95 protein-coding genes and 1 pseudogene are annotated in these 97,114 nt (G+C 64.4%); 38 read left to right on the top strand and 58 right to left on the bottom strand.

Annotated elements, in window-relative coordinates; genetic code table 11:
* Positions 1-318 precede the first annotated feature (318 nt).
* From MnOB_RS23640 to MnOB_RS29870, 7 genes are all read left to right on the top strand, one after another.
* The gene (locus tag MnOB_RS23640) at positions 319-1,344 is read left to right on the top strand and encodes an ABC transporter ATP-binding protein (protein WP_077526803.1); all 1,026 of its coding nucleotides are present in this window, start codon (positions 319-321) and stop codon (positions 1,342-1,344) included.
* Position 1,345: 1 nt separating this feature from the next.
* The gene (locus MnOB_RS23635) at positions 1,346-2,296 is read left to right on the top strand and encodes an ABC transporter permease (RefSeq protein ID WP_077526801.1); all 951 of its coding nucleotides are present in this window, start codon (positions 1,346-1,348) and stop codon (positions 2,294-2,296) included.
* Complete coding sequence (locus MnOB_RS23630; protein ID WP_077526799.1) at positions 2,286-3,092, top strand: ABC transporter permease; 807 nt, start codon at positions 2,286-2,288, stop codon at positions 3,090-3,092. The genes MnOB_RS23635 and MnOB_RS23630 overlap by 11 nt, the downstream gene beginning before the upstream one ends.
* Positions 3,093-3,246: 154 nt before the next feature.
* Entirely contained in the window at positions 3,247-4,671 is a 1,425-nt protein-coding gene (locus tag MnOB_RS23625) for a gamma-aminobutyraldehyde dehydrogenase (protein ID WP_077526797.1), read from the top strand.
* A 175-nt stretch (positions 4,672-4,846) separates the two neighbouring features.
* Complete coding sequence (locus MnOB_RS23620; RefSeq protein WP_077526795.1) at positions 4,847-5,323, top strand: ester cyclase; 477 nt, start codon at positions 4,847-4,849, stop codon at positions 5,321-5,323.
* An 85-nt stretch (positions 5,324-5,408) separates the two neighbouring features.
* Entirely contained in the window at positions 5,409-7,271 is a 1,863-nt protein-coding gene (locus MnOB_RS23615) for an NAD(P)-binding protein (RefSeq protein ID WP_077526793.1), read from the top strand.
* 89 nt (positions 7,272-7,360) lie between these two features.
* The gene (locus MnOB_RS29870; protein WP_077526792.1) at positions 7,361-8,506 is read left to right on the top strand and encodes a methyl-accepting chemotaxis protein; all 1,146 of its coding nucleotides are present in this window, start codon (positions 7,361-7,363) and stop codon (positions 8,504-8,506) included.
* A gap of 73 nt (positions 8,507-8,579) precedes the next feature.
* Here MnOB_RS29870 and MnOB_RS23605 read toward each other — a convergent pair whose 3' ends face one another.
* The 13 genes from MnOB_RS23605 to MnOB_RS23545 form a co-directional block, all read right to left on the bottom strand.
* Positions 8,580-9,569, bottom strand: coding sequence for a cysteine synthase A (locus MnOB_RS23605; protein WP_077526791.1), 990 nt, complete (start codon positions 9,567-9,569; stop codon positions 8,580-8,582).
* Positions 9,570-9,607: 38 nt separating this feature from the next.
* The gene (locus MnOB_RS23600; protein ID WP_077526790.1) at positions 9,608-10,057 is read right to left on the bottom strand and encodes a potassium channel family protein; all 450 of its coding nucleotides are present in this window, start codon (positions 10,055-10,057) and stop codon (positions 9,608-9,610) included.
* A gap of 12 nt (positions 10,058-10,069) precedes the next feature.
* Positions 10,070-11,101, bottom strand: a complete 1,032-nt coding sequence (locus MnOB_RS23595; protein WP_077526789.1) for a DUF2955 domain-containing protein — start codon at positions 11,099-11,101, stop codon at positions 10,070-10,072.
* Positions 11,091-12,221, bottom strand: a complete 1,131-nt coding sequence (locus tag MnOB_RS23590; protein WP_077526788.1) for an HlyD family secretion protein — start codon at positions 12,219-12,221, stop codon at positions 11,091-11,093. Before MnOB_RS23590 ends, MnOB_RS23595 begins: the two co-directional genes overlap by 11 nt.
* A complete protein-coding gene (locus MnOB_RS23585; RefSeq protein WP_077526787.1) occupies positions 12,218-13,753 on the bottom strand; it encodes an efflux transporter outer membrane subunit in 1,536 nt (511 codons plus the stop codon). Before MnOB_RS23585 ends, MnOB_RS23590 begins: the two co-directional genes overlap by 4 nt.
* A gap of 21 nt (positions 13,754-13,774) precedes the next feature.
* A complete protein-coding gene (locus MnOB_RS23580) occupies positions 13,775-14,890 on the bottom strand; it encodes an AI-2E family transporter (protein WP_077526786.1) in 1,116 nt (371 codons plus the stop codon).
* Between the two features lie 342 nt (positions 14,891-15,232).
* A complete protein-coding gene (locus tag MnOB_RS23575; protein WP_077526785.1) occupies positions 15,233-15,670 on the bottom strand; it encodes a nucleoside deaminase in 438 nt (145 codons plus the stop codon).
* Between the two features lie 37 nt (positions 15,671-15,707).
* On the bottom strand, positions 15,708-17,414 hold the full coding sequence (locus tag MnOB_RS23570; RefSeq protein WP_077526784.1) for a SulP family inorganic anion transporter: 1,707 nt from the start codon (positions 17,412-17,414) through the stop codon (positions 15,708-15,710).
* Positions 17,415-17,495: 81 nt separating this feature from the next.
* Entirely contained in the window at positions 17,496-17,909 is a 414-nt protein-coding gene (locus MnOB_RS23565; protein WP_077526782.1) for a VOC family protein, read from the bottom strand.
* A gap of 29 nt (positions 17,910-17,938) precedes the next feature.
* Positions 17,939-18,361: a YciI family protein gene (locus MnOB_RS23560; protein ID WP_077526780.1), complete on the bottom strand. Its 423-nt coding sequence runs from the start codon at positions 18,359-18,361 to the stop codon at positions 17,939-17,941.
* A gap of 595 nt (positions 18,362-18,956) precedes the next feature.
* Complete coding sequence (gene recJ / locus MnOB_RS23555) at positions 18,957-20,672, bottom strand: single-stranded-DNA-specific exonuclease RecJ (RefSeq protein ID WP_077526778.1); 1,716 nt, start codon at positions 20,670-20,672, stop codon at positions 18,957-18,959.
* A gap of 209 nt (positions 20,673-20,881) precedes the next feature.
* Positions 20,882-21,421: a YaeQ family protein gene (locus tag MnOB_RS23550; protein ID WP_077526776.1), complete on the bottom strand. Its 540-nt coding sequence runs from the start codon at positions 21,419-21,421 to the stop codon at positions 20,882-20,884.
* A gap of 72 nt (positions 21,422-21,493) precedes the next feature.
* Positions 21,494-22,648, bottom strand: a complete 1,155-nt coding sequence (locus MnOB_RS23545) for a GGDEF domain-containing protein (protein WP_077526774.1) — start codon at positions 22,646-22,648, stop codon at positions 21,494-21,496.
* A gap of 202 nt (positions 22,649-22,850) precedes the next feature.
* Here MnOB_RS23545 and MnOB_RS23540 point away from each other — a divergent pair, with 202 nt between their 5' ends.
* Positions 22,851-24,050, top strand: coding sequence for a CaiB/BaiF CoA transferase family protein (locus MnOB_RS23540; protein ID WP_077526772.1), 1,200 nt, complete (start codon positions 22,851-22,853; stop codon positions 24,048-24,050).
* 212 nt (positions 24,051-24,262) lie between these two features.
* Here the strand turns inward: MnOB_RS23540 and thrC are convergent, their stop codons facing one another.
* From thrC to xerD, 4 genes are all read right to left on the bottom strand, one after another.
* On the bottom strand, positions 24,263-25,672 hold the full coding sequence (gene thrC / locus MnOB_RS23535) for a threonine synthase (RefSeq protein ID WP_077526771.1): 1,410 nt from the start codon (positions 25,670-25,672) through the stop codon (positions 24,263-24,265).
* Positions 25,673-25,760: 88 nt separating this feature from the next.
* A complete protein-coding gene (locus MnOB_RS23530) occupies positions 25,761-27,065 on the bottom strand; it encodes a homoserine dehydrogenase (RefSeq protein WP_077526769.1) in 1,305 nt (434 codons plus the stop codon).
* Between the two features lie 110 nt (positions 27,066-27,175).
* Positions 27,176-27,904 (bottom strand): disulfide isomerase DsbC N-terminal domain-containing protein, encoded by a 729-nt coding sequence (locus tag MnOB_RS23525; RefSeq protein ID WP_077526767.1) that lies wholly within the window; start codon positions 27,902-27,904, stop codon positions 27,176-27,178.
* Positions 27,905-28,153: 249 nt separating this feature from the next.
* Positions 28,154-29,050 (bottom strand): site-specific tyrosine recombinase XerD, encoded by an 897-nt coding sequence (gene xerD / locus MnOB_RS23520; RefSeq protein ID WP_077526765.1) that lies wholly within the window; start codon positions 29,048-29,050, stop codon positions 28,154-28,156.
* 76 nt (positions 29,051-29,126) lie between these two features.
* Between xerD and MnOB_RS23515 the strand changes: the two genes are divergently transcribed.
* Positions 29,127-30,965 carry a cation:proton antiporter gene (locus MnOB_RS23515; RefSeq protein WP_077526764.1) on the top strand — a complete coding sequence of 613 codons (1,839 nt, stop codon included), beginning with the start codon at positions 29,127-29,129 and terminating at the stop codon, positions 30,963-30,965.
* A gap of 95 nt (positions 30,966-31,060) precedes the next feature.
* Positions 31,061-31,741 (top strand): cyclic di-GMP-binding domain-containing protein, MshE-related, encoded by a 681-nt coding sequence (locus MnOB_RS23510; protein ID WP_077526763.1) that lies wholly within the window; start codon positions 31,061-31,063, stop codon positions 31,739-31,741.
* Positions 31,742-31,786: 45 nt separating this feature from the next.
* Here the strand turns inward: MnOB_RS23510 and MnOB_RS23505 are convergent, their stop codons facing one another.
* The 6 genes from MnOB_RS23505 to ffh form a co-directional block, all read right to left on the bottom strand.
* Positions 31,787-32,215, bottom strand: a complete 429-nt coding sequence (locus MnOB_RS23505; RefSeq protein ID WP_077526762.1) for an acyl-CoA thioesterase — start codon at positions 32,213-32,215, stop codon at positions 31,787-31,789.
* A gap of 194 nt (positions 32,216-32,409) precedes the next feature.
* Entirely contained in the window at positions 32,410-32,760 is a 351-nt protein-coding gene (rplS, locus tag MnOB_RS23500) for a 50S ribosomal protein L19 (protein ID WP_077526761.1), read from the bottom strand.
* A 44-nt stretch (positions 32,761-32,804) separates the two neighbouring features.
* Positions 32,805-33,557: a tRNA (guanosine(37)-N1)-methyltransferase TrmD gene (gene trmD / locus MnOB_RS23495; protein ID WP_077526760.1), complete on the bottom strand. Its 753-nt coding sequence runs from the start codon at positions 33,555-33,557 to the stop codon at positions 32,805-32,807.
* A gap of 9 nt (positions 33,558-33,566) precedes the next feature.
* Positions 33,567-34,103: a ribosome maturation factor RimM gene (rimM, locus tag MnOB_RS23490; RefSeq protein ID WP_077526759.1), complete on the bottom strand. Its 537-nt coding sequence runs from the start codon at positions 34,101-34,103 to the stop codon at positions 33,567-33,569.
* A gap of 8 nt (positions 34,104-34,111) precedes the next feature.
* Positions 34,112-34,363, bottom strand: coding sequence for a 30S ribosomal protein S16 (gene rpsP, locus MnOB_RS23485; protein ID WP_069085410.1), 252 nt, complete (start codon positions 34,361-34,363; stop codon positions 34,112-34,114).
* Positions 34,364-34,499: 136 nt separating this feature from the next.
* Positions 34,500-35,873 carry a signal recognition particle protein gene (gene ffh, locus MnOB_RS23480; protein ID WP_077526758.1) on the bottom strand — a complete coding sequence of 458 codons (1,374 nt, stop codon included), beginning with the start codon at positions 35,871-35,873 and terminating at the stop codon, positions 34,500-34,502.
* A gap of 156 nt (positions 35,874-36,029) precedes the next feature.
* Here ffh and MnOB_RS23475 point away from each other — a divergent pair, with 156 nt between their 5' ends.
* Both MnOB_RS23475 and MnOB_RS23470 read left to right on the top strand, forming a co-directional pair.
* The gene (locus tag MnOB_RS23475; protein WP_077526757.1) at positions 36,030-36,830 is read left to right on the top strand and encodes a cytochrome C assembly family protein; all 801 of its coding nucleotides are present in this window, start codon (positions 36,030-36,032) and stop codon (positions 36,828-36,830) included.
* Positions 36,831-36,981: 151 nt separating this feature from the next.
* Positions 36,982-37,662: pseudogene (locus tag MnOB_RS23470) on the top strand (transporter associated domain-containing protein); the annotation flags it as partial.
* Positions 37,663-37,720: 58 nt separating this feature from the next.
* On the opposite strand, the gene MnOB_RS23465 reads toward MnOB_RS23470, so the two are convergent.
* Genes MnOB_RS23465 through MnOB_RS23445 form a run of 5 tightly spaced genes read right to left on the bottom strand, consistent with a single transcriptional unit; the run spans position 37,721 to position 41,047 of the window.
* Positions 37,721-38,494 (bottom strand): SGNH/GDSL hydrolase family protein, encoded by a 774-nt coding sequence (locus MnOB_RS23465; protein ID WP_077526754.1) that lies wholly within the window; start codon positions 38,492-38,494, stop codon positions 37,721-37,723.
* Complete coding sequence (purT, locus tag MnOB_RS23460) at positions 38,491-39,672, bottom strand: formate-dependent phosphoribosylglycinamide formyltransferase (protein ID WP_077526752.1); 1,182 nt, start codon at positions 39,670-39,672, stop codon at positions 38,491-38,493. The genes MnOB_RS23465 and purT overlap by 4 nt, the downstream gene beginning before the upstream one ends.
* Before the next feature lie 17 nt (positions 39,673-39,689).
* Positions 39,690-39,899 carry a DUF1289 domain-containing protein gene (locus tag MnOB_RS23455; protein WP_179060379.1) on the bottom strand — a complete coding sequence of 70 codons (210 nt, stop codon included), beginning with the start codon at positions 39,897-39,899 and terminating at the stop codon, positions 39,690-39,692.
* Positions 39,899-40,423 carry a gamma carbonic anhydrase family protein gene (locus MnOB_RS23450; RefSeq protein ID WP_077526748.1) on the bottom strand — a complete coding sequence of 175 codons (525 nt, stop codon included), beginning with the start codon at positions 40,421-40,423 and terminating at the stop codon, positions 39,899-39,901. Before MnOB_RS23450 ends, MnOB_RS23455 begins: the two co-directional genes overlap by 1 nt.
* A gap of 21 nt (positions 40,424-40,444) precedes the next feature.
* Positions 40,445-41,047: a CoA pyrophosphatase gene (locus tag MnOB_RS23445; protein ID WP_077526746.1), complete on the bottom strand. Its 603-nt coding sequence runs from the start codon at positions 41,045-41,047 to the stop codon at positions 40,445-40,447.
* Positions 41,048-41,216: 169 nt separating this feature from the next.
* On the opposite strand from MnOB_RS23445, the gene MnOB_RS23440 reads away from it, so the two are divergent.
* Both MnOB_RS23440 and MnOB_RS23435 read left to right on the top strand, forming a co-directional pair.
* On the top strand, positions 41,217-41,771 hold the full coding sequence (locus MnOB_RS23440) for an NUDIX hydrolase (protein ID WP_077526745.1): 555 nt from the start codon (positions 41,217-41,219) through the stop codon (positions 41,769-41,771).
* Positions 41,772-41,813: 42 nt separating this feature from the next.
* Entirely contained in the window at positions 41,814-42,317 is a 504-nt protein-coding gene (locus MnOB_RS23435) for a L,D-transpeptidase family protein (RefSeq protein ID WP_077526743.1), read from the top strand.
* A 101-nt stretch (positions 42,318-42,418) separates the two neighbouring features.
* On the opposite strand, the gene MnOB_RS23430 is transcribed toward MnOB_RS23435, so the two are convergent.
* From MnOB_RS23430 to MnOB_RS23420, 3 genes are all read right to left on the bottom strand, one after another.
* Positions 42,419-42,778: a PilZ domain-containing protein gene (locus MnOB_RS23430; RefSeq protein ID WP_077526741.1), complete on the bottom strand. Its 360-nt coding sequence runs from the start codon at positions 42,776-42,778 to the stop codon at positions 42,419-42,421.
* A 60-nt stretch (positions 42,779-42,838) separates the two neighbouring features.
* Positions 42,839-43,261: a DUF4124 domain-containing protein gene (locus MnOB_RS23425; RefSeq protein WP_077526739.1), complete on the bottom strand. Its 423-nt coding sequence runs from the start codon at positions 43,259-43,261 to the stop codon at positions 42,839-42,841.
* An 83-nt stretch (positions 43,262-43,344) separates the two neighbouring features.
* Positions 43,345-43,716: a tetratricopeptide repeat protein gene (locus tag MnOB_RS23420; RefSeq protein ID WP_077526737.1), complete on the bottom strand. Its 372-nt coding sequence runs from the start codon at positions 43,714-43,716 to the stop codon at positions 43,345-43,347.
* A gap of 169 nt (positions 43,717-43,885) precedes the next feature.
* Here MnOB_RS23420 and MnOB_RS23415 point away from each other — a divergent pair, with 169 nt between their 5' ends.
* Positions 43,886-44,689, top strand: a complete 804-nt coding sequence (locus MnOB_RS23415; protein WP_077526735.1) for a tetratricopeptide repeat protein — start codon at positions 43,886-43,888, stop codon at positions 44,687-44,689.
* Positions 44,690-44,799: 110 nt separating this feature from the next.
* Positions 44,800-46,251, top strand: coding sequence for a pyruvate kinase (gene pyk, locus MnOB_RS23410; protein ID WP_077526733.1), 1,452 nt, complete (start codon positions 44,800-44,802; stop codon positions 46,249-46,251).
* Between the two features lie 185 nt (positions 46,252-46,436).
* Here the strand turns inward: pyk and MnOB_RS23405 are convergent, their stop codons facing one another.
* Genes MnOB_RS23405 through MnOB_RS23395 form a run of 3 tightly spaced genes read right to left on the bottom strand, consistent with a single transcriptional unit; the run spans position 46,437 to position 49,303 of the window.
* Entirely contained in the window at positions 46,437-47,210 is a 774-nt protein-coding gene (locus MnOB_RS23405) for an enoyl-CoA hydratase (RefSeq protein ID WP_077526731.1), read from the bottom strand.
* Between the two features lie 31 nt (positions 47,211-47,241).
* Positions 47,242-48,183 carry an iron-sulfur-binding ferredoxin reductase gene (locus tag MnOB_RS23400; RefSeq protein ID WP_077526729.1) on the bottom strand — a complete coding sequence of 314 codons (942 nt, stop codon included), beginning with the start codon at positions 48,181-48,183 and terminating at the stop codon, positions 47,242-47,244.
* Complete coding sequence (locus MnOB_RS23395) at positions 48,176-49,303, bottom strand: GGDEF domain-containing protein (RefSeq protein WP_077526727.1); 1,128 nt, start codon at positions 49,301-49,303, stop codon at positions 48,176-48,178. The genes MnOB_RS23400 and MnOB_RS23395 overlap by 8 nt, the downstream gene beginning before the upstream one ends.
* Positions 49,304-49,517: 214 nt before the next feature.
* On the opposite strand from MnOB_RS23395, the gene MnOB_RS23390 reads away from it, so the two are divergent.
* Positions 49,518-51,041 (top strand): fumarate hydratase, encoded by a 1,524-nt coding sequence (locus MnOB_RS23390; RefSeq protein WP_077526725.1) that lies wholly within the window; start codon positions 49,518-49,520, stop codon positions 51,039-51,041.
* Positions 51,042-51,112: 71 nt separating this feature from the next.
* Here the strand turns inward: MnOB_RS23390 and MnOB_RS23385 are convergent, their stop codons facing one another.
* The gene (locus MnOB_RS23385; RefSeq protein WP_077526723.1) at positions 51,113-51,988 is read right to left on the bottom strand and encodes a carbon-nitrogen hydrolase family protein; all 876 of its coding nucleotides are present in this window, start codon (positions 51,986-51,988) and stop codon (positions 51,113-51,115) included.
* Positions 51,985-52,575, bottom strand: coding sequence for a GNAT family N-acetyltransferase (locus MnOB_RS23380; protein WP_077526721.1), 591 nt, complete (start codon positions 52,573-52,575; stop codon positions 51,985-51,987). The genes MnOB_RS23385 and MnOB_RS23380 overlap by 4 nt, the downstream gene beginning before the upstream one ends.
* Positions 52,576-52,688: 113 nt before the next feature.
* Here MnOB_RS23380 and MnOB_RS23375 point away from each other — a divergent pair, with 113 nt between their 5' ends.
* Positions 52,689-53,087: a nuclear transport factor 2 family protein gene (locus MnOB_RS23375; RefSeq protein WP_077526720.1), complete on the top strand. Its 399-nt coding sequence runs from the start codon at positions 52,689-52,691 to the stop codon at positions 53,085-53,087.
* A 148-nt stretch (positions 53,088-53,235) separates the two neighbouring features.
* Here the strand turns inward: MnOB_RS23375 and MnOB_RS23370 are convergent, their stop codons facing one another.
* From MnOB_RS23370 to MnOB_RS23335, 8 genes are all read right to left on the bottom strand, one after another.
* Complete coding sequence (locus MnOB_RS23370; RefSeq protein WP_077526719.1) at positions 53,236-53,538, bottom strand: ribbon-helix-helix domain-containing protein; 303 nt, start codon at positions 53,536-53,538, stop codon at positions 53,236-53,238.
* A gap of 118 nt (positions 53,539-53,656) precedes the next feature.
* Positions 53,657-54,238, bottom strand: a complete 582-nt coding sequence (locus tag MnOB_RS23365) for a DJ-1/PfpI family protein (RefSeq protein ID WP_077526717.1) — start codon at positions 54,236-54,238, stop codon at positions 53,657-53,659.
* A 105-nt stretch (positions 54,239-54,343) separates the two neighbouring features.
* Complete coding sequence (locus tag MnOB_RS23360) at positions 54,344-54,955, bottom strand: DUF2846 domain-containing protein (RefSeq protein ID WP_077526715.1); 612 nt, start codon at positions 54,953-54,955, stop codon at positions 54,344-54,346.
* A gap of 81 nt (positions 54,956-55,036) precedes the next feature.
* Positions 55,037-56,194, bottom strand: a complete 1,158-nt coding sequence (locus MnOB_RS23355) for a phospholipase D-like domain-containing protein (protein WP_077526714.1) — start codon at positions 56,192-56,194, stop codon at positions 55,037-55,039.
* Positions 56,191-56,772 (bottom strand): YceI family protein, encoded by a 582-nt coding sequence (locus tag MnOB_RS23350; protein ID WP_077526712.1) that lies wholly within the window; start codon positions 56,770-56,772, stop codon positions 56,191-56,193. Before MnOB_RS23350 ends, MnOB_RS23355 begins: the two co-directional genes overlap by 4 nt.
* A 395-nt stretch (positions 56,773-57,167) precedes the next feature.
* A complete protein-coding gene (locus tag MnOB_RS23345; protein WP_077526710.1) occupies positions 57,168-58,217 on the bottom strand; it encodes an alkene reductase in 1,050 nt (349 codons plus the stop codon).
* Positions 58,218-58,232: 15 nt separating this feature from the next.
* A complete protein-coding gene (locus MnOB_RS23340; RefSeq protein WP_077526709.1) occupies positions 58,233-59,396 on the bottom strand; it encodes an MFS transporter in 1,164 nt (387 codons plus the stop codon).
* A gap of 44 nt (positions 59,397-59,440) precedes the next feature.
* Complete coding sequence (locus tag MnOB_RS23335) at positions 59,441-59,749, bottom strand: ArsR/SmtB family transcription factor (RefSeq protein WP_077526707.1); 309 nt, start codon at positions 59,747-59,749, stop codon at positions 59,441-59,443.
* A gap of 123 nt (positions 59,750-59,872) precedes the next feature.
* Between MnOB_RS23335 and MnOB_RS23330 the strand changes: the two genes are divergently transcribed.
* Both MnOB_RS23330 and MnOB_RS23325 read left to right on the top strand, forming a co-directional pair.
* Complete coding sequence (locus MnOB_RS23330) at positions 59,873-60,454, top strand: acyl carrier protein phosphodiesterase (protein ID WP_077526705.1); 582 nt, start codon at positions 59,873-59,875, stop codon at positions 60,452-60,454.
* A gap of 71 nt (positions 60,455-60,525) precedes the next feature.
* Positions 60,526-61,407, top strand: a complete 882-nt coding sequence (locus tag MnOB_RS23325; protein WP_077526704.1) for a universal stress protein — start codon at positions 60,526-60,528, stop codon at positions 61,405-61,407.
* Positions 61,408-61,414: 7 nt separating this feature from the next.
* Here MnOB_RS23325 and MnOB_RS23320 read toward each other — a convergent pair whose 3' ends face one another.
* Both MnOB_RS23320 and olsB read right to left on the bottom strand, forming a co-directional pair.
* Positions 61,415-62,188, bottom strand: a complete 774-nt coding sequence (locus MnOB_RS23320; protein ID WP_199824585.1) for a lysophospholipid acyltransferase family protein — start codon at positions 62,186-62,188, stop codon at positions 61,415-61,417.
* Positions 62,189-62,197: 9 nt separating this feature from the next.
* Positions 62,198-62,968, bottom strand: coding sequence for an L-ornithine N(alpha)-acyltransferase (olsB, locus tag MnOB_RS23315; protein ID WP_077526702.1), 771 nt, complete (start codon positions 62,966-62,968; stop codon positions 62,198-62,200).
* Positions 62,969-63,106: 138 nt separating this feature from the next.
* Between olsB and MnOB_RS23310 the strand changes: the two genes are divergently transcribed.
* The 4 genes from MnOB_RS23310 (at position 63,107) to MnOB_RS23295 (ending at position 66,515) form a co-directional block, all read left to right on the top strand.
* Positions 63,107-63,991, top strand: a complete 885-nt coding sequence (locus MnOB_RS23310; RefSeq protein ID WP_077526700.1) for an acyl-CoA dehydrogenase family protein — start codon at positions 63,107-63,109, stop codon at positions 63,989-63,991.
* A 190-nt stretch (positions 63,992-64,181) separates the two neighbouring features.
* Positions 64,182-64,967, top strand: coding sequence for an oxygen-binding di-iron domain-containing protein (locus MnOB_RS23305; protein WP_077526698.1), 786 nt, complete (start codon positions 64,182-64,184; stop codon positions 64,965-64,967).
* Positions 64,968-65,073: 106 nt separating this feature from the next.
* Positions 65,074-66,186 (top strand): serine hydrolase domain-containing protein, encoded by a 1,113-nt coding sequence (locus MnOB_RS23300; protein WP_077526696.1) that lies wholly within the window; start codon positions 65,074-65,076, stop codon positions 66,184-66,186.
* On the top strand, positions 66,183-66,515 hold the full coding sequence (locus tag MnOB_RS23295) for an amidase (protein ID WP_077526694.1): 333 nt from the start codon (positions 66,183-66,185) through the stop codon (positions 66,513-66,515). The genes MnOB_RS23300 and MnOB_RS23295 overlap by 4 nt, the downstream gene beginning before the upstream one ends.
* Positions 66,516-67,262: 747 nt before the next feature.
* Here MnOB_RS23295 and MnOB_RS23285 read toward each other — a convergent pair.
* Entirely contained in the window at positions 67,263-68,111 is an 849-nt protein-coding gene (locus MnOB_RS23285; RefSeq protein ID WP_077526690.1) for an ATPase, read from the bottom strand.
* A gap of 289 nt (positions 68,112-68,400) precedes the next feature.
* On the opposite strand from MnOB_RS23285, the gene MnOB_RS23280 reads away from it, so the two are divergent.
* Complete coding sequence (locus MnOB_RS23280) at positions 68,401-68,679, top strand: hypothetical protein (RefSeq protein ID WP_218649326.1); 279 nt, start codon at positions 68,401-68,403, stop codon at positions 68,677-68,679.
* On the opposite strand, the gene MnOB_RS23275 is transcribed toward MnOB_RS23280, so the two are convergent.
* Positions 68,676-69,665, bottom strand: coding sequence for an NAD-dependent epimerase/dehydratase family protein (locus tag MnOB_RS23275; RefSeq protein ID WP_077526688.1), 990 nt, complete (start codon positions 69,663-69,665; stop codon positions 68,676-68,678). The genes MnOB_RS23280 and MnOB_RS23275 overlap by 4 nt on opposite strands.
* 192 nt (positions 69,666-69,857) lie before the next feature.
* Between MnOB_RS23275 and MnOB_RS23270 the strand changes: the two genes are divergently transcribed.
* The gene (locus MnOB_RS23270; RefSeq protein ID WP_077526686.1) at positions 69,858-70,898 is read left to right on the top strand and encodes a saccharopine dehydrogenase family protein; all 1,041 of its coding nucleotides are present in this window, start codon (positions 69,858-69,860) and stop codon (positions 70,896-70,898) included.
* A 219-nt stretch (positions 70,899-71,117) separates the two neighbouring features.
* Here the strand turns inward: MnOB_RS23270 and MnOB_RS23265 are convergent, their stop codons facing one another.
* Entirely contained in the window at positions 71,118-72,017 is a 900-nt protein-coding gene (locus MnOB_RS23265) for a LysR family transcriptional regulator ArgP (RefSeq protein WP_077526685.1), read from the bottom strand.
* Positions 72,018-72,117: 100 nt separating this feature from the next.
* Here MnOB_RS23265 and MnOB_RS23260 point away from each other — a divergent pair, with 100 nt between their 5' ends.
* From MnOB_RS23260 to MnOB_RS23245, 4 genes are all read left to right on the top strand, one after another.
* Positions 72,118-72,525 (top strand): ACT domain-containing protein, encoded by a 408-nt coding sequence (locus MnOB_RS23260; protein ID WP_077526684.1) that lies wholly within the window; start codon positions 72,118-72,120, stop codon positions 72,523-72,525.
* A 5-nt stretch (positions 72,526-72,530) separates the two neighbouring features.
* Positions 72,531-73,133 (top strand): LysE/ArgO family amino acid transporter, encoded by a 603-nt coding sequence (locus MnOB_RS23255; protein WP_077526683.1) that lies wholly within the window; start codon positions 72,531-72,533, stop codon positions 73,131-73,133.
* 209 nt (positions 73,134-73,342) lie between these two features.
* Positions 73,343-73,924 carry a superoxide dismutase [Fe] gene (gene sodB, locus MnOB_RS23250; protein ID WP_077526681.1) on the top strand — a complete coding sequence of 194 codons (582 nt, stop codon included), beginning with the start codon at positions 73,343-73,345 and terminating at the stop codon, positions 73,922-73,924.
* A 287-nt stretch (positions 73,925-74,211) separates the two neighbouring features.
* Positions 74,212-76,278 carry a putative bifunctional diguanylate cyclase/phosphodiesterase gene (locus MnOB_RS23245; protein WP_077526679.1) on the top strand — a complete coding sequence of 689 codons (2,067 nt, stop codon included), beginning with the start codon at positions 74,212-74,214 and terminating at the stop codon, positions 76,276-76,278.
* Positions 76,279-76,469: 191 nt separating this feature from the next.
* Here MnOB_RS23245 and MnOB_RS23240 read toward each other — a convergent pair whose 3' ends face one another.
* Complete coding sequence (locus tag MnOB_RS23240) at positions 76,470-77,375, bottom strand: GIDE domain-containing protein (RefSeq protein WP_077526677.1); 906 nt, start codon at positions 77,373-77,375, stop codon at positions 76,470-76,472.
* A 1-nt stretch (position 77,376) separates the two neighbouring features.
* Complete coding sequence (locus MnOB_RS23235; protein WP_077526676.1) at positions 77,377-77,949, bottom strand: LemA family protein; 573 nt, start codon at positions 77,947-77,949, stop codon at positions 77,377-77,379.
* A gap of 203 nt (positions 77,950-78,152) precedes the next feature.
* Here MnOB_RS23235 and MnOB_RS23230 point away from each other — a divergent pair, with 203 nt between their 5' ends.
* The 7 genes from MnOB_RS23230 (at position 78,153) to MnOB_RS23195 (ending at position 89,927) form a co-directional block, all read left to right on the top strand.
* Entirely contained in the window at positions 78,153-79,487 is a 1,335-nt protein-coding gene (locus MnOB_RS23230) for an imelysin family protein (RefSeq protein ID WP_077526675.1), read from the top strand.
* Between the two features lie 269 nt (positions 79,488-79,756).
* The gene (locus MnOB_RS23220) at positions 79,757-81,184 is read left to right on the top strand and encodes a di-heme oxidoreductase family protein (RefSeq protein WP_077526673.1); all 1,428 of its coding nucleotides are present in this window, start codon (positions 79,757-79,759) and stop codon (positions 81,182-81,184) included.
* 10 nt (positions 81,185-81,194) lie between these two features.
* Complete coding sequence (locus tag MnOB_RS23215; RefSeq protein ID WP_077526672.1) at positions 81,195-82,259, top strand: imelysin family protein; 1,065 nt, start codon at positions 81,195-81,197, stop codon at positions 82,257-82,259.
* Between the two features lies 1 nt (position 82,260).
* Positions 82,261-83,355 carry a DUF1513 domain-containing protein gene (locus MnOB_RS23210; RefSeq protein WP_077526671.1) on the top strand — a complete coding sequence of 365 codons (1,095 nt, stop codon included), beginning with the start codon at positions 82,261-82,263 and terminating at the stop codon, positions 83,353-83,355.
* A 467-nt stretch (positions 83,356-83,822) separates the two neighbouring features.
* Positions 83,823-85,454 carry a methyl-accepting chemotaxis protein gene (locus MnOB_RS29840; RefSeq protein WP_077526670.1) on the top strand — a complete coding sequence of 544 codons (1,632 nt, stop codon included), beginning with the start codon at positions 83,823-83,825 and terminating at the stop codon, positions 85,452-85,454.
* A gap of 241 nt (positions 85,455-85,695) precedes the next feature.
* The gene (locus tag MnOB_RS23200) at positions 85,696-86,847 is read left to right on the top strand and encodes an efflux RND transporter periplasmic adaptor subunit (protein ID WP_077526669.1); all 1,152 of its coding nucleotides are present in this window, start codon (positions 85,696-85,698) and stop codon (positions 86,845-86,847) included.
* Positions 86,848-86,873: 26 nt separating this feature from the next.
* Positions 86,874-89,927: a multidrug efflux RND transporter permease subunit gene (locus MnOB_RS23195; RefSeq protein ID WP_077526668.1), complete on the top strand. Its 3,054-nt coding sequence runs from the start codon at positions 86,874-86,876 to the stop codon at positions 89,925-89,927.
* Positions 89,928-90,115: 188 nt separating this feature from the next.
* Here the strand turns inward: MnOB_RS23195 and MnOB_RS23190 are convergent, their stop codons facing one another.
* From MnOB_RS23190 to MnOB_RS23160, 7 genes are all read right to left on the bottom strand, one after another.
* Entirely contained in the window at positions 90,116-90,340 is a 225-nt protein-coding gene (locus MnOB_RS23190; RefSeq protein ID WP_077526667.1) for a hypothetical protein, read from the bottom strand.
* Between the two features lie 199 nt (positions 90,341-90,539).
* The gene (locus MnOB_RS23185) at positions 90,540-91,829 is read right to left on the bottom strand and encodes a sensor histidine kinase (RefSeq protein ID WP_077526665.1); all 1,290 of its coding nucleotides are present in this window, start codon (positions 91,827-91,829) and stop codon (positions 90,540-90,542) included.
* Entirely contained in the window at positions 91,819-92,502 is a 684-nt protein-coding gene (locus MnOB_RS23180) for a response regulator transcription factor (protein WP_077526664.1), read from the bottom strand. Before MnOB_RS23180 ends, MnOB_RS23185 begins: the two co-directional genes overlap by 11 nt.
* 187 nt (positions 92,503-92,689) lie before the next feature.
* Complete coding sequence (groL, locus tag MnOB_RS23175) at positions 92,690-94,330, bottom strand: chaperonin GroEL (protein WP_077526663.1); 1,641 nt, start codon at positions 94,328-94,330, stop codon at positions 92,690-92,692.
* 47 nt (positions 94,331-94,377) lie between these two features.
* Positions 94,378-94,671: a co-chaperone GroES gene (locus tag MnOB_RS23170; protein WP_028628402.1), complete on the bottom strand. Its 294-nt coding sequence runs from the start codon at positions 94,669-94,671 to the stop codon at positions 94,378-94,380.
* A 188-nt stretch (positions 94,672-94,859) separates the two neighbouring features.
* On the bottom strand, positions 94,860-95,312 hold the full coding sequence (locus tag MnOB_RS23165; protein WP_077526662.1) for an FxsA family protein: 453 nt from the start codon (positions 95,310-95,312) through the stop codon (positions 94,860-94,862).
* 65 nt (positions 95,313-95,377) lie between these two features.
* Positions 95,378-96,109, bottom strand: coding sequence for a HugZ family pyridoxamine 5'-phosphate oxidase (locus tag MnOB_RS23160; protein WP_077526661.1), 732 nt, complete (start codon positions 96,107-96,109; stop codon positions 95,378-95,380).
* A 104-nt stretch (positions 96,110-96,213) separates the two neighbouring features.
* On the opposite strand from MnOB_RS23160, the gene MnOB_RS23155 reads away from it, so the two are divergent.
* A complete protein-coding gene (locus MnOB_RS23155; protein ID WP_077526660.1) occupies positions 96,214-96,972 on the top strand; it encodes an SDR family oxidoreductase in 759 nt (252 codons plus the stop codon).
* Positions 96,973-97,114: the final 142 nt, after the last annotated feature.

The raw sequence follows: 97,114 nt of genomic DNA, 5'->3' as shown, positions 1-97,114 counted from the left end.
CAGCTACAACAACTACCAGACACCGGTACAGCGCGAAGCGCTGGCTGGATAAACCTAAACCGGTGTCCAGTTTTACTTGACCACTTCAGAGTGAGGGAAGACAGGCTCCGCGCGGAGTCGCCCTCTCCCCCCTCTCCCTGAAGTGAGAGGGGTTAATCGGTCCCCCTTGAAACACCGAGCGACTGACACTCCCCTCACCCCAGCCCTCTCCCAGAGGGAGAGGGAGTTTGTCCGAACCACCTGAAATTCCCGCAGGGCCTCCATCGCGAGGCCCCGCCCAAGTCATGTCTTTTTTTCGCGTTACCGGAGCACCACACCATGACACTTGCTGTCCAGTTCACCCAGGTTTCCCGCCAGTTCGGCGAGGTCAAAGCCGTCGACCGGGTATCCATCGATATCAAGGACGGCGAGTTCTTCTCCATGCTCGGCCCATCGGGCTCGGGCAAGACCACCTGCCTGCGCCTGATCGCCGGCTTCGAGCAACCCACCTCAGGTTCCATCCGCATCCACGGTGAAGAAGCCGCCGGCCTGCCGCCCTACGAGCGCGACGTGAACACCGTGTTCCAGGACTACGCCCTGTTCCCCCACATGAACGTGCGCGAGAACGTCGCCTACGGCCTAAAGGTGAAGGGCGTGGCGAAGGCCGAGCGCCTGGCCCGCGCCGAGGAAGCCCTCGGTATGGTTGCCCTGGCCGGCTACGGCGACCGCAAGCCGGCGCAGCTGTCCGGTGGCCAGCGCCAACGCGTGGCCCTGGCCCGTGCGCTGGTCAACCGCCCGCGCGTACTGCTGCTGGACGAACCCCTCGGCGCACTGGACCTGAAGCTGCGCGAGCAGATGCAGAGCGAGCTGAAGAAGCTGCAGCGCCAGCTCGGCATCACCTTCATCTTCGTCACCCATGACCAGGGTGAAGCGCTGTCCATGTCCGACCGCGTGGCCGTGTTCAACAAGGGCCGCATCGAGCAGGTGGACACCCCGCGCAATCTCTACATGAAGCCGGCCACGCCTTTCGTTGCCGAATTCGTCGGCACCTCCAACGTGCTGCGCGGCGACGTCGCGCGTCAGCTCACCGGTGTCAACCAGCCCTTCTCCATCCGCCCCGAGCACATCCGCTTCGCCAATGGTGAGCGCAACGGCAGCGATGTGGAAATCAGCGGCCTGCTTCACGACATCCAGTACCAGGGCGCTGCCACCCGCTACGAAATCCGCCTGGATAACGGCCAGAACCTCTGCGTCAGCCTGGCCAACAGCCAGTGGCAGGACGCCGCGCCGCTGCACCAGCAGGGCCAGGTGGTCACCGCTCGCTGGGCGCGCGATGCCATGGTCCAGCTGACCGAGGGCGCGTGACATGGAACTGACCCTCAACGCCGAGCGGCCGCGCGCCGCGAATGGCCTGATGCGCAGGTTCTCGGGCCTGCTGTATCGCCGGCCGACGCTGTACCTCTCGCTGCTACTGGTGCCGCCGCTGCTGTGGTTCGGCGCCATTTACCTGGGCTCGCTGCTGACGCTGCTCTGGCAGGGTTTCTACACCTTCGACGACTTCACCATGACGGTGTCGAAGGACCTGACCCTGGTGAACTTCGGCGCCCTGTTCCAGGCCGCCAACTTCGACATCATCCTGCGCACGCTGAGCATGGCCATCGCCGTGTCCATCGCCAGCGCCGCCCTGGCCTTCCCCATCGCTTACTACATGGCGCGCTACACCACGGGCAAGACCAAGGCGTTCTTCTACATCGCGGTGATGATGCCCATGTGGGCCAGCTACATCGTCAAGGCCTACGCCTGGACCCTGCTGCTGGCCAAGGGCGGCGTGGTGATGTGGTTCGTCCAGGCTCTGCACCTGCAGCCCGTGCTGGAACTGCTGCTGGACGTACCCGGCGTCGGCGGCAGCACCCTGTCGACTTCGCACCTCGGGCGATTCCTGGTGTTCGTGTACATCTGGCTGCCGTTCATGATCCTGCCGATCCAGGCGTCCCTCGAACGCCTGCCGCCGTCGCTGCTGCAAGCCTCGGCCGACCTCGGTGCGCACCCGCGCCAGACCTTCATGCAGGTGATCCTGCCGCTGTCCATCCCAGGTATCGCCGCCGGCTCGATCTTCACCTTCAGCCTGACCCTGGGCGACTTCATCGTGCCGCAACTGGTGGGCCCGCCCGGCTACTTCATCGGCAGCATGGTTTACGCCCAGCAGGGCGCCATCGGCAACATGCCCATGGCCGCCGCCTTCACCCTGGTGCCGATCGTGCTGATCGCCGTGTACCTGTCCATCGTCAAACGTCTGGGGGCCTTCGATGCACTCTGAAAAAGCGTCCTGGGGTCTGAAAGCGGCGGCCTGGGGCGGGCTGGCATTCCTGCACATCCCGATCCTGATCATCTTCATGTACGCCTTCAACACCGAAGACGCCGCCTTCAGCTTCCCGCCGCAGGGCTTCACCCTGAACTGGTTCAGCGTCGCCTTCGGCCGCGCCGACGTGTTGGAAGCGATCAAGCTGTCGCTGCAGGTCGCGGTCGTCGCCACGCTGATCGCCATGGTGCTCGGCACCCTGGCTGCGGCCGCGCTCTACCGCCGCAGCTTCTTCGGCAAGGAAGGCATCTCGCTGATGCTGATCCTGCCGATCGCCCTGCCCGGGATCATCACCGGCATCGCCCTGCTCTCGGCGTTCAAGGAATTGGGCATCGAGCCCGGCCTGCTGACCATCGTCATCGGCCACGCCACCTTCTGCGTGGTGATCGTCCACAACAACGTGATCGCGCGCTTCCGTCGTACCTCCCACAGCCTGATCGAAGCCTCGATGGACCTGGGTGCCGACGGTTGGCAGACCTTCCGCCACATCATCCTGCCGAACCTGGGCTCTGCCCTGCTGGCAGGCGGCATGCTGGCCTTCGCGCTGTCGTTCGACGAGATCATCGTCACCACCTTCACCGCCGGCCACGAACGCACCCTGCCGATCTGGCTGCTCAACCAGCTCAGCCGCCCGCGCGACGTCCCGGTGACCAACGTGGTGGCCATGCTGGTGATGCTGGTGACCATGCTGCCCATCCTCGCCGCCTACTACCTGACCAAGGGTGGCGAGAGCGTGGCGGGTAGCGGGAAGTAAGCAGTTTCAGGCCGGCTCCCCTCTCCCGAGCTTTTCTCCCCTCTCCCTCCGGGAGAGGGGCCGGGGGAGAGGGCAGTCCGAGCCGCACCGAATTTCCCTCACCCCAACCCCTCTCCCAGAGGGCGAGGGGCTAGAACCGAACGAGGATTACCCCATGCAAACCAAACTCCTGATCAACGGCCAGCTCATCGCCGGTGAAGGTCCCAGCCTCGCCGTGCTCAACCCGTCGCTGGGCACCGCCCTGGTGGAAATCGCCGAAGCCAGCCCGGCCCAGGTCGATGCCGCCGTGCGCGCTGCCGACGCTGCCTTCCCTGCCTGGTCGCAGACTTCGCCGAAGGACCGCTCCACCCTGTTGCTCAAGCTCGCCGACACCATCGACGCCCACGCCGAGGAACTCGCCCGCCTGGAGTCGCAGAACTGCGGCAAGCCCTTCTCCGCCGCACTGAATGACGAACTGCCGGCCATTGCCGACGTGTTCCGCTTCTTCGCTGGCGCCAGTCGCTGCATGAGCGGTTCCGCCGCCGGCGAGTACCTGCCCGGCCACACCTCGATGATCCGCCGCGACCCGGTCGGCGTGGTCGCCTCCATCGCACCGTGGAACTACCCGCTGATGATGGCTGCCTGGAAACTCGGCCCAGCGCTGGCCGCCGGCAACACCGTGGTGCTCAAGCCCTCCGAGCAGACTCCGCTGACCGCGCTGAAGCTCGCTGAATTCATCGCCGAGATCTTCCCCGCCGGCGTGGTGAACATGGTCTTCGGCCGCGGCCCGAGCGTTGGCGAGCCGCTGACCACCCACCCGAAGGTACGCATGGTGTCCCTCACCGGCTCGGTCGCCACCGGCTCGCGGATCATCGCCGGCACCGCCGACAGCGTGAAACGCATGCACATGGAACTGGGCGGCAAGGCCCCGGTGATCATCTTCGACGACGCCGACATCGACGCCGCCGTCGAAGGCATCCGCACCTTCGGCTTCTACAACGCCGGCCAGGACTGCACCGCCGCCTGCCGCATCTACGCGCAGAAAGGCATCTATGAGCGCTTCGTCGCCAAGCTCGGCGAGGCTGTCGGCAGCATCAAGACCGGCCTGCAGGACGACCCGGACACCGAGCTCGGTCCGCTGATCACCGAGCAGCACCTGGAGCGTGTCGAAGGCTTCGTCCAGCGCGCCAGTGCCGTGCCGCACATCCAGGTGGTCACCGGCGGCAAGCGCGTCGAGGGCCCGGGCTTCTTCTTCCAGCCCACCGTCCTTGCCGGCGCCCGCCAGGACGACGAAATCGTCCGCCACGAGGTATTCGGCCCGGTGGTCTCGGTCACCGCCTTCGACACTGAAGAGCAGGTGCTGGACTGGGCCAACGATTCCGACTACGGCCTGGCCTCCTCGCTCTGGACCTTTGATGTCGGCCGCGCCCACCGCCTGTCCGCACGCCTGCAGTACGGCTGCACCTGGGTCAACACTCATTTCATGCTGGTCAGCGAAATGCCCCACGGCGGCGTGAAGCACTCCGGCTACGGCAAGGACATGTCGATGTACGGGCTGGAGGACTACACCGCCATTCGCCATGTGATGTTCAAGCATTAACGAGCTGGCTTCGGCCAGTTCCTTGTGGGGGCGACTTCAGTCGCTGAGCAGGCCGCAGGCCTGCCCTGGAAAACCTCGGGGCAGCTACGCTGCCCCTTAGCGAATGAATTCGCCCCCACAGAAGAGCAAGGCCGCACCACCCGTAGTACGCCTCACCCAACCAGGAGAACGAGCAATGCGTAATACCTTGCGTAATTTCAGCTTCATCCTGTTTTGCGCCATGGCCGGGATGGCCCAGGCCGCTGACGATGCCAAGGCCATAGTCGATGGCTACATGGCTGCCTGGAACGCCCACGACGTCGACAAGGCCGCCAGCTTCCTGGCCGAAGACGCGGTGTACTTCGACGCCACGGTCGGCACGCCTCAGGAAGGTCGTGCAGCAGCCCGCGACAATGTCATCAAGGTGTTCGTCGGTGCGGTGCCCAACCTCACCTGGAAGATGACCAGCGAGCCCATCATCAGTGCCGATGGCATCGCCTTCCAGTGGGAATTCGCCGGTACCAACAGCGGGGCCTGGAGCGCCGAAACCCCGGCCACCAACAAGCCGCTGAAGTTCGAAGGCGTGAGCTTCATCCGCGTCAAGAACGGCAAGATCACCTACCAGGGCGACTACTACGACGCCCTCGGATTCAACAAGCAACTCGGCTGGTAAGCCTTTCGCCGGCGCCCGCCATGGGCGCCGGCCCTCCCCCGCTCCCCCCGCCCCTCGAATAGCAATTGCCTTGCAAGGATTCGCCATGACCGTCACCCGCCGTGATTTCCTCAACGGTGTCGCCCTCACTATCGCCGCCGGGCTGACGCCCATGCAGCTGCTGCGCGCCGCCCCGTCCGGCCGCTACTACCCGCCGGCCCTCACCGGCCTGCGCGGCAGCCACCCCGGTGCCTTCGAGGTGGCGCACCAGATGGGCTGGGAGAAGAAGAAGTTCGATACCGACGGCCTGCCGGTGGCCGAAGAGTACGACCTGGTGGTGGTCGGCGGTGGCATCAGCGGCCTGGCCGCAGCCTGGTTCTATCGCGAGAAACAACCGAACGCGCGCATCCTGATCATCGAGAACCATGACGACTTCGGCGGCCACGCCAAGCGCAACGAGTTCGAGGCGGGCGGCCGCATGATCCTCGGCTACGGCGGCAGCGAATCCTTCCAGTCGCCCAGCCACCTATTTAGCGACACAGTGAACGGCCTGCTGAAGAAGCTCGGCGTCGACATCAAACGCTTCGAGACGGCCTTCGACCGCGACTTCTACCCCAACCTCGGCCTGTCCCGCGGGGTGTTCTTCGACAAGGAGAACTTCGGCGTGGACAAGCTGGTGAGCGGCGACCCATCGCCAGTGGTAGCTGACGACATCGCCCCGGAAAAACGCAATGCCCGCTCCTGGCGCACCTTCATCAGTGATTTCCCGCTGCCCGAAGCTGACCGCCAGGCACTGATCGACCTCCACGAAGCACCCCGCGACTACCTCGCCGGCAAGACCAGCGACGAGAAGGAAGCCCACCTGGCCAAGACCAGCTACCGCGATTTCCTGCTCAAGGACGTGGGCCTGTCCGAGAGCGCGGTGAAGTACTTCCAGAGCCGCACCAACGACTTCTCCGCCCTCAGCATCGACGCTGTGGCGGCCTATGACGCCTACTACGTCGGCTTCCCCGGCTTCGCGGCGATGCAGCTGCCGCCCATTGGCGAGGAAGCCAAGGCGGAAATGGAAGAGCCGTACATCTACCACTTCCCCGACGGCAACGCCTCGGTAGCCCGCCTGCTGGTGCGCGACCTGATTCCGGCCGTGGCGCCCGGCAAGGGCATGGAAGACATCGTCCTGGCGCAGTTCGACTACAGCCAGCTGGACATCGCCGGCAGCCCGGTGCGCCTGCGCCTGAACAGCACGGCGGTGAGCGTGAAGAACCGCGAGGGCGGCGTCGACGTCGGCTACAGCCGTGGCGGCCAACTGGCACGGGTACGCGGCAAGCACTGCGTACTGGCCTGCTACAACATGATGATCCCGTACCTGCTGCGCGACCTCTCGCCCGAGCAGGCCAATGCCCTCGCCCAGAACGTGAAGTTCCCGCTGGTGTACACCAAGGTGGTGATCCGCAACTGGGAAAGCTTCCGGAAGCTCGGCGTGCACGAGATCTACGCCACCACCCAGCCCTACAGCCGCATCAAGCTGGACTACCCGGTGGACCTCGGCGGCTACCAGCACCCGCGCGATCCGAAGCAGCCCATCGGCCTGCACATGGTCTACGTGCCCACCTCGCCGAACTCCGGCATGGACGCCCGCACCCAGGCCCGCACCGGTCGCGCCAAACTCTACGCGACGACCTTCGAGCAGCTTGAAGCGCAGCTGCGCGACCAGCTGCAGCGCATGCTCGGTCCAGGCGGTTTCGATCACCAGAAGGACATCCTCGCCATCACCGTCAACCGTTGGTCCCACGGCTACGCCTACTTCGCCAACTCGCTGTTCGACGACGAGGAGGCGAGCGAAAAGACCATGCTCCTGGCGCGCAAACCGGTGGGCAACGTGACCATCGCCAACTCCGACTCCGCCTGGAGCGCCTATGCCCACGCGGCCATAGACGAAGCCCACCGCGCGGTGGGCGAGCTCGCCTGACCGACATTCCGTGGCCCGGTCCGCCGGGCCACGGTTTCGCGCCGCCGCTTGCGGCGCCTTCCTGCCCCAACCCGTTTCGGTAACCCACCATGCAGAGCAGTCCCCGACAGACCCAGGCGCCCACGCCGGAAGACGGCGCCCAGGGCAACTCCACCCTCGACCAGGTCAAACTGCTGATCGACGGCCTGAACAGCCGCTGGAACGAGATCAACAAAGTCTCCGACGTGATCCGTCAGATCGCCAGGAACACCAACCTGGTCGCCCTCAACGCCGCCATCGAAGCTGCCCGTGCCGGCGAGCTCGGTCGCGGTTTCGCCGTGGTCGCGGACGAGGTGCGGCGCCTGGCTACCCAGTCGGCCAATGCCACCGCCGATATCGGCAGCGTGGTCGCCACCATCCGCCAGGAAAGCGAGAAGGCGCTGGAGCAGGTGCAGCGCGCGGAAAGTGCCGCCAGGGCGGAGACGGCCGAAGTCCTGCTGGCCCGCGAGGCGCAGCAGTTACAGAGCCAGTTCGCGGTCATGGCTGCTGCGCTTTATGGCCTCAAGCACTTCATCCTCGGCCTGCATGCCCAGGGCATCGGCCCGCAGCGCGAGCAGATCGACGCCGTGATGCAGCAGTTCCTCCTGCAGAACCCCGGCCTGCTGGCCTTCGCCTGTGCCAGCGAACCCAACGCCCTGGACGGCCGCGACGCCGAGTTCACCAACCAGCCGGGCCACGACCACACCGGCCGCATCATGGCCTACTGGAACCGGGGCGCCGGTGCCATCCAGCGCGAGTGCCTGGTGGGCTACGACGGCGACTGGTACGAACTGCCACGACGCAAGGGCCGCGACCTGTTCATGGAGCCCTACGATTACAGGGTGGCCGGTAGCACGGTATTGATGACCTCCTTCATGACCCCGATGCTGGCCGGTGGGCGCTTCCTCGGCATCCTCGGTGCCGACTACAGCCTGCAGCAGCTCCAGGAGCGCCTGAGCCAGCTCAAACCGTTCGGCAACGGCCACTACGCGCTGCTGTCCAACGCTGCCCACTACGTGACCCACCCGGACGGAAAGCGGTTGGGCACCCTGGCCAACGAACTGTCGGGCGATGCCCGCAGCGCCATTCGTGATGGCCGGCCATTGCGCTTCAAGGGCACGGGCAACGCCATCTGCCTGCTGCATCCGATCTTCGTCGGCAACTGCAATGCACCCTGGTCGTTGCTGTTGCAGTTCGATCCTGAGCAGAGCGGCTGAACAGGTCCACAGCGTAGGGTGCGCCGCGCGCACCAGGAACCTTCGTGGGCGCTATCGGTGCGCACGGCGCACCCTACCCATGACCTCCGGCGGCCGCTGAAAGCCCCTTCTCCGCCAGCCACGCCGGATTGAACAACCGCGCCGCATACAAACCGCCCCGATCGCAGAGCAGCGTCACCACCCGGTGCCCCGGCCCCAACTCGCGGGCCACCTGCACGGCGGCGGCGAGGTTGATGCCGGAGGAACCGCCGACGAACAGTCCTTCCTCCCGCAGCAGGTGATAGACCATGGAGACGCAGGCGGGATCTTCCACCTGTACCGCGTCGTCTATGGGCGTGCCTTCGAGGTTGGCGGTGATGCGCGTGGTGCCGATGCCTTCGGTGATGGAGCTGCCCTCCGCCACCAGTTCGCCGTGCTTCACCCAGTTGTACAGCGCACTGCCCATGGGGTCGGCAAGGACGATGCGAATGCCCGGGTCCTGCGCCTTGAGGAATCGCGCCACGCCCGCCAGGGTGCCGCCGGTGCCGGTGGCGCAGACGAAGGCATCGAGACGGCCGTCGGTATCGGCCCAGATTTCCGGTCCCGTGGTCTCGAAATGGGCCTGGCGATTGGCGGTGTTGTCGAATTGATTGGCCCAGATCGCACCGGGTAGCTCGGCAGCCAGGCGGCCGGCGATTTTCTGGTAGTTGTCCGGGTCCTTGTAGGGCTTGGGCGGCACCGGACGCACTTCGGCGCCAAGGGTGCGCAGCAGCTCGAGCTTTTCCGGCGACTGGTTGTCGGGGATCACGATGATGCAGCGATAGCCACGCGCCGCGCAGATGTGCGCCAGGCCGATGCCGGTGTTGCCGGCGGTGCCCTCCACCACCGTGCCGCCGGGGTACAGCAGGCCCTGGCATTCGGCATCTTCGATGATGAAGCGGGCGGCGCGATCCTTTACCGACCCACCGGGATTGAGGAATTCGGCCTTGGCGAGGATGTCGCAACCGGTCTCGTTGCTCAGGCTTTCGAGGCGCAGCAGCGGCGTGTTGCCGATGCTGCCGATGAAACCTTCGCGGATCGCCATGCTGCACCTCCAGGCGAAGGCAGACGGACAGATACAGTCTAGTCGTCGGTGTGCTTCCGGACCCGCGCCATATGCTGCTTGATGATCTCCGAGACCGACGCCGTCATGACCGCGGTAGAGACCCCGAACATGAGGATGCCGTTGGCGGCCTCCAGCGGCCCCAGCAGGCGCCAGGCCGGAGTCATGACCATGTCGCCATAGCCGAGGGTCGCGAAGTTCACCCCCGAGTGGTACAGCGCGGTGGCGAAGTCATCGAACTCTCCGAGCAGGTGGAATAGCGCCGCCCAGATAGCCATCTGGGCGAAGTTGCCCAGCAGCATCAATAGCATCACCACGCCCAGATGGACCGCACTGTGCACGGGTGAATCGTGCTCCTGCGCGAGCAGCTTGTAGCGCACGAAATACTTCAGGCAGATCGCCACGAAGTACGCCTGCAGTGCGAGGCAGAGCAGCATCACGGGAATTCCGACCAGCAGATTGAGCAACATGAAACGACCTCGTCAGGACGCGGAGCGCCGTTGCCGGCGAAAACGGCGCCGGTCGATCAGGTAGACCGCAGCGCAGGCATACAAGGTGACGGCGATGAACAGCCCCATGCGGATGGCGAAGGCGGTGTAGACATCCTTGCCCGCCGCGCTGTCCTGCACCGACTGGCCCAGAAGGATGATCAGCGTGATCAGGGTGTTGACCCAGAAGCCCGGCGTCTGCGCCGTGGGGCTGAGGCGATAGAGCTTGCGGGCCAGCAACAGGCCGAACAGCAGCATCCAGAGGAAGAACATCCAGAGGTGCGGAAAGAGGCTCAATGCGCTCCAGAACAGCATGGCGAGCACGCCGCCAAGCAGGGTCGAGCCCAGCAGTTCGCGGCCGGCAGTGCGAGCGCTGGCACCGCACACCTGCTGGCCGAGGCTGACCGACTTCATGATCAGCGGCATGTAGCTGGCCGGGTCGATCAGCGCCAGGAGGAAGGCCGGTAGCACCACCAGCGCCGCACGCACCGCCACCCAGGCGGCCTCCACTTCCTCCAGCAAGGGACGGGCGGGGGGCGCTGGCGGCGCAACGGGTTCGGGAAAGATCATGTGGCTGAACGAAACCACCAGCACGGCGAGCAGCACGCCCTTGCCCAACGCCTGGATCACCGTCAGTGCCAATGCGAATTCGGCCGTGCCGGCGGCGCTGATCATGGTCAGGCCGATCACCAGGAATTGCGCCACCAGCGGGTTTCCACCCCGCAATCCGTAGCGAAAGCACAGGTACAGGCAGAGCGCGACCAGCAACACCCCGCTGGCCGGCGCATGGCGCAACAGCGGGATCAGCAGCAGGCCCGTGGCGGTGCTGAGCATGATCACCAGCGCCAGTCCCGGTCCGGCCTTCAGCGGCAAGGGACGATTGCCGGCGGTCAGCAGGACCATGACGAAGATCGGCGTCAGGAAGGGAATCGGCAGGGCCAGGCCGAAGCTGATCGCCAGGCCCAGCGCCGTCCCACTGGCCAGGCGCAGGGCGCGCTGGCTGCGTGGGTCGTGCTCAGTAGGCATAGGACAGCCAGCTCATCATGCGAATGAACAAGCGGCCAAGTGGATTGAGAGGATTGCCCTCGCGGGGAAAGGCCATCACCTCGGCCTGGCCGCCGACCCGCAGGCCGCGCAGTTCGTCGAGCTCGCCCGGCAGGAGTTCGACGATGACCGGGAAGCGCTGGGCGGGCCGCAGCCAGTCACGGCTGTTCTCCACCGACGGCAAGCTGCCGGGGGCCGGCGCCTGACCGACGCTGACGCCATAGCCGACGCTGCGCACCCGTCCCTCGAAGACCCGCCCCGGCAGGGCATCCAGCACGATCGCCACCGGTGCGCCGGGCTGGACGTGGCCCAGGTTGTTTTCAGTGAAGTCAGCGCTTATCCACAGGTCGTGGATGGCGATCAGGGTCATCACCGGGCTACCCGCCCCCACGTACTGCCCGACGTCGGTGCGCAAGTCGGTGATCAAACCGGCCGAGCGGGCTCTAACCTGGGTGTTGGCCAGGTCCAGTTCGGCTTTTTCCAGGGCGGTGGCGGCACTGCGCAACTGCGCATTCTCCTCTTCGCTTCCACCCTGCTGCTCACGTGCACGCTGCACTTCGGCCCGCGCGGCCGCTACCTGGCTGATGGCTTGTTCACGGGATGCCCGCGCCCCTTCCAGGCGCCGCACGGAGAGGGTGCCCGGGTCCTGCTTGTAGAGGCGTTCTAGGCGTTCGCTGTCCTGCCGCGCCTTCAGTTCGTTGGCCTCGGCGGCCCGCTGAGATGCGAGGGCCGAGTCGATGGCGGCGGTGCTCGCTCCCACCTGCCGGCGTACGGTTTCCAGGTCGGCACGGGCGCGGTCGACGGCAATCCGGTAATTCGTCGGGTCCACCTCGAACAGCACTTCGCCCACCTGGACATCTTTGTTGTTGCGAACGTGCACCTTGGTGACCCGCCCCGCCACTTCAGCCGCCACAGGCACCACGAAGGCCTGCAAGCGCGCCTGCTGGGTATAGGGGGTAAAGCGATCGGCCAGCAGGTACCAGACCAGCGTCAGGATGATCACCAGGGCGACCCAGCGGGTTCCCTTCGTCGCGCCGTCCGCCGCTTTTGCGGGAGCGGGCTGGGCCGGTGGTTCCGGTTTGGCCTGGGACGTGTCGGTCATGGTCGTTCACCTTGTTCGATTGGCAGCTGTGTGTCAGACGGCGCGTCAGGCTCGTCCAGCAGGTCGCCCCAATCGGTACGTTGTTGCATCTGCTGACGCGTGCCGTCGTCGATCAACGGTCCCGAGCGCTGCCAGCCCCCGCCCAGGGCCTTGTACAGGCCGATCAGGTTGGCCACCGCATTGCTGCGGCTGACCAGGTAGCTGTCTTGCTGCTGGAACAGCTCCCGCTGGGCATCCAGCACCCGCTGGAAATCCGCGAAGCCTTCGCGGTACTGCGCCAGTGCCAGGGTCAGCGAGCGCTCCGCCGACTCGGCAGCCTCGCGCCGGATGTGTTCGCTTTCGAGCGACTTGATCAACCCGGTGGCGGCGTCGTCCGCCTCGCGCGCGGCCTGGCGCACGCCGTCACGGTAGGCCTCGATCAGCTGTTGCAGGCGTGCATCCTGGACGCGCACGTCGTTCTTGATCCGGCCATGGTCGAACACGTTCCACACCAGGCTCGGCCCTGCCACCAGGTCCAGGCTGTCGGAAGCGCCATCCAGCGTCGACGCGCTCCAGCCGATGCTGCCCAGCAGGGTGATGGAGGGATAGAGGTCCGCCTCGGAGACGCCGATGAGTGCCGACTGGGCGGCGACCGCGAGTTCCGCGGCACGCACATCCGGCCGACGCAGCAGCAGGTTGGCGGGGACATCCTGCAGCACCGCGCGATCCAGCAACGGAATCAGGCCTTCGCGCTCGCGCAGTTCCGGCAGAGGTCCCGGCGGCCGGCCCACCAGCACGGCCAAGGCATTGCGCGTTCGCAGCACCTGGCTTTCCAGGTCCGGGATGGTGGCCAGGGTGCCGAGGTACTGGGTCTTGGCTTGCTGGAAGTCGAGTTCGTCGCTGTCGCCGCTGCGGAAGCGCCGCTCGGTGATCTCGAAGCTGCGCCGCTGCCGTTCGGCGTTGTCACGGGCGATGCGCAGGCGGGCCTCGAAAGTGCGCAGTGAATAGTAGGTATCCGCCACTTGGGCGCGCAGCAGCACCAGCACGTCCTCGTAGTTGGCATAGGCGGCGAAGTAGGCGGCGTCGGCCGATTCGATAGCGCGGCTGAACCGTCCCCAGAAATCCAGCTCCCAGGCCGCGTCGAAACCGGCACCGTATTGCCAGGAATGACTGTCCTGTGGGTTTCGGCCACCAGATTGGTTGCGGTCCAGGTACAGGGCATCGGCACTGACCTGCTGCACCTGCGGATACCGACCGCTCAGGGCGATGCCGAGCTGCGCACGCGCCTCCATGACTCGCAGGCCGGCGATTTCCAGGCTCGGGTTGTACGCGTCGGCTTCGGCGATCAGGGCATCGAGGGCCGGGTCGTCGAACACCTGCCACCACTGGCGCAAGTCCGGCTGCGGGCGATCGAGGCTCGCCTGCTCGATGGCCGGGCTGTTCCATTGGTCGATCCAGGGTTCGCGTGGCGTCTGGAAATCCGGCCCCAGACGCACGCATCCACTAAGGCCAAGGGCTCCGAACAGGAGCAGTCGGGCGAGTCGGGGGGCCATGGGCATGAATGGGTCGGAGCGTCAGGCCGTCGTCTCGTCTTCCGCAGCGGTTTCCTCTGGCACGCTCGGTGGCTGCTCCTCGACCCAATGCCAGAACAGCATATAGCCAACGGCGAGCATGACCGGCCCGATGAACAGTCCGATGATGCCGTTGGTAACCATCCCGCCCAGCGCACCGATCAGCACCACCGGCATCGGCACATTGACGCCACGGCCCAGCAGCAGGGGTTTGAGGATGTTGTCGGACATGCCGGCAACGAAGATGTAGATGGAGAAGATGATGGTGCCGGCCGTCGCACCCTCGGTGGCCAGGACGTATGCGATGACCGGAATCGTGATCAGCAACACGGGCAACTGCATGATGCCCAGCAACAGTACGAGGATGGCCAGCAAGCCCGCTCCGGGGATGCCCATCAACACGAAGCCGACGCCGACCAGCAGCATCTGGATAAAGGCGATGCCGACCACGCCCTGGGCCACCGCGCGGATGGTGGCGGTGCACAGGCTGGCGATCTGCGGGCCGCGGTCCGGGCCGGAAATGCGCGAGGCGATCTGCACGGCGCTGCGGGTGCCATTGGCGCCGTAGGCCATGAGGATGCCGCCGACGATCAGCGCGCCAATGAACAGCAGGAAGCCCGCCCCTACGCCGGCCAGCTTGCCCAGCAGGGTCATCCCCACGCCACGCAGGTGCGGCATGAGGTTCTTCAGCAAACTGGTCAGGTCGAGCGAGGCCTGCTGCCAGAAGTCGTACAGCGGCTGGCCGATCAGCGGCCAACTGGCGACCGATTCGTTCGGCGCGGGTATATGCCAGTCGCCGCTTTTGATCAGCTCCAGCGCGCCCTGCACGGATTCGGCGATCGACATGCCCAAGAGATAGATCGGCACCATCAGCAGGCCCACCGATACGACCACTATCAGGGTCGCCGCGTGCCCGTCACGCAGGCCCAGCTTTTCCTTGAGCAGGCCGTGCAGCGGGTAGAAGGTAACCGCCAGGATCAGCGCCCAGAGCATCAGGTTGAGGAAGGGGTTGAAGATCTGGTAGCAGGTAATGGCCAGGATGGCGATGAGCCCGGCGCGGATCAGGACATCCAGCAGGCCGCGGGATAGCAGCCTTTCCGAAGTGGGAGTCGGTTGCATCGAATTCTCCTTTTGCTTAAGTGCAAGGCTATTCCAAACGGGTAACCGACCTAACCACGCCCATGACGCTCTTGTTTGGCAGCGATTCGGTGGGCGCTAAAAGCGAAAATCTTTGAGCAACGACGCAACCTGATCCAAATCATTTATCGCTTTTGATCGTCATTTCCACCGCAACTCAGGCGTTCAGAGCCCTATTGGGCGCCGTGCAGGCAGCGGCGTCGACCTCACACTATCGATGCTGTCGGTAACCAGCATAGTCGCTGAACGGCAGATGGACCGGCCCTCTTGGGAGCCGGTCCCGACGCGGGCGCATGGAGGGAAAAGCAGACGACCGGTGAGCCATTACTCACCGATATCTTCGTTCCACAGCTCCGGCCTTGCGGCGATGAAGTCCTCCATCAACTTCACGCACTCGGCGTCCTGCAGCACGTCCAGCTCCACGCCACGGGAGCGCAACAGCTCCTCCTCGCCGAGGAACGTGCGGTTCTCGCCGATGATCACTTTCGGAATGCCGTAGAGCAGGATCGCGCCGCTGCACATGGAACAGGGCGACAAGGTGGTGTAGAGCACCGCTTCGCGGTAGACGCTGGCCGGTTGGCGGCCAGCGTTCTCGAAGGCGTCCATCTCGCCGTGCTTGATGGCACTGCCTTCCTGGATTCGCCGATTGTGGCCACGCCCAATGATGCGCCCCTTGTGGACGATCACCGAACCGATGGGTATCCCGCCCTCGGCCAGTCCCTGGCGGGCTTCTTCGATGGCGGCTTGCATGAAGGGGTCCATGGTCGATCCTTGTTTTCCGGTGGATTGAACAGCTTGTTTACGTGACCGGTCGCGGCTCCTGCAAGGGTTGCTTGGCCAGCCACGCCTGATAGGCATTGATCCCGGCCCGCACCGAGCTGAACACCAGCGGCGGCTTGAGCTCGCCCAGCTCGCCGGAACGCTGCAAGAGGTCGTAGGCCGGCCCCATGAGGCGAGAGAAGGCGAAGTAGACACCCTGCGCCGCGAGGGTCTGCTGCACTTCGCGCAGGGTGGCAAGGCCGGTGAGGTCAAGGTTGATCATGGTTTCGGCGTTTAGCAGTACCGCGCGCGGGTGGTCCGCCTGCTCCACCAGGTGCAGCAGGCGCTGCTTGAAATAATCGGCATTGAAGAACAGCAGCGGCGCGTCGAAGCGATAGATCAACAGGCCGGGCGAGGTGGTCGCCTGTGGATAACGCGCCAGCTCCACTTGGCCGTCGACACCCTCAACCCAGCCAAGCACAGCGTCGCGAGGACGGTAGGTGAGATACAGCAAGCGCAGCAGTGCCAGGGAGATGGCGACGAAAATACCAGGCAGCACGCCGACGCCCAGCACGCCAACCGTGGTCAGCAGGCACAAGCCACACTCGAAGCGGCTGAGGCGCCAGAAAGCCTTGATCGCGCGGAAGTCGATCAGTCCCCAGCCGGCGAGCATCAGTACGGCGCCCAGGGCGGCGATGGGCACCCAGGCCAGCGGGCCGTGGAGGAACACCAGCACCGCGACTATCACCAGCGCCACCACGACGCTGACCATCTGCGTCTTGCCGCCCACCAGGTCGTTCACCGCCGTGCGCGAATCCGCGCCGCTGATGACGAATGACTGCGAAACCCCGGCGCCGATGTTGGCCAGGCCCAGGGCGATGAACTCGTGGTTGGCGTCGATGGCGTAGCCGTGGCGGGCGGCGAAGCTGCGGGCGGTGAGCATGGCGCTGCAGAAACTGACAATGGTGATACCGGTGGCGTCCCGCAGCAGACCGAGCAGCTCCTGGTAGCTGGTGCGCGGCCAGCTCAGCTCGGGCAAGCCAGCCGGGACGGCGCCCAGCAGGGCCACACCATGCCGGTCGAGTCCCAGCAAGGCGGCCGCCAGCGAAGCCAGCACGAGCGCGACCAGCGAGACCGGCAGCCGTGGCCAGCGCCGGGGCAGGACGATCATCAGCAGCAGCGCCGCCGCCCCCAAGGCGAGGGTCGGCAGGTGGGTGTCGGCGAGGTTGCGAATCATCGCCAGCAGGCCGGCGATGAAGCCGCTGGTTTCGCTCTGGTAGCCCAGCAGCTTGCCGAGCTGGCCGGCCAGCAGGCTGAGGCCGATGCCATTGAGGTAGCCCACCAGGATCGGCCGCGAGAGAAAGCTGGCGATGAATCCGGCGCGGATGAAACCGGCCAGGATCGACAGCAGTCCGACCATCACCGCGACGATCATCGACAGATGCACCAGGCGCTGCGGATCGCCCGCCGCCAAGGGGGTGATGGCGGCGGCCACCATGGCGGCGGTGGCGGCATCCGGCCCCACCATCAGTTGCCGGGAGCCGCCCACCAGGGCGTAGATCAGCATCGGCAGGATGCAGGCGTAGAGCCCGACCTGAGCGGGAAAACCGATGATCTGCGCGTAGGCGATGGCGGTAGGAATCTGTACCGCGGCCACTGACAGGCCCGCCATGAGGTCAGGGCGCAGCCATTCGCGGCGATAGTGGAAACGGCTGATACGATCACGCAGCCTGTCGATCAGGAACATTGGGGCCGTCCGCTTGAGATAACTCCAGAAGCTTAGGCCCGCAACGCCGGGATGACCCCGGCGTCGCATCACTTTTGAGAATTAATGATCTTTCTCACAGTTGATCATCCAGGGCACTCCAAAGCGGTCCACCAGCATGCCGAAGCGCGCAGCCCAGAAGGTCTGCGCCAGGGGCATCTGAACCTGGCCACCCTCGGCCAGGGCATTGAAGACCCGCTCGGCCTCGACGATGCGATCGACGTTGATCGAAACGCTGATGCCGCTGATGCCCTGGAAAGGTGCCTGGGGCGGGCAATCCGAGCCCATGATCACCTGGTCACCCACCGCCAGGCGGGCATGCATGATCTTGTCGCGGAAGTTCTCCGGCACATCTTCGCTGGCCGGGCTTTCGGCGAAGCTCAGGAAAGCTTCCAGGGTGCCATTGAGCACCTTGGCGTAGAACTGGAAAGCCGGGCCGCACTGCCCATCGAACGTGAGGTAGGGATCGATTTTCATGAGAGTCTCCTGTCCGTTTTTTTCAGCCGTCACTGCTGTTTGGCTTTCTCGAAGACGCGTTGTTCCTGCTCGCGCAGCTCGGGGGTGAATTCCGCGCCGAAGTCTTCGGCCTCGAACACCTGACGAATCTCGATTTCGGAATCGGAAAGCATCGGATTGGGGCAGCGTTTGACCCACTCGATGCACTCTTCCAGGGAATTGACCTTGAACAGCCAGAAGCCGGCGATCAGTTCCTTGGTTTCCGCGAAGGGGCCGTCGATGACTGCGCGGTCCTTGCCCTTGAACTGCACACGCGCCCCTCTGGAACTGGGATGCAGTCCCTCGCCGGCGAGCAGGACGCCGGCATTGACCAGCTCCTCGTTGTACTGGCCCATGGCCGTGAGCAGTTCCGTGCTGGGCATGATGCCCGCTTCCGATTCCTTGGTTGCTTTGACAATCACCATGAAGCGCATTGTTGTTCTCCTGTTGGGTGGCATGAACGCCAGCCTGCGACCGCTACCTGCTGACTGTGCTTATTGGTCGATGGGGGATCGACGAGATCGACAGCAGGCCGAAAAAATTCTTCTTGGGGGCGCAGGACTGGATCAGCGTAGACCCGGATCGGAGCTTTGCGCGGATGGGGTGACGGGTGAGCAAGTAGCTGCATTGCCCGTAGGAGCTGGCTTGCCAGCGAATGGCCCCTTTTCGCTAGCAAGCTAGCTCCTACAAGGCTCCTGGACGCTAACGCAAACGTAGCCATTTCAAGCGCCAAGGGCAGCGCAGAGCCCCCGCAAGATCGGGGCACGCTGCGCGTGCCTTGTTGGGCTTCGCTTCGCTCTGCGCCAACCTACAGGGGCCGTGCGCTTTCGTAGGGTGGATCACGCTTCATCGATCCACCATCGGCGGCGGTCTGGAGGAAGGCTTCAATGTAGGGTGTGCCATGCGCACCAGTTCCGGGATCACCCTCGACACCGCGGCAAGAAGCCGGTGCGCGCGGCGCACCCTACCCATTGAGCGAGGGGAAGCTTGGCCCTTCAGGAAGCCGAACGGATTTGTTGCAGAGGGCCCTCAGCGCGGCGCGATGTGGGCGACCATCAGTTGCACGCTTTCCTGGCCACGGTATTCGTTGACGTCCAGCTTGTAGGCCACTTCGGCCCAGCGGACGCTGGCGTTGGGCCATTGCTCGCGGTCGATGTTGAAGGCAATGCCGTCCAGTTGCACCGAACCGCATTCACTTTTCAGCACCAGCTTCAGGTGGCGTTCGCCGACCAGGCGCTGCTGGACGATCTGGAACACGCCGTGGAACAGCGGTTCGGGGAAGTGCTGCCCCCAGGGGCCGGCCAGCCGCAGGGCACGGGCCAGCTCCAGGTGGAATTCCTCGATGCTCAGTTGGCCGTCGGAGAGCAGGCGGCCGGTGAGGTCGTCTTCATCGAGCTGCCGGCGGGTCTCGGCGTCGAAGGCAGCGGCGAAGGCGCCGAAGTTTTCCACAGGCAGGGACAGGCCGGCCGCCATCGCGTGCCCCCCGAACTTGCTGATCAGCCCCGGATGACGGGCGGCGACGGCATCCAGCGCGTCGCGAATGTGGAATCCCGCTACCGAACGGGCCGAGCCCTTGAGCAGGCCGTCACCGGCATCGGCGAAGGCGATGGTCGGGCGGTGGTAACGCTCCTTCAGACGCGAGGCGAGGATGCCGATCACGCCCTGGTGCCAGTCCGGCTCGAATACGCAGAGCCCGAACGGCATGTCTTCGATGGGCAGGTTCTTCAGTTGCGCCAACGCCTCGCGCTGCATGCCCTGTTCGATGGCCTTGCGGTCCTGGTTGAGCTGGTCCAGTTGTACGGCCATGTCGCGGGCCAGGGCTTCGTCTTCGCACAGCAGGCATTCGATGCCCAGGCTCATGTCATCCAGGCGGCCGGCGGCATTGAGGCGCGGGCCGAGGATGAAGCCCAGGTCGGTGGAGGTGATGCGCCCTGCCGGGCGGCCGGCGACGTCGAGGATGGCCTTGAGGCCGGCACGGGCACGACCGGCGCGAATGCGGGCCAGGCCCTGGTGCACGAGGATGCGGTTGTTGGCGTCCAGGGGTACCACGTCGGCGACGCTACCCAGGGCCACCAGGTCGAGCAGGTCGCCCAGGTTGGGTTCCTTGAGGCCGGCGCGAGCGAACCAGTCGATCTCGCGCAGGCGCGCGCGCAGGGCCATCAGCACATAGAAGATCACCCCAACGCCGGCCAGGGACTTGCTGGGGAAGTCGCAGCCGGGCTGGTTGGGGTTGACGATGGCGTCCGCCGCCGGCAATTCCGGACCCGGCAGGTGGTGGTCGGTGACCAGTACCTTGAGCCCTGCGGCCTTGGCGGCAGCCACGCCTTCGACGCTGGAAATGCCGTTGTCCACCGTCACCAGCAGGTCAGGCTGGCGGGTCAGGGCGACGGCAACGATTTCCGGCGTCAGGCCATAGCCGTATTCGAAGCGGTTGGGGACCAGGTAATCGACATGGAAGGCACCGAGCATGCGCAGGCCGAGCACGCCGACGCTGCTGGCAGTGGCGCCGTCGGCATCGAAGTCGCCGACGTAGAGGATGCGCTGGCGCTTCTCCAGCGCTTCCACCAGCAGCTCGACGGCGGCATCGATGCCCTTGAGCTGCTGGTAGGGGATCAACCGCGCCAGGCTCTTGTCCAGCTCAGCCACCGATTGCACGCCACGGGACGCATAGAGGCGGGTCAACAGCGGTGGCAGGTCGCCCAGGTCAGGCAGGGCATCGGGCAGGGCACGGTGTTCGATACGCATGAAAGGTCCAATCTTTGAATCGACTTCCCCTCTCCCTCCCGGGAAAGGGCCTGACGGTAGTGGCGGCGCAGAACCTGTTTACGATCTCGCGAGCTAGAGCCATGCAAGGCAAAAACAGGCGAGGAAGCGGAGTTTACGACTGTAAATGAGCATTCCGAGCCTGTTTTTAACGCAGCAGGGCCGACGCGCAGCAGATCGTAAGCAGGTTCTCAGCGCTCCCCGGCCAGCCACTCCAACGGAACTTCGTGCTGACCGCGCTCATCGGTGATGAACAGCTCGCCGTCGCTGATCATCACGCTCCAGCTGATCGAGCGCGGCAGGTCGCGGGCCAGTTCTTCCAGGGCTTCCTGGCCGACGGCGACGACGTTGATGTTCTTCAGGCTGCGTACGCCATCCAGCACCTTGTTCTGCCAGACGCGCAAGTTGCCGTAGGCCACCAGGCTGAAGCGCTCGGTACGGCGCGAGCACCAGGTGATGCGCTCGGCATCCGGCTGGCCCACTTCGATCCAGTGCAGGACGCGGTCATCCAGGCTCTTTTCCCACAGGGCCGGCTCGTCCACGTCCGACAGGCCACGGCCGAAGGACAACTGCTCGTGGTACCACAGCGCGTACGCGATCAACCGCACAGCCAGGCGTTCCTCGGTTTCCGAGGGGTGCTTGGCGACGGTGAAGCGCAGGTTCTCGTAGACGCTGCGGTCGAGGTCAGTGAGGTTGAGGTCGACTTTGTAGGGGGTCGCTTGGAGGGCCATGGCGGGCTTCTTGGTGATTCTCGGAGGGCGGCAAGTCTACCCTGATTCCTCTGCCTTGGCTGAGCCTTCCGGCTAATCGGCGGGATAGCGCTGGATGCGGTTGCGGCCCTTGTCCTTCGCGGCGTAGAGCGCGTCGTCGGCCAGCGAGAGCAGGCGGAACAGGTCGTAGCCGGCGTCCCTGGAGCTGACGATACCGATGCTGACGCTGAGTTCTCCCGCCTCCTGGAATGGCACCTCGGTGAACTCGCGGCGGATACGCTCGGCCACCTGGGCGCCGGCTTCGTCGTCGGCATCGGCCAGCAGGCAGGCGAACTCCTCGCCCCCAATGCGACCGAACACGTCCTGCTTGCGCATGCTACCGACGGCGATGCGGGTAAACGCCACCAGGGCCTCGTCGCCGGTGGCATGGCCATAGCTGTCGTTCAGGCGCTTGAAGTGGTCGAGGTCGCAGAGCAGCAGGGCTACCGGCTCGCGCCGGTGCTCGCAGCTCTCCAGGAGGTATTCGCCGGTGGTCATGAAGGCGCGCCGGTTGCCGACGCCGGTGAGCGGATCGCAATAGGCGGCGGCACGAAACTTCAGTTCGGCGCGCTCCTTGACCATGGACAGGGTGACGAAGGCGATGCCGATGGCATACAGCAGGGTCTCGAACACCAGCAGGGAAAAGAAGTTGGTGCCCTGGCCGCTGCTGGCCAGGGCCGCATCGAAGGGCATGCCGCGATCGATCACGATGCGCGCGCTGTAGAAAACCATGTGGAAGACGGTCAGTACCAGGGCCGGCATGTAGGCCACTTCCAGCGATTGGCGACTGCGCCAGAGCTCGTGGGCGCTCAGCCCGCAATAACAGACGGTGATCAGCGAGCTGACCGCGATGCGCACGGTCAGGGACTCGTAGAAAGCCGGGTTGAGACAGAGCAGCACCCACACCAACGAGCCGGCGCAGATTCCCGGCACGTGCGGCTGACGCCCGGCGAACACACGCATGGCGGTCCAGTTCATGGCCGCGCAGAAGTGCAACACCACATTGCCCAGCACCAGCGGCACGTAGTCCATGCCGATGCCACGCAAGCTGCCCAGCACGGTTCCCAGGGCGCCAAGCAGCAGCATGGCGGCGAGGTAACCGAGCGTCGGTTCGCGGCGGCCGCGACGCCAGGCGTGCAGCATGAGCAGGCCAACCAGCGCGAGGACGTAGATATCCACAAGCACCAGCGTGGGGACATTCAGTTGCATGCACCCTCCTCCCGGCACGTTCCGGGCGACAAGTGGCTGCGGCTGGCGAGGCGTTCTGGCATGGCTGTCAACGCACACGAATCAGGGTCCTGCCAAGAACTTTAAGTCGCCCCGCAAGGGTGCGCCAGCGGCAATCCAGGCTGTTCGCAACAACCCCCGAGGGAGTAGAGTCGCCGCCATTGCCTGGCCCATGGACATCCCGATGAACGCCCCTGCCAAACCCCTCGCCGGCCTCAAAGTAATCGAGCTCGGTACGCTGATCGCCGGCCCCTTCGCCTCGCGCCTGTGCGCAGAATTCGGCGCCGAAGTCATCAAGATCGAATCCCCCGACGGCGGCGACCCGCTACGCAAATGGCGCAAGCTGTATGAAGGCACATCCCTCTGGTGGTTCGTGCAGGCGCGCAACAAGAAGTCGCTGACGCTGAACCTGAAGCACCCGGAAGGCCAGGAAATCCTCAAGAAGCTGCTCGCCGAAGCAGACATCCTCATCGAGAACTTCCGCCCCGGCGTGCTGGAGAAGTTGGGCCTGGGCTGGGAGGTGCTCCATGCGCTGAACCCGAAGCTGGTGATGGTGCGGTTATCCGGCTTCGGTCAGACCGGCCCCTACAAGGACCAGCCGGGCTTCGGCGCAGTGGGCGAGTCCATGGGCGGACTGCGTTACATCACCGGCTTCGAAGATCGTCCTCCGGTGCGTACCGGCATCTCCATCGGCGACTCCATCGCTGCCCTCTGGGGCGTGATCGGCGCCCTCATGGCGCTGCGCCACCGCGAGGTGAACGGTGGCCTGGGCCAGGTGGTGGACGTGGCGCTTTACGAAGCGGTGTTCGCCATGATGGAAAGCATGGTGCCGGAGTTCGATGTGTTCGGTTTCATCCGTGAACGCACCGGCAACATCATGCCCGGCATCACCCCCTCCTCCATCCACACCGCCGCCGATGGCCGCCATGTGCAGATCGGCGCGAACGGCGATGCCATCTTCAAGCGCTTCATGCTGGGCATCGGCCGTGAGGACCTGGCCAACGATCCGACCCTGGCCAGCAACGATGGCCGCGATGCCCGCCGCGATGAACTCTACGGGGTGATCGACCGCTGGGTGGGCTCGCTGCCCCTGGACGAGGTGCTGGCCGTGCTGAACCGCGCCGAAGTGCCGGCCAGCCGCATCTTCTCCGCCGAGGACATGTTCGCCGACCCGCAATTCCTCGCCCGGGAGATGTTCCTCTCGGCGAAGCTGCCGGACGGCAAGCCTTTCAAGATGCCGGGCATCGTCCCCAAGCTCTCCGATACACCCGGCTCGACCGAATGGATCGGCCCGGAACTGGGCGAGCACAACGGCGAAGTGCTGGCGGGGCTGGGCTATAGCGTCGAGCAGGTGGCGGCGCTGAAGGCCGACGGGGCGATTTGACGTCAGGCAGGCTGCATTTCTGTAGGGGCGAATTCATTCGCCAAGCAGGCCGAAGGTCTGCCCCACGGGGCCGAGAGGGATGCTGCGCATCCCTTGGCGAATGAATTCGCCCCTACAAGGACTCGCCCCCACAAGCTTTCCATCCCATTCTCTGCAGCCACAAAAAAGGCCGGACCCTTTCGGGAGCCGGCCTTTTCGTTCTGGCGCCTGGCTTACAGCGGCTTGCCGCGGTTGCCATGCTGGCTGACGAAGGCCTGAATCTGCTTCAGGTCGTTCGGCAGCACGGTGCAACGCTCTTCGCGCTGGAACAGGTCGGCGAGGTGCGGCGGCAGGGCCGGGGCCTGGCCAACGCCAGCCTTCTCCACGGCCTCGGGGAACTTCACCGGGTGGGCAGTGCCGAGGATGACCATCGGGGTGGCCAGGCTGCGGCGGCACTCGCGAGCGGCACGAACGCCGATGGCGGTATGCGGGTCCAGCAGCTCGCCGCACTCCTCGTACACCTCGGCGATGGTTTCGCAGGTGGCGGCGTCATCCACGGCCAGCGAATCGAACAGCTTGCGCGCTTCGGTCCAGCGGTCTTCCTCGACGCTGAAACCGCCGCCCTGCTTGAAGGTGTCCATCAGGTTGGCGATGGCGGCACCGTTGCGACCGTGCAGGTCGAACAGCAGGCGCTCGAAGTTGGACGAAACCATGATGTCCATCGACGGCGACAGGGTCGGGTGCAGGGTGTCCTTGACGTACTGATTGCCGCTCATGAAGCGGTGCAGGATGTCGTTGCGGTTGGTGGCGACAATCAGTTGGCTGATCGGCAGGCCCATGTTGCGCGCCAGGTAGCCGGCGAAGATGTCGCCAAAGTTGCCGGTGGGCACGGAGAAGGCCACGGAGCGCGCCGGGCCACCCAGCTGCAGGGCTGCGTGGAAGTAGTAGACGATCTGGGCCATGATCCGCGCCCAGTTGATCGAGTTGACCGCTACCAGACGGGTGCCCTTGAGGAAGCCCTGGTCGGCGAAGCTCGCCTTGACCATCTCCTGGCAGTCGTCGAAGTTGCCCTCGACCGCGATGTTGTGGATGTTCTCGCCGAGGATGGTGGTCATCTGACGGCGCTGCACCTCGGACACGCGATTGTGCGGGTGCATGATGAAGATATCGACGTGCTCGCAAGCCTTGCAGCCTTCGATCGCGGCCGATCCGGTGTCACCCGAGGTGGCGCCCATGATCACCACACGCTCGCCGCGCTTGCTCAGCACGTGGTCGAGCAGGCGACCCAGCAGTTGCAGGGCGAAGTCCTTGAACGCCAGGGTCGGGCCGTGGAACAGTTCCAGTACCCACTCGTTGCCGTTCAGCTGGCGCAGCGGCGCCACGGCGTTGTGGGCAAAGACACCGTAGGTTTCCTCGAGGATCTTCTTGAAGTCCGCATCATTGATGCTGCCGGTTACAAAGGGGCGCATCACGCGGAAGGCCAGTTCGTGGTACGGCAGGCCGGCCCAGGAGGCGATTTCTTCCTGGGTGAAGCGCGGCAGGTTTTCCGGGACGTATAGGCCGCCGTCGCTGGCCAGGCCAGCCAGCAGCACGTCTTCGAAGTTCAGGGCCGGAGCCTGGCCGCGGGTACTGATATAGCGCATGTCTTAAAACCTTGGTTTCGAGCGGCCGGGGCTGGTGCGCCGCACCGGGGGATCGCCCCTCGCGGCAGCACCGAGGCTCGGCGGCTGCTTAGTTCAGTTGCTCGACGCGGATGCGCACTACGCTGCCTACCACGTCTTCCAGAGCTTCCAGCGCGGCGATGGCGTCGTTGACGCGCGCCTCGACGACCCGGTGGGTAACCAGGATCATCGGCACCAGGCCGTCCTGCTCTTCGACTTCTTTCTGCATGATGGATTCGATGTTGATGCCACGCTCCGACAGGATGGTCGCGACCTGCGCCAGCACGCCCGGATGGTCCTTGGCCTGGATGCGCAGGTAGTAAGCACTCTCGCAGGCCTCGATCGGCAGGATCGGGTGGTCGGACAGGGAATCCGGCTGGAAGGCCAGGTGCGGCACATGATTTTCCGGATCGGTGGTCAGCGCGCGGACCACGTCCACCACGTCGGCGACCACGGCAGAGGCAGTGGCCTCCATGCCGGCGCCAGCGCCGTAGTAAAGGGTGCTGCCAGCGGCGTCGCCGTTGACCATCACGGCGTTCATCACGCCGTTGACGTTGGCGATCAGGCGGTCAGCCGGGATCAGGGTCGGATGCACACGCAGTTCGAAGCCGCTGTCGGTGCGACGCGCCACGCCCAGGTGCTTGATGCGGTAGCCCAGGGCCTCGGCGTAGTTGACGTCGGCGCTGGTCAGTTTCGAGATGCCTTCGGTGTAGGCCTTGTCGAATTGCAGCGGAATGCCGAAGGCGATGGACGCGAGGATGGTCAGCTTGTGTGCGGCATCGATGCCTTCGACGTCGAAGGTCGGGTCGGCTTCGGCGTAACCCAGGGCCTGGGCTTCCTTCAGTACGTCCTCGAAAGCACGGCCCTTCTCACGCATTTCGGTGAGGATGAAGTTGCCGGTGCCGTTGATGATGCCGGCCAGCCAGTTGATGCGGTTGGCGGCGAGGCCTTCGCGGATCGCCTTGATCACCGGGATGCCACCGGCGACGGCAGCTTCGAAGGCGACCATGACGCCCTTCTCGCGGGCCTTGGCGAAGATTTCATTGCCATGCACGGCGATCAGCGCCTTGTTGGCGGTGACGACATGCTTGCCGTTCTCGATGGCCTTCATGACCAGCTCACGGGCCAGGGTGTAGCCACCGATCAGCTCGATGACGATGTCGATTTCCGGGTTGTTGGCCACGTCGAAGATGTCGGCGGTGATGGGGGTAGCGCCGGTTTCACACTTCGGGTTGGGACGACGAGCGGCAATCTGGGCAACTTCGATTCCACGCCCGGCACGGCGGGCAATCTCCTCGGCGTTGCGTTTGAGTACGTTGAAGGTGCCGCCACCGACGGTCCCAAGGCCACAGATGCCTACTTTTACCGGCTTCACGCTGAACTCCCCATCATCACTGCGAAAACGGCCGGGTGTGTCCCGGCCGAGGAAAAGAGCCGCACTTTACGAAGCGGCTCTTTATTGGTCAATCAAGCTGGACGCCCGAATTACTTGGCTTCGAGGGCCAGTTTGGCCAGCTGCGGAGCCGGCTGGTAGCCCGGAATCATCTGGCCATTGCCCAACACGATGGCCGGGGTGCCGTTGACGCCGATCAGCTGGCCCAGTTCGAACTGCTTGGCTACCGGGTTATCGCATTTCGCAGCCGGCAGTTCTTCGCGGGATTTGGCCTTGTTCATGGCCTCCTGGCGATCCTTGCTGCACCAGACGCTGACCAGGCTGTTGTAGCCGTGGCTGCCGATACCCTGGCGCGGGAAGGCAACGTAACGCACTTCGATACCGCGACGGTTCAGCTCCGGCACTTCGCTGTGCAGCTTCTGGCAGTAGCCGCAGTCGGTGTCGGTGAATACGGTGATATGCGCCTTGGCCGGCTCCTTGGGTGAGAACACCACCATCTCGCTGGCCGGGATGGCGTTGATTTCCTTGGCGATGGAGCGGCTCTCGGCCTGCTCGGTGAGGTTCACCGGCTTGCCGTTCTGCACGTGGTACAGGTAGCCCTGCATCAGGTACTGGCCATCGGCGCTGGTGTAGAGCATGCGACCGCCCTTCAGCTGGACCTGGTAGATGCCGTTCATCGGGCTTTCACCGATGGACTCGATGGGCAGGCCGAGTTCCAGAGCATCGAGGGTCTTGCGGATAGCCTGGTCCGGGTCGTCGGCGAGGCTGATGGTGCTGGCGAGGCCGAGGGCCAGGCCGGCGATAAGACGAGTCACGCGCATGGGTACTCCTGTCGAGCGGCGGACGTACGGAAACCGCTCAAGCCTACCACAGAAGGCCCGGCACGCAGACGCCTGACGCCCGGCGGATTGCGTAGGTGGCCGGCCGGTGCTGCGTAGGTCGGTCGGCCGCCGGCGCAAGCGGCACTCGTGCACGACATCCCTGTCGTGGCACCTCTGCCTGGTTCAATCCCGGCCCGGCCATCCAGGGCCACTCGTTCGCTGGGGCGATACATGCGTCGCCTTTCCGGCTCACCCCCTCGGGTGGTGGCGGGCGTGAAGCTCCTGCAGGCGGGCACGAGCGATATGGGTGTAGATCTGCGTGGTGGACAGGTCGCTGTGGCCGAGCAGCATCTGCACCACGCGCAGGTCGGCCCCATGATTGAGCAAGTGGGTGGCGAAGGCATGGCGCAGGGTGTGCGGCGACAGCGACTTGCCGATGCTGGCCACCTGCGCATGGTGCTTGATGCGGTGCCAGAAGGTCTGGCGGGTCATCTGGTCGCCACGCAGGCTGGGGAAGAGCACGTCGCTGGGCTTGCCGTCGAGGAGGAAAGGCCGCGCTTCTCGCTGGTAGCGCTCGATCCAGGCAATCGCTTCTTCACCCAGGGGCACCAGGCGCTCCTTGCTGCCCTTGCCGAAGACCTTGAGAACGCCCTGGCGCAGGTTGACCTGCTCCAGGGTCAGGCTCACCAACTCGGTGACGCGCAGGCCGCAGGCGTAGAGCACTTCGAGCATCGCGCGGTCGCGCATGCCGATGGGATCGTCCAGCTCCGGCGCCTCCAGCAGGGCCTCCACATCGGCCTCGGACAGCGACTTGGGCAAGGGCCGGCCCAGTTGCGGCAGGTCCACCTGCAGGGTCGGGTCTTCGAGGATCAGGTTCTCACGCAGCAGGAAGCGGTAGAACCCCCGCAGCCCGGAGAGGAAACGTGCGGTGGAGCGCGCCTTGTAGCCCTGCTCCAGGCGCCAGGCGAGGTGATCCAGGATCAGGTCGCGGCCAGCCTTGTCCAGCGCCAGGCCGCGCTCATCGAGCCAGCCGTTGAAGTGTGCGAGGTCGCTGCGATAGGCCGAGCGGGTGTGTTCGGAAAGTCCTTTTTCCAGCCAGAGGGCATCGAGGAATCGGTCGATCAGAGGATGGTCTAGCGCGGGCATGAATGGCGGCCTTGACTGTACGAGGCGCTAGTCTTTCATAGCGCTGTAGGCGATTCATCCCCGATAAGGAATTCCAATGAGCGAACACCACATCCTGCTTGGCCTGGGCGGCATCGGCGCGGCAGCGCTGTTCAGCCAGTGGCTGGCCTGGCGCCTGCGCCTGCCGGCGATCCTCTTCCTGCTGGTAGCCGGCATCCTTGGCGGCCCAGTGACCGGCCTGCTGGACCCGGAAGCGCTGTTCGGCCCGCTGCTGTTCCCGCTGATTTCCCTGTCGGTGGCGCTGATCCTGTTCGAGGGCAGCCTGACCCTGCATTTCTCCGAATGGCGCGAGATCGGCAGCGTGGTAAGGCGAATGGTGACCGTCGGCGCGCTGCTGACATGGGCGGTGATCGCGATCGCCACGCATTGGCTGCTGGATTTTTCCTGGGAACTGGCGCTGCTGTTCGGCACCCTGACCCTGGTCACCGGGCCCACAGTGATCGTGCCGATGCTGCGGGTCGTGCGCCCACGCTCGTCGATCGCCAACATCCTGCGCTGGGAAGGCATCGTCATCGACCCCATCGGCGCTCTGCTGGCCGTGGTTGTATTCAGCTTCATCGTCAGCCGCGAAGACGGTGGCTGGCTCGCCAGCCTTTCCACCTTCGCCAGTGTCATCGCCTGCGGTTGCCTGCTGGGCGCTGCGGGCGGCTGGCTGTTCGGCGTGGCGATGCGCCGCCACTGGCTGCCGGAGTACCTGCAGAACCTTGCAGCCCTCGCGGCGGTGCTCGGGGTGTTCATCAGTGCCAACCTGCTGGTGCATGAGTCGGGTCTGTTGGCGGTGACGGTGATGGGCATGGGGCTGGCCAACATGCGTGGCGTGGATGTGCGGCAGATCCTGCACTTCAAGGAAAACCTCAGCGTGCTGCTGATTTCCGGGCTGTTCATCCTCTTGGCCGCACGCCTGGACTTTTCCGCCCTGGTCGCCTTGGGGCCGGCGACCCTGCTGTTGCTGGCAGTGATCCAGTTCATCGCACGGCCACTCAATATCGCGGTCAGCACCTGGGGGTCGAGCCTCAACTGGCGGGAACGCGCGCTGCTGGCGTGGATCGCTCCGCGCGGGATAGTCGCAGCTGCGGTGTCGGCCATTTTCTCCCTGCGCCTGATCGAGGCCGGTCACGCGCAGGCGATGTTGCTGGTTCCCCTGACCTTCCTGGTGATCATCGGCACCGTGGTACTGCAAAGCGCGACCGCGCGTCCGCTGGCTCGGCTGCTGAAGGTCGCCGAACCGGCCCCTTCGGGCTTTCTCATCATCGGCGCCAATCCTGTCGCCCGCGAGGTCGGCAAGGCGCTGCAGAACCTCGGCAGCCGCGTGCTGCTCACTGACTCCAGCTGGGAGAACATTCGCGCCGCCCGCATGGACAACTTGCCCACCTACTTCGGCAATCCCACATCGCAACATGCCGAGGCACACCTCGACCTGGTGGGCCTCGGCCACCTGCTGGCCCTGTCGCCATCCAGTGAACTCAACGCCCTGGCCTGCATGCACTTCCGCCATGACTTCAGTGCCCAGCGCCGCTTCACCCTGCCCAGCGGCCATGAAAGTCGGCGCAGTGAAAAACACCGCGCCAGCGAAACGGTCCGCGGGCGGCCCCTGGGCAACCAGGCGCTGACCTTCCCGCAGTTCGCCAGCTACCTGGCCAAGGGCGCCGACGTTCGTACCACCACCCTGACTGCCGCGTTCGGCTGGGAGGAATACCAGGCACTACACGGCAACCGCGCGACCTTGCTGCTGGCGCGAGACCCACGCGGCTGGGTGCACCTGACCGGCAACCCGCCGGACTTCGTTCCCGAAAAGGACTGGACCCTGGTGTCCCTGATCGAAACCGAAGTGCAACCCGGTGTTACCGCTGATCGCACTCTGGTGCAAACACACTGACGGGCGGCGTGGCCAGCCTATCCTTAGTCTGGTGACAGGATCGGACTGGCCGTGGATGATTTCATCTTGCTATCACCCACCGCTGGTACCGGAACATGGCCAACCAAATGAACTCCCGCCTGGGGCAGATCCTCATTAACAAGGGTCTGATCACCTCCCAGCAGTTGGATGCCGCGATCAAGATGCAACTCACCAGCAAGATGCGGCTGGGTGAAGTACTGATAGCGCAAGGCCTGCTAACCCAGAAGCAACTGACCAAGGCCCTGAAGAAACAGAGCAATCTGCGTCTGGCGGCCACCCTCGTGGCTGCATTGATGAGTCCCTTCCAGATGGCCAGCGCCGATATTCAGCGCCTGCAGCCACCTGCCAGCATCAGCCGCCAGGAAACACCGCAGGGCCTGCGCCCGCTGAGCGACCTGGAGATGAGCAGCGTCAGCGCCCAGGGCCTGGACGATGTATTGCAGGGTCTGTTCCTGCAAGCGGAGCAAGGCGATGGCCTGGGCGCAGTGAAGCAACTGGCGCGACTGGTAATGCCGGTGCTGGATGGCCTGGATGCAGAGACGTCGATGAAGGACGTGGCCTACGACACCAGCAAGATGACCTCGACGGTCAACGCGGATGGCTCGGTGAACCTGCGTTTGCCCAGTTCGATCGGCGAGTTGCGTTTCGAGAATATCCGCGTGGCCGGCGCACCTCGCGACCAGAGTTTCGGCAGCCTGACCCTGAACAACATCGATCTGTCACAGGCATCCCTGAAGATCAGCATGCGTCACTGAACCGGCGAGCTACGAAAAAAGGCACCCGATGGGTGCCTTTTGCATTCATGCGGCGCTGGCGGCCTGGGGGTAATCCGGCAGAACCTGCACTGGACGCTTCTCCCCGTCGATGGCGACGAAACTGAACAGGCCGGTGATGGCCTTCTCGCGGGTCGCGCAGTACATGTCCTCGACGAAGACCTCGACTTCCACCTTGAGGCTCGTATTGCCGACTTTCACCACGCGCCCGACCAACTCGACGATGGAGCCCGCCGGGATCGGATGCTTGAAGTCGATGCGGTCGCTGGATACGGTCACCAGTGGCAAGCGGCAGAAGCGCGTGGCAGCGATAAAGGACACTTCGTCCATCCAGGCCAGTGCGGTGCCACCGAACAGGGTGTTGTGATGGTTGGTGCTGGGCGGGAACACCGCCTTGGTTACCCGGCTCTCGGACAGCTCGGTCCGGCGGGCGATCTCTTGCTCTCTCGGGGTCATGCCACTACTACCTGAATCGAATCTATGTGGCTGCCACTCGTGCCGCGACTCTTGTCATTCTTCTATGCGCTGCCGGATAGGCAGGAAAACTCCCGACTGGCGCTGCCAGCGGGGGTGCGGATTATCCCCTGCACACAGGCAAGAAAAAACCCGCCGAGGCGAACCTGGGCGGGTTTTTCGGGAAAGCTCGGCGATTAGGCCAGCTTTTCCTTGATACGAGCTGCCTTGCCGGACAGGTCGCGGAGGTAGTACAGCTTGGCTTTGCGCACGTCGCCGCGGCGCTTGACGCTCAGGCTGTCAACCAGCGGGGAGTAGGTCTGGAAAGTACGCTCAACGCCTACGCCGTTGGAGATCTTACGTACGGTGAAAGCGCTGTTCAGGCCGCGGTTACGCTTGGCGATGACCACACCTTCGAAGGCCTGCAGACGAGCACGGTCGCCTTCCTTCACTTTCACTTGAACGATTACGGTGTCGCCCGGGGCGAAAGCCGGAATCTCTTTGTTCATTTGTTCAGCTTCGATCTGCTGAATGATTTTGTTGGTCATCGCTATGCTCCTAAGACAGGCCTTCTGGGCGTGCCATCGATACGTTAACTATCGTTCCGCTGGCGGATGTATTCCTCCAGCAGCTTTTTCTCTTCTCCAGAAAGCGAGCGGCAATCCAGAAGATCGACCCGACGTTCCCAGGTGCGCCCAAGCGCCTGCTGCAAACGCCATCGCCGGATGTGTTCGTGGTTGCCGCTGAGCAGCACCTCGGGAACACGTTTGCCTGCATACATCTCCGGTCGGGTGTAATGCGGGCAATCGAGCAGGCCGTCCGTAAAGGAGTCCTCCTCGGCGGAGTCCGCGTGGCCCAACGCACCGGGCAGCAACCGCGTCACCGCATCGATCAGCACCATGGCCGGCAGCTCACCGCCGGACAGGACGTAGTCGCCAATCGACCATTCCTCATCGACGTGCTCCTCAATGAAGCGTTCGTCGATGCCTTCGTAACGACCAGCAATGAGGATCAATGCTTCCTCATTCGCCAGCTCGCGCACGGCCGCCTGCTCAAGCTTGCGCCCCTGCGGCGAGAGGTAGATCACCTTCGCCTTCTCCCCCGTCGCTGCCTTGGCTGCTGCCAGGGCCCGTTCCAGGGGCTGGATCTTCATCACCATGCCGGGGCCGCCGCCGAAGGGCCGGTCATCCACCGTCTGGTGGCGGTCTTCGGTGAAGCTCCGCGGATTCCAGCAATTGAGCTTGAGCAGCCCTTGCTTCACCGCACGACTGGTGATGCCGTACTCGCTGATGGCAGCGAACATCTCGGGAAAGATGCTGATAACTTCGACCTGCATGCTTTTCATGTCAGGCCCTTAGAAATCAACGTCCCATTCCACCCTCATTTCGCCGGCGTCCAGATCGATCGACAACACGCACTGCTCCGTATAGGGCAGTAGGCGCTCACGATCATCAAGGCTGCCAGCGCAGGGCTTGACCACCATCACGTCGTTGGCACCGGTCTCCAGCAAATGATCGATTCGGCCGAGCAGTTGCTCGTCCTGGTTGATCACGTTGAGACCTTCCAACTGGTGCCAGTAGAACTCGTCATCGTCGAGATCCGGCAGTTCGCTGACGGGCACGCAGATTTCGAAACCTGCGTAGGTCCGGGCAACCTCGCGGTCGTCCAACCCTTTCAGCCTTACTACCAGGACCTTGCCGTGCACACGTCCGCTGGCGACTTCGACCTGCTTTACCTCGTTGTCACGCTTGAGCGTCCAACGGCGGTAATCGAGCACGTTATCCAGCGGATCGGTGAAGGAATAGACCTTCACCTCGCCACGTACGCCATGCACCGAGAAAATCTTGCCAAGAACGATCAGTTCATCGGCGGGGGCCGGCGTCGTGCTCATAAAGATGCTTAGGCAGCAGCCTTGGCAGCTTCCTTCAGCAGCTGAGCAACGCGCTCAGACGGCTGGGCGCCCTGGCTCAGCCAGTAGCTGACGCGCTCCTGATTTACGGAGAGCTTGACTTCGGCACCCTGAGCAACCGGGTTGAAGAAGCCAACGCGCTCAACGAAGCGACCATCGCGCGCATTGCGGCTGTTGGTCACGGTCAGGTGGTAGAAGGGGCGCTTCTTGGAGCCGCCACGGGCAAGACGGATGGTTACCATTGAACTTCGTTCCTATAGTCGGTGCTTTTCAAGCTGTGCACACACATGGGCCATGGGCCCGAAAGGCCGCATATTCTAAGGATTATGCGGCCGATTGCAAATCTCTTTTTGGCGGCTACCGATCGGCGGCCTGAGCTCACATCTTCGGCATGCCGCCGGGGAACATGCTGCCCATGCCGCGCATCATCTTGGCCATGCCACCTTTAGCGGTGACCTTCTTCATCATTTTCTGCATCTGCTTGTGCTGCTTGATGAGACGGCCGACGTCCTGCACCTGGGTGCCAGAGCCCAGCGCGATGCGGCGCTTGCGCGAGCCGCTGATCACTTCAGGATCGCGACGCTCCGCAGGCGTCATGGAGTTGATGATCGCCTCCATCTGCTTGAACTGCTTTTCTGCGGCGTTCTGCGCGTTGCCCATCTGCGCCAGGTTGACGCCACCGAGCATGGGCAGCTTGTCCATCAGGCCGCCGAGGCCGCCCATGTTCTTCATCTGTTGCAGCTGGTCACGGAAGTCTTCGAGGTCGAAGCCCTTGCCCTTCTTGATCTTCTTCGCGAGCTTCTCGGCCTTCTCGCGATCCATATTCTGCTCGGCCTGCTCGATCAGGCTGAGTACGTCACCCATGCCGAGGATGCGCGAGGCAACACGATCCGGGTGGAAGGGGTCGAGAGCTTCGGTCTTCTCGCCCATGCCGAGGAACTTGATCGGCTTGCCGGTGATGGCGCGTACCGAAAGCGCGGCACCGCCACGGGCGTCACCGTCGACCTTGGTCAGCACCACGCCGGTCAGCGGCAGGGCATCGTTGAAGGCCTTGGCGGTATTGGCAGCGTCCTGGCCAGTCATGGCATCGACCACGAACAGGGTTTCCACCGGCTTGATGGCGGCGTGAACCTGCTTGATCTCGTCCATCATCTCGGTGTCGACGTGCAGGCGACCCGCGGTGTCGACGATCACGACGTCGATGAACTTCAGCTTTGCTTCCTGGATCGCCGCCTGGGCAATCGCCACCGGCTTCTGGCTGGTGTCGGAGGGGAAGAAGGTGACGTCGATGTCGTTGGCCAGGGTTTCCAGCTGCTTGATGGCCGCCGGGCGGTAAACGTCCGCGGAAACCACCAGCACCGTTTTCTTCTTGCGCTCCTTGAGGAAGCGCGCCAGCTTGCCCACCGTGGTGGTCTTGCCCGCACCCTGCAGGCCCGCCATCAGGATGACCGCCGGAGGTGCCGAGTTCAGCGCCAGGTCCTCGTTGGCGGCGCCCATCAGCTCGACCAGTTCGGCCTGGACGATCTTCACAAAGGCCTGGCCTGGGGTCAGGCTCTTGGAAACCTCGGTACCGACCGCTCGATCCTTGATCTTGGCGACGAAGTCTTTCACCACCGGGAGGGCGACGTCGGCTTCGAGCAGGGCCATGCGCACCTCGCGCAGGGTGTCCTTGATGTTGTCCTCGGTCAGCTTGGCCTTGCCGGTGACATGGCGCAGCGTCTGTGAGAGGCGGTCGGTTAGGTTTTCAAACATGCGCGTTCCTTTCGGGCTCTCATGAGCCCCGGCTGAGCTTGCGGCAGGCGGCGGAGTATAACGAAGAGTCGGCGTCGCCGACACCGCCAGCGGTCTTTCACCGTCAAGCCTTGTATGCCACACTCACTGCCTTTCGGGCTTGCCTTACAAGGACTTATGCACCCTCTGCTGCCCAGCCTCCTGGCTACATTCCTCTATATGGGCACCACTGGCTATCAGGGCTTTCGCCTCAGCCAGCGCACCACGCCGGATAAACGCCTGCTGATCCTCGGCAGCGGCCTGGCCCTGCTCGCCCATTGCACTGCTCTCTTCTTCCAGCTCCTGACCCCTGCCGGGCTCTACCTGGACTTCTTCAACGCTGCCAGCCTGATCGCCGCCGCGGTGATCCTGCTGACCATAGTGGCGGTTGCACGGATTCCCATCGAGAACCTGCTGCTCCTGCTGTTACCGCTCGGCGCCCTGACGGTGCTTGCGGCGGCGCTGGTACCGGGCGGCACGTCCCAGGCCATCAATGAGCAGCCAGGCATCCTCGCGCATATCCTGCTGTCGATCCTGGCCTACGGCCTGCTGACCATGGCGGTTTTCCAGGCCCTGCTGCTGTTGCTGCAGGACCATCAGCTCAAGCACAAGCACCCTTCCGGGCTGATCAAGAACTTCCCCGCCCTGCAAACCATGGAAAGCCTGCTGTTCGGTTTCCTGAGTGCCGGCTGGTGCCTGCTGTCGCTGTCGCTGATCTCCGGCTGGGTGTTCGTGGACAACCTGTTCGCCCAGCACCTGGCGCACAAGACCATCCTGTCCTGCATCGCCTGGGTCGTGTTCGGCGTGCTGCTGTGGGGCCGCCACCAGCTCGGCTGGCGCGGGCACAAGGCCATTCGCTGGACCCTGGCGGGCTTTTGCCTGTTGATGCTGGCGTATTTCGGCAGCAAGCTGGTCCGCGAATTCATCCTCCACGTCTGACGATCCCATGCACGGACTGCTCGCCGGCCTTCTCCTTGGAATCACCCTCTCCCTGGTAGCCGGCGCGGTGGTCGCCTGGCTGACCACACGCCGTCACCATGGCGTGGAGATCCAGCCGCAGTCACGCTTGCCAGTGGCGGTGACCGAAGCCCTGCAACAGGTCACCATCAGCTCCATCATGATTCCCCGCAGCGAGATCCAGGGGATCGACCTGGACGCTTCGCAGGACGAACTCCTCGCCCAGCTGCAGAACGCCACCCACACTCGCCTGCCGCTGTACCGCGAAGACATCAACCAGATCGAAGGCATCCTCCATCTGCGCCAGCTGCCGCGCCTGCTGACCGAAGGTCCGACCACCGCCGAGCAGCTGATGGCAGTGAGCCGCGAGACCTATTTCGTCCCGGAAAGCACGCCGCTACTGACGCAACTGGTGAACTTCCAGAAGCAGAAGCGCCGCCTTGGCATCGTGGTCGACGAGTACGGCGACGTGGTGGGCCTGGTCAGCCTGGAAGACATCTTCCAGGAGCTGGTGGGTGAGTTCGGCAGCCTGGAAGACTTCGCTCCCAACCCGGGCATCCAGTCCCGCGAGGACGGCCGCTATGAGCTGGACGGATCGCTACACCTGCGCGAACTCAACCGGGTGCTCGGCTGGCACCTGCCCTGTGATGGGCCGAAGACCCTCAATGGCCTGATCACCGAAGCCCTGGAACAAATTCCCGACTCCAGCGTGTGCCTGAAGGTCGGCCCTTATCGCCTGGAAATTCTCCAATCCGGCGAAAACCGCGTGCAGCGCGTGCTCGCCTGGCGCGCCGGGCTTACGCCGAAGGCCTGATCGCCACCATACGCTGGCCGTTCCAAGCCCGAAGAAAAGCGCGATAGCCGCCCCGGCCTCATGCGCTCAGATCGAGCGCCAGATCTTCCGTCTCCAGGGTCGACTGAACCGATGCGATGAACCAGTCCGCCAGCGACTCGCCCCAGACGCGATAGCCAAGTGGAGACGGATGGTAGCCATCCAGCGCCAGGAACTCCGGGCGCATCTCCAGGCGGGTGGCACAGCAGGCAATACCCTCACGCTCCGCCAGCGCCCGTAGTTGGCTATCCAGCAAGCTGGCGCGCCAGCCGAGCAACTGGCGCAACAGCCAGGGCAATGCAGTGAAATGCTGCAGCGGCGGCACGCCGGCCAGCGCGACCTGCGCACCACGCCCGACGAAATGCTGCGCCATTCCCTTCAGGGCCTCCTGCCAACTGCGGCTGGAGCTGAAATGGGTGGTGTCGTTGACGCCAAAGACCAGCAGCACCAGGTCGACAGGTTCATCCGCTACCTGCGGCAGCAGCCGCTCCAGGGCCTCGCCCGCCGTGATGCCGTTCTCGCCGCAGGCACGCCAGGCCACGGGGCGCCGCAGGCGCATGGCCAGGGCCGAGGCCAGTTGGCCGGCCAGGGCGAAGTCCAGGCAGGAAGCGCCGACTCCGGCAACGGTGGATTCACCAATCAATAGAAGTCGCAGGGGCTCGCCTTCCAGTTCGCTCCCTGCAAGCCCCCGCTCCGGCCCGGCGGCGGGCGCCAGGCGCAGTGCGGTACGGCGGGTATGCATGGCCATGGGCAGTGCCAGGGGTAGCAGCGGCAGCGCGGCAACCCACCAGCACCACGTGGCCAGGCGCATCACAGCTTGACGTCGACCGCCTGCGCGGAACGGGTCGCCTTGGCCCGCGCCAGATCGGTGGACTCGTCCCGCGCCAGGGCAACACCCATACGGCGCTGACCATCCACTTCCGGTTTGCCGAACAGACGCAGCGCGGTATCCGGCTCGCTGAGCGCCGCGCCCAGGTTGCCGAAGCTGACCTGACTGGACGTGCCTTCCACCAGTATCACCGCCGAGGCGGACGGACCTGTCTGGCGGATGGCCGGGATCGGCAGGCCGAGGATGGCCCGTGCGTGCAGGGCGAATTCGGAGAGGTCCTGGGAAATCAGCGTCACCAGGCCGGTGTCGTGGGGACGCGGCGAAACCTCGCTGAACCACACCTGGTCGCCCTTGATGAACAGCTCCACGCCGAACAGACCGCGACCACCCAGAGCTTCGGTCACCGCGTGGGCGATGCGCTCAGACTCGGCCAAGGCCTTCGGATTCATGACCTGGGGCTGCCAGGATTCGTGGTAGTCACCCTTCACCTGGCGATGGCCGATGGGGGCGCAGAAGCTGGTACCGCCGATGTGGCGCACGGTGAGCAGGGTGATTTCGTAATCGAAGTCGATGAAGCCTTCGACGATGACCCGTCCCTTGCCGGCGCGACCGCCTTCCTGGGCGTAGTCCCAGGCGGCCTTCAGGTCGGCGTCGGACTTGAGCACCGACTGGCCCTTGCCAGAGGAACTCATGATCGGCTTGACGACGCAGGGGTAGCCGACGCTGGCCACCGCCGCGCTGTAGTCCTCGAAGGTATCGGCGAAATGATAGGGCGAGGTGGGCACGCCCAGTTCTTCGGCGGCAAGACGGCGGATACCTTCCCGGTTCATCGTCAGCTGGGCCGCGCGGGCGGTCGGCACCACGGTAAAGCCTTCGGCTTCCAGCTCCACCAGGGTCGCGGTGGCGATAGCCTCGATCTCCGGCACGATGTAATGCGGCTTCTCCTGCTCGATCACGGCGCGCAGGGCCGCACCGTCCAGCATGCTGATCACGTGGCTGCGATGCGCCACCTGCATGGCCGGGGCGTCGGCGTAGCGGTCGACGGCGATCACTTCACAGCCGAGGCGCTGCAGTTCGATCACCACCTCCTTGCCGAGCTCGCCGGAGCCGCACAGCAGTACACGGGTCGCGCTGGGCGACAAGGGGGTTCCAATACGGGGCATGTCGTTTCCTCGGGGAGTCAAGAAGCCTGGGACGGAGAGCTGATGAACAGGCCGCTGGCCTTGGCGCGTTCGAAACATCGAGCCAGGACTTCGCGGCGTTCGGCGTTGTCCATGCGGCCCCAGCGGGTGATTTCGTCGGCGGTGCGCTGGCAACCACCGCAGATGTCGTGGTCGTCCAGCACGCAGACCTGCACGCAGGGCGAGCGGACGGGGCGTTCGGCGTCCATCAGTCGTCCTGCTCGGCCAAGTCGCGGGCGTAGCGCTGGGCGTTGTGTACGTAGTGGGCGGCACTGGCTTCGAGCATCTTCTTCTGTTGCTCGGTCAGCTCACGCACCACCTTGCCGGGAGAGCCCATGACCAATGAGCCGTCGGGAATCTCCTTGCCTTCGGGGATCAGTGCATTGGCGCCGATGATGCAGTACTTGCCGATCTTCGCGCCGTTGAGCACCACGGCATTGATGCCGATGAGGCTGAAGTCACCCACCGAGCAGCCGTGCAGCATGGCGTTGTGGCCGATGGTGACGGAGTGGCCGATGTTCAGCGGATAGCCCATGTCGGTATGCATCACGGTGCCGTCCTGGACGTTGCTGTTCTCACCGATGTGGATCAGCTCGTTATCGCCGCGCAGTACGGCGCCGAACCAGACGCTGGCACCGGCATCCAGGCGCACCTTGCCCACCAGGGTGGCAGTGGGGGCGGTCCAGCTGTCGGGATGGGTTTCGACCTGGGCGGTTCCAAGGCGGTATTTCATCAGGCGCTCCTCGAACGGGGCTTATTTGAGTTTTATGAAGCTCGCGGGGGCGCGGGTCATGTCGATGCCGGCGTCATAGACCAGGTTGACCAGCTCGATGACCATGATCGCCGTCAGGCCCCAGATCTTGTATTCGCCGTACTGATAACTGGGGACGTACCAGCTGCGGCCGAGGTAATCGATGCGGTGGGTCACTTGCCGCGGATCGTCGCGGAAGAACGCCAGCGGCACGCTGAAGACCGAGTCGATCTCGCCATCGTTGGCCTTGTACTGGACGAAGTCCGGGACCAGCCCGACATACGGCGTGACCTTGATGCCATGGCGGGAAACCAGAGTGCTCAACGGGCCGATGACTTCCACCAACCCTGGTGGCAGACCCACTTCTTCCTCCGCTTCGCGCAGTGCAGTCTGGATCAGGTCCGCATCCTCGGGGTCGCGACGACCACCGGGAAAGGCCACCTCGCCGCCGTGGGTGGACAGGCCACTGGCGCGCAGGGTCAGGACAAGCTCGGGCTCGTCGCTGCGCGTGATGGGCACCAGCACCGCCGCTTCAGGGAAGTCGTGATCGGTTTCCAGGGTTCTCGGGGAGTAGCTCTGCACACGACGGAGCAGGTCATCCAGCATGGATTTTCTCGTTGTTCTCGACTGCCGGGCATCATGGCATGAACGTCGGGACCGCCCAAGTCCCACGCCGACAGGTCGCACCATTCACCACCTTTGGTTTGCCCGGTACCCCGCTTGCCGTGCGACACCGTGCCGCGCCAAGATGAGCGCCTGCCCCTGAGGATCCACGATGAAATACTGCAGCCAGTGCGGCGGCCCGGTCGCCCAGCGCATCCCCGACGGAGACAACCGCCTGCGCTACGTGTGCGACAGCTGCCACACGATCCACTACCAGAACCCACGTATCGTCGCCGGCTGCCTGCCGGTTTGGGGCGAGCAGGTGCTGCTCTGCCGCCGCGCCATCGATCCGCGCAAGGGCTACTGGACCCTGCCCGCCGGCTTCATGGAAAACGGCGAGACGATGGAACAGGCCGCCACCCGCGAAACACTTGAAGAAGCCTGCGCGCGGGTACGCAATCTCAACCTCTATACGCTGTTCGACCTGCCGCACATCAGTCAGGTGTACACCTTCTTCCGCGCCGAGCTGGTGGATCTGGACTTCGCCGCCGGTGACGAAAGCCTGGAGGTGCGTCTGTTCCACGAGCGGGATATTCCCTGGTCGGAGCTGGCTTTCCCGACCGTGGGCCGTACCTTAGAATGCTACTTCGCCGACCGCGCCGGGCAGGTCTTCCCGGTGCGCAACGAGCCACTCGCTCCGTTGCTGGCCTACTACAAAAAAGCCTGACCACTAATCTGCTGACTTGAACACTGTGGGGTTGCTGTGCCGATGCGCTGGTTGCTAGTCGTACTTTCCATGAGCCTTGCCGCTCTCGCCCAGGCGAGCACCACGCCGACGATGGCTGATAAATCCATCGACAAGGTCCTGGTGGTGAAATCGGAGCGCAAACTATTGCTGATGAATCGCGGCGACATTCTCAAGTCGTACCGCATCTCGCTTGGCAAGCAACCGCTTGGCCCGAAGCTGCGCGAAGGGGACCAGCGCACCCCAGAAGGCTACTACTGGATCGACTGGCGCAAGACCAGCGACAAGTTCAACCTGTCCATGCACATCTCCTACCCCAACGCCCGCGACGCAGCGAAGGCCCGGGACAAGGGGGTGACGCCGGGCGGCATGATCATGATTCACGGTACACCGCTGGATGAGGAATACCCTGAATGGTATTTCCACAGCCTGGACTGGACTGAAGGCTGCATCGCCATGAAGAACACGGACATGCGCGAAATATGGAGCCTCGTGAAGGACGGGACGCTGATCGAAATCCGTCCCTGAACCGATCTACTGCGAAAAAGGCGCCATCTGGCGCCTTTTTCATTTTTCTTGCAGGAGTCAGGAAAAACCTGACGCGGGCTGGAAGCTTTTTTCAGGCAGACTCAGGCCGAGGCGGCCAAAGGGCGAAAGCTGAAATAGAAACGCAGGGCGTCAATCAAGTCGGCGTATTCCGACGGAGGCGCCACCAGCGAGAAGCCGGAATCGTAGTGGCCAGGCGTCACATCCTCGTGGCACCACTGGCAGGTGGCGTAGAAATCGATGAAGTGCAGCTGCCCATCCTTGCCCGGAATTTTCAACTGCATATCGAAGCGCGCGCCCACCAGCATGGGCAGCTGGCTGATCAACATCAGGCCGTCCATGGAAACATTGCCCAGGTAACCCATGGGCTTGTCGGTGATTCGATTGAACACCTTCAGGTAATAAGGCAGCTGATGGCGTTCGATATGGCGCTTGGTAGGCATGATATCAAATCGCTATTGGTGGCACTTCAGTATGAACTCGTTGTAACCCCAGACCAACCTTCAATTGCAATCGCGGGAGATGCTCTCGCCAAGCTTGCGACGGTAGGTATCGATCTGTTCATCAGTGTAGTACTGGCGCTCGCCACGCTCGTCGAGCCGGTAGAACGGTCCGCCGTGATTCAAATTGTCCTGCTGCGAACGCAACCTGCTGCACACCTTCTGTTGCCGCGCCCGCGCCTCCGTGGCCCGATCAGCTGCGGCAGCCTGTTCCTGGCGGCGCGCATCGAAGACTTTCTCAGTGCGCGCTTCGCGTTCACGAGTCGCCTGGTCGCGCTCAATCACCTGGGGCTTCACCGAGACCGGCTCGGCACCCTCCCTGGGTGTCTCGCTGAAATGCACCTGTCCTTGGGCATCAGTCCAGCGATAGATCTCTGCACCGGCAATGGCCGGAACCAGCAACAGACAGCACAGCAGGTGGCGCATTCCAGCGTTCCTCGGATTGACGCTCAGCTTAGCCCCGGCCGGGCCCAGCTCAAGCTGGCAACGACCGACGGCCGGGTTACGGGTCAGAGCGGTGCGACGCTGGCCTTGGCAGAACTGCCGGTGAGGCGGCCGAGCTGCTGCAGGGTCTCCAGGCGGGCCTTGGCCCGGTAGGCGTACTCGCTGGCGGGATAGCGGGCAATGATGAACTGGTAGGTCTGCGCCGCATCGACGAACAGGCTCTGGCGTTCCAGGCACTGGCCACGAAGCAAGGAGATTTCCGGCTGCAGGTACTGGCGGGAGCGGCTCTTGCGCTCGGCCTTGGACAGTTCGAGCATCACGTCTTCGCAATTCCCCCTCTCATAGGAGCGATAGGCGTTGTTCAGGTGATGATCGAGGGACCAGCGGGTGCAACCGCCCACGGCCGCCAGCAGGGTCAGGATGATCAGGGTTCGCATGGATAATTCCTCCGTCCCACGGGATATCGGCGGGGAGCGCCGCTTCTTCAGGCCGCTGGGCGAACGAGCAGTGCAAAGCATAACCTCCGATTGGTCCTGCTGGCGCGCCCCTCGGATGGCAAGCGGCCACTGCTAGACTGCGGACGTCGCCCAAGCACTCGGTCCCGCCATGCATTCCACGCGCCCCGCCCTCCTCGCCCTGTGCCTGCTGCTGGGCGCCTGTTCGCCCACCACCCCGCTGTTCATTGCCCAGGTCACCACCAACGAAGTGGTGGAGTACAAGACCATGAAGAGCAAGCGAATGGCCGCGGCGGTGGAAGAAGAAGGCGATCTGCTGACCTACAGCGCCATGGCCATCCGCGACGCGAAGAGCCCCGAGGCGGAAGAGCTGTATCTGGTTGGCTACCGCGACGACAAGTTCAGCGACGACGTTCGCGCCATCACCCTGTACCAGATCGGCCTCATCTACATGAGCCGCTACAACGAACAACGGGACGATGCCAAGGCATTGAGCTACCTGGAACGGGTCCTCGACGAGTTTCCCAGCAGCCGCGCGGCCCAGCGCGCTGAAGCGCGCATCCTGGTCATCCGCCAACGCGCCGGGGAGCCGGTGCAGAAGAGCTCCCGCGAACTCCTCGCCACCTGGCAGCCGAGCAACAACCTGGACCTCTACAAGCCGGGACTGGACCCGGACATGACCCTGCTTTCGCGTCGCGCCGTACTCAAGGACCGCGTGGCCGAAGCCGAAGAGCTCTACCTGCTGGCGCTGTCCGATGCTCACGTACAGCCGGACATCAAGGAGAAGGCGCTCTATCAGCTGGGATTGATGTACCTGGCGCCGGACAATCCCCACGCCAGTCGCGACAAGGCGATCGGCTATTTCCGTCGGCTGCTGGTGCAGTTTCCCAATAGCGACCTGGCCAACAAGGCTTCTCGCCACCTCGACCAGGCCCTCAACCAGAACCGCCCCTAGCACCGGCCAGCGCCCCACCTGAAACAATTCAGCGGGTAGTGCACAGGAACAATGACTACAGTTTTCTCGCGTAGTAGCCTCGCGCTCTGCTTGAAAAATGGAGTCTTCGCATGCCTTTCCGCCGTACCAAAATCGTCGCAACCCTCGGCCCGGCCAGCAACTCCCCGGAGGTTTTGGAGCAACTGATCATCGCGGGCCTGAACGTCGCCCGCCTGAACTTCTCCCATGGCAGCCCCGAGGAACACAAGGCGCGCGCCCGCCTGGTCCGCGAACTGGCCGCCAAGCATGGCCGCTTCGTCGCCCTGCTCGGCGACCTGCAAGGCCCGAAGATCCGCATCGCCAAGTTCGCCAACAAACGCATCGAACTGAAGGAAGGCGACAGCTTCCGCTTCTCCGTCACCCATCCGCGTGACGCCGGCACCCAGGAAGTGGTGGGCATCGACTACCCGGACCTGATCAAGGACTGCGGCGTCGGCGACGAGCTGCTGCTGGACGACGGTCGCGTGGTGATGCGCGTCGACGCCAGCACCGCTGACGAGCTGCACTGCACCGTGCTGATCGGCGGCCCGCTGTCCGACCACAAGGGCATCAACCGTCGCGGCGGCGGCCTGACCGCGCCGGCGCTGACCGCCAAGGACAAGGCCGATATCAAACTAGCTGCGGAAATGGACCTGGACTACCTGGCCGTTTCCTTCCCCCGCGATGCCGCCGATATGGAACTGGCCCGCCGCCTGCGCGACGAAGCCGGTGGCAAGGCCTGGCTGGTGGCCAAGATCGAACGCGCCGAAGCGGTAGCTGACGACGAGGCCCTGGACGGCCTGATCCGCGCCAGCGACGCCGTCATGGTGGCCCGTGGCGACCTCGGCGTGGAAATCGGCGACGCCGAACTGGTGGGCATCCAGAAGAAAATCATCCTGCACGCCCGCCGCTACAACAAAGCCGTGATCACCGCGACCCAGATGATGGAGTCGATGATCCACAGCCCGATGCCGACCCGCGCCGAAGTCTCGGACGTAGCCAACGCCGTGCTCGACTACACCGACGCCGTGATGCTGTCGGCCGAAAGCGCCGCCGGCGAATACCCGGTCGAGGCCGTACAGGCCATGGCGCGCATCTGCCAGGGCGCCGAGAAACACCCGGACACCCGCCGCTCTCACCACCGCGTCGGCCAGACCTTCGACCGCTGCGACGAGAGCATCGCCCTGGCGTCGATGTACACCGCCAACCATTTCCCGGGCATCAAGGCCATCATCTGCCTGACCGAAAGCGGCTACACCCCGCTGATCATGTCGCGCATCCGTTCCTCGGTGCCGATCTTCGCCTACTCGCCGCACCGCGAAACCCAGGCCCGCGTGGCACTGTTCCGTGGCGTGGAGACCATCCCCTTCGACGCCGCCGCGCTGCCGCCGGAGAAAGTCAGCCAGATGGCCGTGGACGAACTGCTGCAACGCGGCGTGGTGACCAAGGGCGACTGGGTGATCCTGACCAAGGGTGACAGCTACACCACCCAGGGCGGCACCAACACCATGAAGATCCTCCACGTCGGCGACCTGCTGGTCTGACCTGGCCTGGAACGAAAAAGCCGCCCTTCGGGGCGGCTTTTTATTTGGCGTTCCCTGTAGGGGCGAATTCATTCGCCAAGCAGGCCGAAGGTCTGCCCTGAGAAGCCGAAGGGGGCAGCCGAGCTGCCCTTGGCGAATAAATTCGCCCCTACAGCATCTATTCCCCTACAGCGGTTCGAGCAGCCTCAAACAAACTTCGAAAAATCCGGCTTGCGACGCTGGGTGAAGGCCGACAGCGCTTCGACCGCCTCAGGCGAACGCAGGCGCTGGCTGAACAGTTCGCCCTCTTCCGAGATCACCCGACGCAATTCCTCGCGGCCCGGTGCCTGCATCAGGCGCTTGCTCGCGATCAGGGCCGAAGGCGCCAGGTCGAGGAATCGCAGCGCGGCCTCGCGAGCGCGGGCCAGGGTCGCAGCACCATTTTCCAGGGCAGCGTTGGCGATGCCCCAGTTGGCAGCCTGCTCACCGGTGAAACCTTCGCCCAACAGCAGCAGCTCAGCCGCCTTCGCATGACCGAGCAGGCGCGGCAGGATCAGGCTGGAACCGAACTCGGGGCACAGGCCAAGGCTGACGAACGGCATCTTCAGCTTCGCATCGCAGCTCACGAAGACCAGATCGCAGTGCAGCAGCAGGGTAGTGCCGATCCCTACCGCCGGACCACTTACCGCCGCCACCACCGGCTTGGGAAAGTCGAACAGCGCGCGCATGAACTGGAACACCGGGCTGTCCATCCCGCTCGGCGGTTCCTGCAGAAAGTCCACAATGTCGTTGCCGCTGGTGAAGCACTCTTCGCTGCCGGTGATCAGCACTGCCCGTACGCCAGCGTCGTCCCGCGCGGCATCCAGCACTTCGGCCATGCCGCTGTACATGGCGCGGGTCAGGGCGTTCTTCTTGTCCGGGCGGTTCATGCGCAGCGTCAGCAGGCCCTGCTCGCGCTCGACCAGAATGTGCTCGCTCATGGCAACTCCTCGATTGGTGTTGGCCCGCGGCTCAGGTTTCGCGGGTCAGGAAAGTATCGGCCAGCAGCTGATTACGGGGCAGGCCGGCCAGATAAAGCCGGCGCGCGAACTCTTCGACGCTGGCGGGGTGGCCGCAGAGTAAGGCGATGGTTTGCCGCGAAACAAGACGGAATTGCGCCAAAACCTCTGGCAACTCGGCCGGCGTGATCAGTTGGACGACAAGCCCGGAATGGGTTGCAGCCAGCTCGGCGAGGGATTTGGCCAGATAATGTCCGCCGGCGTCATGGGCCAGATGAATGATGCGGATGGGGCCCTGATGATGATTCCGCAGCGCTTCCCGCAGCAGCCCCCAAAGCGGCGCCAGTCCGGTGCCTGCGGCAAGGAACAACAGCGGCCGGGTGTCCCAGGCCGGTTCATAGTGCAGCGCGCCGCCATGCAGCTCGCCCAGGCGCAGCCTGTCGCCCGGAACCAGACGCCGGGCCCTGTCGCTGAACAGTCCAGGCTTGCGGCAATCCAGGTGGAATTCGAGGAAGTCATCGAAACCTGGCAGGCTGGCCAGGGAATAAGGCCGGGCGACGCCCTCGTCATTCCACAGCAGGAGGTGCTGGCCGGCGCTGTAACGCAGTGGCCGCGATGGCACGAGTCGCAGGCGCAGGACATCCGGGCCCGGCCAGTCGACGCTAACGACTTCGGCTTCCACGCCATCGCGCGCCGGGTCGAACACCTCGACTACCAGGTCCTGCACCACCAGGCACTGGCAGGACAACCGCCAACCCTCGGCACGCTGGACGCTGTCCAGCGCTTCGGGCCGGGCATCCGCTGGTTCACCGGACAGGCAGCGCACCAGGCAGGCGTGGCAACTGCCGGCGCGACAACTGAAAGGCACGTTGCAGCCGCCGGCGTTCAGGGCGTCCAGCAGGTTGCTAGCGGGGGCTACGTTCCAACGTTTTCCGGCAACTTCGAGTTCAGGCACCCAGGCCCTCCCAGGCGGCATCGCAACGGTTACGTCCGCCGCGCTTCGCCCGATAGAGTGCCTGATCAGCACGCTGCAACGCATCATCCAGATCATCGCCGGCCGTCAGCAAAGTCATGCCCGCCGACAGGCTCAACCGTTCCACCTGCACGCCCACCGGCTCAGCCTGCTCGAAGGCCTGACGCAGGCGCTCGCAGCAGGCGGTCAGGCGGTCCGCATCGCAGTTGGGCAGCAGCAGGACGAACTCCTCGCCACCGTAGCGTGCCAACACGTCGCCATCGCGCAGGCAGGCCCGCGCCACGGCGGCGAAGGTCTGCAGCACCCGGTCACCGGCGGCGTGGCCGTGAACATCATTGATGCGTTTGAAATGGTCGAGGTCGATCAGTGCCAGTCCGTGCTGGCGGTTCGACGTCAGACTGTCCAGTTCGCGGCTGGCCAGGCGCAGGAAATGACGGCGGTTGAACAGCCCGGTCAGTTCGTCGGTGGCGACCAGGTCCTCCAGCTGGCGCATCATTCCACGCAGGGTGTCCTGGTGCGCCTGCAGGGCGAAGCGGCGTTGACGCATGCGCTGGCGCAGCGCCTGGACATAACTGGCGAACAGGCTCAGCCAGACCATCAGCACGAACAGCACGCAAACCTGCAGCAGCGCCAGGGCCGGATCGGCCAATTGCATCTGGTAGGCCTCGTACAGGTTGAGACCCGCGAACGCGAAGAAGCCGATTGCTGCGCAACGGGCGAAGACCCTGGGCTTCAGCTGGAACACGCCGAACATCATGATCAGCACGTAGACGGTCAACAGGGTGCCCCGCGCGTTGTCGACCATGGACATCAGCCAGGTGCTCCAGACCAGTGCGAGCAGCACCTGGGGTTCCGTCAGGCTGGGGTCGGAGAAACGCAGGTTGTGTCCGCTGAGGAACAGCCAGAACAGCGCGAGCTGGGACGAGGCGACAAGGCCGGTGCCGATCAGGGCGGTGTTCGGAGAAACCCGGAACAAGCCACCGATCATCGCAACCCAGCACAAGAGCAGGACCATCGAGTAGGTAGCCACAGCCATTCCGAAGCGCTTCAGCAGCAGACTCTGCAAGGCTCTATGGCTGACCCGCTGGCTGGATGGGCTCATGGGGCTCCTTCCCGTAATGGCACCATGCCTTCAATGTACGCCTGTGATCACAAATTTCCTAGCCTGTAGGATGTGTCCGACAACCGACCAAGGTCGACTACCGGCGACTGTGCCCGACTAGCGCCACGCGCTATACTGCCGCGCCTTTTTTAGCCTCGCGCGCCGGGTCGTGGTCCGGCGCTTCCCTGATGTTCCCTCCAAGAGGAGCGCCCACATGACCGTGATCAAGCAAGATGATCTGATCCAGAGTGTCGCCGACGCCCTGCAGTTCATCTCCTACTACCATCCCGTGGATTTCATCCAGGCCATGCATGAGGCCTATCTGCGTGAAGAATCGCCCGCCGCGCGCGATTCCATGGCGCAGATCCTGATCAACTCGCGCATGTGCGCCACCGGCCACCGCCCGATCTGCCAGGACACCGGTATCGTCACCGTGTTCGTCCGCGTCGGCATGGACGTGCGCTGGGATGGCGCCACCATGAGCGTGGACGACATGATCAACGAGGGCGTGCGTCGCGCCTACAACCTGCCGGAGAACGTCCTGCGCGCCTCCATCCTGGCCGACCCGGCGGGCGCCCGTAAGAACACCAAGGACAACACCCCGGCGGTCATCCACTACTCCATCGTTCCCGGCAACACCGTGGAAGTGGACGTGGCGGCCAAGGGCGGCGGCTCCGAGAACAAGTCGAAGATGGCCATGCTCAACCCGTCCGACTCCATCGTCGACTGGGTACTGAAGACCGTCCCGACCATGGGCGCCGGCTGGTGCCCGCCGGGCATGCTCGGCATCGGCATCGGCGGTACCGCCGAGAAGGCCGCGGTGATGGCGAAGGAAGTCCTGATGGACGAAATCGACATCCACGAGCTGAAGGCCCGCGGTCCGCAGAACAAGATCGAGGAAATGCGCCTCGAGCTGTTCGAGAAGGTCAACCAGCTGGGCATCGGCGCCCAGGGCCTGGGCGGCCTGACCACCGTGCTCGACGTGAAGATCATGGACTACCCGACCCACGCCGCCTCGCTGCCGGTCTGCATGATCCCCAACTGCGCCGCTACCCGTCACGCCCACTTCGTGCTCGACGGCTCCGGCCCGGCTGAACTGGAAGCCCCGCCGCTGGACGCCTACCCGGAAATCGTCTGGGAAGCCGGCCCGTCCGCGCGCCGCGTCGACCTCGACACGATCACCCCGGAAGAAGTGCAGAGCTGGAAGCCGGGCGAGACCATCCTGCTCAACGGCAAGATGCTCACCGGCCGCGACGCTGCGCACAAGCGCATGGTCGACATGCTGAACAAGGGCGAAGAGCTGCCGGTGGACCTGAAAGGCCGCTTCATCTACTACGTCGGCCCGGTCGATCCGGTTGGCGACGAAGTGGTTGGCCCGGCTGGCCCGACCACCGCGACCCGTATGGACAAGTTCACTCGCCAGATTCTCGAGCAGACTGGCCTGCTGGGCATGATCGGCAAGTCCGAGCGTGGTCCGATCGCGATCGATGCGATCAAGGACAACAAGGCCGTCTACCTGATGGCCGTCGGCGGTGCCGCCTACCTGGTGGCCCAGGCGATCAAGAAGTCCAAGGTCCTGGCCTTCGCCGAACTCGGTATGGAAGCCATCTACGAGTTCGACGTGAAGGACATGCCGGTCACCGTCGCCGTCGACACCAACGGCGAGTCGGTACACATCACCGGCCCGGCAATCTGGCAACAGAAGATCGCCGAGAACCTGGCGGTGGAAGTGAAGTAAGCCTTCATCGCCCCATGAAAAAGCCCGGCCATGTGCCGGGCTTTTTCATATTGCGCCTTTGCGCTGGTGCCCTAAAGCGTTGTCTGGCCGAACTGCTCCGGCCAATCCCGCCGGGTGAACACCTGACCATCGGTACGCACCCGGCGCACCTCGTCCAAGTCGAGGTCGCAGATCAGCCACTGGCTGGTGGACGGGCAGAGTTCGGGGCTTTCGGCGATCACGCCGTCGCTGGGCATGCCGTAGTCCGGCGGCACGTAGAGGCCGGCGCGGCCGATATTCTCGTCCAGCGCGGGCGACCACGGCGCCAGGCCAACGGTAGGTGACTGTAGGACAGCGACCTGGTTCTCCAGGGCGCGTGCCTGGGCACCGATGCGCACGCGGTTGTAGCCGGCTTCGGTGTCGGTGCAACTGGGGGCGAGGATCAAGTCGACGCCGCCTTCGGCCAAGGTACGCGCCAGCATGGGGAATTCGTTGTCGTAGCAGATCAGGATGCCCAATCGCCCCAGGGCCGTGTCGAACACCTTCAGCCCCTCCCCCGCCGCGATGCCCCACTCCTCGCGCTCGAAGCGGGTCATGATCAGCTTGTCCTGATAGCCCAGTTCGCCACCCGGCCCGAACAGCCAGGCGCGGTTGCGGAATCGCCCATCGGCATCCCGCACCGGCAGGCTGCCGGGTTGCAGGTAGACACCGAGCTTCGCGGCGATGCCGGCACAAAGTGCGCGCCAATCCTGCAGGAGGGGCTGGATGCCGACGATGGATGTCTGCAGGTCCCCTCGCTCGTGCGGCGGCAACTGACCGGCCAGCACCAGGCCGGCGTACTCGGGCAGCACCAGCAGCTTTGCGCCGGTTGCAGCCGCCTCGGCACACAGCCCCTCCAGGTGACCGGCGTAGGCCTCCCAGCTCTCATGCAGTTCGATGGCGTACTGGCAGGCGGCGATCCTGATCATGGGGTGAGTTCCTTGAGCCAGAAGGACATGGGTTTGGCCGACTCGGTGTCTTCGTCCAGGTCGCGCCAGTGGTATTCGGTGCGCAGCTCCGGATGGTGGCGATAGCCACGTCGCGCCCAGAACGCATTGAGAGGCTGGTAGCCCGGCGGCCGTCGTGGATGAGTGGCCGGTCGCTCCACCGCGCAGAAGGCGCAATGCGCGAAACGCCCAAGACGCCGTGCGTAAGCCTCGCGCTCGGCGAAAAAGCGCACGCCCAGCCCAGTGCCCCGGTACTCCGCCTGCAGCACCGACTCGCCAAAGTAGAAGATGCGCTGCGGGTCCCAACCCTGCTCTCGGAACGGCCGCTGGAATGCTTCGGTTTCATCCGCCATTGGCAGACCGGTGGAAGCACCCACCACACGTTCGCCATCCAGGGCCAGGACGAACAGGCTTTCCGCCGATTTGGCATAGGTGGCGAGGTAGCGCGCTTCATACTCCAGCGTGCCGTCGTAGAGATAGGGAAACTCGCGGAACACCGTCAGGCGAAGGCGTGCGAGGTCATCAATGTGAGGCGCGATGGCGGCGCCCTGGAGAAGTCGGATCTGCATCGGATCGGTCGTTCTGGGGAAGTGGATGACGCCCCTGGCTAAGTCGGGCTCCGGTCAGGAACCTATCATGCCGGACACGGACCGAATGACCCCATTGCGACAGGAACCCAACCATGACCGCTACCGAACTGGTGCAAGCCTATTACGACGCCTTCAACGCCGGCGACATGCCAGCCTTCCTCGCCCTGCTCAGCGAGGATGTGGTGCACGACATCAACCAGGGCGAACGCCAGCAGGGCAAGGCGGCGTTCGCGGCGTTCATGGACAAGATGAACCGCTGCTACAAGGAGCGGCTGTCGGACATCGTGGTCATGCAGAGCGCCGACGGCAGCCGCGCCGCCGCCGAGTTCGTGGTGTACGGCCAGTACCTGTCCAACGATGAGGGTCTGCCGCCAGCCAATGGCCAGACCTATGTGCTGCCGGCCGGGGCTTTCTTCCACATCCACTGCGGCAAGATCGCCCGCGTGACGAACTACTACAACCTCAACGACTGGCTCGAACAGGTCTGCTGAAATCAGCCTGCTGCGCGTCGGCGATACGGCGTTATAAACAGCCTCGAAATGCTCATTTACAGTCGTAAACTCGCGTGCGAGCCCAGTCCGCTTTCTCGGCTGTTTATGCCTTGTCTCGCTCTAGCTCGCGAGGCTGTGAAGATATGCGTTAAATGTTCACCCGCGCCTTCGGCAGCTCGACAACCGTGGCGCGGCGCTGGGCCAGGTAGCGGGTGCAGCTCACCCGCAGGAAAGAGGCGAAGTTGACCACCTCGCCGCGGTACTCCATCACTTCGTCGTAGAGCTTGGTGATGAGCTGGTTGGTGGTCATGCCATCCACCTCGGCGATCTCCCGCAGGATGTCCCAGAACTGGTTCTCCAGCCGCAGCGTGGTCACCACCCCGCGAATGCGCAGCGAGCGCGAGCGGGACTCGTAGAGGATGGGATCGGCCTTGACGTACAGCTCGCACATGGCGTGCCTCCAGGTTCGTGGTGTGGCGCGTAGGCGTAGGGTGGATCGCGCTTCATCGATCCACCATCGGGGCCAGGCCTGACCTCGATGGCGCAATCAGATTGCGGTTTCCACCGTGTCAGAGTTCGATCTTCGTCCCGAGCAACTTGAGGAACGCCGCCAGCCACGCAGGATGCGCCGGCCAAGCCGGGGCGGTGACCAGGTTGCCCTGCGTGTGTGCGGCATCGACCGGGATATCCACATACTGGCCACCCGCAAGCCTGACTTCCGGACCGCAGGCCGGATAAGCACTGCACTCGCGCCCTTCCAGCACGCCGGCAGCCGCCAGCAACTGGGCACCGTGGCAAACGGCGGCAATGGGTTTGCCAGCCTTGTCGAAGGCCTTCACCAGCTCCAGCACGGTGGCGTTCAGGCGCAGGTACTCCGGCGCGCGGCCGCCCGGGATCAGCAGGGCGTCGTAGTCCTCTGCCTTGACCTTGGCGAAGTCGAAGTTGAGGGCGAAGTTGTGACCCGGTTTCTCGCTGTAGGTCTGGTCGCCTTCGAAATCATGAATGGCGGTACGCACGCTCTGGCCGGCTATCTTGTCCGGGCACACGGCGTGCACGGTGTGACCGACCATCAGCAGGGCCTGGAACGGCACCATGGTTTCGTAGTCTTCGGCGTAGTCGCCGACCAGCATCAGAATCTTCTTCGCGGCCATTTCGCATCCTCCTGGATTGGAAGCCCTGAGGCTTCAAAGGTAGCCAATTATCCGCGCCGTCCTTCGATCGCGGGTAATAGACCCCTACTACAGGCGTGCCGAATGTCAGATGCCGATCTTGTCCAGCGCCTGGCCCACGCCCCGCCAGAACCCTTCCTGCGGACGCACCATCTCGCCGCTGGCGGCGATCCGCTCGCTCGGCTGCACCTGGCGCGTAGCGGTGATTTCCTGGCTGCCCAGGGACTCCTCCACCAGTTGCAGCGGCCCATTGCCCGCACCGGGCTGGTCGCTGTTCTTCGGCGGCGGGTCCAGTTCGTCATAACGCAGGTAGTACGTACGCCCGCCCGCCGCGTCCAGGACGAATGACGTGATGAGGGTGAAGTCCAGCGGGCCATCGGCGAACAGGGTCCAGTAGCTGCCGAACAACGGACGGCGCATTTCCAGCTTGTAGCTGGCGGTATCGAACTCCAGCACCAGATAACCGTTGCTCGGCAGGCTGCCGATCAGTTCGTTGTTGAGGAAGAGGCCCGGCGCTTCCAGTTCCTGGTCGGCCCATTGGCTTTGCGGCCGGTACAGGTAGACCAGCGCGTGCTCCGCATCACTCGGTGCGACGGCCTGGAATGCCGGCCCCTGGGTTGCACCGAAGAACGCACCGGGGGTGGAACAACCGCCCAGCACGGCGCAAAGCAGCAGGATCGGCAGGTATCGGCGGCCCATGCAGCCACTCCCTCTTGTTGTAGTGGAGCAAGCCTAGCCCGGCATCTGTCCGCAGGCACCCGACGAAAGTGCGGCGCCCCGCTAACGGCGCCGATCGAGCAGGTTCACCACCAGGCGGTCCAGCCAGCCCCAGAGCCGCTGGCGCAGGCGTTTGACCAGGGGCCGGGCATGCCAGTCGTCCATGGTGATCTCGCGGCTATCAGCGAAATCCTGGCGCATGCAGGCATCGACTGCCTGGGTGAAACTCAGGTCCAGCGCCTCGACGTTGGCCTCCAGGTTGAAGCGCAGGTTCCAGTGGTCGAAGTTGCAGGAACCGACGCTGACCCAGTCATCGGCGAGCGCCATTTTCAGGTGCAGGAAGCGCTTCTGGTACTCGAATATCCGCACCCCGGCACGCAGCAGGCGCGGGTAGTAACGCTGGCCGGCGAAGCGAATCGGCGGGTGGTCGGTGTGACGGCTGGTGAGCAGCAGGCGCACCTCGACACCCTGTCGTGCGGCCTTGATCAGGGCACGGCGAACCTTCCAGCTCGGCAGGAAGTAGGGCGTCGCCAGCCACACGCGATTGCGCGCCGTGCGAATGCTGCGCACCAGTGACTGGACGATGTCGCGATGTTGACTGGCATCGGCGTAGGCCAGGCGCCCAAGCCCTTCGCCTACCGCCGGATAGGGCGGCAGGTGCGCCAGGCCCGGCGCCTCTCCCGATTTCCATGGGCGGCGGCCGAGGTTGGCCAGCCACTGGTAGTCGAAGATCAGTTGCCAGTGCGCCACCAGCGGCCCTTCGATGGCCACCATCACCTCGTGCCAGCGGCTGTTTTCCTGGGCCGGGTCCCAGAATTCGTCGGTTGCCCCGGTGCCGCCCACGAAGGCCAGGCGATCATCCACCACGAGTATCTTGCGATGGTCGCGATACAGGTTTCTGAAGCCACTTCGCCAGCGCAGCGGGTTGTAGAACTGCAGCAGCACGCCGGCATCGTTGAGCCGATCACGAAGCGCGCGGCCAAGTTTCAGGCTGCCGAAATCATCGAACAGGCAACGCACGCGTACGCCGCGCACGGCGGCGACGCACAGTGCATCCACCAGCGCCTCGCTGCAGCGACCGTCTTCCACCAGATACAGCTCCAACGCAACCTGGTACTCGGCCCGGGCAATGGCGGTGAGCATGGTCGGAAAGAACTGCGGGCCGTCAATCAGCAACTCGAGGCGGTTGCCGGACTTCCAGGGGAAGATCTGCCCCATCAGCGCTCCGTGAAGATCAGCACGGCACCTACCGGCACCGACAGGCTGATGCCCGGCAGGCCGGCGAGCTTGCGCAGCTCATCGAGTGCACTGGTCAGGCCGAAGTCTTCCACCTGAAGCACCAGCGGCGCCAGGGTCACCACTTGGAAGCGATGGTCGTCCAGGCGGGTGGCCAGGAGCTCCGCGCGGTATTGCTGCTGCTTGTCGCGAATCTTCACGGTGAGCGGCAGGCCCAGCTCCAATTGTGCACCGGGCGCCAGGTCGGTGATCGGACGCAGGTCCAGCTGGGCGCTGACTTCGGCCTCGGGGTACTTGGCGATGTCGAAGAACTGATCACGAAGGCGCTGATCGCGCAGCGGCACTCCGGTGCTGACCGATTCGAGTTCGATGCGCAGGTGGGCCTTGCCATCCTTGCCGATCTTGCCGTGCAGGGTGAGGAAGCGGTGCACCTCGGAGATGCTGCCGGCCTTGGTGGAGATGAAGGATATCCGCGACGACTCGTTGTCCAGGTACCAGCTTGCGTGAACCGGCAGCGCCAGCGCGGCGAGCAGGGCAATGAGTGGGCGTATCGATTTGTGCATGCAGGCTTCCTTTGGCATGTCGCTGACGGCCGGAAGACTTCGGCCGGACTCCATTGGTCACACGAATCGCCGCCGGGTTCCCCCTGGGGCGGTCCCGACGGACGGACAATGGGTGCAAAGCTACCAGAGGATGCAGGGATGTGGGTGTCAGCTTGGCTCCGAGATAACTGTAGGGGCGAATTCATTCGCCAGGCAGGCCGAAGGACTGCACTCTGGCAAACCCTATCGGGACCGCTACGCAGTCCTTGGAGAATAAATTCGCCCCTACAAGATCCCTGCCCCATTCCAGAGGCGCCTGTAACGGCCACGTTGGGCCTCGCAGGCTCGGACCAACCTACGGGGCCGCTGCGCGGCCCTTGGCGAATGAATTCGCCCCTACAAGGCCGGTTGTGCGGTTACAGGCGCGGGTAGTCGATGTAGCCCACCGGGCCCTTGGCGTAGAAGAGTTCCGGGCGCGGTTCGTTCAGCGGTGCGTCCAGGCGCAGGCGCTCGGGCAGGTCGGGGTTGGCGATGAAGGGAACGCCAAAGGCCACGGCATCGGCCTTGCCGCTTTCCAGCCAGGCAGCGGCGCTATCCCGGGTAAAGCGCTCGTTGGCGATGAACACACCACCGAAGGCTTCCTTCAGCGCGGGCGTCAGGCTGTCCTCGCCTTCCTTCTCGCGAGCGCAGAGGAAGGCTACGCCACGATTGCCCAGTTCACGGGCGACATAGCCGAAGGTGCCGGCCAGATCGGAATCGCCCATGTCATGCAGATCGGCACGCGGCGACAGGTGCACGCCTACACGGCCAGCGCCCCACACCTTGATCGCGGCATCGGTGACTTCCAGCAGCAGGCGGGCACGGTTCTCGATGGAGCCGCCGTACTGGTCGGTGCGCTTGTTGGTGCCGTCCTGGAGGAACTGGTCCAGCAGGTAACCGTTGGCAGCGTGGATTTCCACACCGTCGAAACCGGCGACCTGGGCGTTCTCGGCACCAATGCGGTAGGCCTCGACTATGTCGGCGATCTCTTCGGTTTCCAGGGCGCGCGGCACCTGATAGTCACGCAGCGGACGCAGCAGGCTGACGTGGCCCTTGGCGGCGATGGCGCTGGGCGCTACCGGGGCTTCACCGTCCAGGTAGCTCGGGTCGGAGATACGGCCAACGTGCCACAGCTGCAGGACGATCTTGCCGCCGTTGGCGTGCACCGCCTTGGTGATGTTGCTCCAGCCCTTCACCTGCTCGTCGGACCAGATGCCGGGGGTATCCGGGTAGCCGACGCCCAGGGGCGTGACGGAGGTGGCTTCGCTGATGATCAGCCCGGCGGACGCGCGCTGGGTGTAGTACTCGGCCATCAGGGCGTTGGGTACGCGGCCCTCGTCGGCGCGGCAGCGGGTCAGCGGCGCCATGATGATGCGGTTGGAAAGTTCCAGGTCGCCGATCTTGATCGGGTCGAAGAGCGTGGGCATGTCGTTTACCTCGGGTCAGTCGAGAGCCGCTTGCAGCTCGGGAGTACGGTTGCTGAAGGTGAGCAGGGTCGCTATCAGGGCGAGAATCGCCAGCACGGCAGCGGCCAGGGGAACTGTGGTGAGGCCGTAGCCCTGGCTGATGACCAGGCCTCCGACCCAGGCGCCAAGGGCATTGCCCATATTGAAAGCGCCGATGTTCAGGGTGGAAACCAGGTTCGGCGCGGCGCTGCCGAAGTTCACCACGTTGACCTGCAGGGCCGGCACGGCGGCGAAGGCGGCGGTGGCCCAGAGGAACAGGGTGATTTCCGTGGGGATAAGCGCGGCGCTGGTCCAGGTCAGGGCACTGGAGGCAACAGCCAGGGCAACGAACACGCCCATCAGGGTCTGTGCCAGTTTCCAGTCGGCCAGGCGGCCACCGATCACGTTACCCAGCGTCAGGCCAAGGCCGATCAGCAACAGGGTCCAGGTCACGCCTCGGGGCGAAACGCCGGTCACCTCGCCGAGCAGCGGCGCAACGTAGGTGAAGATGCAGAACACGGCGGCGGAGAACAGCACGGTGGTGGACAGCGCCAACCACAGCCCGGTACCCCGCAGGGCAGCGAATTCAGCGCGGATGTCGGTGGCTTCTTCATCGTCCTGGCGCGGCAGTACCCGCCACAGTCCGATCAGCGCAGCGATGCCGATCAGGGTCACGGCCCAGAAGGTCGAACGCCAGCCAGCGACCTGGCCCAGGGCGGTACCCAGGGGAACGCCCAGCACGTTGGCCAGGGTCAGGCCGGTGAACATCAGGGCGACGGCGGAAGCCTTGCGGTTGGCCGGCACCAGGCTCGCAGCCACCACCGAACCGATACCGAAGAAGGCGCCATGGCAGAGCGCGGTGACGACGCGCGCCAGCATCAGCAGGCCGTAGTTGGCAGCGATGGCGCAGAGCAGGTTGCCGATGATGAACACGCCCATCAGCATCAGCAGAGCGCGCTTGCGTGGCAGCTTCGAGGTGAGCATCGCCATGAACGGCGCGCCGATGGCGACGCCCAGCGCATAGCCGGTGACCAGCCAGCCCGCACCGGGGATGGACACGCCGAGGTCGGCGGCCACCTCGGGCAGCAGGCCCATGATGACGAATTCGGTTGTGCCTATCGCAAAAGCGGACAAGGCGAGGACGAGAAGCGCAGTAGGCATTGGCCTGCTCCTGGGAAGATTTCGGGTTGTGGCAGGTGCTGCAGTTACAGCTCGTCGCTCATCTGGCGAAGAAATTCAGCGATGACGGCTTCATTGCGTTTGAAGAAGTTCCATTGGCCCACCTTGCGGCTGGTCACCAGTCCGGCGCGCTGCAAGGTCGCCAGGTGCGTCGAGACGGTGGACTGGGACAGCCCGCAGCGTTGGTCGAACTTGCCGGCGCAGACGCCGATTTCGAATGGGTGGTCCTGCTCGACGAAGTACTTTTCCGGTTCCTTGAGCCACTGCAGCATCTCCCGTCGCACTGGATGGGCGAGTGCCTTGATGATTTCGTCTAGGTCGATGGGTGTGCTCATGGCGGTGGATTCGTATATCGAGATGGAACGAACTTTATATCGAGAAAAGACGATACGGGATTGTTTGTGCCAATAGTCATCATCGACCGCCATGATAAAACCGCCCTGGGGTAAGCTCGGCCAATGAACTACCTCGCTCACCTCCACCTCGGCGGCTCGCAGCCCGCGCAACTACTCGGCAGCCTATATGGCGACTTCGTCAAAGGGCCGCTGGCCGGGCGTTGGCCGGCAGATATCGAAGCCGGAATCCGCCTGCACCGGCGCATCGACGCCTTCACCGACAGCCATCCGCTCATCACCCAGGCCAAGCTGCGCTTTCCCAGCGAGCGGCGGCGCTTCGCCGGCATCCTGCTGGATGTTTTCTTCGACCATTGCCTGGCCCGCGACTGGCAGCTCTATGCCGCCGAACCGCTGGACGCCTTCACCCACCACGTCTACCAGGTCCTGGGCGACGAACCCGAACTGCCCGGCCGCCTGGCTCTTATCGCGCCTCGCATGGCCGCACAGGATTGGCTGGGGAGCTACCGGGAGTTCGAGACGCTGGAGCTGGTCATCAACGGGATTTCGCGACGTTTTTCCCGCCCCGAAGCGCTGGCCGGCGCCATGACCGAGCTGGAAGCCCTGTACCAGCCACTCAGCGATGACTTCCGGCACTTTTATCCACAGCTCCAGCAATTCGCAGGAACCCAGCAAAGCCACGGTTGATCTGCATCAAGGGAAACTTCTTACATCTGCAGTGGAATGGGCCTACAGGAATCCGCTACTGGAGGTGCCAGATGAAAGCATTGATGCTCGCGACCGACCTTTCCAACCGTTCCGACCGCGCCCTGCGGCGAGCGGCGCGCCTGGCCCATCAGTTCAACTGCCCTTGGTTCATCCTGCACGTGGTTGATGAAGACCAGCCGCAATTGCGCATCGAGCTGGAAGTGGAACAGGTCCGCCGTTATCTGAACGAGCAGATGGACTTTTTCACTGAGCTGGCCGGCCGCGCGCCGGAAATCTGGGTGGAAGTGGGCGACGCGGCCAAGCACATCGCCGATTGCACCCGCTGGGCCGAAATCGATCTGCTGGTCGTCGGCAGCCACCGTAAGAGCCCGCTGCGCGACATCTTCACAGGTACTACCCTGGAGCGCCTGCTGCGCACCAGCCATGTACCGATCCTGCTGGTGAACAAGGCGGCTGAAGACGACTACCTGATGCCCCTGCTGGCCCTGGACTGCTCCCCGGCTTCCGCCCAGGCGGTGCGTGCCGCCGACGCACTGGGTCTATTGCCGAAGACCGGAGCCAAGGCACTGCATGCCTTCGACCCGCTGGGCGGAGCCATGATGCTGGCGGCCTCTGCCGGCGTCGGGGCGATCCCGGGTGACTACGGCGCCGACGAACGCCGCCGTGCCACGGCTGCGCTGGATGAATTCCTGCTTCGCGAGGAGCTGGGCGGCCACATCGATCAGCGCCTGATCGAGGAAGGCCAGCCCATGACCGCACTGCGGCGCGTGCTGGAGCGCGACCCCGTCGACCTGCTGGTGATGGGCACGCGGGGATTGACCGGCATGAAGCGGATACTGATCGGCAGCGTCGCCGATGCCGCCATGCGCGAGCTGAACTGCGACATCCTCGCGGTACCGCCAATCCGCTGGCCGGACCAGGACAAGGCCTGACCGCCACTCAGGCGGCCAACGCCTCGTCGTCCTCCTCTACGAAGAGCGCCCGTTGCACGGCGCTCTTCGCTTTCTGGCTGAGCACCGTGCGAGTCAGTCCCTGGCTCGACACGGGTTCGAGCAGCTGGATTTCCACCTCTGCCCGGTCACTGCGCAGCAGGCGGACCAGATGCGAAAGCAGGTCGTCCTCGCCGATGAAGGGCGCGACATCGTCACGCTGGCCATCACGCAGGTAACGGATGGCCACCGGCTGCACCCGCACGCCAGTCTCCACGGCGCTGGTCAGCAGGCGACTGTGGAAGGCTTTCAGCAAGCTGCCGTCGGTGGTCGTGCCTTCCGGGAAGATCAGCAGGTTGCGGCCATCGCCCAGGTGACGGGCGAGTTGCTGCCCAACCAGTCCGCTATCCCCCGATCCGCGTCGGATGAACAGCGTGCCGGCCTTATGCGCCAGCCAACCGGCGACCGGCCAGGAGCGCACCTCGGACTTGGACAGGAACGACAACGGCGCCACGGCACCGAGCAGCGGGATATCGGTCCAGGACACGTGGTTGCTGACCCACAGCATCGGCTGATCCGGCACGCGGCCGCTGACGCGTACGCGAAACGGCAAGGCCCCGGTCAAGCGTTTGAGGAACCAGCGGGTGAGACGCTGCCGGCTAGCCATCAGCTCGGTCCGCCCCAGGCGTTCCAGTACGGTCACCCAGGCGGCCAGTGACAGGCCGAGGCCAATCACCGCCAGCAGCCGGATAACGCGAGCGTAGAAACGTACGGACTTCAGCATGCCCGGCCCTCAGACCGCCGCCTTGAAGTGGCGGGCATAACGCGGGCAGAGCTCATCGCGCTTGAGCAGGATGAACACGTCGGCCACCTGGAAATCCGGGTCCCAGCAGGGTTCGCCACAGACCTTCGCACCCAGGCGCATGTAGGCCTTCAGCAGCGGCGGCATCTCGGTGATCACGTTGCCCGGCAGCTCCAGCATGGGCAGCGGGTTCTTCGGCTCGGCGCGCAGGTGTTCGGTGCACAGGTAACGCTCGCGCAGGCGCTGCATGATGGCCTGGGCCTGGATACCGCCGTCCTGCATGGGAATGCTGGCGCAGCCCATCAGGTAGCGGTAGCCGCCCTGGTTCAGCACCTCGGCCAGTTCACCCCAGAGCACGGCGATGGTCGCGCCATTGCGGTAGGCCGGATCGACGCAGGTGCGGCCGATTTCAAGCACCGGGCCCTGCAGTTCGCCGAGTCCGTGGAGGCTGAATTCCTCTTCGCTGTAGAAGCGGCCCAGGTCGTGGGCGGCCTGGTGATCGAGCAGCCGGGTGGTGGCGACCAGCTCGCCGCTGTCCAGGTCGCGTACGCCGATGTGCTCGCAGTGCGGATCGTAGTCATCCATATCGAGACCGAACTCGGCGCCCTGCAGCTTGGCGTCGAACTCGGCGCTGAACACACGAAAACGCAGGGCCTGTGCCTCACGCAGCGCAGCGATGCCTTCCAGGCGCTCGGCCTGCAGGCGGCGAGGGCTTTTCCCGTTGGGTGCGACACTGTCGCGGGTCATGGCGATCTGGGTCATGAATAAGCCTCCGTAGGCCGGCTCGATCCCGGTTGCAGCCGGACGATCTTGTTGTGCAAGCTCAGGCTAGGTAGACCCGGTGTCACACCCATGACGGTCTCATGATGCTTGCATGACAACCCCCTTGAGGAATCCCCAATGCCCTGGCAACGCCTGCTCGAAGCTTCCGCCCGCCTGCCGTCCGGCCAGCCCCTGGACGACTGGTACGGCGCTCTGCTGGACCGATTGGGCGAGGTCACGCCCTTCGAACTCGCCGTCCTCGGCGGCAAGCTGGCGCCTACGCCCGGGCTGGCCTTCCTCGCGGGTTACCAGGGCGCCCTGCGACTGCTCTGGCCGTCAGCGCCGCTGAGCCTGGGTGCGCTGTGCGTCACTGAGAACCGCAGTGTGCGTCCGGCGGACATGCAGACGCGCCTGGCCAACCTCAGCCTCAGTGGTCGCAAGGATTTCGTCACGGCCGGAGATGCCGCCGACTGGCTGCTGGTGGCGGCCCGCGAAGAGAACGACGGCGAATCGCCGCGCCTGGCGCTGGTGGTGGTTCGCAATGGCGCTCCCGGTGTGCAGGTCGAACAGCTCAAGCCGTTGCCGCTGATGCCCGATGTTCCCCACGCCCGCCTGCATCTTGAAGGCGCCCATTGCGAACGCCTGGCCGGCGATGGCTGGGACGCCTACGTGAAGCCCTTCCGCAGCATCGAAGACCTTCATGTCCTTGCCGCGCTGGTTGCCTGGCTGTATGGCATCGGCCGCGACAGTGCCTGGCCGCAAGCGCTGCAACTGCGGTTGCTGGGCCTGCTCAGCGGCGCCGCCGAAGTTTCTCGCCAATGCGCCACCACCCCGACGATGCACCTGCTGCTGGCCGCCCTCTTTGCCGAGTTCAAGGCGCTGAAGCCGGAACTGGATACCGCCTTCGCCAGCGGTCCGGTGGAATGGGTCGACCTCTGGAAACGAGACCAGGGCGTGCTGGAAATCGCCAGCGGACCGAGGGCGAAGCGGCTGGAGAGGGCGCTGGCAGCACTGGGACTCTGACAGCTGTCTTGTAGGAGCGAATTCATTCGCGATACGGACCGAAGGGCCGTCGTGCGGGCTGATGTATACGGACAGCTGCGCTGTCCTTCGCGAATGAATTCGCTCCTACAGTCCGTGCCTTGATCCACGTCAGGGTGTACCCGTGGGAAATGCCTTACATCTGCGCGTCGCTTTTCCTATCGAGGTTTACATGCGTCGCGACCCCATCGTGCTGTTCGACAACGGCTCCCACCAATGCCTGATGTTCGACGACCTGGTCAGCGGCGACGGCGTGCAGTCCAACCAGTTCCTGATCACCGACCATGAGCAATACCTGCTGCTGGACCCGGGCGGCGACCTGACCTACACGCCGCTGTCGCTGGAGCTGTCCAAGCACATGCCGGTGCAGGACCTGACCTACATCTTCGCTTCCCACCAGGACCCGGACATCATCGCGTCCCTCGACAAATGGCTGCTGCACACCCGCGCACGGGTGATCTGCTCCAAGCTCTGGGCGCGTTTCCTGCCCCACCTGACCGCCAACTACCTGGCCATCAGCCACGGCATTTCAACCTACGACCGCATCATCGCCCTGCCCGACCGCGGCCAGTCCATCAACCTGGGCCGCTGCCAGCTCAAGGCCGTGCCGGCGCACTTCCTCCACTCGGTGGGCAACTTCCAGCTCTATGATCCGGTCAGCCGTATCCTCTTCTCGGGCGACATGGGGGCGTCGCTCGTCGACGACGCCACGCCGGTGCGCGATTTCGTCAACCACGTGCCGAACATGGAAGGCTTCCACCGCCGCTACATGGCCAGCAACAAGGTCTGCCGGCTCTGGGCCGACATGGTGCGCGGCATGGACGTGGAGATGATCGTCCCGCAGCACGGCCGCCCCTTCGTTGGCCAGGAAATGATCAGCGCGTTCCTCTACTGGATCGAGAACCTGGAATGCGGTCTCGACCTGCTCGGCCCGGACGACTACCGGTTGCCGCGCTGAACTGACTTATCGCGCCGAATAGCCACAGCAGCCGGCGCGTTCGGCGCTTTTTACCGTCACAAAGGCCGTGCTAGGTTCGCCCTTCGAAACCAGAAGAGGCCGAACAATGCCCATCCCCGTTCTACGACCGCTGGCCATGGCGCTCGGTTTGCTGACCGGCTTGGCCCAGGCTGAAACCTGGCCCGCCGCCGATTGGCAGCAAGCCCCGGCGTCCAGCACCGCAGCCGTGCAAGCCCTCGAGTCCTATGCCTTCCCGCAGCGCGACGATGGCGGCCGCAAGGGCGTGCGCACCGATGCCGTGGTGGTGATCCGCGATGGCGAGCTCATCTACGAGCACTACGCCGGCCCCACCCGCGCAGACACCCCGCACCTCACCTGGTCGGTGAGCAAGAGCCTGCTGGCCTCCGTCCTCGGCGTCGCCTATGGCGAGGGCCGCTTCAAGCTGGACGAGCCGGTTTCGCGTTACTACCCGGCCTTCGCCGGCCACACCAATGTCCACCTCGACCATCTGCTGCATTGGGCCTCCGGGCTCGCCTGGCAGGAGGACTACGAGTACGCCCCGCTGAAGTCCTCGGTGGTCGCCATGCTCTATACCCGTGGCCGTGGCGACATGGCTGCGTTCGCCGCTGCGCACCCGCTGGATGCGGTGCCCGGCAAGCGCTTCCGCTACTCCAGCGGCGACACCAACGTACTGTCCGCCACGCTGCGCGGCATGGTCGGCGAAAAGGCCTATGCGGAGTACCCCTGGACGGCGCTGTTCGAGCCCCTGGGCATTCGCTCGGCCGTCTGGGAAACCGACGCGGCCGGAACCTACGTCGGTTCCTCCTACAGCTACCTGACCGCGCGCGACCTGGCCCGCGTCGGCCTTTTGATGCAGCGCGGCGGTCGCTGGGGCGAGCGCCAGCTCCTGCCAGAGGACTGGGTCGCCTTCAACCGCAAGCCCTTCGCCCAATATCGACCCGATCCGGCCAAGCCCGGAGAGGCCGTACCCGGCGGCCACTGGTGGCTCAACGCCCAGATCGAGGGCAGCGCCAAACCCTGGCCGGACGCCCCGGAAGATGCCTTCGCCGCCCTCGGCCACTGGGGCCAGGCGCTGTACGTGTTGCCCAGCCAGAAACTGGTGATCGTGCGCTACGCCGATGATCGCGACGGCAGCTACCACCACAACGACTTCCTCAAGCTGGCCCTGGCCGCATTCGCCCCGGAGGTGCAGCCGTGATCGCCCGTCGCCCCGTTCTCAGCCTGCTGGTGCTCGCGCTCATCCTGCTGGCCGCCCTGGCCTGGCAGAATCGCCAGCACCTGGCGGCCTTCCCCGACATCATCAGCGCCTACACCGCCAAGGAGTACTGCTCCTGTCGCTACGTGATGGGCAACGACGCCGATTACTGCCAGGGCTATGTGAAGCAATACGTGCCCACCAGTGGTTTCCTCGACGACGCCGAGCACAAGCGCGTGACCGCCACCGGCCTCGGACGCAGCAGCACCGCCGCGTGGGTCAGCCCGCACCAGGGCTGCCGATTGATGCCGGCTGCGGACGGCAACCTCTAAAAACTAGCCAGTGCGCGCTTGTCCCCCTCACCCCCGTTCCCTCTCCCTGAAGTGGAGAGGGGTGACTCGCGCCGGTGAGGCACAAACAATCCTGAAGCTGTAACGCGGCGTCGCATTTGGCATTGCCTTGCAGGATGTTTGGCACATTGCCAAGCCGGCGATCTTGCAACTTGGTATGGCACAGCCAGGTGCCCCCCTTCAGGAATAGGTGTACTCGCTGTAGTCACTGACATCGACAGTCACTGCGTTGAACGATCCACGGATACGAACTCGGGAGAGGGCTTCTCCGGGTAATGTGACTACGTACGGGCCAAACTACTCCCGAGCCACCGAGGCTCCCGCCGGGAGCCGGAACGCCCAGCCAGCGCTTCCGTGAATCTTGAGGATTTGAGGAGCCCACCCAGCATCCAACTCAATGTCATTGCGGTATGGAATATGGAAGTCAGCTGGGGGGCCGGCTACTTGTAGGGTGCATTCGTCACTTTCGGGCTCCCACGTCCAGGAGGCTAGACGGCTGAGCCTGGCGTGGCTGCACAACGAGTTCCACACCAAAGGGCAGCCCGACGGTGTCGAACGCACCACGATCTCCCGTGGGCCGGCGGGCATCATCACCCACAATGCCGAGCGGTTTTGCATGAACTACGTCTTCAGGTTCTGAGCCCACGCAGGCCAGTTCCAGTACACGCTCCTCAAACAAAAAGCCCCCGTGCCTTGCGGCACGGGGGCTTTGTGTAGAAGCGGGGCTGATCAGCGCGTATTGATCTGCTGCTGCAGGTTCTGCACCTGGCTTTGAAGGGTGCTGATATTGCGCGTCATCTGCGCGCGGAAGGCGTCGAACTCCGCAGTGCTGGCGCCCTGGGACGGAGCCGGGCGGTTGTCCAGTTCACTGCGCAGCACCAGCAGGTCCTGCTCCAGGCCCTTGATTGCCTGGTTCGGGTTGCCCTGCTTCTTCAATGCTTCGACATCACTGCCCAAGCCCTTCAGACGGCTGTCGAACTGGGCCATGTCACCCTGAGCGGCCTTGAGTTTGCCCTGTTCGCTGGCCAGGCCGTCGAGCTTGCTGGCCAGTTGGCTACCCACCTGGGTCGCGGCGCCCTGGGCGGCCTTCACATCCGCCGCGAGCTGATCGACCCTCTTGCCCTGGCTGCCCAGCTGAGCGCTGGCAGCCTGCTGCTGCTTGGTCAGCTCGATCACCTTGGCCTGCAACTGCTTGATCTGCAGCTTCATGGACTCACTGCCGCTGGTCACGCTGGACTCGGTCGCCACCACCTTGCCGGTGATGTCCTGGATGCGGCCGGCCGCCTCTTCGCTGATCCGGGCGAAGCTTTCCTGGGTCGCCACCAGTTGCTGCTCCATCAGACTGATCTGCTGGAAGCTCCACCAGCCCAGGCCGGCGAGGGCGACGACCAGGGCGACCACCAGGGCCCACAGCGGCCCAGTGCTGGCGCCCTTGCTCACGGGAGCGGCGGTTGAATAACCATTGTTGTGGCGATGCACGGGCTCGGCCACCGGGTGATGGCCGAACTCGTCGCGATCACGGGCATCGGTAGTCAGGCTGGGGACATCATCCACTTCGTCGAGAGCGTCGTTGCGCATTGGGGAACCTTTGGAGAGAAAAGCAGAACCGCGAATGGCCGGGAGTATACCGGTTCCAACGGCGGTCTTCAGCGTCGCGCCACGGCGGTGCGGGGTGCACTGCGCAGGGGCGGCGACATTCGATTGACCACGCCAGGGCCCAGCAGTTCCGGGCTTTCCAGCCTGGTACGGGGCTTGCTAGCCAGTAGCCAGCCCCGGCACGGGGCCATGCCAGGAAATCGCCATCCGGAGCCGACGGCTCCGCCAGGCTTCCGCTCTTCGCCATGAAGGGCAGGAGCACACTTCGACCATGGGGGAAGAAGGAGTGGAATTGACCAAGGCTGTGCTGGATTGCATGCAGACCCTGCGGCGCCAGCTTCGTGACGAACAGGCTGTGGATATCCGCCTCAGCCAGCCCGACGCCATCTTGTCCATGCTCAACGCCTGCGCCGAATCCCAGCGCGACGCCACCCGCGAGCTAGGCGAACACCTCAGTATCCTGACCGGCATTCGCCTCAAGCCGCCGGTGCTCAGCGAGGAAGAACTGGTGCGCAAGTACACCCAGTACGCCGGCCCGCTGCGGGGTTAAGGCTGCTGGGCGCCCCACCAGGCACAGAATTCATCCAGTGCGGTCCAGACGCTCACCCGTGGGTCGTAGTCCAGGTTCTGCCGCGCGCGGCTGATATCCAGGGAGAAGTCCTTGGCCATTACCGCGACGGCCAGGCGATACAACGATGGCTCCGGCCGCCCCGGCAGAATCCGGCAGACGGACTCGTTCACGAGCGCAGCGCTGTAGGCCAGGCCATAGGGAATGTGCCGGGTCACCTGGGGGACACCCAGCTTGCGCAGCACATAGTTGATGACGTCCCAGATCGGCACCGGCTGGCCATTGCTGATGTTGTAGACCTGGCCGAGCGCCGGGCCGGCGGCCAGAAGGCCGCTGAACAAGGCGTCATTGAGGTTTTGCACGCTGGTGAAGTCGACCTTGTTCAGGCCGTTGCCGATGATCTTCAGGCGACCTTTGCGCTGCATGGCGATGAGTCGCGGAAAGATGCTGGTATCCCCGGCACCCGTGACGAAACGCGGGCGGAAGGCGATCACTTCGAGGCCGAACTCTTCGGCGGCGAACACCTTCTGCTCGGCCAGGTACTTGGTGGCGCCGTAATGATCGGAAAAGCGCTTGGGCACCTGTTCTTCACGGATTCCGACATGGGAGCGGCCATCGAAGTAGACCGAGGGCGAGGACAGATGCACCAGGCGCTTCACCCGCTGCTTCAGGCAAGCTTCGACCACATTTTCGGTGACCTGGACGTTGGCCTGGTGGAAGTGCTCGTACTTGCCCCAGACGCCGACCGCGCCGGCACAATGCACCACGGCATCGACGTCGTCGCACAGGCGCAGCACCAGGTCCGTGTCCGACAGGTCGCCCTGGACGAACTCCGCACCGCGCTTGACCAGATGCTCCACGCCCTCCGGCCGGCGCCCGTTCACCCGGACATCGAGCCCCTGCTCAAGCGCGAAACGTGCAAAACGCCCGCCGATGAAGCCACTCGCCCCTGTCACCAGAATCTTCATCTATGGTCCCCTGCCATGCGTCGTGATGCTCGCGACTCTAGCAGCCCTGGCACCTGCCAGGTGTGGCGTCGCGAGCCAATAGAACGACTCTGAACGCTATGCCCGGCCATCGTTCCCGCCCGAGTGAATGCCGTGGACTACCTTTGTCTGAATCCACCGCCAAGGAACCGCGCAGTGAACACGAAGACTTGGATGATCTATGGAGCCTACGGCTACACCGGCCAACTGGTGGCCGAGCAAGCCCTGCAACAAGGACTGACGCCAATCCTCGCCGGCCGCGACCCGGCCCGGCTGGAAGCCCTGGGGAGCCGCCTCGGCCTGCCGACTCGGGTCTTCGACCTGGCCGACCCGGCTCACGCCGCCGAACGCCTGGAAGGCGTCTCGGTGGTCGCCCACTGCGCCGGCCCCTTCTCCGCCACCAGCACGCCGATGATCCAGGCCTGCCTCGCCAGTGGAGCGCACTACCTGGACATCACCGGCGAGATCACGGTGTTCGCCCTCGCCCACGCCCAGGACGCGGCGGCGCGCAAAGCCGGCATCGTGATCTGCCCCGGCGCGGGCTTCGACGTCATTCCCACCGACTGTGTGGCGTCTTGCCTCAAGACCGCCCTGCCGGACGCCACGCACCTGGCGCTCGGCTTCGACTCCGACAGTGGGTTGTCCCCCGGCACCGCCAAGACCAGCATCGAGGGGCTGGCCCTGGGCGGCCAGGTACGGGAGAACGGCCGGTTGCGTCCGGTACCCCTGGGGCACCGACGCCGCGAGATCGACTTCGGCCGCGGCGCGAAATCAGCTGTGACCATTCCCTGGGGCGACGTGGCCACCGCCTTCTATTCCACCGGCATTCCCAATATCGAGGTCTACCTGCCGGCTCCCGCTGCCGTGGCATTGGGCATGCGCCTGATCGACCCGCTACGCGGCCTGCTGGCCAGCGATTGGATGCAGGCCAGGTTGAAGGGGCTGGTGACCCGGAACGTCGCGGGGCCGGACGAAACCACCCGCCTGCGTCGCCCCACCTGGGTCTGGGGCGAGGTGCGCAATGCCGCCGGGGAGCGCCGCGTCGCGCATCTTGAAACCGCCAACGGTTATCAGGTCACAGTGCATGGCGTGCTTCATACGGTGCGCCATCTGCTGGATTACCACGGTGAAGGCGGCTACTTCACGCCTTCGCGACTGCTGGGGGAGCGCTGCGTGGAGCAGTTGCCAGGCTCCGGCTCCATCCGCATCACCTGAACGACCAGTACGTGGGGTGTGCCACGCTTCACCGGCCCACCATGGGAGACGGGCCTGGAAGAGGGCGAGTGGTCTAGTGCAAGCCTCCGCATGACCTTGCAGTGCCCTTCCGTAGGGTGCGCCATGCGCACCGGTTCAGCGTCAGAAGGATAGTTGTGGCCCTTATGCCGCTGGTGCACGCGGCGCACCCTACAGACAGCCCCATCCGCAGCGCCGCTGTTATTGCGAGGACATGGGCACCAGCCAGCGGCTGGCGGCTGCGACCAGGTGATCGGTAAGCAGGCTGAGCAGTTCGCCGCCATGGCGCCAGTGGTGCCAATAGAGCGGTACGTCGATGGGCTGGTCAGGAATCAGCTCCTGCAACTCGCCCCGCGCCAGTTGAGCCCCAACCTGCTGCTCCGGCACCAGCCCCCAGCCGAGACCGCCCTCGGCCAGGCGCACAAAGCCTTCCGATGAGGGGCAGAGGTGATGGACGAAGCCCCCCTCGACTCCCAGCGCCGCCAGGTAACGGTGCTGCAGCAAGTCATCCGGGCCGAACACGATTGCCGGCGAGCGGGCCAATGCCCGGGGCGTAACGCCCTTGGGGAAATGCCGCTCGATGAATGCCGGGCTGGCCAGAGCGCGGTAGCGCATGGCGCCGAGCGGCACGCTGCGGGCGCCGGCCACTGGACGTTCCGCGGCGCAGACACAGGCCGCCACCTCACCGGCACGCATGCGCTTGAGACCGACTTCCTGGTCTTCCATCACCAGCTCCATCAGCACCCGCTGCTCAGCGCAGAAATCCCCCACGGCGGCGGCCCACCAGGTCGCCAGGCTGTCGGCGTTGAGGGCGATGCGCAGGTGCTCCGGCATGTCGCCCTGCTCGAGCGCCGGCACCTGGCGTTGCAGATCGCGCTCCAGCAAACGCACCTGCTGCACATGGTTGAGCAGGCGCGTGCCCACCTCGGTCGGCACCGGCGGCGTGGCACGCACCAGCACCGGCTGGCCGACCCGCGCTTCCAGCAGCTTGATCCGCTGCGACACGGCGGACTGCGACAGCCCCAACAGCTGGGCCGCACGCTCGAAACCACCCTGCTCCACCACGGCCGCCAGGGCGGCCAGCAACTTGTAGTCGAACAAATCAGTTTTCCTAATGAGAGATCAGCATGATTCGTTTTCCTTATACAGCCTCACGCCGCAGACTCGCCACACCCCAAAACGTCGTAGCGAAGGAAGCACCATGGCCGGCGAAACCGCACTCTCCACCCTGATCCGCAACATGTCGCCGCACCTCAATCCGGGCCAGTACGTGTTCTGCACCCTGGACGACGCCGCTCGCCTGCAAGGCAGCGTGCCGCTCGGCAGTTTCCGCGAGCGCGAAGGACTGACCGTGATCCTGGAGCGCGGCGAAGCCGACCGCCTGGGCCTGGCATACGTCTACAGCGCTGCCTGGATCACCCTCGAAGTGCATTCCTCCCTGAGCGCAGTGGGCCTGACCGCGTCCTTCGCCGGCGCCCTGGCGCAGGCCGGTATCAGCTGCAACGTGGTGGCGGGCTATTTCCACGATCACCTGTTCGTCGCCAGTGCCGACGCCGAACGCGCCGTTTCTACCCTGCGGGCCCTGGCGGCCAACGCCCAGGCGGAGTGAGCAACATGTGGCAGAGCTATCTGAACGGAATACTCGTGGCTGCGGGCCTGATCATCGCCATCGGCGCACAGAACGCCTTCGTCCTCGCCCAAAGCCTGCGCCGCGAACACCACCTGCCCGTGGCCGCCCTTTGCGTGCTCTGTGATGCGTTGCTGGTCAGCGCCGGCGTCTTCGGCCTGGCCACCCTGCTGGCGCAGAACCCGGTGCTGCTGGCCGTCGCCCGTTGGGGTGGCGTGGCCTTCCTGCTCTGGTACGGCATTCAGGCGCTGCGCCGCGCGGTGATGCCCGGCATCCTCGACCAGTCCGCTGAAACCGGGCCGCGCTCGCGCCGCGCCGTGCTGCTGGCGGCCCTGGCGGTCACCCTGCTCAACCCCCACGTCTACCTGGACACCGTCCTGCTGATCGGCTCCCTCGGCGCCCAGCAAACCGTCCCCGGCGCCTATGCCCTGGGCGCTGCCAGTGCCTCGCTGGTGTGGTTCTTCGCCCTCGCCCTCGGCGCCGCCTGGCTCGCCCCCTGGCTCGCGCGTCCAACCACCTGGCGTCTGCTCGACCTGGCCGTGGCGGTGATGATGTTCGGCATGGCGACACAATTGGTGAACGGAATCTGAGTGCGTCGGGTCCAGATGAGATAACCGCGCCAGAGCCCTGGCGGCAGGGCTTAACCACACAGTTGCTGCGTGGTTAAGCCCCATGCCCGATGCTATGATCCGGACTTCGCGGCAAAAAAGAGTACGAACTCGCAGCCGCTGTTTCGGCCGACCGTGAACGGCCCCGCGCCTGGCGCAAAAATCCCGACCTGATGATGAAGGAGATAGACATGGCTTTCGAATTGCCGCCGCTGCCTTACGAAAAGAACGCCCTTGAGCCGCACCTGTCCGCCGAGACCCTGGAATTCCACCACGGCAAGCACCACAACGCCTACGTGGTAAACCTGAACAACCTGGTTCCGGGCACCGAGTTCGAAGGCAAGAGCCTGGAAGAGATCATCAAGACTTCTTCCGGCGGCATCTTCAACAACGCAGCCCAGATCTGGAACCACACCTTCTACTGGAACTGCCTGAGCCCGAACGGCGGTGGCCAACCCACCGGCGCCCTGGCTGACGCCATCAACGCCGCTTTCGGTTCCTTCGACAAGTTCAAGGAAGAGTTCTCCAAGACTTCCATCGGCACCTTCGGCTCCGGCTGGGGCTGGCTGGTGAAAAAGGCTGACGGTTCCCTGGCCCTGGCCAGCACCATCGGCGCCGGCTGCCCGCTGACCAGCGGCGACACCCCGCTGCTGACCTGCGACGTCTGGGAACACGCCTACTACATCGACTACCGCAACCTGCGTCCGAAGTACGTAGAGGCCTTCTGGAACCTGGTCAACTGGGACTTCGTAGCCAAGAACTACGCTGCCTGAGACCCGCTCCAGCGGTAAGAGAAACCCGGCCATTCGCCGGGTTTCTTCATTTTTGCGCGTCATTCGTCGTCTTGTTGCGGTAAAAGGGAAAAATTGTCGGACACCCCCTCAAGGTCGGACCGGTTCGCACCGACATAAAGGAGAGGGGGAATCGAAAGCGGCGATCCCGGCAGTGGATCGATGCATTGAATAGTGGCATACGCATACTGGCCCTTTGACGGCCAGGGTCTGTTTGCCAATACTCACACCCGTCTGACGCTTGGCGGCATCGAACAAGGAATTTCCATTTGAAGCTGGATCTCAAACACAGCTTGTCACTCAAGCTGCTGCGCGTGGTGCTGCTGTCCGCACTGGTAGTCGGTGTGGTGCTGAGCTGCGCGCAGATCGTGTTCGATGTCTACAAGACGCGGCAGGCGGTTTCCAATGACGCCAACCGGATCCTCGGCATGTTCCGCGATCCTTCGACCCAGGCGGTGTACAGCCTGGATCGCGAGATGGGCATGCAGGTGATCGAGGGCCTGTTCCAGCACGAATCGGTGCGCCACGCCTCCATCGGCCATCCCAACGAGCCGATGCTGGCGGAGAAGGACCGGCCGCTGATGGAACTGTCGACCCGCTGGCTGACCGACCCCATCCTCGGCAAGGAACAGACCTTCACCACCCAACTGGTCGGCCGCAGCCCCTACAGCGAGTACTACGGCGACCTCAGCATCACCCTCGATACCGCCCCCTACGGCGAAGACTTCGTCACCAGCTCCGTCATCATCTTCATCTCCGGCGTGCTCCGCGCCCTGGCCATGGGCCTGGTGCTCTACCTCGTGTACCACTGGCTGCTGACCAAGCCGCTGTCGAAGATCATCGAGCACCTCTCCAGCATCAATCCCGACCGTCCCAGCGAACACAAGCTGCCCATGCTCAAGGGCAACGAGAAGAACGAACTGGGCCTGTGGATAAATACCGCCAACGACCTGCTGGCCTCCATCGAACGCAACACCCACCTGCGCCGCGAAGCCGAGAACAGCCTGCTGCGCATGGCCCAGTACGACTTCCTCACCGGCCTGCCCAACCGTCAGCAACTCCAGCAGCAGCTCGACCAGATCCTCGAAGACGCCGGCCGCCTGCAACGCCGTGTGGCGGTGCTCTGTGTCGGCCTGGACGACTTCAAAGGCGTCAACGAACAGTTCAGCTACCAGACCGGCGACCAGCTACTGATCGCCCTGGCCGACCGCCTGCGTGGCCACAGCGGCCGCCTCGGCGCCCTGGCACGCCTCGGTGGCGACCAGTTCGCCCTGGTGCAGGCCGACATCGAGCAACCCTACGAGGCGGCGGAGCTGGCCCAGGCCGTACTGGACGACCTGGAAGTGGCCTTCTCCCTGGAGCAGCAGGAAGTTCGCCTGCGCGCCACCATCGGCATCACCCTCTTCCCCGAGGATGGCGACAGCACCGAGAAGCTGCTGCAGAAAGCCGAGCAGACCATGACCCTGGCCAAGAGCCGCTCGCGCAACCGATACCAGTTCTACATCGCCAGCGTCGACAGCGAGATGCGCCGCCGCCGCGAATTGGAAAAGGACCTGCGCGAAGCCCTCAACCGTGGCGAGATGCACCTGGTCTACCAACCCCAGGTGGACTACCGCGACCACCGCGTCGTGGGCGTCGAAGCACTGCTGCGCTGGCAGCATCCGCAGCACGGTTTCGTCCCGCCGGATCTGTTCATCCCGCTGGCCGAGCAGAACGGCTCGATCATTCCCATCGGCGAATGGGTGCTGGACCAGGCCTGCCGCCAGCTTCGCGAATGGCATGACCAGGGTTTCAGCGAACTGCGCATGGCCATCAACCTTTCCACCGTGCAGCTGCACCACGCCGAACTGCCTCGGGTGGTGAACAACCTGCTTCAGGTCTATCGCCTGCCGCAGCGCAGCCTGGAGATGGAAGTCACCGAAACCGGCCTGATGGAAGACATCTCCACCGCCGCCCAGCATCTGCTCAGCCTGCGCCGTTCCGGTGCGCTGATCGCGATCGACGACTTCGGGACCGGCTACTCCTCGCTGAGCTACCTGAAGAGCCTGCCGCTGGACAAGATCAAGATCGACAAGAGCTTCGTGCAGGACGTGCTGGAAGACGAGGACGACGCCACCATCGTCCGCGCCATCATCCAGCTGGCGCGTAACCTCGGCATGCAGGTAATCGCGGAAGGTGTGGAGACTGCCGAGCAGGAGGCCTACATCATCGCCCAGGGCTGCAACGAGGGTCAGGGTTACCTCTACAGCAAGCCCCTACCTGCCCGCGAACTCACCCTTTACCTCAAGCAGGCCCGGCGCCTGTCCAACGCGGCCTCCAATCCCGCCACGCTCTAACGCCAACCCTCTCCCCTGCCCTCTCCCTGAAGGGAGAGGGGGTTTCCCGCGCAATGCACAGGACTCCTGTTGTGGGGGCGAATTCATTCGCAAAGGGTCGCGCAGCGGCCCCGTAGGGTGGATGGCGCTCTTTCCATCCACCTCCCCGCCACGCCGAACGCCAATGGTGGATCGGTGAAGCGTGATCCACCCTACATCAGTCCGGTCACCCTCAGCAGGTAGACCGTCGCCACCGCACCACCGATGCAAAGCACCGCGCCGAACAGGGCCTGCCAACGGAACTGTCGTGCGAGCACATCCTCGCCATGACTGGAGAGCAGGAAGGGTTGCGACTCCACTGGACGGCGCATCTGGTTCACGGCAGGCGCCGCGCTGGTGTGGCGATGGCGGTCCTCGGCTTCGAGCTTGGCAGCCAGGCGCACGCGTCCCCATTCCGCCTCGTCCAGCTGGCCATCGCCGTTACTGTCGAAGCGTTGCAGCAGGCCGGCGAAATCGCCTTTCCACTCGCGGACCACAGCGCCCTGGGCCGTCGTCAGGTCGAGTCCTTGACGACCACCGCCACTGGTACGGAAATCGCCAATGGCATACAGCGGCTCGTCGGCATGCAGGCGCTCTTCGGTGTAGCGGTATTCGCCACCAGACAGCCAGCCGCTCAGGCCTCCGGAGACCAGGGCACCCCGAGGATGACGCTGATGGCCTTTCCAGACCTTGCGGGTGGACGGGCGGACTTCAGCACCGCGGGGATCGATCAGGCACTCGCCCGTGGAGTCGACCAGACGCAGCCAGCCATCACTGACACCGCTGTCCACCACCCGCCAGCTCTTGCTCTTGCCGCTCTCGCTGTACTCCTCGATGCGGTAGCGCCACCAGAGACAGGGCTTGCCCGTCAGGGGCGCCACCAATTGACCGTCGCCGTTGGGATGGAGCATGCCGTAAAGCTCCACGTAGCCCTGGGCCGCGGAGCGGATCTTCGAGGTCGGCGTATCCAGCAGCAACCGCGCCTGGGCCAGGCGGCGCAGGCACCACCAGCCGCCGCCGGCAAAGGCACCCAAGCTGAATCCCAGGCTGATGGCCAGCCCGGCTACATCCACTGCCATATCAGCTGAACAGGCTCTTGAGGTCGACGTCGGCCTTCTCCGCCTCGCTGAACTCCAACAGCTCGGCGGCCTTGAAACCGAACAGGCCGGCGATGATCACATCCGGGAACTGCTCGATGCGCACGTTGTTCAGGTTCACCGCCTCGTTATACAGCTCGCGGCGATCGGCAATGCCGTTCTCCAGGCCGCTGATGCGCTGCTGGAGGAACTGGAAGCTCTCGTTGGCCTTGAGTTGCGGATAGTTCTCCGCCAGGGCGAAGAGCTGCCCGAGGCCGGCACGCAGGCCGCTCTCGGCTTGGCCAAGGGCACCGATGTCACCTTTCTCGCGGGCACTGGCCACCGCATTGCGCGCCGCAATCACGCGCTCCAGGGTGGTGCGCTCGTGCTGCATGTACTGCTTGCAGGTCTCCACCAGCTTGGGCAGTTCGTCATGGCGTTGCTTGAGGAGCACCTCGATGTTCGACCAGGCCTTGCCGACACCGTGCTTGAGGCGCACCAGCGCGTTGTAGAGGATCACCGCATAGGCGGCGACAAGTAGCAGGACCACGATCAGGGCAACGCTGGTCAGACTCATGCAGGCTTCTCCTTCAGGCTGCGGGTCATGGGGAACCGGGCGATTCTAATGGCATTCGTCCAGGGACGCGGAGACCCCGTACACAGCTGTTGCAAAACGCCCGACATCCACCTTTCCAAAAATGAAAATCTTTCGCATTATGTTGCGGTTTTCATCTGCGCAACTTTCACATTGCCATCACCCAGAAGCAAAGGACCTCGCCCTTGATTCGTAAGCCCCTGGCTGCCGCCAGCCTGCTCGCCGTCGCCATTGCCCTCGCCGGTTGCGGTGACGACAAGAAAGAAGCTGCAGCACCGCAAGCCACCGCACCGGCCACCACTGCCGCCGCCCCGGCTGCAACCACCAAGGTCGATGAGGCCGAGGCCAAGAAAGTCGTTGCTCACTACGCCGACCTCGCCCTCGCCGTCTTCACCGACGCGCACGCTACCGGCGTGAACCTACAGAAGGCCGTTGACGCCTTCCTCGCCAAGCCTGACGCCAACACCCTGAAGGCAGCCCGTGAAGCCTGGCTGGCCGCTCGCGTTCCGTATATGCAGACCGAAGTGTTCCGCTTCGGCAACCCGGTGGTCGACGACTGGGAAGGCCAGCTGAACGCCTGGCCGCTGGATGAAGGCCTGATCGACTACGTCGCCGGCGACTACCAGCACGCCCTGGGCAACCCCGGTGCCACCGCCAACATCATCGCCAACACCACCATCCAGGTCGGCGAAGAGAAGCTCGACGTCACCGAAATCACCGGTGAGAAGCTGGCCAGCCTGAACGAGCTGGGCGGTTCCGAAGCCAACGTCGCCACCGGCTACCACGCCATCGAATTCCTGCTCTGGGGCCAGGACCTGAACGGCACCGGCCCGGGCGCCGGCAATCGTCCCGCTACCGACTACGTGGTTGGCGAAGGCGCCACCGGCGGCCACAACGAGCGTCGCCGCCAGTACCTGAAGGCCGCGACCGACCTGCTGGTTTCCGACCTCGAGTTCATGGTTGGCCAGTGGAAGTCGGGCGTTGCCGACAACTACCGCGCCAAACTGGAAGCCGAACCGGCCGAAGCCGGCCTGCGCAAGATGCTGTTCGGCATGGGCAGCCTATCCCTCGGCGAACTGGCTGGCGAGCGCATGAAAGTCGCCCTGGAAGCCAACTCCACCGAAGACGAGCACGACTGCTTCAGCGACAACACCCACAACTCGCACTTCTACAACGGCAAGGGCATCCGCAACGTCTACCTGGGCGAGTACAAGAAGGTCGACGGCACCACCCTGACCGGTCCGAGCCTGTCCTCCCTGGTGGCCAAGGCTGACGCCCAGACCGACACCACCCTGAAGGCCGACCTGGAAGCCACCGAAGGCAAGCTGCAAGCCCTGGTGGACAGCGCCAACAAGGGCGTGCACTTCGACCAACTGATCGCCGCCGACAACACCGCCGGCCAGCAACTGGTTCGTGACGCCATCGCCTCCCTGGTCAAGCAGACCGGTGCCATCGAGGATGCCGCTGGCAAACTCGGCATCACCGATCTGAAGCCGGACAACGCCGATCACGAATTCTGATCGACGTAGCGGTAATCAAAAGCGGATGCGGCCCAGTGCCGCATCCGCTTTTTTTGTGCCCGGTAGTTCCAAGCGTTTCCTTGTACGGCGAAGCCGCCCCTGCACAGCTCCAGGGCAGGACTTCGTCCTGCTTGGCGATTGAAATCGCCCCTACATCAATGGAAATTTCATTCAGTTCCAGAATGTAAGCCAAACGCAAATCCCTCTTATTCAGAGCCCCCAGTCCTGATAAGCTTGCCGGCCTGTTTATTGCCGACCGGACCCCGCCAATGCTCGCTCCACCGGCCTTTCGCCGCCTGTCGCCCCTGCTGCTGGCCCTTGGCCTCAGTGCCTGTGACGACGCGCCGAGGTTCACCCAGGCCGAGCCCGGCGAGCACCTGCCCGGCGGTGCAGCGACGGTCCGCCAGTTCGACCACAACGCCTTTTCCATGCCCTCGGCCAACCTGACGCCTTCGCGCAGGCTGGACTTCAGCGTGGGCAACAGCTTTTTTCGCAACCCCTGGGTGATCGCGCCCTCCACCACCACGGCGCGCGACGGCGTCGGCCCCCTGTTCAATACCAATGCCTGCCAGAACTGCCACGTGAAGGACGGCCGCGGCCACCCGCCAGCCGCCGGCGCCAACAACGCCGTGTCGATGCTGGTACGCCTGTCGATTCCGGCTGACGCGTCCGCCGAACACGCACGGCAACTCGAACGCCTAGGCGTGGTGCCGGAGCCGGTCTACGGTGGCCAGTTGCAGGACGTGTCGATTCCCGGTGTCGCGCCCGAGGGCAAGGTGCGGGTCAGCTACGACCCCGTGCCTGTGACCTTCGCCGACGGCACGACGGTGGAGTTGCGCAAGCCACGCCTGGAAATCTCCCAACTCGGCTATGGCGCGATGCATCCCGACGCGCTGTTCTCCGCGCGCATCGCCCCGCCCATGATCGGCCTGGGCCTGCTGGAGGTGATTCCTGAAGCGGCGATCCTCGCCAATGCAGACCCCGATGACGCCAATGGCGATGGCATCCGCGGCCGCGCCAACCAGGTTTGGGACGACGTCGCCGGCAAGACGGTGACCGGTCGCTTCGGCTGGAAGGCCGGGCAGCCGAACCTGAATCAACAGAATTTTCACGCCTTCTCGGGTGATATGGGCCTGACCACCTCTTCCCTGCCGAAGGACGACTGCACGGCGGCACAGACCGCCTGCAAGACCGCAGTGAGTGGTGGCGAGCCGGAAGTCAGCGACAACATCCTGTCCCTCGTACTGTTCTACACCCGCAATCTGGCCGTACCGGCCCGCCGCGATGTGGACAGCGCGCAGGTGCTGGAAGGCAAGGGCCTGTTCCACCAGGCTGGTTGCCAGTCCTGCCATGCCCCGAATTTCACCACTGCGGCCAATGCCGCCGAACCCGAGCTGGCCAACCAGGTGATTCGCCCTTACAGCGACCTGCTGCTCCACGACATGGGCGATGGCCTGGCCGACGGCCGCGCCGAGTTCCAGGCCACCGGCCGCGACTGGCGCACCCCGCCGCTCTGGGGCATCGGGCTGACCGAAACCGTGAGCGGCCATACCCAGTTCCTGCACGACGGCCGCGCGCGCAACCTGCTGGAGGCCATTCTCTGGCACGGCGGCGAAGCGGAAGCGGCGAAGCAGAAGGTTCTCAAATACGACGCCGAGCAGCGTGCCGCGCTGCTGGCCTTCCTGAATTCCCTATAAGGAGCCCTGCATGTTCCGTCCCAAACTGCTGTTCACCAGCCTCGCCGCCCTGGCCCTGGGTGCCTGCTCCCCGCAGGACCAGCAGGCGCAGACCGCCGCGGCCCTGGCCAAGGACGTGATCCTGCCGACCTACAGCCGCTGGGTCGAAGCCGACCGCCAGCTCGCCTCCAGCGCCCTGGCCTTCTGCTCCGGCAAGGAAGACCTGGCCAAGGCCCGCGCCGACTTCCTCGCAGCGCAGAAAGCCTGGGCCGAGCTGCAGCCGCTGATGGTCGGCCCGCTGGCCGAAGGCAACCGTGCCTGGCAGGTGCAGTTCTGGCCGGACAAGAAGAACCTGGTCGGTCGCCAGGTGGAACAGCTGGTCAAGGCCCAGCCTGACGTCGACGCCGCCGCCCTGGCCAAGGCCAGCGTGGTGGTCCAGGGCCTGTCCGCCTACGAATACATCCTCTTCGACAGCAATCTGGACATGGCCGACAGCGCCCAGAAGTCGCGCTACTGCCCGCTGCTGGAGGCCATTGGTGAGCGCCAGAAGACCCTGGCCGAAGACATCCTCGCGCGCTGGAACAGCAAGGACGGCATGCTCGATCAGTTGAGCAAGTTCCCCAACCAGCGTTACGCCGACTCCCACGAAGCCATCTCCGAGCTGCTGCGGGTCCAGGTCACCGCCCTGGATACCCTGAAGAAGAAGCTCGGCACCCCGCTGGGCCGTCAGACCAAGGGCCTGCCCCAGCCGATGCAGGCCGAGGCCTGGCGCAGCGACAGCTCCCTCTCCAACGTCGCCGCCGCCCTGGCCAGCGCCGAAACCCTCTGGCAGGGCACCGACAAGCATGGCATCCGTAGCCTGCTGGGCGACGACCAGAAGGCCCTGGCCGAGAAGATCGACGCCGGTTACGCCGAAGCGCGCGGCAAGCTCGATGCGATCAAGCAGCCCCTGGGTGAGATGCTGGCGAGCGAAGAAGGCCGCAAGCAGGTCAACGACTTCTACGACAGCCTGGACCGTGTCCAGCGCCTGCACTCCGGCGAACTGGCCAAGGCCCTGAATGTGCAACTCGGCTTCAACGCCAACGACGGTGACTGAGATGCTCCGGCGCCAGGTCCTCACCCTTGCCAGCCTGTTGCTCGGTGCCGTTGGCCTGGGCGGCTGGACCCTGAGCCGCAAGGGCGAATCGCCCCTGCTGCTCTCCGCCCGCGACGATGCCGACGGCCAGCATTACGCCGTGGGCTACCGCCTGGACGGCACGCAGGTGTTCGCCACCCGTGTCGGCCAGCGGTGCCACGACATCGTCGAGCATCCCAGCGAACCGGTGGCGCTTTTCGTGGCCCGTCGTCCTGGCACCGAAAGCTACCTGGTGGATCTGCGTGACGGCCACCTGCTGCAGACGCTGACCTCGCAGAAGGACCGCCACTTCTACGGTCATGGCGTCTGGCATCGCGACGGCGAATGGCTCTACGCCACCGAGAACGACACCACCGATCCGGGCCGGGGCATGCTCGGCCGCTACCGTTATCAGTCCGGCCAATTGATCCACGAGGGTGAGCTTTCCACCCACGGACTCGGCCCGCACCAGGTGTCCTGGATGCCCGACGGCGAAACCCTGGTGGTGGCCAACGGCGGCATCCGAACCGAGGCCGAAAGCCGCGTGGAGATGAACCTCGACGCCATGGAACCGAGCCTGGTACTGATGCGGCGCGACGGCAGCCTGCTGTCGAAGGAAACCCTGCCGCAGCAGATGAACAGCGTCCGCCACCTGGCCATCGGTGCCGACGGCACCATAGTCGCCGGCCAGCAGTACATGGGCGATGCCACTGATCGCGCCGACCTCATCGCCATCAAGCGTCCCGGCCAGCCCTTCCAGCCCTTCCCGCTGGAGGACGAACAGCGCCTGGCAATGGTCCAGTACACCGCCAGCGTCGCCATCCACGATGAGCTGCGCCTGGTCGCCCTCACCGCACCACGAGGCAACCGCTTCTTCATCTGGGACCTGGACAGCGGGGCCGTGCGCCTCGACGCGCCGCTGCCGGATTGCGCCGGTGTAGGTGCGGTGAAGGACGGCTTCGTCGTCACCTCCGGCCAGGGCCGCTGCCGCGTCTACGACTGCCGTAGCGAACAGATCACCGCCACCCCGCTGCAACTGCCAGCCAGCTTCTGGGACAACCACCTGCACCTGGCCTGACGGGGCATTTCCTGTGGGAGCGATTTCAATCGCGAGTAAACATCCACGTTCGTAGAACGTGGACTTGCGGTAGCCCCCTGGAAGGGGGCGAACCACCGAGCACAACACCGACCTCTTTAGCTCGGTCCGGACCTACCCGATCGGCGTCATCCTGCTGGCCCAAGCATTCGAATCGTCACAGGCAGAGCCGGCGACTCATGACCACATCCTCAGGACGTGGTTTCCCAAGTTCAATTGAATTCCCTCACTGTTTTGATCTCCGAGCGAAAGCCCCGCCACCGCTGGGCTCCTGGCACTTCCGTACCCCACAAATTCCCTGCCTGCGCCCTTCAGTGGCACCTCGCCGTGCCGACTAAGTGAATGCCTGCCCGACGTCCCCCAATGCGCCCTTCCGGCGATCACACAACTGCAACATTCGTCTGGTAGAGAGCCCACATCTCCTTTCCTTTTCCAAGAGGCGCAACACCATGTCTCTGCGACGCTCCCTGCGCGGCCAGATCCTCACCCTGCTCGGCGGCAGCTTGCTGCTGCTCCTGCTGATCGCCTTGGCCTGTTTCCACTTCCTCTCCGGCGGCATCCAGTCTTATCGCGGGCTGGTGGACGGCACGCTGGAAGCTTCAAGCCTGGTAGATGAAGCCAACCTCGAGTTCAAGGTGCAGGTCCAGGAATGGAAGAACGTCCTCCTTCGCGGCAAGACCCCGGAGAACCTGAACAAGTACTGGAGCCAATTCGAAGGCCAGGAAGCCAAGGTCCAGGCCGTGCTCGGCAAGCTGCTGGACAAGGCCCGCGACCTCGACGACGGTTCACTGCGGACGAAAGTGGAGAACCTGCGCAATGAGCACCGCAACCTAGGCATCGCCTATCGCAAGGGCCGTGACGCCTTCATCGCGGCTGGCGCCGATCCGGTAGCCGGCGACACTGCGGTCAAGGGCATCGACCGCGCCGCCAGCGAGCAGATGAGCGCCCTGGTCGCCGAACTGCACGCCCGTGGCAGCCAGCAATCCGACGCCATCAGTGCCAGCGCCGACAGCACCGTGAACATCGGCCTGGCGGTCATGCTGCTGTCGAGCATCGGTATCGGTCTGTTCAGCCTCTGGCTGCTCAACCGCAACCTGATCGCCCCCATCAGCACGCTGATCGAACACATCGCCCAGCTCAGCCAGGGCAACTTCGGCCAACGCGTGGATGCCAGCCGCGAGGACGAGCTGGGTCGCCTGGCCGTGGCCGCCAACACCCTGCGCGACTTCCTCGCCGACACCTTCAATCGGCTCAAACAGAGCACCACCCAACTGGACAACGCCAGCGGCGAACTCAGCGCCATCGCCAGCCTGATGGCTGAAGGCACCCGCGAGCAGTTCTCCCGCACCGACCAGGTGGCTACCGCCATGCACGAGATGTCCGCCACGGCCCAGGAGGTCGCGCGCCACGCAGCCGAAGCCGCCGGTGCGGCCGACCAGGCCGACCACTCGGCACAGCAGGGCGGCGCGGTGATGCAGGCGACCATCCACAGCATCACCGGCATGCGCAGCGAAATCGCCAACACCGCCGAAGTGATCCGTCGTCTGGAAAGCGACAGCGGCCGCATCGGCAAGGTGCTGGAGGTGATCCGAGGCATCGCCGAACAGACCAACCTGCTGGCCCTGAACGCCGCCATCGAGGCCGCCCGCGCGGGCGACCAGGGCCGGGGTTTCGCCGTGGTCGCGGACGAAGTACGCACCCTGGCGCAGCGCACCGCTGAATCCACTGCGGAAATCCATCAGATCATCGACACGGTGCAGACCGGCGCCCTCAACGCCGTGCGCGCCATCGAGAACGGCCAGAACCGCAGCGAAGAAAGCGTCGCCCAGGTCACCGAAGCCGGCGCCATGCTGCAACGCATCACCGATGCGGTCGAAGCCATCCGCGACATGAACCGTCAGATCGCCACCGCGGCGGAAGAACAGACCTCGGTGGCCGAGGACATCTCGCGCAACCTCACCGAGATCACCGCCATCGCCACCACCAACGACGAGAACGTGCAACGTACCCAGGGCGCCAGCCAGCACCTGCACGGTCTTTCCGGCGACCTCACTCAACTCACGGCGCGTCTCCACGCCTGACCTGACGGCAGGCACAGGGAAGTGCCGCCGCCTCTTGTCCCCTCGATCAGAAAGGTCGGATTCCTGCCCGAACAAATTCACCGATCTGACTCGATCTTCAGCGATCTCCGCAGCGCATAAACCGCAAAATACCGAAACGCAACGTTCTGCAATTTCTTGTCTTTGACTTGGTCTAACTCTGGTACTAAGGTGCTTCCCTCGCCTATTCCCAGGCCACTCTTCCCTGCCAAGGAACCGGAATATGTTGCTCCGCCGCATGCTCATCATGCTGGGCGTCGTTGCCCTCGTGGTGCTCGCCCTTGCTGCCTATAAAGGCTTCTCGATCTACCAACAGATCCAGCAGTTTTCTGCGCCGCAGCCCCCCATCAGCATCTCTGCCGAGAAGGCTATCGAGCAGCCCTGGCAAAGCCGCCTGCCCGCCATCGGTTCGCTGAAGGCCTTCCAGGGCGTCGACCTCACCGTGGAAGCCAGCGGCACCGTCCAGGACGTACTCTTCCTTTCCGGCGAGAAGATCAAGCTGGGCCAACCGCTGATCCAGATGGACAGCGACGTCGAACGCGCCAGCCTGGCCACCGCCGAAGCCGAACTGTCCCTGGCCCGCGTCGAGTTCGAGCGTGGCCGCAGCCTGGTCAGCCGGCAGAACATCTCCAAGAGCGAATTCGATCGCCTGTCGTCGGAGCTTCAGGCCGCCACTGGCAAGGTTGCCCAACTCAAGGCCCTGATGGACAAGAAGCGCATCGTCGCGCCCTTCGCCGGCACCATCGGCATCCGCCAGGTGGACGTCGGCGACTTCCTCTCCTCGGGCACCATCATCGCCACCCTGCAGGACCTCGACACCCTGTTCGTCGACTTCTTCCTGCCGGAGCAGTCCGCTCCGCTATTGAAGGTTGGTCAGAGAGTGCGCATCAGCGTCGCCGCATTCCCGGGCGAATCCTTCGAGGGCGACATCGCCGCGCTCAACCCCAAGGTCGAAGAAGCCACCCGTAACCTGCAGGTGCGCGCCATGTTGCAGAACCCCGATGGCAAGCTGCTGCCGGGCATGTTCGCCAACCTCGAGGTGCTGCTGCCGGGCGACCAGGACCGCGTCGTGGTTTCGGAAAGCGCCATCACCTACACCCTTTATGGCAACTCGGTGTATGTGATCGACGAGAAGAAGAATGCCGAAGGCCAACCCGAGAAAGGCCCGGACGGCGAGGCTCAGTTGGTGGTGGAGCGCCGCTTCGTCGAAACCGGCGAGCGCCGCGATGGCAAGGTCGTAGTCCTCAAGGGCCTCCAGGCCGGTGAACAAGTGGTGACTTCCGGCCAGCTCAAACTGGACAACGGCTCCCACGTCGCCGTCGCGCCCGACGAGACACTGTCCAGCAAACCGGACAATCAAGCCCGCGCCCAATAAGCGACACGCGCGCGAAGGAACGGAACATGGCTTTCACAGATCCTTTCATCCGTCGCCCAGTACTGGCGACCGTGGTCAGCCTGCTGATCGTGCTGCTGGGCTTCCAGGCCTTCAGCAAGCTGGTGATCCGCCAGTACCCGCAGATGGAAAACGCCCTCATCACGGTGACCACCGCCTACCCAGGCGCGAACGCCGAGACCATCCAGGGCTACATCACCCAGCCACTGCAGCAGAGCCTGGCCAGTGCTGAAGGCATCGACTACATGACGTCGTCGAGCCAGCAGAACATGTCGGTCATCCAGATCTACGCCCGCATCGGCGCCAACTCGGACCGCCTCTTCACCGAACTGCTGGCCAAGGCCAACGAGGTGAAGAACCAGCTGCCGCAGGACGCCGAAGACCCGGTGCTGTCCAAGGAAGCGGCCGACGCCTCGGCGCTGATGTACATCAGCTTCTACAGCGACGAGCTGTCCAATCCACAGATCACCGATTACCTCTCGCGGGTCATCCAGCCCAAACTGGCGACCCTGCCGGGTATGGCCGAAGCGGAAATCCTCGGCAACCAGGTCTTCGCCATGCGCCTGTGGCTGGACCCGGTGCGGATGGCGGCCTATGGCATCACCGCCAACGACGTCAACGACGCGGTGCGCAAGTACAACTTCCTCTCCGCCGCCGGCGAGGTGAAGGGCCAGTACGTCGTCACCAGCATCAATGCCACCACCGACCTCAAGTCCCCTGATGCCTTCGGCGCCATCCCGGTGAAGACCGTCGGTGACAGCCGCGTGCTGGTGCGCGACGTGGCGCGGGTGGAAATGGGCGCGGAGAACTACGACTCCATCAGCTCCTTCGACGGCATTCCCTCGGTCTACATCGGCATCAAGGGCACTCCCAGCGCCAACCCGCTGGACGTGATCAAGCATGTGCGCGCCATAATGCCGGAGCTGGAATCCCAGCTGCCGCCGAACCTCAAGGTGTCCATCGCCTACGACGCCACCCGATTCATCCAGGCCTCCATCGACGAAGTGGTGAAGACCCTGGGCGAAGCGGTGCTGATCGTGATCGTGGTCGTGTTCCTGTTCCTCGGCGCCTTCCGCTCGGTGCTGATCCCGGTGATCACGATCCCGCTGTCGATGATCGGGGTGCTCTTCTTCATGCAGTTGATGGGTTACTCCATCAACCTGCTGACCCTGCTGGCCATGGTGCTCGCCATCGGCCTGGTGGTGGACGACGCCATCGTGGTGGTGGAAAACATCCACCGGCATATCGAAGAGGGCAAGACGCCTTTCGATGCGGCCATCGAGGGCGCCCGTGAGATCGCCGTGCCGGTGATCTCGATGACCATCACCCTGGCCGCGGTCTACGCCCCCATCGGTTTCCTCGAAGGGCTGACCGGTGCGCTGTTCCGTGAATTCGCCCTGACCCTCGCGGGCGCGGTGATCATCTCCGGCATCGTCGCCCTGACCCTGTCGCCGATGATGTGCTCCAAGCTGCTGCGCCACGACGAGAACCCGTCGGGCCTGGCGCACAAGCTGGACATGATCTTCGACCGTCTCAAGCGGCGTTATCAGCAGGCCCTGCATGGCACCCTGAACACCCGCCCGGTAGTCGTGGTGTTCGCGGTCATCGTGCTCTGCCTGATCCCCGTGCTGCTGAAGCTCACCAAGAGCGAACTGGCCCCGGATGAAGACCAGGGCATCGTCTTCATCATGGCCAAAGCCCCGCAACCGACCAACCTGGACTATCTGAACGCTTACACCGAGGCGTTCGTGAAAATCTTCAAGGAGTTCCCCGAGTACTACTCCTCGTTCCAGATCAACGGCTTCGACGGCGTGCAGTCCGGCATCGGCGGCTTCCTGCTCAAGCCCTGGGACGAGCGCGAGCGCACCCAGATGGAACTGCTCCACGAGGTCCAGGGCAAGCTGAACCAGATCCCGGGCCTGCAGATCTTCGGCTTCAACCTGCCCTCATTGCCGGGTACCGGTGAAGGCTTGCCGTTCCAGTTCGTGATCAACACCCCGAACGACTACGAGTCGCTGCTGCAGGTAACCGAGCGGATCAAGGCGCGCGCCATGGAGTCGGGCAAGTTCGCCTTCCTCAACGTCGACCTGGCGTTCGACAAGCCGGAAGTGGTGGTGGACATCGACCGGGCGAAGGCCGCGCAGATGGGCGTCTCCATGGAGGACCTGGGCTCGACCCTGGCGATCCTGCTGGGCGAAGGTGAGATCAACCGCTTCACCATCGACGGCCGCAGCTACAAGGTCATCGCCCAGGTGGAGCGCGCCTACCGCGACAATCCGGGCTGGCTGAGCAACTACTACGTGAAGAGTGACAGCGGCGCCATGGTGCCCCTGTCGACCCTGATCAGCGTGCATGACAGCGCCCGGCCGACCCGCCTGAAGCAGTTCCAGCAGCTCAACTCGGCCATCATCGAAGGCTTCCCGACCGTGAGCATGGGCGAAGCGATCGACACCGTCTCGCAGATCGCTCGCGAAGAAGCGCCGCGCGGCTATGGCTTCGACTATGCCGGCGCATCGCGCCAGTACGTGCAAGAGGGCAGCGCGCTCTACGTCACCTTCGCACTGGCCCTGGCGATCATCTTCCTGGTGCTGGCTGCGCAGTTCGAGAGCTTCCGCGACCCGCTGGTAATCCTGGTCACGGTGCCGCTGTCCATCTGCGGCGCGCTGATCCCGCTGTTCCTGGGCGTATCCAGCATGAACATCTACACCCAGGTGGGCCTGGTTACGTTGATCGGCCTGATCAGCAAGCACGGCATCCTGATCGTGGAGTTCGCCAACCAGTTGCGCCGCGAGAAGGGCCTTTCCGCCCGTGAAGCGGTCGAAGAAGCCGCCGCCATTCGTCTGCGTCCGGTGCTGATGACCACTGCGGCGATGGTGTTCGGCATGGTGCCGCTGATCCTCGCCACGGGTGCGGGAGCGGTCAGCCGCTTCGACATCGGCCTGGTGATCGCCACCGGCATGTCCATCGGCACACTGTTCACCCTCTTCGTCCTGCCCTGCGTCTATACGCTGCTGGCGAAGAAGGACCTGCAGTCCGAAGGTCAGCCGGCGACCAGCCACTGAGCCCGGCCGCGATAAAGAAAAGCCCCGCAATTGCGGGGCTTTTCTTTGCCGGCCTCATCGTAGGGTGCGCCATGCGCACCGGCTCTGTGCCTGAATGGGGATTGAAGGAATCCGGTAACGCCGTTGGTGCGCGCGGCGCACCTTACCCGAGTTCTGCAAAACAATCGCTCACGCGGGGTTTTCGGACCTTACTCCTGGGCGCGCAGCCCCTGGGACAGGCCGAACATGAACAGCAGCAGGTTCTGGTCCGGCTGCGCTTGCGCCTTCAACCGCGCATTGGGCGGTAACGGGCAGTAGCCGAGGCCGTTGACGCTGACCACGGAGGGCGAAGGCTCATGCCACGCAGCCACCGCCAGGGAGGCGAGCCCCAAAGCGCCGACGAGAAACAAAGCTCGTGTGACTTCTAATTTCATGATCGCAACCCCTTGATAGCGCTGCCAAACGCTGCTTCATAACCGTAGATCAGCACTTACCAACCCGCCGCGCTCAGCGACGAGTGGCGCCTAAACTGCCACAAGTCGCGCAGGGCTGCCCGCTTGCTCGACGGTCGGTGCCGGGCGTGCCGGGTCCGCAGGGGGTGCTTCTAGAAAGGTCAAAGGGTGAGAAAAAAACTTAATTGGCGAAGTCGGATCGACCTCCGAGATTCACCTCGAAGCGGCAACCGGTGGGCTCAACGGCGCCCAGGCTGACCGTCCAGCCCTGGTTGTCACAGATCCGCTGTACCAGCGAAAGCCCCAACCCGAGGCCATCGCCGCGCTTCGCCGGCCCTCGGACGAACGGACGGAACATGGCTTCACGCTCCGCTTCGGGGATGCCGACACCGCTGTCCTCCACCACGAAGCCGCCCTCCTTCAGCACCAATCGGATGCTGCCGGAGTCGGTGTAGTGCAGCGCGTTACGGAGCAGGTTGCCGAGGACCGAGCGCAGGAAGGACGCATTGTAGGGGCGGTCCTGGCGTGTACCGGGCTGGTACTCGAAGCGCAAGCCCTTCTGCTCGATGGCTTCGCGCCACTGGTTGGCGAGATCGCTGGCGACGCTGGTCAGGCTCGCCTGGGGCGCCCCGCTGGTTTCGTCGCGTTGGGCGCGCGCCAGCATCAGGAACGTCTGGACCAGCTCGCGCATTTCTTCGGTAGCACGGGCAATGCGCTGCACATGGGCACGCCCGCGCGCATCGAGGTGGCGATTCTCCGCCAGCAGCTCACAGGATGTAGCCAGCACCATCAGGGGGGTGCGCAGTTCGTGGCTGACGTCGCTGGTGAACAGGCGCTCGCGATTGAGCACGTCATGCAGCCGCCCGAGGGTATCGTCGAAGGCCTGGGCCAGTTGCCCCACCTCGTCGGCGGCGTAGTCCGGCGCCAGTGGAGGCGCCATGCCCAATAACTGGTCGCGATGACGGACTTGCCCGGCCAGGCGCACCACCGGTTCGATGACCTTGCGCGCCAGCACCCAGCCCAGCATCAGCGCCAGCAACACGCTGAGGACGAAGCCCACCATTACCACCCGGTAGAGCACCTGCTCGCGGGCCTCGAAATCGCTCTGGTCCTGCAGCATCACATAGCGCCGGCCATCGATCTCGCGCACCAGTGCGTGATAGGCGTTCTCTCCCTCGAAGACTTCATGGAATCCCAACTTCAGGCCGGCGAGGTTGTCTGGCAGGGCGTAGGGGCCGCGCCCATCGCTGCTGTAGAAACGGGTATCGCTGTCCAGGCTGGGCGTCCGGCCCTGGGCTATGTTCTGGGTCAGGACCCGCGTGAGCTCGTTGTTCAGGTCGCGGGAGATCAACTGCTCCTCGATCACATGTACCACCTCGATGATCCCCACCGCGAAGGTGCCGCCCACGAAGGCGGTCATCAGTACGAAGGCGATGAGAATCCGTCGGGCGAGGCTCTGCTTAAACTCCATCAGCGGACTCCGCCAGGCGGTAGCCCAGGCCATGCATGGTGTGCAGCAGGGGCTTGCCGAAAGGTTTGTCGATCACCTGGCGCAGCTGGTGGATGTGGCTGCGCAGGCTGTCGCTGTCAGGACAGTCATCACCCCACAGGGCTTCTTCCAGCGCCTCCCGGCGAACCAGGTGCGGGCTCTTCTGCATCAGCACCGCGAGCAGCTTGAGACCGATGGGATTGAGCCGAAGGGTCTTGCCTGCGCGGCTGACCTCCAGCGTGTCCAGGTCATAGCTGAGATCACCCACCTGCAGGCTGCGCTTGCCGCCCCCTTGGGAACGACGCAGCACGGCCTCAATGCGAGCGGCCAGTTCGGAAAGGGCGAAAGGCTTGAGCAGGTAGTCGTCGGCACCGGATTTGAAGCCTTTCAAACGATCATCCAGCGCATCACGGGCGGTGAGCATGATGACCGGCGTATCGCGCCGTGCCTCTTCACGCAAGCGTCGGCAGAGGTTGTAGCCATCCAGCCCCGGCAACATCACGTCTAGCACGACCAGGTCGTAGTGCTCGCTGCTGGCCAGGTGCAGTCCGGAGAGGCCATCCCGTGCACAGTCGACGGAGTAACCCTTGAGTTCGAGGAAATCGACCATGTTGCCGAGAATGTCGTTGTTGTCTTCGACTAGCAGGATCCGCATGGTGCAACTCCATTCATCCACCGATGGCCACTTGCCGGCCCGAGCACGTTCGACCGGGAACCAGCCTGGAATTCCCGTCAGCGCGTAACCAGCGATCATACCCACGCGTGGCGCTTGCGCCCATTTTCGCAGGCAAGAAAAAGCCCCGCACGAGGCGGGGCTTCTTCGAACCGGATGGCCGGGTGGCTTACATCATGCCGCCCATGCCGCCCATGCCGCCCATGTCAGGCATGGCCGGGCCGGCCTTGTCGTCCGCCACTTCGGCAACCATGGCCTCGGTGGTGATCATCAGGCCGCCGATGGAGGCAGCAGCTTGCAGAGCGGAACGGGTGACCTTGGCCGGGTCCAGGATGCCCATTTCGATCATGTCGCCGTACACGCCGGTAGCAGCGTTGAAGCCGTAGTTGCCGGAACCTTGCTTGACCTTGTCGACAACCACGCTCGGCTCGTCACCGGCGTTGGCCACGATCTGGCGCAGCGGAGCTTCTACAGCACGACGCAGCAGGGCGATACCGACGTTCTGCTCTTCGTTGTCGCCTTTCAGGCCTTCGATGGCCTGCAGGGCGCGAACCAGGGCTACGCCACCGCCAGGAACCACGCCTTCTTCGACGGCGGCACGGGTAGCGTGCAGGGCGTCTTCAACGCGGGCTTTCTTCTCTTTCATCTCGACTTCGGTAGCCGCACCGACCTTGATCACGGCAACACCGCCGGCCAGCTTGGCCAGACGCTCTTGCAGTTTTTCCTTGTCGTAGTCGGAGGTGGTTTCTTCGACTTGCTTGCGGATCTGGGCAACGCGGGCTTCGATGTCAGCCTGGGCGCCAGCGCCGTCGATGATGGTGGTGTTTTCCTTGCTCAGGACAACGCGCTTGGCGTTACCCAGGTGCTCCAGGGAAGCGCTTTCCAGGGACAGGCCGACTTCTTCGGAAATCACGGTGCCGCCGGTCAGGATGGCGATGTCCTGCAGCATGGCCTTGCGACGGTCGCCGAAGCCCGGAGCCTTGACGGCTGCGACTTTGACGATGCCACGCATGTTGTTCACAACCAGGGTAGCCAGGGCTTCGCCTTCAACGTCTTCAGCGACGATCAGCAGCGGGCGGCCGGCTTTGGCGACTGCTTCCAGGACCGGCAGCATTTCGCGGATGTTGGAGATCTTCTTGTCCACCAGCAGGATCAGCGGGCCGTCGAGTTCGGCGACCATGGTGTCCGGCTTGTTGATGAAGTAGGGGGACAGGTAGCCACGGTCGAACTGCATGCCTTCTACGACGGACAGTTCGTTTTCCAGGCCCGAGCCTTCTTCAACGGTGATCACGCCTTCCTTGCCTACTTTTTCCATGGCTTCGGCAATGATGTTGCCGATGGAGTCGTCGGAGTTGGCGGAGATGGTGCCTACCTGGGCGATGGCCTTGGTGTCAGCGCAGGGCTTGGCCAGCTCTTTCAGCTGGGCAACGATGGCGATGGTGGCCTTGTCGATGCCGCGCTTCAGGTCCATCGGGTTCATGCCGGCAGCAACGGCCTTCAGGCCTTCGTTGACGATGGCTTGAGCCAGAACGGTAGCGGTGGTGGTGCCGTCACCGGCAGCGTCGTTGGCCTTGGAGGCAACGTCTTTCACCAGCTGGGCGCCCATGTTCTCGAACTTGTCTTTCAGCTCGATTTCCTTGGCAACGGAAACGCCGTCCTTGGTGATGATCGGAGCGCCGAAGGACTTGTCCAGAACCACGTTACGGCCTTTCGGGCCCAGGGTGGCTTTAACGGCGTCGGCCAGTACGTTCACGCCAACCAGCATTTTCTTGCGGGCGGAATCGCCGAATTTGACTTCTTTAGCAGCCATTTAATTGATCCTCAATTCTTTGGTGTGTAGGCGGAGATTCGCGAGACTCAGGCTTCGACGACGGCGAGGATTTCGCTCTCGCCCATCACCAGCAGTTCTTCGCCATCGACCTTGATGGTGTTGCTGCCGGAGTACGGGCCAAACACCACTTGATCACCGACCTTGACGGCCAGCGGACGCACTTCGCCGTTGTCCAGCAGGCGACCGGTGCCTACAGCGACGACTTCGCCACGGTTCGGCTTCTCGGCGGCCGAACCCGGCAGCACGATGCCGCCAGCGGTTTTGGTCTCTTCTTCGCTGCGACGGATGACGACGCGGTCATGCAGAGGACGAAGCTTCATTGTCGATCTCTCCCAATAGTGTTGTCTTTCGACCGGTGCGCGCACCGGTGGGTTGGTAATGTCCGGCGGGGCCGGTTGCAGCGCGACGGGCGCGCCGCTGGAATCTGACCTGCCAACAGGCAAGAACCTTGCGGTGACCGATACATAGGGGCGCCAACAGGCATTTCAAGGGTCACCCACAAAAAAAACTAGCGGTCGCGGCGCTCGTACTCGCCTTCGATCACGTTCGGACGGGTCTGGCCGCTGCGGGCGGCGAGGTCGTCGGCGAAGGCGCGCTGGCGAATGGCCTGGGCCGCTGCGCGCTGGCGCAGGTTGCGGATGAACAGGCGGCGGGTGAAGGGGATCAGGCAGAACAGACCGATGATGTCGCTGATGAAACCCGGGAGCAGCAGCAGGCCGCCACCGACAGCGATCAGCAGGCCCTCGAGCACTTCCTGCTCAGGCACCTCGCCACGGGCCAGGCGCTCGCGAGCACGCCAGGCAGTGGCGACACCGGCTACCCGCAGCAGCACGCTGCCGAGCACGGCGGTACCAATGACCAGCAGCAGGGTGGGCAGGATGCCGATCGCGCTGCCGACCTGAATCAGGACGGCCAGCTCGATCAGTGGAAAGAGCAGGAACAGAAAGAGAAAAGCGCGCATCTGGGGGTCCTTGGCGGAAGAACGGCTTCCGATAATCCGTTAGATGAAGTCGCCCTCCTCCCAATTCAAGCCACCGCCTCGCCACCGGTCGGCCAGGATTCAGCGCGAGCCAGCTGTACCAAGGCCTGACGGACTGCGCCTGGGTTGTTACAGGATGTTGGGAAGGGCAACCAATGAAGCGTCTGACCGATGCGTAGGTGGAATCCTTCAGAATCGATTCCGACCATCTCCGCCGTCGGGTCGGACGGCAAGCCGGCCAGTTCTACATAGTGGGCGATGGCATTGGCGTGATCGCTGTTCATGTGCTCCAGCATGCTGATCTCGGCTTCGCCGGCGAAGGCGTTGGCCAGAACGAGCTGATCCACCCAATGGATTGCGCCGAAACCGCCGATGAAGCGAGCGCGCACCGGTTCGAGGCGCCAGAAATCGAAGTCGTGGGTGCGGTGGTAGTCCACGGCCTGGGGGAAATAGCGGTAATAGCGAGTGGCAGCAGCGTCCACCTCGGCTTCGTCACTGATCTGGCGTGCTTCGGCCAGCAGGGTCAGGCGTCCGGCGGCCTGGACGTCTGCGGCGCCGCGTTCGCCCACCAGCAGTGAGCACTTGGCGTCTTTCTGCAGGTTATGGGTGTGCTGGGCAATGCGGCTGATGAGGATCAGCGGTCGGCCTTCGGCATCCAGGCAATAGGGCACCACTGATCCGAAAGGGAAGCCCGGCATGGTCTTGGAATGGGTGGACAGCACCCCCTGGTATTCCTTGAGCAGCATTTCTCGTGCATGCTTTGCGGCTTTCACGCTCACCTTATGACTCCTCGCAAAGAATCCGTCGAAAACGGACGAGCGCCCAGAATAGCGGTTTAACGGCGCAAGCGGGGGCAAAGCGACAGTTATTCGAGGGGATTCTCATGCAACTCAAAGACAAGGTCATCATCATTACCGGTGGTTGCCAGGGCCTCGGCCGCGCCATGGGTGAGTATCTGGCCGCCAAGGGCGCGAAGCTCGCCCTGGTGGACCTGAACCAGGAAAAGCTGGATGAAGCCGTAGCCGCCTGCAAGGCTGCCGGTGGTGATGCCCGTGCCTACATCTGCAACGTGGCCAACGAAGAGCAGGTGACCCATATGGTCGCCCAGGTGGCCGAAGACTTCGGCGCCATCAACGGCCTGGTGAACAACGCCGGCATCCTGCGCGACGGCCTGACCATCAAGGTCAAGGACGGCGAGATGACCAAGATGAGCCTGGCCCAGTGGCAGGCGGTGATCGACGTCAACCTGACCGGCGTCTTCCTCTGCACCCGCGAAGTCGCCGCCAAGATGATCGAACTGGATAACCAGGGCGCGATTATCAACATCTCCTCCATCTCCCGCGCCGGCAACATGGGCCAGGCCAACTACTCCGCCGCCAAGGCCGGTGTGGCTGCCGACACCGTGGTCTGGGCGAAGGAACTGGCTCGCTACGGCATCCGTGTGGCCGGCGTCGCCCCGGGCTTCATCGAGACCGACATGGTCGCCAGCATGAAGCCGGAGGCCCTGGAAAAGATGACCTCGGGCATCCCCCTGCGCCGCCTCGGCAAACCGCTGGAAATCGCCCACTCGGTTGCCTACATCCTGGAGAACGACTACTACACCGGTCGTGTCCTGGAGCTGGACGGCGGCCTGCGCCTGTAAGGCCAAACCCCAAGAAAAAGCCCCGCAATTGCGGGGCTTTTTTATTTCAGATGTCCCGTCCTGAATAAGGTTTACACCTTTGCCCTTATTTTCAGGAGCGCTCCATGGCAGAAGGTGTACGACGTAGCCAGCGCGATTACAC

Source organism: Metapseudomonas resinovorans (genome assembly GCF_002003485.1).
GTDB classification, from domain to species: Bacteria; Pseudomonadota; Gammaproteobacteria; order Pseudomonadales; family Pseudomonadaceae; genus Metapseudomonas; species Metapseudomonas resinovorans_D.
The sequence above is the reverse complement of the archived record's forward strand: the minus strand, read 5'-3'. Positions and strand labels throughout refer to the sequence as shown.

Excerpts from the sequence above, each read along its gene's own strand:
- MnOB_RS23570 (WP_077526784.1), bottom strand. The coding sequence starts at position 17,414 with ATGTTCCTGATCGACAGGCTGCGTGATCGTATCAGCCGTTTCCACTAT.
- MnOB_RS23415 (WP_077526735.1), top strand. The coding sequence starts at position 43,886 with ATGCATTCCACGCGCCCCGCCCTCCTCGCCCTGTGCCTGCTGCTGGGC.
- sodB (WP_077526681.1), top strand. The coding sequence starts at position 73,343 with ATGGCTTTCGAATTGCCGCCGCTGCCTTACGAAAAGAACGCCCTTGAG.
- groL (WP_077526663.1), bottom strand. The coding sequence starts at position 94,330 with ATGGCTGCTAAAGAAGTCAAATTCGGCGATTCCGCCCGCAAGAAAATG.
- MnOB_RS23200 (WP_077526669.1), top strand. The coding sequence starts at position 85,696 with ATGTTGCTCCGCCGCATGCTCATCATGCTGGGCGTCGTTGCCCTCGTG.
- MnOB_RS23445 (WP_077526746.1), bottom strand. The coding sequence starts at position 41,047 with ATGCTGGATGACCTGCTCCGTCGTGTGCAGAGCTACTCCCCGAGAACC.
- MnOB_RS23220 (WP_077526673.1), top strand. The coding sequence starts at position 79,757 with ATGCTCGCTCCACCGGCCTTTCGCCGCCTGTCGCCCCTGCTGCTGGCC.
- MnOB_RS23405 (WP_077526731.1), bottom strand. The coding sequence starts at position 47,210 with ATGAGCGAGCACATTCTGGTCGAGCGCGAGCAGGGCCTGCTGACGCTG.
- MnOB_RS23600 (WP_077526790.1), bottom strand. The coding sequence starts at position 10,057 with ATGTTGCTCAATCTGCTGGTCGGAATTCCCGTGATGCTGCTCTGCCTC.
- MnOB_RS23505 (WP_077526762.1), bottom strand. The coding sequence starts at position 32,215 with ATGACCCCGAGAGAGCAAGAGATCGCCCGCCGGACCGAGCTGTCCGAG.
- MnOB_RS23525 (WP_077526767.1), bottom strand. The coding sequence starts at position 27,904 with ATGCGCGTGACTCGTCTTATCGCCGGCCTGGCCCTCGGCCTCGCCAGC.
- MnOB_RS29840 (WP_077526670.1), top strand. The coding sequence starts at position 83,823 with ATGTCTCTGCGACGCTCCCTGCGCGGCCAGATCCTCACCCTGCTCGGC.
- MnOB_RS23300 (WP_077526696.1), top strand. The coding sequence starts at position 65,074 with ATGCCCATCCCCGTTCTACGACCGCTGGCCATGGCGCTCGGTTTGCTG.
- MnOB_RS23590 (WP_077526788.1), bottom strand. The coding sequence starts at position 12,221 with ATGACCGACACGTCCCAGGCCAAACCGGAACCACCGGCCCAGCCCGCT.
- MnOB_RS23320 (WP_199824585.1), bottom strand. The coding sequence starts at position 62,188 with ATGCTGAAGTCCGTACGTTTCTACGCTCGCGTTATCCGGCTGCTGGCG.
- MnOB_RS23575 (WP_077526785.1), bottom strand. The coding sequence starts at position 15,670 with ATGGACCCCTTCATGCAAGCCGCCATCGAAGAAGCCCGCCAGGGACTG.
- MnOB_RS23240 (WP_077526677.1), bottom strand. The coding sequence starts at position 77,375 with ATGGCAGTGGATGTAGCCGGGCTGGCCATCAGCCTGGGATTCAGCTTG.
- MnOB_RS23180 (WP_077526664.1), bottom strand. The coding sequence starts at position 92,502 with ATGCGGATCCTGCTAGTCGAAGACAACAACGACATTCTCGGCAACATG.
- pyk (WP_077526733.1), top strand. The coding sequence starts at position 44,800 with ATGCCTTTCCGCCGTACCAAAATCGTCGCAACCCTCGGCCCGGCCAGC.
- MnOB_RS23345 (WP_077526710.1), bottom strand. The coding sequence starts at position 58,217 with ATGCCCACGCTCTTCGACCCGATCAAGATCGGCGACCTGGAACTTTCC.
- MnOB_RS23435 (WP_077526743.1), top strand. The coding sequence starts at position 41,814 with ATGCGCTGGTTGCTAGTCGTACTTTCCATGAGCCTTGCCGCTCTCGCC.
- MnOB_RS23640 (WP_077526803.1), top strand. The coding sequence starts at position 319 with ATGACACTTGCTGTCCAGTTCACCCAGGTTTCCCGCCAGTTCGGCGAG.
- purT (WP_077526752.1), bottom strand. The coding sequence starts at position 39,672 with ATGCCCCGTATTGGAACCCCCTTGTCGCCCAGCGCGACCCGTGTACTG.
- MnOB_RS23350 (WP_077526712.1), bottom strand. The coding sequence starts at position 56,772 with ATGCACAAATCGATACGCCCACTCATTGCCCTGCTCGCCGCGCTGGCG.
- MnOB_RS23595 (WP_077526789.1), bottom strand. The coding sequence starts at position 11,101 with ATGCCTACTGAGCACGACCCACGCAGCCAGCGCGCCCTGCGCCTGGCC.
- MnOB_RS23310 (WP_077526700.1), top strand. The coding sequence starts at position 63,107 with ATGCCCTGGCAACGCCTGCTCGAAGCTTCCGCCCGCCTGCCGTCCGGC.
- MnOB_RS23375 (WP_077526720.1), top strand. The coding sequence starts at position 52,689 with ATGACCGCTACCGAACTGGTGCAAGCCTATTACGACGCCTTCAACGCC.
- MnOB_RS23380 (WP_077526721.1), bottom strand. The coding sequence starts at position 52,575 with ATGCAGATCCGACTTCTCCAGGGCGCCGCCATCGCGCCTCACATTGAT.
- MnOB_RS23560 (WP_077526780.1), bottom strand. The coding sequence starts at position 18,361 with ATGCGCTTCATGGTGATTGTCAAAGCAACCAAGGAATCGGAAGCGGGC.
- MnOB_RS23390 (WP_077526725.1), top strand. The coding sequence starts at position 49,518 with ATGACCGTGATCAAGCAAGATGATCTGATCCAGAGTGTCGCCGACGCC.
- MnOB_RS23340 (WP_077526709.1), bottom strand. The coding sequence starts at position 59,396 with ATGCCTACTGCGCTTCTCGTCCTCGCCTTGTCCGCTTTTGCGATAGGC.
- MnOB_RS23360 (WP_077526715.1), bottom strand. The coding sequence starts at position 54,955 with ATGGGCCGCCGATACCTGCCGATCCTGCTGCTTTGCGCCGTGCTGGGC.
- MnOB_RS23260 (WP_077526684.1), top strand. The coding sequence starts at position 72,118 with ATGGCCGGCGAAACCGCACTCTCCACCCTGATCCGCAACATGTCGCCG.
- MnOB_RS23540 (WP_077526772.1), top strand. The coding sequence starts at position 22,851 with ATGAACGCCCCTGCCAAACCCCTCGCCGGCCTCAAAGTAATCGAGCTC.
- MnOB_RS23545 (WP_077526774.1), bottom strand. The coding sequence starts at position 22,648 with ATGCAACTGAATGTCCCCACGCTGGTGCTTGTGGATATCTACGTCCTC.
- MnOB_RS23330 (WP_077526705.1), top strand. The coding sequence starts at position 59,873 with ATGAACTACCTCGCTCACCTCCACCTCGGCGGCTCGCAGCCCGCGCAA.
- MnOB_RS23550 (WP_077526776.1), bottom strand. The coding sequence starts at position 21,421 with ATGGCCCTCCAAGCGACCCCCTACAAAGTCGACCTCAACCTCACTGAC.
- MnOB_RS23565 (WP_077526782.1), bottom strand. The coding sequence starts at position 17,909 with ATGAAAATCGATCCCTACCTCACGTTCGATGGGCAGTGCGGCCCGGCT.
- MnOB_RS23215 (WP_077526672.1), top strand. The coding sequence starts at position 81,195 with ATGTTCCGTCCCAAACTGCTGTTCACCAGCCTCGCCGCCCTGGCCCTG.
- MnOB_RS23385 (WP_077526723.1), bottom strand. The coding sequence starts at position 51,988 with ATGATCAGGATCGCCGCCTGCCAGTACGCCATCGAACTGCATGAGAGC.
- MnOB_RS23430 (WP_077526741.1), bottom strand. The coding sequence starts at position 42,778 with ATGCCTACCAAGCGCCATATCGAACGCCATCAGCTGCCTTATTACCTG.
- MnOB_RS23335 (WP_077526707.1), bottom strand. The coding sequence starts at position 59,749 with ATGAGCACACCCATCGACCTAGACGAAATCATCAAGGCACTCGCCCAT.
- MnOB_RS23370 (WP_077526719.1), bottom strand. The coding sequence starts at position 53,538 with ATGTGCGAGCTGTACGTCAAGGCCGATCCCATCCTCTACGAGTCCCGC.
- MnOB_RS23635 (WP_077526801.1), top strand. The coding sequence starts at position 1,346 with ATGGAACTGACCCTCAACGCCGAGCGGCCGCGCGCCGCGAATGGCCTG.
- MnOB_RS23255 (WP_077526683.1), top strand. The coding sequence starts at position 72,531 with ATGTGGCAGAGCTATCTGAACGGAATACTCGTGGCTGCGGGCCTGATC.
- MnOB_RS29870 (WP_077526792.1), top strand. The coding sequence starts at position 7,361 with ATGCAGAGCAGTCCCCGACAGACCCAGGCGCCCACGCCGGAAGACGGC.
- MnOB_RS23185 (WP_077526665.1), bottom strand. The coding sequence starts at position 91,829 with ATGGAGTTTAAGCAGAGCCTCGCCCGACGGATTCTCATCGCCTTCGTA.
- MnOB_RS23325 (WP_077526704.1), top strand. The coding sequence starts at position 60,526 with ATGAAAGCATTGATGCTCGCGACCGACCTTTCCAACCGTTCCGACCGC.
- MnOB_RS23585 (WP_077526787.1), bottom strand. The coding sequence starts at position 13,753 with ATGGCCCCCCGACTCGCCCGACTGCTCCTGTTCGGAGCCCTTGGCCTT.
- rpsP (WP_069085410.1), bottom strand. The coding sequence starts at position 34,363 with ATGGTAACCATCCGTCTTGCCCGTGGCGGCTCCAAGAAGCGCCCCTTC.
- MnOB_RS23425 (WP_077526739.1), bottom strand. The coding sequence starts at position 43,261 with ATGCGCCACCTGCTGTGCTGTCTGTTGCTGGTTCCGGCCATTGCCGGT.
- rimM (WP_077526759.1), bottom strand. The coding sequence starts at position 34,103 with ATGAGCACGACGCCGGCCCCCGCCGATGAACTGATCGTTCTTGGCAAG.
- MnOB_RS23165 (WP_077526662.1), bottom strand. The coding sequence starts at position 95,312 with ATGCGCGCTTTTCTCTTTCTGTTCCTGCTCTTTCCACTGATCGAGCTG.
- recJ (WP_077526778.1), bottom strand. The coding sequence starts at position 20,672 with ATGCGTATCGAACACCGTGCCCTGCCCGATGCCCTGCCTGACCTGGGC.
- MnOB_RS23190 (WP_077526667.1), bottom strand. The coding sequence starts at position 90,340 with ATGAAATTAGAAGTCACACGAGCTTTGTTTCTCGTCGGCGCTTTGGGG.
- xerD (WP_077526765.1), bottom strand. The coding sequence starts at position 29,050 with ATGCCCGCGCTAGACCATCCTCTGATCGACCGATTCCTCGATGCCCTC.
- MnOB_RS23365 (WP_077526717.1), bottom strand. The coding sequence starts at position 54,238 with ATGGCCGCGAAGAAGATTCTGATGCTGGTCGGCGACTACGCCGAAGAC.
- thrC (WP_077526771.1), bottom strand. The coding sequence starts at position 25,672 with ATGCGCTATATCAGTACCCGCGGCCAGGCTCCGGCCCTGAACTTCGAA.
- MnOB_RS23580 (WP_077526786.1), bottom strand. The coding sequence starts at position 14,890 with ATGCAACCGACTCCCACTTCGGAAAGGCTGCTATCCCGCGGCCTGCTG.
- MnOB_RS23475 (WP_077526757.1), top strand. The coding sequence starts at position 36,030 with ATGCACCCTCTGCTGCCCAGCCTCCTGGCTACATTCCTCTATATGGGC.
- MnOB_RS23280 (WP_218649326.1), top strand. The coding sequence starts at position 68,401 with ATGGGGGAAGAAGGAGTGGAATTGACCAAGGCTGTGCTGGATTGCATG.
- MnOB_RS23275 (WP_077526688.1), bottom strand. The coding sequence starts at position 69,665 with ATGAAGATTCTGGTGACAGGGGCGAGTGGCTTCATCGGCGGGCGTTTT.
- MnOB_RS23630 (WP_077526799.1), top strand. The coding sequence starts at position 2,286 with ATGCACTCTGAAAAAGCGTCCTGGGGTCTGAAAGCGGCGGCCTGGGGC.
- MnOB_RS23510 (WP_077526763.1), top strand. The coding sequence starts at position 31,061 with ATGGCCAACCAAATGAACTCCCGCCTGGGGCAGATCCTCATTAACAAG.
- MnOB_RS23235 (WP_077526676.1), bottom strand. The coding sequence starts at position 77,949 with ATGAGTCTGACCAGCGTTGCCCTGATCGTGGTCCTGCTACTTGTCGCC.
- MnOB_RS23270 (WP_077526686.1), top strand. The coding sequence starts at position 69,858 with ATGATCTATGGAGCCTACGGCTACACCGGCCAACTGGTGGCCGAGCAA.
- MnOB_RS23605 (WP_077526791.1), bottom strand. The coding sequence starts at position 9,569 with ATGGCGATCCGCGAAGGTTTCATCGGCAGCATCGGCAACACGCCGCTG.
- rplS (WP_077526761.1), bottom strand. The coding sequence starts at position 32,760 with ATGACCAACAAAATCATTCAGCAGATCGAAGCTGAACAAATGAACAAA.
- MnOB_RS23440 (WP_077526745.1), top strand. The coding sequence starts at position 41,217 with ATGAAATACTGCAGCCAGTGCGGCGGCCCGGTCGCCCAGCGCATCCCC.
- MnOB_RS23195 (WP_077526668.1), top strand. The coding sequence starts at position 86,874 with ATGGCTTTCACAGATCCTTTCATCCGTCGCCCAGTACTGGCGACCGTG.
- MnOB_RS23170 (WP_028628402.1), bottom strand. The coding sequence starts at position 94,671 with ATGAAGCTTCGTCCTCTGCATGACCGCGTCGTCATCCGTCGCAGCGAA.
- MnOB_RS23210 (WP_077526671.1), top strand. The coding sequence starts at position 82,261 with ATGCTCCGGCGCCAGGTCCTCACCCTTGCCAGCCTGTTGCTCGGTGCC.
- MnOB_RS23155 (WP_077526660.1), top strand. The coding sequence starts at position 96,214 with ATGCAACTCAAAGACAAGGTCATCATCATTACCGGTGGTTGCCAGGGC.
- ffh (WP_077526758.1), bottom strand. The coding sequence starts at position 35,873 with ATGTTTGAAAACCTAACCGACCGCCTCTCACAGACGCTGCGCCATGTC.
- MnOB_RS23625 (WP_077526797.1), top strand. The coding sequence starts at position 3,247 with ATGCAAACCAAACTCCTGATCAACGGCCAGCTCATCGCCGGTGAAGGT.
- MnOB_RS23620 (WP_077526795.1), top strand. The coding sequence starts at position 4,847 with ATGCGTAATACCTTGCGTAATTTCAGCTTCATCCTGTTTTGCGCCATG.
- trmD (WP_077526760.1), bottom strand. The coding sequence starts at position 33,557 with ATGAAAAGCATGCAGGTCGAAGTTATCAGCATCTTTCCCGAGATGTTC.
- MnOB_RS23455 (WP_179060379.1), bottom strand. The coding sequence starts at position 39,899 with ATGGACGCCGAACGCCCCGTCCGCTCGCCCTGCGTGCAGGTCTGCGTG.
- MnOB_RS23450 (WP_077526748.1), bottom strand. The coding sequence starts at position 40,423 with ATGAAATACCGCCTTGGAACCGCCCAGGTCGAAACCCATCCCGACAGC.
- MnOB_RS23395 (WP_077526727.1), bottom strand. The coding sequence starts at position 49,303 with ATGAGCCCATCCAGCCAGCGGGTCAGCCATAGAGCCTTGCAGAGTCTG.
- MnOB_RS23285 (WP_077526690.1), bottom strand. The coding sequence starts at position 68,111 with ATGCGCAACGACGCTCTCGACGAAGTGGATGATGTCCCCAGCCTGACT.
- MnOB_RS23615 (WP_077526793.1), top strand. The coding sequence starts at position 5,409 with ATGACCGTCACCCGCCGTGATTTCCTCAACGGTGTCGCCCTCACTATC.
- MnOB_RS23305 (WP_077526698.1), top strand. The coding sequence starts at position 64,182 with ATGCGTCGCGACCCCATCGTGCTGTTCGACAACGGCTCCCACCAATGC.
- MnOB_RS23515 (WP_077526764.1), top strand. The coding sequence starts at position 29,127 with ATGAGCGAACACCACATCCTGCTTGGCCTGGGCGGCATCGGCGCGGCA.
- olsB (WP_077526702.1), bottom strand. The coding sequence starts at position 62,968 with ATGACCCAGATCGCCATGACCCGCGACAGTGTCGCACCCAACGGGAAA.
- MnOB_RS23420 (WP_077526737.1), bottom strand. The coding sequence starts at position 43,716 with ATGCGAACCCTGATCATCCTGACCCTGCTGGCGGCCGTGGGCGGTTGC.